The organism is Kocuria oceani (assembly GCF_029524215.1).
Classification (GTDB): domain Bacteria; phylum Actinomycetota; class Actinomycetes; order Actinomycetales; family Micrococcaceae; genus Kocuria; species Kocuria oceani.
The window spans coordinates 109610-222678 of sequence record NZ_JARAMH010000001.1; the positions used below are offsets into that span (position 1 = coordinate 109610).

General features: G+C 74.2%; 105 protein-coding genes (2 of these 105 running past the window's edge). 57 read left to right on the forward strand and 48 right to left on the reverse strand.

All coding sequences use genetic code 11. The features are described from left to right. On the reverse strand, positions 1 to 235 hold the start of the coding sequence (locus PU704_RS00575) for a sodium/glutamate symporter (RefSeq protein WP_047805279.1). It extends 1205 nt beyond the left edge of the window; the window shows 235 of its 1440 coding nt (coding positions 1–235); it begins with the start codon at positions 233 to 235; the stop codon falls past the left edge of the window. Between the two features lie 125 nt (positions 236 to 360). On the opposite strand from PU704_RS00575, the gene PU704_RS00580 reads away from it, so the two are divergent. Beyond that, positions 361 to 1422: a DUF368 domain-containing protein gene (locus tag PU704_RS00580; protein WP_277549691.1), complete on the forward strand. Its 1062-nt coding sequence runs from the start codon at positions 361 to 363 to the stop codon at positions 1420 to 1422. 77 nt (positions 1423 to 1499) lie between these two features. Here PU704_RS00580 and PU704_RS00585 read toward each other — a convergent pair whose 3' ends face one another. The 8 genes from PU704_RS00585 to PU704_RS00620 all read right to left on the reverse strand — a co-directional run bounded on the left by PU704_RS00585 (position 1500) and on the right by PU704_RS00620 (position 7591). Continuing rightward, on the reverse strand, positions 1500 to 1688 hold the full coding sequence (locus PU704_RS00585) for a CsbD family protein (RefSeq protein ID WP_047805280.1): 189 nt from the start codon (positions 1686 to 1688) through the stop codon (positions 1500 to 1502). A gap of 112 nt (positions 1689 to 1800) precedes the next feature. Beyond that, entirely contained in the window at positions 1801 to 2301 is a 501-nt protein-coding gene (locus tag PU704_RS00590; protein WP_152683484.1) for a hypothetical protein, read from the reverse strand. Between the two features lie 20 nt (positions 2302 to 2321). Then, a complete protein-coding gene (locus PU704_RS00595) occupies positions 2322 to 3374 on the reverse strand; it encodes an alcohol dehydrogenase catalytic domain-containing protein (RefSeq protein WP_277549693.1) in 1053 nt (350 codons plus the stop codon). Between the two features lie 82 nt (positions 3375 to 3456). Beyond that, positions 3457 to 4434 carry a hypothetical protein gene (locus tag PU704_RS00600; protein WP_277549694.1) on the reverse strand — a complete coding sequence of 326 codons (978 nt, stop codon included), beginning with the start codon at positions 4432 to 4434 and terminating at the stop codon, positions 3457 to 3459. A 63-nt stretch (positions 4435 to 4497) separates the two neighbouring features. Then, positions 4498 to 5112, reverse strand: a complete 615-nt coding sequence (locus PU704_RS00605) for a PadR family transcriptional regulator (RefSeq protein WP_075872952.1) — start codon at positions 5110 to 5112, stop codon at positions 4498 to 4500. Positions 5113 to 5211: 99 nt separating this feature from the next. After that, positions 5212 to 6153: a hypothetical protein gene (locus tag PU704_RS00610; RefSeq protein WP_277549695.1), complete on the reverse strand. Its 942-nt coding sequence runs from the start codon at positions 6151 to 6153 to the stop codon at positions 5212 to 5214. Positions 6154 to 6275: 122 nt separating this feature from the next. Then, on the reverse strand, positions 6276 to 6503 hold the full coding sequence (locus PU704_RS00615; RefSeq protein ID WP_017833997.1) for a sulfurtransferase TusA family protein: 228 nt from the start codon (positions 6501 to 6503) through the stop codon (positions 6276 to 6278). Between the two features lie 35 nt (positions 6504 to 6538). Continuing rightward, the gene (locus tag PU704_RS00620) at positions 6539 to 7591 is read right to left on the reverse strand and encodes a YeeE/YedE family protein (RefSeq protein ID WP_277549697.1); all 1053 of its coding nucleotides are present in this window, start codon (positions 7589 to 7591) and stop codon (positions 6539 to 6541) included. Positions 7592 to 7733: 142 nt separating this feature from the next. On the opposite strand from PU704_RS00620, the gene PU704_RS00625 reads away from it, so the two are divergent. Next, on the forward strand, positions 7734 to 8231 hold the full coding sequence (locus PU704_RS00625; protein WP_075872955.1) for a DUF427 domain-containing protein: 498 nt from the start codon (positions 7734 to 7736) through the stop codon (positions 8229 to 8231). Positions 8232 to 8367: 136 nt separating this feature from the next. Then, complete coding sequence (locus tag PU704_RS00630) at positions 8368 to 9801, forward strand: gamma-aminobutyraldehyde dehydrogenase (protein WP_277549698.1); 1434 nt, start codon at positions 8368 to 8370, stop codon at positions 9799 to 9801. 14 nt (positions 9802 to 9815) lie between these two features. On the opposite strand, the gene PU704_RS00635 is transcribed toward PU704_RS00630, so the two are convergent. Continuing rightward, a complete protein-coding gene (locus PU704_RS00635; RefSeq protein ID WP_277549699.1) occupies positions 9816 to 10481 on the reverse strand; it encodes a TetR/AcrR family transcriptional regulator in 666 nt (221 codons plus the stop codon). A 159-nt stretch (positions 10482 to 10640) separates the two neighbouring features. On the opposite strand from PU704_RS00635, the gene PU704_RS00640 reads away from it, so the two are divergent. From PU704_RS00640 to PU704_RS00680, 9 genes are all read left to right on the forward strand, one after another. After that, complete coding sequence (locus tag PU704_RS00640) at positions 10641 to 11372, forward strand: DsbA family protein (RefSeq protein ID WP_277549700.1); 732 nt, start codon at positions 10641 to 10643, stop codon at positions 11370 to 11372. Positions 11373 to 11469: 97 nt separating this feature from the next. Further along, positions 11470 to 12906 (forward strand): flavin monoamine oxidase family protein, encoded by a 1437-nt coding sequence (locus tag PU704_RS00645; RefSeq protein WP_047805291.1) that lies wholly within the window; start codon positions 11470 to 11472, stop codon positions 12904 to 12906. Further along, a complete protein-coding gene (locus PU704_RS00650; RefSeq protein ID WP_047805292.1) occupies positions 12903 to 13799 on the forward strand; it encodes a universal stress protein in 897 nt (298 codons plus the stop codon). The genes PU704_RS00645 and PU704_RS00650 overlap by 4 nt, the downstream gene beginning before the upstream one ends. Beyond that, a complete protein-coding gene (locus tag PU704_RS00655; protein WP_047805293.1) occupies positions 13796 to 15322 on the forward strand; it encodes an APC family permease in 1527 nt (508 codons plus the stop codon). The genes PU704_RS00650 and PU704_RS00655 overlap by 4 nt, the downstream gene beginning before the upstream one ends. A 140-nt stretch (positions 15323 to 15462) precedes the next feature. Next, complete coding sequence (locus PU704_RS00660; RefSeq protein WP_075872957.1) at positions 15463 to 16080, forward strand: TetR/AcrR family transcriptional regulator C-terminal domain-containing protein; 618 nt, start codon at positions 15463 to 15465, stop codon at positions 16078 to 16080. 106 nt (positions 16081 to 16186) lie between these two features. Beyond that, positions 16187 to 17431, forward strand: coding sequence for an MFS transporter (locus PU704_RS00665; protein WP_277549702.1), 1245 nt, complete (start codon positions 16187 to 16189; stop codon positions 17429 to 17431). Between the two features lie 32 nt (positions 17432 to 17463). Beyond that, complete coding sequence (locus PU704_RS00670) at positions 17464 to 19107, forward strand: amidohydrolase (protein ID WP_277549703.1); 1644 nt, start codon at positions 17464 to 17466, stop codon at positions 19105 to 19107. Between the two features lie 50 nt (positions 19108 to 19157). Further along, on the forward strand, positions 19158 to 20261 hold the full coding sequence (locus PU704_RS00675) for an agmatine deiminase family protein (RefSeq protein ID WP_277549704.1): 1104 nt from the start codon (positions 19158 to 19160) through the stop codon (positions 20259 to 20261). Continuing rightward, the gene (locus tag PU704_RS00680) at positions 20258 to 22051 is read left to right on the forward strand and encodes an amidase (RefSeq protein ID WP_277549705.1); all 1794 of its coding nucleotides are present in this window, start codon (positions 20258 to 20260) and stop codon (positions 22049 to 22051) included. Before PU704_RS00675 ends, PU704_RS00680 begins: the two co-directional genes overlap by 4 nt. A 125-nt stretch (positions 22052 to 22176) precedes the next feature. On the opposite strand, the gene PU704_RS00685 is transcribed toward PU704_RS00680, so the two are convergent. Both PU704_RS00685 and PU704_RS00690 read right to left on the reverse strand, forming a co-directional pair. Next, on the reverse strand, positions 22177 to 24153 hold the full coding sequence (locus tag PU704_RS00685) for a M13 family metallopeptidase (protein WP_277549706.1): 1977 nt from the start codon (positions 24151 to 24153) through the stop codon (positions 22177 to 22179). Between the two features lie 158 nt (positions 24154 to 24311). Then, positions 24312 to 25151 (reverse strand): ABC transporter substrate-binding protein, encoded by an 840-nt coding sequence (locus PU704_RS00690; protein ID WP_047805299.1) that lies wholly within the window; start codon positions 25149 to 25151, stop codon positions 24312 to 24314. Positions 25152 to 25410: 259 nt separating this feature from the next. On the opposite strand from PU704_RS00690, the gene PU704_RS00695 reads away from it, so the two are divergent. The 5 genes from PU704_RS00695 to PU704_RS00715 all read left to right on the forward strand — a co-directional run bounded on the left by PU704_RS00695 (position 25411) and on the right by PU704_RS00715 (position 30174). Further along, entirely contained in the window at positions 25411 to 25782 is a 372-nt protein-coding gene (locus PU704_RS00695) for an RNA-binding S4 domain-containing protein (RefSeq protein WP_062735477.1), read from the forward strand. Positions 25783 to 25843: 61 nt separating this feature from the next. After that, positions 25844 to 27196, forward strand: coding sequence for an MATE family efflux transporter (locus PU704_RS00700; protein WP_277549707.1), 1353 nt, complete (start codon positions 25844 to 25846; stop codon positions 27194 to 27196). 51 nt (positions 27197 to 27247) lie between these two features. Continuing rightward, positions 27248 to 28219, forward strand: a complete 972-nt coding sequence (locus tag PU704_RS00705) for a universal stress protein (RefSeq protein ID WP_047805302.1) — start codon at positions 27248 to 27250, stop codon at positions 28217 to 28219. 47 nt (positions 28220 to 28266) lie between these two features. Beyond that, entirely contained in the window at positions 28267 to 29154 is an 888-nt protein-coding gene (locus PU704_RS00710) for a universal stress protein (protein WP_277549708.1), read from the forward strand. A gap of 144 nt (positions 29155 to 29298) precedes the next feature. Continuing rightward, positions 29299 to 30174: a TPM domain-containing protein gene (locus tag PU704_RS00715; RefSeq protein WP_277549709.1), complete on the forward strand. Its 876-nt coding sequence runs from the start codon at positions 29299 to 29301 to the stop codon at positions 30172 to 30174. A gap of 54 nt (positions 30175 to 30228) precedes the next feature. On the opposite strand, the gene pdxT is transcribed toward PU704_RS00715, so the two are convergent. Together pdxT and pdxS are read right to left on the reverse strand one after the other, a co-directional pair. Beyond that, positions 30229 to 30831: a pyridoxal 5'-phosphate synthase glutaminase subunit PdxT gene (gene pdxT / locus PU704_RS00720; protein ID WP_277549710.1), complete on the reverse strand. Its 603-nt coding sequence runs from the start codon at positions 30829 to 30831 to the stop codon at positions 30229 to 30231. Next, positions 30828 to 31784: a pyridoxal 5'-phosphate synthase lyase subunit PdxS gene (gene pdxS, locus PU704_RS00725; protein ID WP_047805306.1), complete on the reverse strand. Its 957-nt coding sequence runs from the start codon at positions 31782 to 31784 to the stop codon at positions 30828 to 30830. Before pdxS ends, pdxT begins: the two co-directional genes overlap by 4 nt. Positions 31785 to 31895: 111 nt before the next feature. Here pdxS and pdxR point away from each other — a divergent pair, with 111 nt between their 5' ends. The 4 genes from pdxR (at position 31896) to PU704_RS00745 (ending at position 35037) form a co-directional block, all read left to right on the forward strand. Further along, positions 31896 to 33485, forward strand: coding sequence for a MocR-like pyridoxine biosynthesis transcription factor PdxR (gene pdxR, locus PU704_RS00730; protein WP_277549711.1), 1590 nt, complete (start codon positions 31896 to 31898; stop codon positions 33483 to 33485). Between the two features lie 94 nt (positions 33486 to 33579). Continuing rightward, the gene (locus tag PU704_RS00735; RefSeq protein ID WP_082157618.1) at positions 33580 to 34170 is read left to right on the forward strand and encodes a DUF308 domain-containing protein; all 591 of its coding nucleotides are present in this window, start codon (positions 33580 to 33582) and stop codon (positions 34168 to 34170) included. 60 nt (positions 34171 to 34230) lie between these two features. Continuing rightward, entirely contained in the window at positions 34231 to 34710 is a 480-nt protein-coding gene (locus PU704_RS00740; protein ID WP_075872046.1) for a hypothetical protein, read from the forward strand. Positions 34711 to 34839: 129 nt separating this feature from the next. After that, positions 34840 to 35037 carry a hypothetical protein gene (locus PU704_RS00745; RefSeq protein WP_047805308.1) on the forward strand — a complete coding sequence of 66 codons (198 nt, stop codon included), beginning with the start codon at positions 34840 to 34842 and terminating at the stop codon, positions 35035 to 35037. Positions 35038 to 35118: 81 nt separating this feature from the next. Here PU704_RS00745 and PU704_RS00750 read toward each other — a convergent pair whose 3' ends face one another. The 3 genes from PU704_RS00750 to PU704_RS00760 all read right to left on the reverse strand — a co-directional run bounded on the left by PU704_RS00750 (position 35119) and on the right by PU704_RS00760 (position 38016). Then, positions 35119 to 37350, reverse strand: coding sequence for a heavy metal translocating P-type ATPase (locus PU704_RS00750; protein WP_277549908.1), 2232 nt, complete (start codon positions 37348 to 37350; stop codon positions 35119 to 35121). Between the two features lie 73 nt (positions 37351 to 37423). Then, positions 37424 to 37606 carry a cation transporter gene (locus PU704_RS00755; protein WP_047805333.1) on the reverse strand — a complete coding sequence of 61 codons (183 nt, stop codon included), beginning with the start codon at positions 37604 to 37606 and terminating at the stop codon, positions 37424 to 37426. Between the two features lie 95 nt (positions 37607 to 37701). After that, the gene (locus PU704_RS00760; protein ID WP_047805310.1) at positions 37702 to 38016 is read right to left on the reverse strand and encodes a metal-sensitive transcriptional regulator; all 315 of its coding nucleotides are present in this window, start codon (positions 38014 to 38016) and stop codon (positions 37702 to 37704) included. 98 nt (positions 38017 to 38114) lie between these two features. On the opposite strand from PU704_RS00760, the gene PU704_RS00765 reads away from it, so the two are divergent. From PU704_RS00765 to PU704_RS00775, 3 genes are read left to right on the forward strand one after another with little or no spacing between them, the layout of a single operon-like run. After that, on the forward strand, positions 38115 to 40115 hold the full coding sequence (locus PU704_RS00765) for a glycoside hydrolase family 15 protein (protein ID WP_277549712.1): 2001 nt from the start codon (positions 38115 to 38117) through the stop codon (positions 40113 to 40115). Then, the gene (locus PU704_RS00770) at positions 40112 to 40834 is read left to right on the forward strand and encodes an AzlC family ABC transporter permease (RefSeq protein WP_277549713.1); all 723 of its coding nucleotides are present in this window, start codon (positions 40112 to 40114) and stop codon (positions 40832 to 40834) included. The genes PU704_RS00765 and PU704_RS00770 overlap by 4 nt, the downstream gene beginning before the upstream one ends. Next, entirely contained in the window at positions 40831 to 41142 is a 312-nt protein-coding gene (locus PU704_RS00775; protein WP_047805313.1) for an AzlD domain-containing protein, read from the forward strand. The genes PU704_RS00770 and PU704_RS00775 overlap by 4 nt, the downstream gene beginning before the upstream one ends. Before the next feature lie 9 nt (positions 41143 to 41151). Here PU704_RS00775 and PU704_RS00780 read toward each other — a convergent pair whose 3' ends face one another. The 3 genes from PU704_RS00780 to PU704_RS00790 form a co-directional block, all read right to left on the reverse strand. Beyond that, the gene (locus tag PU704_RS00780) at positions 41152 to 41976 is read right to left on the reverse strand and encodes an alpha/beta fold hydrolase (protein WP_277549714.1); all 825 of its coding nucleotides are present in this window, start codon (positions 41974 to 41976) and stop codon (positions 41152 to 41154) included. 26 nt (positions 41977 to 42002) lie between these two features. Continuing rightward, positions 42003 to 43424, reverse strand: a complete 1422-nt coding sequence (locus PU704_RS00785) for an FAD-binding oxidoreductase (protein ID WP_277549715.1) — start codon at positions 43422 to 43424, stop codon at positions 42003 to 42005. A 286-nt stretch (positions 43425 to 43710) separates the two neighbouring features. Further along, entirely contained in the window at positions 43711 to 44361 is a 651-nt protein-coding gene (locus tag PU704_RS00790; RefSeq protein ID WP_075872050.1) for a helix-turn-helix transcriptional regulator, read from the reverse strand. Positions 44362 to 44748: 387 nt separating this feature from the next. Between PU704_RS00790 and PU704_RS00795 the strand changes: the two genes are divergently transcribed. The 4 genes from PU704_RS00795 to PU704_RS00805 all read left to right on the forward strand — a co-directional run bounded on the left by PU704_RS00795 (position 44749) and on the right by PU704_RS00805 (position 49479). Then, on the forward strand, positions 44749 to 46923 hold the full coding sequence (locus PU704_RS00795) for a glycosyltransferase (RefSeq protein ID WP_277549716.1): 2175 nt from the start codon (positions 44749 to 44751) through the stop codon (positions 46921 to 46923). A 165-nt stretch (positions 46924 to 47088) separates the two neighbouring features. Next, a complete protein-coding gene (locus PU704_RS00800; protein ID WP_277549717.1) occupies positions 47089 to 48483 on the forward strand; it encodes an OFA family MFS transporter in 1395 nt (464 codons plus the stop codon). Between the two features lies 1 nt (position 48484). After that, positions 48485 to 48586 (forward strand): MFS transporter small subunit, encoded by a 102-nt coding sequence (locus PU704_RS20025; RefSeq protein WP_417466370.1) that lies wholly within the window; start codon positions 48485 to 48487, stop codon positions 48584 to 48586. A 158-nt stretch (positions 48587 to 48744) separates the two neighbouring features. After that, positions 48745 to 49479 carry a GAF and ANTAR domain-containing protein gene (locus tag PU704_RS00805; RefSeq protein WP_277549718.1) on the forward strand — a complete coding sequence of 245 codons (735 nt, stop codon included), beginning with the start codon at positions 48745 to 48747 and terminating at the stop codon, positions 49477 to 49479. Between the two features lie 63 nt (positions 49480 to 49542). Here PU704_RS00805 and PU704_RS00810 read toward each other — a convergent pair whose 3' ends face one another. Continuing rightward, complete coding sequence (locus tag PU704_RS00810; protein WP_277549719.1) at positions 49543 to 49758, reverse strand: hypothetical protein; 216 nt, start codon at positions 49756 to 49758, stop codon at positions 49543 to 49545. Between the two features lie 87 nt (positions 49759 to 49845). Between PU704_RS00810 and PU704_RS00815 the strand changes: the two genes are divergently transcribed. Continuing rightward, on the forward strand, positions 49846 to 50433 hold the full coding sequence (locus PU704_RS00815) for a CGNR zinc finger domain-containing protein (protein ID WP_277549720.1): 588 nt from the start codon (positions 49846 to 49848) through the stop codon (positions 50431 to 50433). Positions 50434 to 50439: 6 nt separating this feature from the next. On the opposite strand, the gene PU704_RS00820 is transcribed toward PU704_RS00815, so the two are convergent. Then, a complete protein-coding gene (locus tag PU704_RS00820) occupies positions 50440 to 51210 on the reverse strand; it encodes a FadR/GntR family transcriptional regulator (protein WP_277549721.1) in 771 nt (256 codons plus the stop codon). 193 nt (positions 51211 to 51403) lie between these two features. Between PU704_RS00820 and eat the strand changes: the two genes are divergently transcribed. The 5 genes from eat to PU704_RS00845 all read left to right on the forward strand — a co-directional run bounded on the left by eat (position 51404) and on the right by PU704_RS00845 (position 57244). After that, a complete protein-coding gene (gene eat / locus PU704_RS00825; RefSeq protein ID WP_277549722.1) occupies positions 51404 to 52834 on the forward strand; it encodes an ethanolamine permease in 1431 nt (476 codons plus the stop codon). 61 nt (positions 52835 to 52895) lie between these two features. Next, complete coding sequence (locus tag PU704_RS00830) at positions 52896 to 54278, forward strand: glutamine synthetase family protein (protein WP_047805320.1); 1383 nt, start codon at positions 52896 to 52898, stop codon at positions 54276 to 54278. Then, positions 54259 to 55056 carry a gamma-glutamyl-gamma-aminobutyrate hydrolase family protein gene (locus tag PU704_RS00835; RefSeq protein ID WP_277549723.1) on the forward strand — a complete coding sequence of 266 codons (798 nt, stop codon included), beginning with the start codon at positions 54259 to 54261 and terminating at the stop codon, positions 55054 to 55056. The genes PU704_RS00830 and PU704_RS00835 overlap by 20 nt, the downstream gene beginning before the upstream one ends. Further along, positions 55053 to 56414 carry an aldehyde dehydrogenase family protein gene (locus PU704_RS00840; protein WP_277549724.1) on the forward strand — a complete coding sequence of 454 codons (1362 nt, stop codon included), beginning with the start codon at positions 55053 to 55055 and terminating at the stop codon, positions 56412 to 56414. Before PU704_RS00835 ends, PU704_RS00840 begins: the two co-directional genes overlap by 4 nt. A gap of 53 nt (positions 56415 to 56467) precedes the next feature. Then, on the forward strand, positions 56468 to 57244 hold the full coding sequence (locus PU704_RS00845; protein WP_075872054.1) for a 3-oxoacyl-ACP reductase: 777 nt from the start codon (positions 56468 to 56470) through the stop codon (positions 57242 to 57244). Between the two features lie 51 nt (positions 57245 to 57295). On the opposite strand, the gene PU704_RS00850 is transcribed toward PU704_RS00845, so the two are convergent. Together PU704_RS00850 and PU704_RS00855 are read right to left on the reverse strand one after the other, a co-directional pair. Further along, complete coding sequence (locus PU704_RS00850) at positions 57296 to 58000, reverse strand: DUF899 domain-containing protein (RefSeq protein ID WP_277549725.1); 705 nt, start codon at positions 57998 to 58000, stop codon at positions 57296 to 57298. Next, the gene (locus PU704_RS00855) at positions 57997 to 58578 is read right to left on the reverse strand and encodes a dihydrofolate reductase family protein (protein ID WP_277549727.1); all 582 of its coding nucleotides are present in this window, start codon (positions 58576 to 58578) and stop codon (positions 57997 to 57999) included. The genes PU704_RS00850 and PU704_RS00855 overlap by 4 nt, the downstream gene beginning before the upstream one ends. A 106-nt stretch (positions 58579 to 58684) precedes the next feature. Here PU704_RS00855 and PU704_RS00860 point away from each other — a divergent pair, with 106 nt between their 5' ends. Then, entirely contained in the window at positions 58685 to 59308 is a 624-nt protein-coding gene (locus PU704_RS00860) for a TetR/AcrR family transcriptional regulator (RefSeq protein ID WP_277549728.1), read from the forward strand. A gap of 120 nt (positions 59309 to 59428) precedes the next feature. On the opposite strand, the gene PU704_RS00865 is transcribed toward PU704_RS00860, so the two are convergent. The 3 genes from PU704_RS00865 to PU704_RS00875 form a co-directional block, all read right to left on the reverse strand. Beyond that, a complete protein-coding gene (locus PU704_RS00865; RefSeq protein WP_277549729.1) occupies positions 59429 to 60502 on the reverse strand; it encodes a threonine aldolase family protein in 1074 nt (357 codons plus the stop codon). Between the two features lie 147 nt (positions 60503 to 60649). Then, positions 60650 to 61894: a hypothetical protein gene (locus tag PU704_RS00870; protein ID WP_277549730.1), complete on the reverse strand. Its 1245-nt coding sequence runs from the start codon at positions 61892 to 61894 to the stop codon at positions 60650 to 60652. 85 nt (positions 61895 to 61979) lie between these two features. After that, positions 61980 to 63128, reverse strand: coding sequence for a hypothetical protein (locus PU704_RS00875; protein ID WP_277549731.1), 1149 nt, complete (start codon positions 63126 to 63128; stop codon positions 61980 to 61982). A 140-nt stretch (positions 63129 to 63268) separates the two neighbouring features. On the opposite strand from PU704_RS00875, the gene PU704_RS00880 reads away from it, so the two are divergent. The 4 genes from PU704_RS00880 (at position 63269) to ggt (ending at position 69768) form a co-directional block, all read left to right on the forward strand. After that, complete coding sequence (locus tag PU704_RS00880) at positions 63269 to 63667, forward strand: NUDIX hydrolase (RefSeq protein ID WP_277549732.1); 399 nt, start codon at positions 63269 to 63271, stop codon at positions 63665 to 63667. Between the two features lie 45 nt (positions 63668 to 63712). Beyond that, a complete protein-coding gene (locus tag PU704_RS00885) occupies positions 63713 to 64186 on the forward strand; it encodes a DUF2867 domain-containing protein (protein WP_277549733.1) in 474 nt (157 codons plus the stop codon). Between the two features lie 155 nt (positions 64187 to 64341). After that, positions 64342 to 67878 carry a proline dehydrogenase family protein gene (locus PU704_RS00890; protein WP_277549734.1) on the forward strand — a complete coding sequence of 1179 codons (3537 nt, stop codon included), beginning with the start codon at positions 64342 to 64344 and terminating at the stop codon, positions 67876 to 67878. 45 nt (positions 67879 to 67923) lie between these two features. Beyond that, positions 67924 to 69768, forward strand: coding sequence for a gamma-glutamyltransferase (gene ggt, locus PU704_RS00895; RefSeq protein WP_277549735.1), 1845 nt, complete (start codon positions 67924 to 67926; stop codon positions 69766 to 69768). A gap of 24 nt (positions 69769 to 69792) precedes the next feature. On the opposite strand, the gene PU704_RS00900 is transcribed toward ggt, so the two are convergent. Continuing rightward, positions 69793 to 71196, reverse strand: coding sequence for an S-layer homology domain-containing protein (locus PU704_RS00900; RefSeq protein ID WP_277549736.1), 1404 nt, complete (start codon positions 71194 to 71196; stop codon positions 69793 to 69795). Between the two features lie 315 nt (positions 71197 to 71511). Here PU704_RS00900 and PU704_RS00905 point away from each other — a divergent pair, with 315 nt between their 5' ends. Next, the gene (locus PU704_RS00905) at positions 71512 to 72231 is read left to right on the forward strand and encodes a hypothetical protein (protein ID WP_277549737.1); all 720 of its coding nucleotides are present in this window, start codon (positions 71512 to 71514) and stop codon (positions 72229 to 72231) included. Positions 72232 to 72325: 94 nt separating this feature from the next. Continuing rightward, a complete protein-coding gene (locus tag PU704_RS00910) occupies positions 72326 to 73378 on the forward strand; it encodes an LLM class flavin-dependent oxidoreductase (RefSeq protein WP_277549739.1) in 1053 nt (350 codons plus the stop codon). 53 nt (positions 73379 to 73431) lie between these two features. On the opposite strand, the gene PU704_RS00915 is transcribed toward PU704_RS00910, so the two are convergent. The 3 genes from PU704_RS00915 to PU704_RS00925 form a co-directional block, all read right to left on the reverse strand. Continuing rightward, positions 73432 to 74820 (reverse strand): sensor histidine kinase, encoded by a 1389-nt coding sequence (locus PU704_RS00915; RefSeq protein WP_277549741.1) that lies wholly within the window; start codon positions 74818 to 74820, stop codon positions 73432 to 73434. Further along, positions 74817 to 75512, reverse strand: coding sequence for a response regulator (locus PU704_RS00920; RefSeq protein ID WP_277549742.1), 696 nt, complete (start codon positions 75510 to 75512; stop codon positions 74817 to 74819). Before PU704_RS00920 ends, PU704_RS00915 begins: the two co-directional genes overlap by 4 nt. Positions 75513 to 75642: 130 nt before the next feature. After that, positions 75643 to 76596, reverse strand: a complete 954-nt coding sequence (locus PU704_RS00925; RefSeq protein ID WP_277549744.1) for an AfsR/SARP family transcriptional regulator — start codon at positions 76594 to 76596, stop codon at positions 75643 to 75645. 313 nt (positions 76597 to 76909) lie between these two features. On the opposite strand from PU704_RS00925, the gene PU704_RS00930 reads away from it, so the two are divergent. From PU704_RS00930 to PU704_RS00945, 4 genes are all read left to right on the forward strand, one after another. Continuing rightward, positions 76910 to 77452: a hypothetical protein gene (locus PU704_RS00930; RefSeq protein WP_277549745.1), complete on the forward strand. Its 543-nt coding sequence runs from the start codon at positions 76910 to 76912 to the stop codon at positions 77450 to 77452. A 118-nt stretch (positions 77453 to 77570) separates the two neighbouring features. Then, positions 77571 to 79349 (forward strand): multicopper oxidase family protein, encoded by a 1779-nt coding sequence (locus PU704_RS00935; RefSeq protein ID WP_277549746.1) that lies wholly within the window; start codon positions 77571 to 77573, stop codon positions 79347 to 79349. A gap of 69 nt (positions 79350 to 79418) precedes the next feature. Continuing rightward, positions 79419 to 79952, forward strand: coding sequence for a signal peptidase I (gene lepB, locus PU704_RS00940; RefSeq protein ID WP_277549747.1), 534 nt, complete (start codon positions 79419 to 79421; stop codon positions 79950 to 79952). Between the two features lie 159 nt (positions 79953 to 80111). After that, a complete protein-coding gene (locus PU704_RS00945; protein WP_277549748.1) occupies positions 80112 to 81812 on the forward strand; it encodes a peroxidase family protein in 1701 nt (566 codons plus the stop codon). A 341-nt stretch (positions 81813 to 82153) separates the two neighbouring features. Here PU704_RS00945 and PU704_RS00950 read toward each other — a convergent pair whose 3' ends face one another. Further along, positions 82154 to 84160, reverse strand: coding sequence for a hypothetical protein (locus tag PU704_RS00950; RefSeq protein ID WP_277549749.1), 2007 nt, complete (start codon positions 84158 to 84160; stop codon positions 82154 to 82156). Between the two features lie 413 nt (positions 84161 to 84573). On the opposite strand from PU704_RS00950, the gene PU704_RS00955 reads away from it, so the two are divergent. Both PU704_RS00955 and PU704_RS00960 read left to right on the forward strand, forming a co-directional pair. Further along, positions 84574 to 84906: an ArsR/SmtB family transcription factor gene (locus PU704_RS00955; protein WP_277549750.1), complete on the forward strand. Its 333-nt coding sequence runs from the start codon at positions 84574 to 84576 to the stop codon at positions 84904 to 84906. Further along, positions 84903 to 85592, forward strand: coding sequence for a cation efflux transmembrane domain-containing protein (locus tag PU704_RS00960; protein WP_277549751.1), 690 nt, complete (start codon positions 84903 to 84905; stop codon positions 85590 to 85592). Before PU704_RS00955 ends, PU704_RS00960 begins: the two co-directional genes overlap by 4 nt. A gap of 103 nt (positions 85593 to 85695) precedes the next feature. On the opposite strand, the gene PU704_RS00965 is transcribed toward PU704_RS00960, so the two are convergent. Beyond that, positions 85696 to 86271 carry a cysteine hydrolase family protein gene (locus tag PU704_RS00965; RefSeq protein ID WP_277549752.1) on the reverse strand — a complete coding sequence of 192 codons (576 nt, stop codon included), beginning with the start codon at positions 86269 to 86271 and terminating at the stop codon, positions 85696 to 85698. A gap of 121 nt (positions 86272 to 86392) precedes the next feature. Between PU704_RS00965 and PU704_RS00970 the strand changes: the two genes are divergently transcribed. Next, positions 86393 to 86896: a phosphoribosyltransferase gene (locus tag PU704_RS00970; RefSeq protein WP_277549753.1), complete on the forward strand. Its 504-nt coding sequence runs from the start codon at positions 86393 to 86395 to the stop codon at positions 86894 to 86896. 61 nt (positions 86897 to 86957) lie between these two features. Here PU704_RS00970 and PU704_RS00975 read toward each other — a convergent pair whose 3' ends face one another. Next, positions 86958 to 87437 (reverse strand): hypothetical protein, encoded by a 480-nt coding sequence (locus PU704_RS00975; protein ID WP_277549754.1) that lies wholly within the window; start codon positions 87435 to 87437, stop codon positions 86958 to 86960. A 204-nt stretch (positions 87438 to 87641) separates the two neighbouring features. Between PU704_RS00975 and ppc the strand changes: the two genes are divergently transcribed. Then, on the forward strand, positions 87642 to 90449 hold the full coding sequence (gene ppc, locus PU704_RS00980) for a phosphoenolpyruvate carboxylase (RefSeq protein ID WP_277549755.1): 2808 nt from the start codon (positions 87642 to 87644) through the stop codon (positions 90447 to 90449). Positions 90450 to 90721: 272 nt separating this feature from the next. After that, a complete protein-coding gene (locus PU704_RS00985; RefSeq protein ID WP_277549756.1) occupies positions 90722 to 91759 on the forward strand; it encodes a zinc-dependent alcohol dehydrogenase family protein in 1038 nt (345 codons plus the stop codon). A gap of 141 nt (positions 91760 to 91900) precedes the next feature. On the opposite strand, the gene PU704_RS00990 is transcribed toward PU704_RS00985, so the two are convergent. Then, on the reverse strand, positions 91901 to 92206 hold the full coding sequence (locus PU704_RS00990; RefSeq protein ID WP_035929432.1) for a DUF4193 domain-containing protein: 306 nt from the start codon (positions 92204 to 92206) through the stop codon (positions 91901 to 91903). Between the two features lie 182 nt (positions 92207 to 92388). Between PU704_RS00990 and PU704_RS00995 the strand changes: the two genes are divergently transcribed. Then, positions 92389 to 93156: an alpha/beta fold hydrolase gene (locus PU704_RS00995; RefSeq protein WP_277549757.1), complete on the forward strand. Its 768-nt coding sequence runs from the start codon at positions 92389 to 92391 to the stop codon at positions 93154 to 93156. 91 nt (positions 93157 to 93247) lie between these two features. Here PU704_RS00995 and PU704_RS01000 read toward each other — a convergent pair whose 3' ends face one another. From PU704_RS01000 to PU704_RS01030, 7 genes are all read right to left on the reverse strand, one after another. Beyond that, positions 93248 to 95653 carry a glycoside hydrolase family 31 protein gene (locus tag PU704_RS01000; protein ID WP_277549758.1) on the reverse strand — a complete coding sequence of 802 codons (2406 nt, stop codon included), beginning with the start codon at positions 95651 to 95653 and terminating at the stop codon, positions 93248 to 93250. Between the two features lie 32 nt (positions 95654 to 95685). Then, positions 95686 to 96180, reverse strand: coding sequence for a hypothetical protein (locus PU704_RS01005; protein WP_277549759.1), 495 nt, complete (start codon positions 96178 to 96180; stop codon positions 95686 to 95688). A gap of 229 nt (positions 96181 to 96409) precedes the next feature. Next, complete coding sequence (locus tag PU704_RS01010; RefSeq protein ID WP_277549760.1) at positions 96410 to 97393, reverse strand: pirin family protein; 984 nt, start codon at positions 97391 to 97393, stop codon at positions 96410 to 96412. Continuing rightward, positions 97390 to 97926 carry a carboxymuconolactone decarboxylase family protein gene (locus PU704_RS01015; protein WP_277549761.1) on the reverse strand — a complete coding sequence of 179 codons (537 nt, stop codon included), beginning with the start codon at positions 97924 to 97926 and terminating at the stop codon, positions 97390 to 97392. Before PU704_RS01015 ends, PU704_RS01010 begins: the two co-directional genes overlap by 4 nt. A 180-nt stretch (positions 97927 to 98106) precedes the next feature. Beyond that, entirely contained in the window at positions 98107 to 99249 is a 1143-nt protein-coding gene (locus PU704_RS01020) for an acetate/propionate family kinase (RefSeq protein WP_277549762.1), read from the reverse strand. A 62-nt stretch (positions 99250 to 99311) separates the two neighbouring features. Further along, positions 99312 to 101405, reverse strand: coding sequence for a phosphate acetyltransferase (gene pta, locus PU704_RS01025; protein ID WP_277549763.1), 2094 nt, complete (start codon positions 101403 to 101405; stop codon positions 99312 to 99314). A gap of 110 nt (positions 101406 to 101515) precedes the next feature. Continuing rightward, positions 101516 to 101773, reverse strand: a complete 258-nt coding sequence (locus tag PU704_RS01030) for a metal-sensitive transcriptional regulator (RefSeq protein WP_047802863.1) — start codon at positions 101771 to 101773, stop codon at positions 101516 to 101518. A gap of 187 nt (positions 101774 to 101960) precedes the next feature. Here PU704_RS01030 and PU704_RS01035 point away from each other — a divergent pair, with 187 nt between their 5' ends. From PU704_RS01035 to PU704_RS01050, 4 genes are all read left to right on the forward strand, one after another. After that, positions 101961 to 102278: a thiamine-binding protein gene (locus PU704_RS01035; RefSeq protein WP_047802862.1), complete on the forward strand. Its 318-nt coding sequence runs from the start codon at positions 101961 to 101963 to the stop codon at positions 102276 to 102278. Between the two features lie 23 nt (positions 102279 to 102301). Further along, entirely contained in the window at positions 102302 to 102817 is a 516-nt protein-coding gene (locus PU704_RS01040; RefSeq protein WP_277549764.1) for a GNAT family N-acetyltransferase, read from the forward strand. After that, positions 102814 to 103713 carry a spermidine synthase gene (locus PU704_RS01045; RefSeq protein ID WP_277549765.1) on the forward strand — a complete coding sequence of 300 codons (900 nt, stop codon included), beginning with the start codon at positions 102814 to 102816 and terminating at the stop codon, positions 103711 to 103713. Before PU704_RS01040 ends, PU704_RS01045 begins: the two co-directional genes overlap by 4 nt. A gap of 122 nt (positions 103714 to 103835) precedes the next feature. Beyond that, positions 103836 to 104051: a helix-turn-helix transcriptional regulator gene (locus tag PU704_RS01050; protein WP_047802859.1), complete on the forward strand. Its 216-nt coding sequence runs from the start codon at positions 103836 to 103838 to the stop codon at positions 104049 to 104051. Between the two features lie 23 nt (positions 104052 to 104074). Here the strand turns inward: PU704_RS01050 and PU704_RS01055 are convergent, their stop codons facing one another. From PU704_RS01055 to PU704_RS01080, 6 genes are all read right to left on the reverse strand, one after another. After that, positions 104075 to 104401 (reverse strand): hypothetical protein, encoded by a 327-nt coding sequence (locus tag PU704_RS01055; protein WP_277549766.1) that lies wholly within the window; start codon positions 104399 to 104401, stop codon positions 104075 to 104077. A 122-nt stretch (positions 104402 to 104523) separates the two neighbouring features. Continuing rightward, positions 104524 to 105318, reverse strand: coding sequence for a GAF and ANTAR domain-containing protein (locus PU704_RS01060; RefSeq protein WP_277549767.1), 795 nt, complete (start codon positions 105316 to 105318; stop codon positions 104524 to 104526). Between the two features lie 204 nt (positions 105319 to 105522). Next, positions 105523 to 107409 carry a pectinesterase family protein gene (locus tag PU704_RS01065; protein ID WP_277549768.1) on the reverse strand — a complete coding sequence of 629 codons (1887 nt, stop codon included), beginning with the start codon at positions 107407 to 107409 and terminating at the stop codon, positions 105523 to 105525. After that, positions 107406 to 108749 carry a pectate lyase family protein gene (locus PU704_RS01070; RefSeq protein ID WP_277549769.1) on the reverse strand — a complete coding sequence of 448 codons (1344 nt, stop codon included), beginning with the start codon at positions 108747 to 108749 and terminating at the stop codon, positions 107406 to 107408. The genes PU704_RS01065 and PU704_RS01070 overlap by 4 nt, the downstream gene beginning before the upstream one ends. Positions 108750 to 108969: 220 nt before the next feature. Next, the gene (locus PU704_RS01075; RefSeq protein WP_047802856.1) at positions 108970 to 109890 is read right to left on the reverse strand and encodes an alpha/beta fold hydrolase; all 921 of its coding nucleotides are present in this window, start codon (positions 109888 to 109890) and stop codon (positions 108970 to 108972) included. Next, positions 109887 to 111422 carry a flavin-containing monooxygenase gene (locus tag PU704_RS01080; RefSeq protein ID WP_277549770.1) on the reverse strand — a complete coding sequence of 512 codons (1536 nt, stop codon included), beginning with the start codon at positions 111420 to 111422 and terminating at the stop codon, positions 109887 to 109889. Before PU704_RS01080 ends, PU704_RS01075 begins: the two co-directional genes overlap by 4 nt. A 69-nt stretch (positions 111423 to 111491) precedes the next feature. Between PU704_RS01080 and PU704_RS01085 the strand changes: the two genes are divergently transcribed. Then, on the forward strand, positions 111492 to 112514 hold the full coding sequence (locus PU704_RS01085) for an AraC family transcriptional regulator (RefSeq protein ID WP_277549772.1): 1023 nt from the start codon (positions 111492 to 111494) through the stop codon (positions 112512 to 112514). Between the two features lie 150 nt (positions 112515 to 112664). Next, positions 112665 to 113069, forward strand: the start of a protein-coding gene (locus PU704_RS01090; RefSeq protein ID WP_277549773.1) for an SDR family NAD(P)-dependent oxidoreductase. It continues 459 nt past the right edge of the window; the window shows 405 of its 864 coding nt (coding positions 1–405); it begins with the start codon at positions 112665 to 112667; its stop codon lies off the right edge, out of view.

A 113069-nucleotide genomic window follows, 5' to 3' on the forward strand; every position in this document is an offset into this window, starting at 1 on the left:
AGACCTCGAGGATCTGCGGGGTGAACAGCCCGCCGTCCGCGAGCCAGCCGACGCCCGCCGCCTCCCCGACCCGGCCGAGCACCTGGGGGCCCGCCAGGAGGGCGAGGAAGCCCACGATGATGGAGCTGGGCAGGAAGACCTTCTGGATCCACCGGACCTTGACCCGCAGCCACTTCCCCACCAGGAACAGCGCTGCGAGCAGGACGAGGGCGAAACCGACGTGGTCGGGACTCATGGGAGGGCTCCTGGGTCGAGGGCACGAAGGGTCGGGCCAGTCTACGGGCGGCCCCGCCGCGGCACGCCCGGCCGGCCCCGGTAGCCTGGCAGGAGCCCATGCCGTCCCCTCGCCCAGGAGCCCCCGTGCCCGCTTCCCCCGTCCCGGACCAGCCCTCGACGCCCTCCGGCGTCCCGTCCACCGCGCAGGCCGGTGCCGACCGTTCCCCCGGTGCCGCCCCCGGCGGGGCGCCGAACACCGGAGGGTCCGTCCGCCGCAGCCTCCCGGCCAACGTGGTGCGCGGCGCACTGATCGGGGTGGTCGAGACCGTCCCCGGCGTCAGCGGAGGCACCGTGGCCCTGGTGGTGGGCATCTACGACGAGCTCATCAACTCGGCCGGCCACGTGGTCTCCGCGGGAAAGCGTCTCCTGCTGGGCCCCGAGCGCGCCGCCGGAGCGAGGCACCACCTGGCCCGGGTCGAGTGGCGGATCGTGCTGCCCGTGGCGATCGGCATGGTCGCGGCCCTGCTGACCGTGGCCGGGCCGATGAGCCACCTCGTGGAGGAGTACCCGGTCACCATGCGCGCGCTGTTCTTCGGCATGGTCCTGGCCTCCGTCGGCGTGCCCCTGCGCCTGGCCGGCGGGGCCCTGCGCGCCCGGGACGCGGCGGTCGTGGCCGCCGCGACCGTCCTGGCGTTCGTGCTGGTCTCCGTGCCGCCCACCACGGTGACCCCCACGCCCGTGCTCGTGGTCCTGGCGGCCATGGTCGCCGTGTCCGCGCTGCTGCTGCCCGGCCTCTCCGGGTCCTTCCTGCTGCTGACCATCGGGCTCTACCAGCCGACCCTGCGTGCCGTGGACGAGCTCGACCTCGGCTACCTGTCCCTGTTCCTGCTGGGCGCAGCCCTCGGCATGGTGGTGATCGTGAAGGGCCTGCAGTGGCTGCTGGACCACCACCACCGGGTGACCATGCTGGCGCTGACCGGCCTGATGCTCGGTGCTCTGCGCACCCTGTGGCCGTGGCAGCTCGAGGACCGCACCCTGCTCGCTCCCGAGGGGGACTGGTGGCTGCAGCTGCTCGCCGCCGCGGCCGGGTGCGTCGTCGTCCTCGTCCTCCTGGTCGTGGACGCCCGCACCCGGGCGCGCACCGGGCACGGGGCCCAGGAGGAGCTCGCCGGGGTGGAGTCCGGGCGGGACGACCCGCGCGGCTGAGCCCGGACGGCGGAGGGCCCCGGTGTCGCGCACGACACCGGGGCCCTCCTGGTGGTTCGACGGCTGAACCGTACTACTCAGACGCCGTCCTTGAAGTTCTTGCCCGCGTCCTTGACGTTCTCGCCGGCCTGCTTGGCGCTGCCGGACAGCTTGTCCGCCTGGCCCTCGGCCTGAAGGTCGCGGTTGTCGGTGGCGTCGCCGACCTTTTCCTTGGCAGCACCGCCCGCCTTTTCCGCGGCGTTGCTGATCTTGTCTCCGAGTCCCATGGAATCTCCTTCCGTCGGTGAACAGATGCCCCCAGCGTAGACCCCTCAGCATGCTGAAGGAACAGCATCCGGGGCGGCGGGCCGGATGTTCCCGCACGGCGAACGGCCCGGCTCAGCGCTCGGGCACGTCGAGGCCGGCCTCGGCCAGGCGCTGCCGCAGCCAGCCGGGGATCTTCCGGTCCATCCGCCGGTAGCGGGCCAGGTGCCGCCGCCAGTCCTCGGCCGCGACCGGGTGCGGGGCGTGCGCCGGGAGACGGGGCTCGTCGGCGTAGTTCAGGACCAGCTCCACCCCGGGCCGGGCCCAGCGCCGCTCGGAGACCGTGACGAGCAGGGTGGCCGAGAGCCAGGTCCCGTCCACGAGGTCGGCGTAGTCGTCCTGGAGGGCGCGGACCAGCCGCCGTGGGGCGCCGCGCCCGGCGACGTCCACGGGGTGGTGGGACGTGGTGCCGCCGCGGACCTCCCGCACCTGCAGGCGCAGGTCCCGGCCCACGCTGAGGACGTCCAGCACCAGGGCGTCCCACCCCGGGTCCGCTCCGTGGGCGCGCGTGAGCCAGCGGGCCAGCCGGTCGATGGTCTTCCGCTGCCGGGGGCTCTGGAGTCTGTCGGTCCGCACGGCCACACGCTAGCAACCGTTCAGTCGGCGCGGATGACGACCTTCACCGCCCGGTGCTGCGCGGCGTTGCCGAACAGGTCGTAGGCCTCCTCCATCTGGGACATCGTGAAGCGGTGCGTGGCCATCGCCTTCGCGTCGAGCCGGCCGGAGCGGACCATGTTGAGCAGGCTGCCCACGGTCCGGCAGTCGACGAGGCCCGTGGTGATCCGGACGTTGGAGATCCACAGCCGGTCCAGCGGCAGCTCGACCGGCTTGCCGTGCACCCCGGCGTTGGCCACGGTCCCGTAGGGCCGCACGACGTCCAGGCACGTCCGGAACGTCTGCGGGATCCCGACGGCCTCGATGGCCACGTCCACGCCGAGCCCGTCCGGGGACAGCGCCCTGATCCGTTCGACGGCGTCCGGGTCCCCCGCCTCGACCTTGTCGGTGGCGCCGAGCTCGAGCGCCTTGTCCATCCGGTTCTCGTCCAGGTCCACGGTGATCACCCGTCCCGCGCCGCAGAGGTTGGCGGTCATCACCGCGCCCAGGCCCACCGGGCCCGCCCCGACGATCGCCACCGTGTCCCCGGGCTTCGTGCTGCCGTTGAGGATGCCGATCTCGAAGCCCGTGGGCAGGGCGTCGGTGAGGAACAGGACGTCCTCGTCGTCGAGGCCCTCGGGGACCTGGTGCACGGAGGTCTCGGCGAACGGGACGCGCACGTACTCGGCCTGCGTGCCGTCGACGAGGTGGCCGAAGACCCAGCCCACGCCCCCGAGCGTCTGGCAGTGGGAGGGCTGGTTGTTCCTGCAGTAGGAGCACTTCCCGCAGTTGGTGACGGCGGGGATGATGATCCGGTCGCCGACCGCCAGGCCGGTCACGGCGGCGCCGACCTCGGTGATCGTGCCGATCGCCTCGTGACCCAGGATCCGGCCGTCGGTCACCGCCGGGACGTCGCCCTTGAGGATGTGCAGGTCGGTGCCGCAGATGGTCGTCGTGTCGACCTTCGCGATCACGTCGGTCGGGTCCTGGATCGTGGGGGCGGGGACGTCCTCCCACGCCTTGTGCCCCGGTCCGTGGTAGACGAGCGCCTTCATGGGGTCCTCCTCGATCGGCGGACCGGCGGGCTGCCCGTCCGCCCTCCTCATCGTAGGCAGGAGCTCCCCGGGGGCCGAGGGGTCACTGGTATGAGACGAACCAGGGCCGCGGCTCGATCGCGAACGTCTGCTCCGGGGTGAAGGTGGGGGTGTCCTCGTCGTAGAAGTTCTTCCAGGCCATCCGGATCCCCGGGGGCAGCCCCTGCTGCAGCCGCGCCCACGTCCCCATCTTCAGGTCCGGGGTGCCGTGGCCGTCGGCGTGCAGCACGAGCGCGAGCTCCGGGCGCGAGGCGTCCACCAGGTGCCGGTCCGTGATCATCGAGTCCGCGAACTGGTGCAGCAGCACGACCTTCTGCGGCAGGTCGTGGCGGGCGGTGAGGTCCGCCAGCCACGCCGTCGTCGCGTTGATCTCGGCCGCGTCCACCGAGCCGATCTGGACCATGTGCACCTGCCCCGGGGCGAGCCGCCACTCCGGGTCCAGGGCCAGTCCGACGTTGGGCAGGCGCAGCAGCTCCTCGTACTGCTGCGCCTGGCTCAGGAAGTCCTGGTGCCCGGGCTGGAGGTCGAGCACCACGTAGACGTCGTGCTCCGCCGCGGCGTCCACGTACGGGCGCAGGTCCTCCACCGTCGACTCCCGGGAGTGGTCCCCGTCCTCGCCGGGCTCTGCCGACGCCGTGGTCGCGATGATCTCGAACGCCGGGACCACCGGCTCCTCGCTGAAGGGCTCGTACTGCGCGGCCAGCTCCTTCGCGCGGGTGACGGACTCCCGGGGGCCCTGCTCGCCGAGCGCCCCCAGGCCGGGGGTGCCGGGGTGGCCGTAGAGCGCCACCATCCGGCGCCCGGGGAACACCTCGGTGCCCCCGCCGATCAGCTCGGCGGGCTCCTCGGGGGTGGGGGTGGGAGTGGGGGAGGGGGTCGGGGAAGGGACGGACGACGACGAGCTCCCGCCCGCGGCGGGCGTGGCCGCCGCCCCCGGGCCGGTGTCCTGGGCGCAGCCCGCCAGGAGCAGCCCGGCGCACAGGACGGGGGCGAGAAGACGGGGCAGCGGCGCGCGGGTCATGGCGGGTCCTTCGGCCGGGAGTGGGGCTGCGGCCAGCCTACGCACCCGCGTCCCGGGCCGGTGTCAGGGCGCCTCCGGCGTGCCGGGGTCGTCCGGCTCGCCCAGTTCCGCGAGCAGCCGCAGGCCGCGCTCGGCCCACGCGATCTCCTGCTCGGCGCGGGCCACCTGCCCCTCGTAGGCGAAGACCTTGAACCGGGTGATCCGCTCCCACTGGTCCTCCGGGTTGGCCGCCAGGCGCCGGGCGAGGGTGGGGTTCGTGCGGTCCTCCAACGCCCGGATCTGCTCGAGGGCCTGGGCTCGCTGCTGCCGGTAGTGCTCGAGGTGCGCGCGCAGCTGCGCGGCCGCCGCCCCGGGGGAGGCCCATTCGAAGTAGGCGGCCTTCAGCTGGGCGGGATCACGCGCCCTGACGTAGCTGAGCGGGGTGTCCTGCCACTCCCGCAGGGCGCGCTCGCCCTCGGGAGTGATCGAGTACTCGGTCTTGGTGGACCCGCGGGACCCCCACGGGACCGGGCGGCTAGAGAGCAGCCCCTCCGCATGCATCTTCCGCAGCTCGGGGTAGATCTGCGAGTCGGGGGCGTGCCAGACGTGGCCCACCGAGGTGCTGAACTGCTTGACCACGTCGTAGCCCGTCAGCGGGCCCGAGGAGAGCAGCGCCAGCAGGGCCGAGCGGAGGCTCACGGGTGGCTCCTTCCGGGGAAGCGGTGCATCGTCCTCCCGAGCCTAGCGGGGCGGGACCGGAGAGACCCTGGGCTCACGGGGCGGGCTCCGGGTGCGCAGTCACCGCTGCGCCAGGTCCGCGCAGTCCTTCTCGTGGGGCAGCAGCGGGCGCAGGGCCACGGACCAGCGCCGGCCGTCCTCGGAGAGCCAGGGGGTGGCGGTGCTGGCCGAGCGCGCCGCCGCCAGGACCTCCTGGGCCTGCTCCCCGTCGGCGAGCACGCAGCTCAGTCCCAGTCGCGGCTCGAACGGTGCTCCGGGCAGCGGCGGACCGGGCCACGGCACGGGCTCGGTGTCCAGGCCGGTCTGCGGGTCCGTCCATTCCGTGACGATGCCGGCGACCGCCGCAGGGAGGTACTGCTCCTGCTCTCCGACGGCCTCGGCGGGCAGCACCGACGCCGGGTCGACGAGCGCGCGGAGCAGGTCCTGCAGCTCCGCCCGGGCCGTCTGCTGCTCCGGGGTGAGGCCGCTGCCCGGTCCGCCGGGCGGGGCGCTGCCCGGCTGGTCACCGCCCGGCGGGCCGGGCGGGCCCTCGGCACCCAGTGCGTAGACCTCCCGCACATGGGTCTCCTCCCGCGTCACCACGGTGAAGCGGGTCGTGGGGAGATCTGCCACCGGCGGGCGGCCCAGGTCCGCGGAGCCGGCGACCCCCGCCCGGAGCGCACGGTCGACCAGGACGGACACGGCCTCCGCGTCGACGTGCTGCACCTGCAGGTTCGGCAGGGCCGGAGGCGGGAAGATCTCGATCTGCGGGCCCTGCGTGATGACCCGCCCGTCGGCGTACACGCTGACGAGCGGCAGCCGGGCGGCCAGCAGCTGCGGGGTGAGGAAGCCGCCGGTGTGCACGACCTGGAGCACGAGCCCTTCGGCCGGAAGCGTGAACCCCGTGCCCGCCCCCTCGGTCGGCCCCGAGGTCGGTGGTCCGGCTCCGCCGGAGGCCCTGGGCGTGCACGCGGCGACCAGGAGCAGGACAGCCAGCGCCAGGGGAAGGATCGTGGTCCGCATCACCGCCATGCCGGGGGAACGCTGCTCGGGCCCCGGGCATTCCGGGCGGTCACGCACTGCAAGGACGGACCCCCGCGGCCGATCAGCTCGGCCGCGGGGGTCCGTCGTGGGGTGCCCGGGGGTCAGGCCTTCTGCACGGTGATCGACCATTCGGCCGCGCCGCGCTTGGAGAACTGCGTGACCGGGTAGCCGTTCTCGGCCGCCCAGCGCGGGATGGCCTCGGTGCCCTGCGTGCAGTCGAAGTTGATGACGAGCTCGTCGCCGGCGGGCATCTCGGCCATCGCGGCCTTCGCCTCGACGACGGGGAACGGGCAGACGAGACCGTCGGTCTCGAGGATGTGCTGTGCCATGAGGAGTGCCTCCTGGGGGTCGGTGTCGGTGGGGTTCAGACGCCGGCCGGGACGCGGCCCGGGGCGGCGGACTTCTTGCGGGGGGCGATGAAGATCTTGGCGGCGGCCCCGGTGCCGAGGATCATGGCGCCCAGGCCGATCCAGCCCTGCCACGAGAACATCGAGGTCTCGACGAGCCCGTTGCCGATGGTGCAGCCGCCGGCCCACGCCGCGCCGATGCCCATCAGGGCGCCGCCGGCGATGGACCGGACGATGGTCTGCGCGTCGGGGACGCGGAGCTTGAACTCCCCGGATCCCGCGGCCGCGACGAACGACCCGACGAGGATGCCGACCACCAGGAGCACGCCCCAGTCGACCAACTCGAGGTCACCGGTGGTGAGGTAGTTGGCGATGTTGGCGGAGGGGCCCGTGATGCCGAGGCCGAACTCCCGGCCGGTGGCCCAGCTGGCGGGCCAGGCCACGAGCGCGATGAGGCCGATCACCACGGCGGTCGCGAACGGGTTCCAGGCCTTCTCGAACAGCAGGTGGTTGAGGCCTGTCCGCTCCGGCGGGAGGGTGGCGACCTTCATCCGGGGCTTGGTGAGGTGGTGGCGTGCCCAGAGCGCCGCGACCGCGACCAGCAGGGCGACGAGGATCCACGGGGAGACGTGCAGGGTCTCGTGGATCGTGCCGTTCTCGGTCGTGATCCCGCGCAGCGCCTGCGTGGTCCCGGCGAGCGGGCCGTACTTGGAGATCGCCGCGAACAGGGCGTAGAAGAGCAGGGCGAACCAGGAGCCGACGAGGCCCTCGGCCGCCCGGTAGTACGTGCCGGTGGCGCAGCCGCCGGCGAGGACGATGCCGAAGCCGAAGACGAAGCCGCCGAGGACCGTGGCCAGCCACGCGAAGCCGGTGGAGGAGAGGGTGATCACGCCGAGGGCGTCGAGCACCCACACGCCGACCGACTGGACCGCGATGGCCACGAACAGGGCGGACAGCCACCACGTGTTCTTCGCGATCCAGACGTCGCGGAACGCGCCGGTGACGCAGAAACGGCCGCGCTGGAGGACGAACCCGAGGGCGGCGCCGATGAGGAGACCTGAGATAAGCACCCGGAGATCATATTATTTCCGCGGCAAGCACTTCCAGGGTGCCGTCACGCGCCGTAGCATAGTGATGCACCCCTCAGCACATTGTGACGTCCCGTGGCCGGCCGGTCGGCCGAGACGGGCGGGGCGTCCGGACGGAGCGCGCATGAGCAGACCTCGGCCCCGGATCCCGGGTCCCGGCCAGGAGTCCGTGTGGGACTATCCGCGTCCGCCCCGGGTCGAGCCCACCCCGGAGCGGGTGGAGGTGTGGCTGGGCGGGACGTGCATCGCCGCCACCACGGCCGCCCTCCGGGTGCTGGAGACCAGTCATCCGCCGACCTACTACCTGCCCCGCGCCGCCTTCGCCGAGGGCAGCCTCCGCCCCTGCGAGGGATCCTCGTGGTGCGAGTGGAAGGGCGCGGCGGCCTGGTTCGACGTGCAGGGCGGGCGGCGGGGCGCCCCGCGCGCGGCGTGGACCTATCCCGCCCCGGCGCCCGGCTTCGCGCCCCTGCGGGGGCATGTGGCGGTGCTGCCCGGGGCGATGGACCGGTGCCTGGTCGACGGGGAACGGGTGGTCCCGCAGGAGGGCGGGTTCTACGGGGGCTGGATCACCTCGCGGGTGGTCGGCCCCTTCAAGGGTGGCCCGGGCAGCCGGGGCTGGTGAGGCCGCACCAGGGGGATTCCTGCCCGCCGGAGCGGCGCTAGAGTTGTGCTGCCGGTCACTCCGGAGCCTACGAAAATGAAAGCCGATCATTTAGAGTGGGCGGCACCGTGTTCCCGCCCACAGAGGAGACCCCACCATGAGCGACGTCCTGCAGAACTACGTCGACGGCGCCTTCGTCGACGCCCACGGCACCGGCCGGATCGACGTGGTCGACCCGGCCACCGGGAAGGCGGTGGCCGTCTCCCCGGTCTCCGACGCCACGGACGTGGACCAGGCTTTCGCCGCCGCCAAGAAGGCCTTCCGGACCTGGAAGCGCACCACCCCGAGCGAGCGCCAGCTCATGCTGCTCCGGCTCGCGGACGCGCTCGAGGCGCACAGCTCCGAGCTCGTCGACGCCCAGCACCGCAACACCGGCCAGCCCCGCCAGATGATCGCGGACGAGGAGGTCGGCGCCGGCGCCGACAACCTGCGCTTCTTCGCCGGTGCGGCCCGCACCCTCGAGGGCAAGGCCGCGGCGGAGTACATGGGCGAGCACACCTCCTACGTGCGGCGGGAGCCGGTCGGCGTCGTCGCGCAGGTCACCCCCTGGAACTACCCGCTGCTGATGGCCGTCTGGAAGCTCGGCCCCGCGCTGGCCGCGGGCAACACCGTGGTCCTCAAGCCCTCGGACACCACTCCCGAGTCCACCCTCGTGCTGGCCCGGCTCATCGACGGCATCTTCCCCGCAGGCGTGGTGAACATCCTCCTGGGGGACGGCTCCACGGGGGCGCTCATGACCGCCCACCGCACGCCCTCCATGGTCTCCATCACCGGCTCCGTGCGCGCCGGCCGTGCCGTGGCCCTGGCCGCGGCGCAGAACCTCACCCGCGGCCACCTCGAGCTGGGCGGCAAGGCGCCCGCCGTCGTGTTCGCGGACGCCGACCTGCCCGCCGCCGCCAAGGCCCTCGTCGAGTTCGGCACGTTCAACGCCGGCCAGGACTGCACCGCGGTGACCCGCATCCTGGTCCAGGACAGCGCCCACGACGAGTTCGTGCGGCTGCTGGCCGCGGCCGCCCGGGACATCGTGACCGGGGACCCGGACGAGTCCAAGAACTTCTACGGCCCGCTCAACAACGTCCGGCACTTCGAGGACGTCTGCCGCAAGCTCGCCGACCTGCCCGGGCACGCGACCGTGGTCGCCGGCGGGAAGCCGGTCGAGGGAGCCCCCGGCTACTTCTTCGAGCCCACCGTGGTGACCGGGGTGCACCAGGACGACGCCCTCGTGCAGGAGGAGACGTTCGGCCCGGTGCTCACCGTGCAGCCCTTCAGCACCGAGGAGGAGGCGCTCGAGCTCGCCAACGACGTGGACTACGCGCTGGCCTCGAGCGTGTGGACCACCGACCACGGCACGGCCATGCGGGTGTCCCGCGACCTCGAGTTCGGCTGCGTGTGGGTCAACACCCACGTCATGCTGACCTCCGAGATGCCGCACGGCGGGTTCAAGAACTCCGGCTACGGCAAGGACCTCTCCCTCTACTCGGTGGAGGAGTACACCCAGGTCAAGCACGTCATGCACGCCCTGGACGCCTGATCGGGCCGGGCGGGTCAGCCCCGCCCGGCCGCCAGGCGCAGGCGCAGGCCGTCCAGCATGGCGCGCAGCGCCACGTCGAACGCCTCGTCGGCCGCCGCCGCCGCGTCCGCGGGGCGGGCCCGCACGGCGTCCGTGAACACCGGGGCCAGGTCCGAGCGCTCCCCGGGGTCGAAGATGTCGGCCGGCGCGGTGGCGTCGTAGGCGGCGCCGAAGACCAGGGACTCGACCGAGACGATCACGTCGGCGATGTCGCCGCGCGCCCAGCCGGCGTCCGCGAGCCCCCGGGCCACGGCCTCGTACATCTCCAGGGTGTGCGGGGAGTCCGCCACGGGCAGCACGGCCATGATCGGGATCATCGCCGTGTGCTGGGCGTAGCAGTCCCGGTAGGACCGTGCCCAGCGCTCGAGGGCCCGGTCCCACGGGAGCGAGTCGAAGCCGGTGCGGTCGATGCCCTGGTTGATCCGGTCCTGGACCCGGATCAGCACGTCGCGCTTCGAGGACGTGTGGTTGTACAGCGCCGAGGTGGAGACCTTCAGCTCGCGGGCCAGCTCGGTCATGGTGAGGTGCCGGTAGCCCCGGGTGGCCACGATCTTGATGGCGGCGCTGGTGATCCGCTCCTCGGAGAGCACCGGCTGGCTCGGGCGCCCGCGGCGGCGAGGAGGGGTTCGGGCGGGAGCCATGGGCGGGGTCCTCCTGGAGGTGGTGCTGCGGGGCCCGGCGCCGCCGGCGGCGGCCGCCGGGGGCGGGCGGTCAGGTCGAGTCTAGGTCCGCGGCCGGGCGGCCGCGCCGCGGCCGGCGGATCCTTGACCGTCGCCGGGGGTGCTCCTAGCGTGTGGACGATGACGGACGCCGACCTGCACTTCTACTTCGACCCCACCTGCCCCTTCGCCTGGCTGACCAGCAAGTGGGTCCGCACGGTCGCCGCCCGGAGGGACTACCGGGTCGACTGGCGGTTCATCTCCCTGCGCCTGCTCAACGAGCACGTGGACTACGACGCATGGTTCCCGCCCGAGTACGAGGCCGGCCACACGGCCGGCCTGCACCTGCTGCGGGTGGCCGCCCGCACCCGCGCCGAGCACGGTCCCGAGGCCGTGGGCCGGCTGTACGCGGCACTCGGGGCGCACAGCTTCGACGCCGACCCGGTGCCTGGCCCGGAGACCCCCGAGAAGGACCGCCGGGCCACGCCGGCCTTCCTCGCGCCGGTCCTGGAGGCCGCCGGGCTCCCGGCCGGACTCGCCGCCGCCCTCGACGACGAGTCCCTGGACTCGGTGGTGCGCGCGGAGACCGAGGAGGCGCTGGCCCTGACGGGCCGGGACGTGGGCACACCGATCATCCACTTCGGCCCCCCGGAGGGCGTGGCCTTCTTCGGCCCGGTGATCAGCCGGCTGCCGGGGGAGGACGAGGCCCTCGAGCTGTGGGACCACGTGGTGGCGCTCGCCCGCTTCCCCGGCTTCGCCGAGCTCAAGCGCAGCCTCCGGGAGCAGCCGCAGCTGCGGGGGCTCGGCGCCGCCCCGGACCGCCCCGGCACCGAGGAGGACTGGCACGCCGGAAGCCGCCGGACCAAGAAGTAGCGCTCCCGCCGTGTGAATTTCTTGTTGCGGCTCTTGACGGGCTCCTGTGCGCTCCCGCTTAATGAATCAAGTTCATTTTAGCGTGAAGGAGAACACAGTGACCGATCAACGAACCCTCGGGAGCGAGACCGCGATCGAGCGCGACGTCGTCGTCGTCGGAGCCGGTCCCGCCGGGCTGACGGCCGCCCGCGCGCTCGTGGCCGCCGGGCGCACCGTGGCCGTCCTGGAGGCCCGCGACCGCGTGGGCGGGCGCACCTGGTCGCGGACCGTCGAGGGCGCCTTCCTGGAGCTCGGCGGGCAGTGGATCTCCCCGGACCAGACCGAGCTGCTGGCCCTCGTCGACGAGCTCGGCCTGGGCACCTACCAGCGCTACCGCGAGGGCGAGTCCGTCTACCTCGCCCCGGACGGCGTCCGCCACACCTACACCGGGTCGATGTTCCCCGCCGGGGAGTCCACGATCGCCGAGATGGAGCGGCTCGTCGGGATCCTCGACGGACTGGTCGAGCAGATCGGCGTGGCGCAGCCGTGGGCGCACCCGCTGGCCCGGGAGCTGGACACGATCTCCTTCCACCACTGGCTGCGGCAGCAGTCGGCGGACGAGGAGGCCTGCACCAACATCGGCATGTTCATCGCCGGGGCGATGCTCACCAAGCCGTCCCACGCCTTCTCCACCCTGCAGGCCGTGCTGATGGCCGCCTCCGCCGGGTCCTTCTCCAACCTCGTGGACGAGGACTTCATCCTGGACCGCCGCGTGGTCGGCGGCATGCAGTCCGTCTCCGAGGCCATGGCCGCCGAGCTCGGGGAGGACGTCGTGTTCCTCGACACCCCGGTGCGCACCATCCGCTGGGCCGGCGAGGGGCAGACCTACGCCGAGCACGTGCCCGGCACGGAGGTCACGGTCTGGTCCGACCGGCTCACCGTGCGGGCGAAGGACGTGGTCGTGGCCGTCCCGCCGAACCTCTACTCCCGGATCTCCTTCGAGCCGCCCCTGCCGCGGCTGCAGCACCAGATGCACCAGCACCAGTCCCTGGGCCTGGTGATCAAGGTGCACGCGGTGTACGAGACGCCGTTCTGGCGGGCCAAAGGCCTCTCCGGGACCGGCTTCGGCGCCCACGAGCTCTGCCAGGAGGTCTACGACAACACCAACCACGAGGACCCCCGGGGCACCCTGGTGGGCTTCGTCTCCGACGAGAAGGCCGACGCGGTCCTCGCCCTGCCCGCCGAGGAGCGCCGCCGGCTGATCCTCGAGTCCCTCGCCCGCTACCTCGGTGAGGAGGCGCTGGAGCCGGTGGTCTACTACGAGTCCGACTTCGGTTCCGAGGAGTGGACCCGCGGGGCCTACGCCGCCAGCTACGACCTCGGCGGGCTGCACCGCTACGGCGCGCACCAGGCCACCCCGGTCGGCCCGATCCGCTGGGCCTGCTCCGACCTCGCCGCCGAGGGCTACCAGCACGTCGACGGCGCCCTGCGCCAGGGCCGGGCCGCGGCGGACGGGATCCTCCGCGCCGGTTCGCTGACGGGCGCGGGGCGATGAGCACCGCCGGGGTGCCGCGCTACGTCGTCGGCTGCAGCGGCGACCGCCGCAGCCGCGACGCCGTGCGGCTGGGCGGCGCGCTCGCCCGCGACGTGGGCGCCGAGCTGGAGATCGTCCTCGTGCTGCGCACGGACGACCCGTACCAGCAGGTCTACCCGCCGGTGGGGGACATCTCGGAGGTGCTCCGCCGGCAGGCCCACCAGTGGCTGCGCGAGGCCGCCGCGCTGGTGCCCGAGGGGGTCACGGCCCGCACCCACGTGCGGGAGGCCCGGTCCGTGCCCGCCGGTCTGGTCGAGGCCGCCACCGAGCTCGGGGCCGCGATGATCGTGGTCGGCGCCGGCACGGGCGGCGGGCGCCCGACCCTGGGTTCCGTGGTGAACTCGCTGCTGCACAGCTCACCGGTCCCGGTGGCCCTCGCTCCGCGCCGGTATGCCGGGGACCAGCCGCTCACCCGGCTCTACGCCGCGGTGGGCACCCGCCCCGGAGCGCACCAGGTCATCCGGGAGGCGGTCGAGGCCGTCGAGCGCTCCGGCCTGGAGCTGGAGCTGATCTCCTTCCTCGAGGGGCAGGCCGCGGACCCGGACGCCACCGAGCAGGCCCGCCGCCGCGTCGAGGAGCACCTGGAGGCCGCGGCGGCCGAGGCCCGCCGGACGCGGCCCGTGACCGTGCGGGTCGCCTCCGGGCGGACCCTCAAGAAAGCCGCCCAGGACGTCGACTGGGCCCCGGGCGGGATCCTGCTCATCGGCTCGTCCCGCCTGGCCCAGGGACGGCAGACCTTCCTGGGCACCACCGCAGCCCGGCTGCTCAAGCACATCCCGGTGCCGATGGTCGTCGTGCCCCGGCCCCTCCCGGAGGATGCTCCGGACCAGACCGAGAAGGAGGCCGCGTCATGAGCACCGGCACCGCACCGCTCGCCCACGAGCAGAGGACCGGCCACGAGAAGGGGCTCAGCAAGGGCTCGGTGGGCCTCCTCGGCTCCGTGGTCATCGGCGTGTCCACCATCGCGCCCGCCTACACCCTCTCCGGCGCCCTCGGGCCCACCGCCGCCGCGGTGGGGACCCACCTCCCGGCGATCCTGCTGGTCGGCTTCGTGCCCATGCTCCTCGTGGCCGTCGGCTACCGGCAGCTCAACCGGGCCATGCCCGACTCGGGCACCACCTTCACCTGGGTGTCGAAGGCCTTCGGCCCCTGGGTGGGGTGGATGGGCAGCTGGGGACTCCTCGCCGCGACCATCCTGGTGCTGTCCAACCTGGCCGGCATCGCGGTGGACTTCTTCTACCTGGCGATCGCCCAGATCACCGGCAACGACGCCATCGCGGAGCTCACCCGCAACGTGCCCGTCAACGTGGCCACCTGCCTGGCGTTCGTGGCGGTCGCGGCCTGGATCTCCTACCGCGGCATGGAGGCCACCAAGGTGGTGCAGTACGTCCTGGTCGTCTTCCAGCTGCTCGTCCTGCTGTGGTTCGCCGCCGCGGCCTTCGGCCACGTCGCCGGCGGCACGGCCTTCGACGGCCTCGCCGTGCGCGCCGAGTGGTTCAACCCGTTCGGCGTGGAGACCTTCTCCGCGTTCGCCGCGGGCGTGTCCCTGTCCGTGTTCATCTACTGGGGCTGGGACGTGGTGCTCACCCTCAACGAGGAGAGCAAGGACTCCGCCACCGGGCCCGGCCGCTCGGCCATCGCCACCATCCTCGTCATCGTCGCCCTCTACATGGCCGTCTCGCTCGCCGTGCTGTCCTACTCGGGGGTGGGTGCCGCAGAGCTCGGCCTGGGCAACGAGGACATCCAGGAGAACGTCTTCGCGGCGCTCGCCGGTCCGGTCATGGGCCCGTTCGCGATCCTGATGTCCCTCGCGGTGCTCTCCTCCTCCGCGGCGTCGCTGCAGTCCACGATGATCTCCCCGGCGCGCACCATGCTCGCCATGGGCCACTACGGGGCGCTGCCGGCGAAGTACGCCCGGATCACCTCCCGCTTCCAGTCCCCGGGCTACGCCACGATCGCGGCGGCCGTCATCGCCTCGGTGTTCTACGCCGTGATGCGCGTGGTCTCCGAGAACGTCCTGTGGGACACCATCACCACCCTGGGGATGATGGTCTGCTTCTACTACGGCGTCACCGCCCTGGCCTGCGTGTGGTACTTCCGCCGCGACGCCTTCCGCACCGCGAAGGCGTTCCTGACGAAGTTCCTGGCTCCGCTGCTCGGCGGGATCCTGCTGCTGGTCTTCTTCGTGCAGACGTCCTACGACTCCATGGACCCGGAGTACGGCTCGGGGTCGTCGATCGGCGGGGTCGGCCTGGTGTTCGTCCTCGGGGTGGGCATGCTTCTGCTCGGCATCGTCGTCATGCTCGTCCAGTACCGGCGCAACCCGTCCTTCTTCCGGGAGCGCTTCGAGACCACCGAGCTGCCGGTCCTCGACTGAGCCGACCGGTCGGCGGTGCCGGAGGGGCCGAGGACCCCGGGGGGTGGCCCCGGGGCCTCGGCCCCGGCGTGGGCGCGGCTGACCGGCCGGGCGGATCCTCGGTAGATTCGACAGGACCCGCACCGTCCGAGGAGTTCCCCATGGCCCGTCCCCGTTCGCCGCTCCTGTCGGTCGACGCCATCGTCACCGCCGCCCTCGCGCTCGTCGACGAGACAGGGGACTTCAGCTTCCCGAAGGTCGCCCGCCGCCTGGGCGTCAGCCAGTCGGCGCTGTACAACCACATCGCCAACCGGGAGCACATCGTGGAGCTGATGCGCGGCCGGGTGTTCGCGACCCCTGCTCCGGTGGACTGCGAGAACCTGCCGTGGGAGGAGGCGCTGCGGGCGCTCGTGCGGACCTACCGGGACTGCATGGTCGCCCATCCGCGCCTGGTGCCCCTGCTCATCACCCAGACCGTCCAGGACCTCGGGGTGATCGGGATCTACGAGGACATGGCGGTCGTCCTGGAGCGGGCCGGGCTCGCACGGCAGGCGGTCGTCCCGGCCATCTCCGCGATCGACTACCTGGCCCTGGGCTCCGCGCTCGACCTGACGGGGCCCGAGGTCGTCTGGGCGCCGCCGGAAGGTCGGTTCCCCGCTCTGAGCCGGGCCATCGCCGGGCTCGGCTCCGTGGAGGAGCGGGCGGAGGCGGCCTTCGCCTTCGGCCTGGACGTGCTCGTCGCAGGTGTGCGCGAGCAGGTGCTCCGCACCATTCACTGAAAACCTTTCACCAAGGTCTTGTGGCCGCAGGACACGGGCTTCATAATAATGAAAGCCTTTCATTAAAGGTGATGGCACTCACATCCCGGCCACGAGGGGGAAGACCATGTCCCAGAACGCAGCGGCACCGGAGAACGCCGGCCGTGTGCCCCTGACGACGACACGCGCCGTGTCGGTCTTCGGGATCAGCGTGGTGGGGTTCATGACCGCCAATCTGGTTCCGGTCATGATCGTGGCCCTCACGGGGGAACCCGGTTTCTCCGTCACCGGAGCGGGGGCGTTGATGACGGCGTCCCTTCTGGTGTGCGCCGTAACCTGCCTGCTGACCTCCCGCTGGTCGGCCCGGTCCGGGCGGTACATCGTGGCCCGTGCTGGGCTGGGCCTGACTGCCATGGGCTTCGGTGTGGCTGCATTCGTTCCCTCCGTGCCCATGGTTGTTGCCGGCGTCGTGCTCGGCGGGGTGGGCGCCGGTGGGGCGGTCTCCGCCGGTGGGGCGGCACTCGGCGCCCTGCGCAATCCTGACCGTGCCTCGGGCATCAACGGCTTCACCAACCGCGCGATCGTCTCAGTTGTGTTGTTTGTGATCCCAGTGTTGGGTGCCGGTATGGGCAGCGCTTTCGGACTGCTCGCGGGCCTCGCCCTAGCGGCCCTGTTCACCACCGGGTGGCTGCCTGACCGTCCGGCCCCGGAAGTGGGCGCCACGGGGGAGTCCTCCGCTGTGTCTGCCACCCCGACCTCACGGACGACGACGGTCGCTGGGTTTGGATTGCTGGTTTGCTTCGCCTTGTGGGCGCTGAGCGAGGACTCATTGTGGGCGGTGGCGGCCACGATGGGTGCCGAACAGGCCCGACTGGACGAGACCGGAATGGGGCTGGTGCTGAGCCTGTCCACCCTCGGGGGGCTGATCGCCTCGGCCCTGGTGGGACTTGCGGGCCCGCGCTTGGGCCGTACGGCACCGCTGGTGGTGGCCCTGGTGGCGGGCGGGGCGTTGAAGCTGCTCGCCGGGAGCGTGACCGACCCGGGGTGGTACATGGTCGTGGTCATCGCTTGGAACACCCTCTACATGCTGTCCTTCATCTACATCATCGCCGTGGCAGCGGCCCTGGACGCCTCGGGGAAGTGGTCGGCTCCGGTGCTGGGGGTCTACCTCATCGGGTCTTCCTTCGCCCCCGTGTTCGGCACCTCTATCTCGGCGGCGGCCGGTTACACCACCCTGGGTGCGGTGCTGGCCGGGATGACGTTCGTACTCCTGATCCCCTTTGCCCTCATCTCCCGCCATTCCGTCCGCACCGAAGCTACTGCAGCCCGTCGGGCTGCAGAGACCGAGTTCCCACAGGCGGCAATCGTCTGATGTCCCCCTCCCCACGAGCAGAGAGCAGTTCCGTGCCCGCACGCACCCTCTACACCCACGCGACCGTCTTCACCGCCGACGGCGCCGACGCCGAGGCCTTCGTCGTGGAGGGCGAGCGCTTCCTGTACGTCGGCACCGAGAACTCCGCCCGGCGGGCGGCCGGTCCCGGCGCCACCGAGGTCGATCTCGCCGGGGGCTTCGTCCTCCCGGGCGTCATCGACGCCCACACCCACCTGCTGATGACCGGACAGTCCCTGCAGAAGGTGGCGCTGCGCGACGCCGCGGACCTCACCGAGATCCAGCGGCGGCTGCGCCGGGCGGTCGACGACCATCCGGACGCGCCCCGGGTCCTGGGCTCCGGCTGGCTCTACAGCGCTCTCGGCGGGACGGCGCCCACCCGGCAGCTGCTCGACGACGCCGTTCCGGACCGCCCCGTGTACCTCGACGCCAACGACCTGCACTCGGTGTGGGTCAACAGCGCCGCCCTGGCCGAACTGGGCATCGACGACACCACGCCGGACCCGATCGGGGGCCGGATCAGCCGGGACCCGGTCACCGGGGCGGCCGACGGGATGCTGCACGAGACTGCGGCCCAGCAGATCGTCTGGCCGGCCCTGGCGCGGGCGGCCAGCGATGCCGACCGGGACGCCCAGTTGGAGTCCGCGTTCGAGCACTACCTGGCCGTCGGCGTGACGGGCGCGGTGGACATGGCCGTCCAGGACGACGACCTCGCCGCATTCCGGCGCGCCGCCGAACGCCACGGCGGAACGCTACCGCTGCGGGTGAAGGGCCACTGGCTCGTCCACCGCCGCGGCACCGAGGCGGAGAACCTCGCCCAGGTCGCCCGGGCGGTGCAACTGGCCGGGGAGCTCTCCGGGGACTGGCTGCGGATCTGCGGGATCAAGGTCGTCGTCGACGGCGTGATCGACAGCTGCACCGCGGCCATGAAGGAGCCCTACGCCGACGGCAGCACCTGCGGGCCCATCTGGGACCGGGAATCGCTGACACCGGTGGTGGTCGCCGCCGACGCCGCCGGGCTGCAGGTCGCCCTGCACGCCATCGGCGACGAGGCCTCGGACATCGCTCTGGATGCCCTCGAGCAGGCCCACCGGATCAACGGCCCCCGGAAGGACCGCCGGCACCGGATCGAGCACCTGGAGACGGTCACCCAGGCCAACGTGCGGCGGCTCGCCGCCCTGGACGTGGTGGCCTCCGTGCAGCCCGTCCACGCCGACCCGGCCATCCAGGACAACTGGCGGGCCGTGCTGGACGACCACCGCGCCGAGCGCGCCTACCCGTGGACGGAGTTCCTCGCCGCCGGTGCCACCCTGGCGATCAGCACGGATGCGCCGACCGCGCCCCACCAGCCGCTGCCCAATCTGTACGTGGCCACGACCCGCCGATCCGCGCTGGATCCCTCGCTGCCCGCCAACCTGCCCCGCTACGCCCTGGACCTGGCCGACGCCCTGTGCCACGCCACCCGCGACGCCGCCTTCTCCTGCCGCGCCGAGGACCAGGAGGGGCGGATCGTCGCGGGCCACCTCGCCGATTTCGCCGTTCTCGACGCGGACCCCTTCGCCGCCGAGGCCGCGCAGCTGCTGAGCAACCGCACGCGGCTGACCGTCGTGGCCGGCCGCGTCGCCTTCGCGTCCACCGCCGAGCCCGCCGCGCCGTGAGCGGCGCGCCCCCGCCCCCTGTCCGCCCGACGACCCGAGGAACGACGACCATGAACCCTGCCACCCGCCCCGCCGACCCTGCTGCCACGGCCGCTGCGGCGACCACCGTGATGCCCGCCGAGTGGGGTCCCCACGACCGCACCTGGATGGCCTTCCCGCCCCCCAACGACACCTTCGGCCCCGCCGGCAGCGAGACCCTCGACCGTGCCCGGCGGGCCTGGGCGGCCGTGGCCCGCACGATCGCCCGTCACGAGCCCGTCACCGTGGTGGCCGCGCCCGCCGACGCGGACGCCGCCCGCGCCGCGCTGGGGGAGGGCGTCGACGTGGTGACGGCTCCGCTCGACGACGCGTGGCTGCGCGACTCCGGGCCCACCTTCGCCCACGACCCGGCCGGGGACGTGGTCGCCGTGGACTGGGTGTTCAACGGCTGGGGCGCCCAGGAGTGGGCCGCCTGGGGCCACGACCAGCACCTGGGCCGTTTCGTGGCCGAGCGCGCCGGGGCCGCGGTGCGGGCCAGCACCCTGGTCAACGAGGGCGGCGGGTTCCACGTCGACGGCGAGGGGACCGTGCTGCTCACCGAGACCGTGCAGCTGGACCCCGGCCGCAACCCCGGCGCCACGAAGGAGCAGGTGGAGGCGGAGGTCCACGCCCGGCTGGGCACGTCCCGGGCGATCTGGCTGCCGCGCGGGCTCACCCGCGACTACGACGAGTTCGGCACCCGCGGCCACGTGGACATCGTCGCCGCCTTCGCCGGGCCGGGGACCGTCCTGGTGCACCGGCAGGACGACCCCGCCCACCCCGACTTCGAGGTGTCCCGGCAGATCCGTGCGGTGCTCGAGGCCGCCACCGACGCCCGCGGGCGCCGGCTGCGCGTCGTCGACGTCCCCGCGCCCACCGTGCTCGACGCCGGCGACGGATTCGTGGACTTCTCCTACATCAACCACTACGTCGCCAACGGCGTGGTCGTGCTGTGCGCCTTCGACGACCCGCACGACGCCCTCGCCGCGGAGATCCTCGCCGAGGCCTATCCGGACCGGGCGGTGGAGCTGGTCGACGCCCGCGACATCTTCGCGTTCGGCGGCGGCATCCACTGCATCACCCAGCAGCAGCCGGCGCCCCGCGGCGCCGCCACGGACGGGGAGGGCACCCGATGAGCACCTCCGGCGGCCCGGACGACCGGCCCGGCACCCCGGCCGACGGCAGGCCCGGCGGCAGGACCGGCCGCGGGGTCGACGTCGTGGAGGCGGGCATCGCGCAGCTGCGCGCGGCACTGGAGGCCGGGCGCACCACCAGCGAGGAGCTGGTCACCGCCTACCTGGCCCGCATCGCGGCCTACGACCGCGGCGGCCCGGAGCTCAACGCCGTCGTCGTGGACAACCCCGCGGCGCTGGAGGAGGCCCGCGCCTCCGACGCGCGCCGGGCCCGCGGGGAGGTGCTCGGCCCCCTGGACGGGATCCCGTACACCGCCAAGGACAGCTACCAGGTCCGCGGCCTCACCGTGGCGGCCGGCTCGCCCGCGTTCGAGCACCTCGTGGCCCAGCGCGACGCCTTCACGATCGAGCGGCTGCGGGCCGGCGGTGCGGTGCTGCTCGGGCTGACCAACATGCCCCCGATGGCCAACGGCGGCATGCAGCGCGGCGTCTACGGCCGGGCCGAGAGCCCCTACAACGGGGCCTACCTCACCGCGGCCTTCGGGTCCGGCTCCTCCAACGGCTCCGGGACGGCCACGGCCGCGAGCTTCGCCGCGTTCGGGCTCGGCGAGGAGACCTGGTCCTCGGGCCGCGCCCCGGCGTCCAACAACGCCCTGTGCGCCTACACCCCTTCGCGCGGGGTGATCTCGGTGCGCGGCAACTGGCCGCTGGTGCCCACCATGGACGTCGTCGTCCCCCACACCCGCACCGTGGCCGACCTGCTCGAGGTCCTCGACGTGGTGGTCGCCGACGACCCCGAGACCCGCGGAGACTTCTGGCGCGTGCAGCCCTGGATCGAGATCCCGGCCGCCTCGGCGGTGCGGCCGGCCTCCTACCCGGCCCTGGCGGTGCCCGACGCCGCCGCGGCCGCCGGCGTCCTGGCGGGACGGCGGCTGGGCGTGCCGCGGATGTACGTCAACGCCGACCCCGGGGCCGGCACCGCCGAGTCCCCGGGCATCGGCGGCCCGACCGGCCGGCGCATCGAGACCCGCCCCTCCGTGATCGCGCTGTGGGAGGCGGCCCGGCACGACCTCGAGGCCGCCGGCGCCACGGTGGTCGAGGTCGACTTCCCGGTGGTGAGCAACTACGAGGGCGACCGGCCCGGAGCGCCCACCCTCGCCACCCGCGGACTGGTGAGCGCGGAGTACCTGCACCGGGAGATCGTGGACCTCTCGGCCTGGGCATGGCACGACTTCCTCGAGGCCAACGGGGACCCCGCCCTGCACCGGCTGGCCGACGTGGACGGTTCCCGGATCTTCCCGCACCCGGCCGGCGCCCTGCCCGACCGCTACGACGGGTTCGACGACGACATCGCCGACTACCCGGACTTCGTGCGCGAGCACGGCGTGCCCGTGCTGACGCGGATCCCGCACCTGGCGGAGGGGGTGCGCGGGCTCGAGGAGACCCGCCGCGTCGACCTGGAGCAGTGGATGGACGAGCTGGGCCTGGACGCCGTGGTCTTCCCCGCCGTCGCGGACGTCGGGCCCGCCGACGCCGATGTCGACCCGGTCTCCGCGGACCTGGCCTGGCGCAACGGCGTGTGGGTGGCCAACGGCAACCTCGTGCCCCGGCACCTGGGGATCCCGACCGTCACGGTGCCGATGGGCACGATGGCCGACACCGGCATGCCCGTGGGCCTCACCCTGGCGGGCCGCGCGTGGGACGACACCGCCCTGCTGCGCCTCGCCGCGGCGTTCGAGGCCACCGGCGCCCGCCGCACCGTCCCCCCGCGCACCCCACCCCTGCCCGCCTGACCCGCCCGGCCCTCCCGGTTCTCCTGCCCGCGAGACGGCACGTGGCGGCGACCCAGCACGCTGCGGTCGCCGCCACCCACGTGCCATCTCGCGGGCAAGGGGGAAAGGGGAAGGGGAGGGGGCGGTCACCAGACGGTGACGCGGGCCTCCGGGGGGAGCCACAGGGCGTCGCCGGGGCGGGTGCGGAAGGTCTCGTGGAAGGCGTCCATGTTGCGGACCACGCCGTTGCAGCGGAACTCGTCCGGGGCGTGCGGGTCGCCCGCCAGGCGGTTGATCAGCTCCTGCTCCCGGGCGGTGGAGCGCCACAGCCCGGCGTAGGCGTAGAAGAACCGCTCGGCGCCCGTGAGCCCGTCCAGCACCGGCGCCGTGGCCAGGTCCAGGCCCTGCTCCGCGAGCGCCATCCGGTAGGCCACCAGGGCGATCTCCAGGCCGCCGAGGTCCCCGATGTTCTCGCCCACGGTGAAGGCGCCGTCGACGTGGTGCTCGGCGGAGAGGCCGCGCGGGGTGAAGCCGTCGTACTGGGCCACGAGCGCCGCGGTGCGCCGGGCGAACTCGGCGCGGTCCTCGTCGGTCCACCAGTCCACGAGGTGCCCGTGGGCGTCGTACCGGGCGCCCTGGTCGTCGAAGCCGTGGCCGATCTCGTGGCCGATCACGGACCCGATCGCGCCGTAGCACACGGCGTCGTCGGCGTCGGCGTCGAAGTAGGGCGGCTGCAGGATCCCGGCGGGGAAGACCACCTCGTTGAGCACGGGGTGGAAGTAGGCGTTGACCCAGTGCGGGTGGAGCAGCCACTCGCCGCGGTCCACGGGCGTGCCGATCTTCCGCACGGCGCGGTCGTGCTCCAGGGCCAGGCCGGCGCGGACGTTGCCGAGCAGGTCCGTGGGGTCCAGGTCCAGGCCCGAGTAGTCCCGCCAGGTGCTGGGACAGCCGACCTTGACGGTGAACGTGGACAGCTTCTCCAGGGCCCGGGCCCGGGTGGCCTCCGACATCCACTCGAGCCGGCCGATCCGCTCCCGGTAGGCGGCCAGCAGGTGCTCCACGAGCTGCTCCACCCGGGCCCGGTGCGCGGGCGGGAACCAGCGGTCCACGTAGGCCCGGGCCACGTCGTCGCCCAGGACCCGGGTGACCAGGAACTCGGCGCGCTTCCACCGCTCCCGGGGGCGGGTGATCCCGGACAGGGCGGTGCTGTAGAAGCGGAAGTTCTCCGCCACGAAGGGTTGGGGCAGGAACGGGGCGCGCCGGGACACGATCCGCCACGACTGCCAGATCCGGATCTGCTGCTCCGACCACTCCGCCCAGAGCTCGCCGAGCCGGGACGTGAAGGAGGGCTGGCGCACGATGATCCGGTCGAAGGCGCTCGCGCCCCGCTGCGGGGCGATGCCCGCCAGCCACGCCGCCCAGGGGAAGCCGGGGGCCATGGCCACCAGGCCGGGCACGTCCACGGGGTTGTGCATCTGCGCCACGTCCCGCGCGGCGACGGTGTCCCAGTGCGCGGCGGCCAGCTGCGTCTCCATGGCCAGCACCGTGCCGGCGGCCTGCTCGCCGGTCACGCCCCACCGCGCCGGCAGGCCCGCGAGCTCGAGCATCGCCGCGACGTGGCCGGTGAACACCGCGCGCAGCGGCCCGTGCACGGCGTCGGTGTAGTGGGACCGCGTGGGCAGGGACAGTCCGTCCTGGCACAGGAAGAAGGAGTAGCGGGAGGAGTCCCCGGAGTCGTTCTCCACGAAGAAGGACAGCAGGCCGTCCACCCCGGTGCGCTGCAGGGCCGCCGAGGCCCCGGCGAGCTGATCCTTGCCGCGCGCGGCGCCGAGCAGCTCGAGGTCGGGGTCCAGGGCGTCCCGGCCGCGGCGCTCGACGGCGCCCTCGTCGAGGAAGGAGCGGTGCAGGACCGCCATCGGGGACCCGGCCGGGGCCGCCCGGACGATCTCGTGCACCCTCCGGGCGTTGAGCTCGGTCAGGAGCGCGGACGCGCCGTCGGAGGCGCGGTCCGCGGGCAGCTCGTGGGCGTCGATCCAGCCGCCGTTGACGTGCCGGTGCAGGTCGTCCTGCGGGCGGACGCCAGGGTGGAGGTGCTGCAGGTCCAGGCCGGAGGCGGTCGTCACGGGCGCATCCCCTGTCGTGGTCGTGGGGCGTGTCGGAACGCACGGGGCCGACGACGCCGCCCGCCCGGTCCCAGCCTACGGACGGGAGCGCCGTGGCCCGCGGTCGGCGGGCCACGGCGTCCGTGGTGGTGGTCACACCCGGGTGGGCGCGGGGCGGATCAGCTCGCGGACGGCTCCGGGCTCGCCGAGCCGGCGGCCTCCCCGGTGCCCAGCCACTTGCCCTCGAGCTCCTCGAGGGTGCCGTTCTCCTCCATGGTGGCCAGCGACTCGTTGACCTGCTCGAGCAGGGCGGTGTTGCCGGTCTTCACGGCCAGGCCCAGCTGCTCGCCGGTCTCGATCTCCTCGACCAGGCGCAGCTCCGGGTTGTCGGTGATGGCCGGGCCCATCACGGAGATGTTGCCGATCACGGCCTCGACGTCGCCGGTGTTGAGCCCCTGGATCATCAGGGCGGAGTCCTCGTACTGCACGACCTCGGCGTTGTTCTCCTGGGCCTGGGTCTCGCCCGTGGTGGCCTGCTGCACGCCCACGCGCTTGCCCTCGACGTCGGCCAGGGAGTCGATGTCGGCGTCCGGGGCCACCAGCAGGGCGAGGTTGTCGTCGAGGTAGGGCTCGGAGAAGTCCATGACCGACTCGCGCTCCTCGGTGATGGTCATCCCGGAGGCGGCGAGGTCGCACTGGTCCGAGTCCAGGGCCACACCCGACTGGATGCCCTCGAAGGCGGTGCGGATGAACTCCGTCTCCACCCCCATGTCCTCGGCGATGTTGTTGACCAGGTCGATGTCGAAGCCGACGGTCTCCCCGTTCTCGGTGTACTCGAAGGGGCGGTAGGGGATGTCCGAGCACACCGTCAGCGTGCCCTCGTTGATCAGGCTGATCTCCCCGCCGGTCGCCTCGCCGCCGGCCTGCTCGCCCCCGCCCGTGTCCGAGCACGCGCTCAGCGCCAGCGCGGAGACGGCCAGCACGGACAGGGTCGCTGCCCCGTGGAACCTGCTCTTCATGGATCTTTCCTTCCCTCGGGAGGTGCTGGCTCGTCCGCCCCCGGCGCGGCGTCGTGCCGGAGAGGGAGCCACTGCTGAATGTGCCTCAGTGTAGGGCGTCCGGGGTTGCCGGTGTGTTGCGCACCACTGGTCGGTAGCACATCAGCTGTCCCCACTGCTGTCCACGCGGACCGGCGGCCGGGTCCGCACCGGAGCCCGGTCTTCGGCACAATGGGCTCATGACTCGGACGGACGACATCCTCGCCGCGGGGGCACACCGATGACGGCCGCACCGGCGAGCGTGCGCGTGGACGCGTGGCTGTGGGCGGTGCGCGTGTTCAAGACCCGGTCCGCCGCCACGGCCGCGTGCCGGGCGGGCCACGTCAAGATCGACGGCACCTCGGTCAAGGCGGCCCAGCCCGTGCGGCCCGGCCAGCGGGTGACCGTGCGGCGTCCCGGCCACGAGCAGGTCCTGGAGGTGGTGCAGCTGCTGACCAAGCGCGTCGGCGCTCCCGTGGCCGCGGCCGCCTACGTGGACCACAGCCCGCCCCCTCCCCCCGCCCTGCACGCGGCCGTGCCGCGCCGGGACCGGGGCGCCGGACGTCCCACCAAGAAGGACCGCCGCGAGATGGACCGCCTCCGGGGGCTGTGAGCGGCTCCGGGGGGACGGCCGGCCGCACCGGCGGGTGCGGGGGCGTCGGTACCCTGGTCCGGTGACCACCACCGCACGCCCGCGCGGGCTCAACCGGCAGATCCTGGCCCTCGCGGTGCCCGCCTTCGGCGCGCTCGTGGCCGAGCCGCTGTTCCTGCTGGCGGACTCGGCGATCGTCGGGCACCTGGGCACCCCGCAGCTGGCCGGGGTGGGCGTGGCCGCCGCCCTGGTCCAGACGGTCGTGGGGCTGATGGTCTTCCTGGCCTACAGCACCACGCCCGCGGTGGCCCGGCACCTCGGCGCCGGCCGGCTCCCCGAGGCCGTGGCGGTGGGCCGGGACGGGCTCTGGGTGGCCGCCGGGCTCGGCGTCCTGCTCTCCGCGGCGGGCTGGGTGCTCGGGCGGCCCCTGCTGGAGCGGATGGGTGCCCGCGGTGAGGTCCTGGAGCACGCGGTCGCCTACCTGCACTGGTCCCTGCCCGGGCTGACCGGCATGCTCCTCGTGCTCGCGGCCACCGGCGTACTCCGCGGGCTCCAGGACACGAGGACCCCGCTGCTCATCGCGGGGATCGGGGCCGCGGCCAACGCGGTGCTCAACCTCGTGCTGGTGCACGGCGCCGGCCTGGGCGTGGCCGGCGCCGCGATCGGCACGAGCGCCGTGCAGTGGGCCATGGCCCTGGCCTACCTGCGGATCGTGCACCGGCTGGCCCGCCGGCACGGGGTGGGGCCGGCGACCTCGTGGGCCCGGCTGCGCTCCCACCTGGCCGTGGGGTCCTGGCTGATGCTCCGCACGGTGTCCCTGCGGGTGGCCATCCTCGCGACCGTCCTGGTGGTCACGGCCCAGGGCGCCCAGAACCTCGCCGCCCACCAGCTCGTGATGACGGTGTTCAGCTTCCTGGCCTTCGCCCTCGACGCCCTGGCCATCGCCGCGCAGGCGCTGCTGGGCCGGGACATGGGCGCCCGGGACCTGGCGGAGCCGGCCGAGCGGCAGGCGATCCGCGACCTGATGCGCCGGCTGGTGCTCTGGGGCCTCGGCTTCGGGGTGGTGACCGGTCTGGCCGTGGCCGTGCTCGGGACGCGTCTGGGCTTCCTGCTCAGCCCGGACCCGGCCGTGCAGGCCCTGTTCGCGGCGGCCCTGCTCGTGGTCGCGGCGGGCCAGCCGCTGGCCGCCTACGTCTTCGTCCTCGACGGGGTGCTCATCGGGGCCGGGGACGCCCGCTACCTCGCCGTGGCCGGGGTGCTCAACCTCGCCGTCTACGCCCCGCTGCTGGCCCTCGTGGCCGGCTCCGGCGGCTCGGGCACCGGCGGGCTCGTGTGGCTGTGGATCGCCTACGCAGGAGGCTATCTGGGAGCCCGGGCGCTGACCCTCGGACTGCGGACCCGCGGTGACGCCTGGCTGCTCCGGAACGCGCGGTAACAACCGGGAACCCACGGCGGGATGTGCGGTGGATCACCTAAAATTGCGCCCATGGACAACGACTCCCGCACGCAGAACCAGCCCGCTGCCGGGCACGACGTCGTGCTCGTCGGGATCGACGGGTCGGACCAGGCCCGGCACGCCCTCGACCGGGCGGTCGAGGAGGCCCGGGCGCACGACTTCTCGGTCCGCCTGGTCGGCGCCTATCCGGTCATCGGGGTGGGCGACCCCGGGCTCGAGCAGCGCTTCACCGAGGCGGTGACCAAGGAGAACGCGGAGCACCTCGCCGAGGCCCGGCGGGTCGTGGAGGACGCGGGGCTGCCCGTGGAGACCGTCGAGGCCGCCGGGGACGCGGCCAAGGCCGTCGTGGAGCAGTCCGGCAGCGCCTCGCTCGTCGTCATGGGCAAGCGCGGCCGCGGCGGGGCCCTGCGCGGCCGGCTCGGCTCGGTGTCCGCGGCGGTCGCCGCGCACGCCAAGTGCCCGGTCGTGGTCGTCCCGGAACCGGCGGAGAAGAAGCACGGCGAGCGCAGCCGCGGCGGCACCGACTACGCGCTGGAGGACCAGGGGCCGGTCAAGGCGGAGGAGATCGACTTCTCGGGGCGGGTGGTCGTCGGTCTCGACGCCCTCGGCTCGCGCAACCCGGCGCTGTGGCAGGCCGTGCAGTACGCCGAGGAGCACGGCAAGCCCCTGGCCCTGGTCTCCGTCAACGGGGCCCTGTCCGGCACGCCCTCCTGGTTCCAGGACGAGTTCAACCAGGCCCGGTACTTCCGCGAGGCCGAGCGCAAGCTCGAGGAGATCTCGCGGGAGATCGCGTCCGAGCACCCCGGCCTCACCGTGGAGCACCACATCTTCGTCGGCCGCCCAGGACGCATCCTGATGAACGCCACGCACTCCGCGGACCTGGTCGTGGTCGGCTCCCGCGGCATCGGCGGGTTCCGCGGGCTGCTGCTCGGCTCGGTCTCCCAGGCCGTGCTGGAGAACGCCGCCGGACCGGTCATGATCGTGCCGGCCCACCCCGCCTGAGCGACTCCTCCGGGGGTGCGCGCCGCGAGAACAGGAAGCAGCCACCCATGGCAGAGCAGATCGTCGTCGGCTACGACGGCTCCGAGAACAGCGACCGTGCCCTCGACTGGGCCATCCAGGAGGCGCGGTCCCTCGGGTCCGAGCTGAGGGTGGTGGTCTCCATGGGGCGGCCCGTGGCCGTGGATCCCAGCCTGTACGGGCCGTTCCTGGAGGCGATCGAGGCGGAGGCCGACCAGGTCGCCGGCACCGCCGTCGCGAGGGCCCGGGAGGCCGGCGTCCCGGCCGTCGGCGTCGCCGAGCGCGGTGACGCGGCGGGCGTGCTGGTGCAGGAGTCCGAGCACGCCGCGGCGCTGGTGCTCGGTCGCCGCGGCCGCCGCGGGGTGCGCGGACGCCTGGGCTCGGTCTCGGCGGCGGCCTCGGCGCACGCCCGGTGCCCGGTGGTCGTGCTCCCGGAGCGCTGGGACCCGCGGGCCGACCGCGGCGCCGAGGGTCCGTTCAGGGGCCGGGTGCTCGTCGGCGTGGACCGACTGGGGCGGGACAACCCGGCGGTCGTCGCGGCCGCACGGTACGCCGCGCGGCACGGCACCGGGCTCACGCTGGTCACGGTGGTGCCGGAGGCCGCGAGCGTGCCCACGGGCTCCGCGGAGCTGGACCGGGCGGTGCGCGAGCAGCTCACCGAGCCCGCCCAGGCCCTGGTGGACCAGGTCGCCGCGGGCGTGCGGGAGGACCACCCGGGACTGGACGTCGAGACGTACGTCTTCTCGGGCTCGCCCGCGGACCAGCTGGTGCGGGCGGGGCGGACGGCGGACCTCGTGGTGGTCGGCAGCCGCGGCTACGGCGGTTTCCGGGGCCTGCTCATGGGCTCCGTCTCCCAGGCCGTGCTCTACGAGGGCCGCAGCCCGGTGATGGTGGTCCCCACCCGCCGGAAGGGCTGAGTCCGTCCGGGCGCCGTCCGCCCGCAGGCGGAGCGTGCCCGTCCCCGCGGCGCCGAAGCTCGCCCGGCAGGCGGATCCGCTCGCGGCCGCGGTCTGCGACGCTGGGGACGAGCCCCGGACCGCCGGGGCCGGGAAGGAGGAGCCGTGCGCCGACGGACACTGGCCGCGGTCGCTCTGGGCGGCGCCGTCCTCACCGCGTGCTCCGCCCCGGCGCCGGGAGTTCCTGCACCGCCCGTCGACTCCGACGTCCTGGACGCCGCCGGCGTCCTCACGGACGCGCAGGAGCGGGAGCTCGACGCCCTGATCCAGGAGCACAACGCGGCCACGGACGCCGCGCGGGTCGCCGTGCTCACGGTGGAGGAGACGGGCGGGCCGATCGAGGACCGCGCCCGCGAGATCGCCACCGCGTGGGAGGTGGGCGACGCCGGGGCGGACAACGGCGTGCTCGTGCTCGCGGCCACCGGGGACCGGGAGCTGCGGATCGAGTCGGCGGACGGGGTGCGGGAGCAGTTCACGGACGACGAGGCGGAGCGGGTCGTGGAGGACGTGCTCGAGCCCGCCTTCGCGGACGGGCACTATGCGGAGGGCCTGGCCGAGGCCGTGGAGCAGGTCTACGTCTACGCGCGGGGCGAGGAGCCCCCGCAGGAGCCCTTCGACTGGGCGCTGTTCGGCGGGGTCGCCGGCGGATTCGGCCTGGTCGGTGTGCTCGTCGCCTGGTGGATCGCCGCGGACCTGCGCCGCCGGCGGCGGATCGCCGACGAGGAGCTGCGGGCGGCCCGGCAGCGGGACCCGGACCTGCGGCTCACCGAGGAGCAGCAGAAGGCGTACCGGACGTACCGCCACCACCACCGCAAGGACGACGCCGTGACGAACCCCGCCGTGTGGCTGCCGCTCTACCTGACCAACCCGGGACTGTACTCTGGCGGTTCGGGCAGCGGCACGGACGGCGGCGGCGCGGGCGGGTCCTCCTTCGGCGGGGGCGGCGGCTTCACGGGCGGCGGGGCCTCCGGCAGCTACTGACCGGGCGCCCGCCGGCGCGGCACCGTCCCGTGGGCGGCGCCGCGCCGGCTCCCGTCAGGCGGGCAGGGCCTGCCGTGCGGCGACGAGGGAGAGCAGGTGCCGGTGCACGGCGGTCTCACCGGTCAGCTCGGGGTGGAAGGAGATGCCCACGACGCTGCCGCTCGCCACCGCGACCACCTCGCCGCGGTGCCGGGCCAGCACCGTGACGCCCTCGCCCGCGCGGGTCACCACGGGGGCGCGGATGAAGGCCGCGCGCACGGTGGCCCCGTCGTCGCCCCAGGTCAGTACGTCCTCCTCGGAGGCCGTCTGGGAGCCGAAGGCGTTGCGGGCCACGGTGACGTCCAGGACCTCGAGGGTGCGCTGGCCGGGGGCCGGGTCCTCGATGCCGGAGGAGAGCAGGATCAGCCCGGCGCACGTGCCCAGGGTCGGCAGCCCGCCGAGCACGGCCTCGCGCAGCGGGTCGCGCAGCCCGAACAGGCGCAGCAGCCGGTCCATGGTGGAGGACTCCCCGCCGGGCAGCACGATCGCGTCCAGCCCGGAGAGCTGCTCGGCCGTCTTCACGAGCACGGCCTCCGCGCCGAGCTCCCGGAGCATCGCGGCGTGCTCGGCGACCCCGCCCTGCAGGGCGAGGACCCCGACCCGGGGCGCGGAGCTCACCAGCCGCGCTCCGCGAGCCGGTGCGGGGCGGGGAGGTCGCCCACGTTGATCCCGACCATCGCCTCGCCGAGCCCGCGGGAGGCCTCGGCGATCTTCTCGGGGTCGTCGTAGTAGGCGGTGGCCTTCACGATCGCCTGCGCCCGGGCGGCGGGGTTGCCGGACTTGAAGATGCCCGAGCCCACGAACACCCCGTCGGCCCCGAGCTGCATCATCATGGCGGCGTCCGCGGGCGTGGCCACACCCCCGGCGGTGAACAGCACGACCGGCAGCTTTCCGGTGCGGGCGACCTCGAGGACGATGTCGTACGGGGCGGCGAGCTCCTTGGCCTTCACGTAGAGGGCGTCGGGGGAGACCGCGTACAGGGCCTGCAGCTCCGCGATCTGGCCGCGGATGGTGCGGATGTGCTTGGTGGCCTCGGAGACGTCCCCGGTGCCGGCCTCTCCCTTGGAGCGGATCATGGCGGCGCCCTCGGCGAGCCGGCGCAGAGCCTCGCCCAGGTTGGTGGCACCGCACACGAACGGGACGGTGAAGCGCTGCTTGTCGATGTGGTTGACGTAGTCGGCGGGGGAGAGGACCTCGGACTCGTCGATGTAGTCGACCTTCAGGTGCTCCAGGACCTGGGCCTCCACGAAGTGGCCGATGCGGACCTTGGCCATCACGGGGATCGACACGGAGGCCTGGATGCCCTCGATCAGGTCCGGGTCGGACATGCGGGCCACGCCGCCCTGGGCGCGGATGTCGGCGGGCACCCGCTCGAGGGCCATGACGGCCACGGCGCCGGCGTCCTCGGCGATGCGGGCCTGCTCGGCGGTGACGACGTCCATGATGACGCCGCCCTTGAGCATGTCGGCGAGGCCGCGCTTGACCAGCGGGGAGCCGGTGAGCGGGGTGGCGTCCGCGGGGGAGGTGGTCCGGGCGGAGTTCTGGGCAGGAGTGGTCTGCAGATCGGTCATACGACCATCCTCCGCCCCTGAGTGGTCCACCAACAGGTCCACCGACGGTAGAATTCGTTGGACCACTTGCGGTCCGGCTCCGCCCGGCCCCGACCAGGACCCGAGGTGCCCGTGCGCCACTCCCACGACGTCGACCTGCCCGTGCGCGTCGACCGCGCCGACCCTGCCCCGCTGCCCGCCCAGCTCGTCCAGCAGCTGCGGGAGCTGGTGGTCTCCGGCGTGCTGCGCCCCGGGGACCCGCTGCCCTCCACGCGGGGGCTCGCCGCCCGGCTGGGCGTCTCGCGGGGATCCGTGGTGACCGCCTACGACCAGCTGCACGGCGAGGGCTATCTGCACGCGACCAACGGGGCCACCGTCGTCCATCCCGACCTCGCCCGCTCCCGCGTCGAGCGGGCGGAACCCCGCCCGGACGACCGGTCCGGGTCCCGGCCGACGGCGCCGCCGCCGCGGCGGGCCCGGGACCGGCCCATGATCGACCTCACCCCCGGGCGCCCCGACACCGCGCGGCTGGCCACCCCCGGCTGGCGGGCCGCGTGGCGGGACGCCGCGGCCGCCGCCGCGGGGGCGGCCGCGCCCCCGGCCCAGGGGGCGGAGCCGCTGCGCGAGCAGATCGCCGAGCACCTGCGGCTGATGCGCGGCGTGGTCCGGGACCCGCAGGACCTCTTCGTCACGGCCGGGGCGCGGGACGGGCTGCAGCTGCTGCTGGCCGCCCTGGGCGGCCTCGCCGGCCGCCCGCTACGCGTGGCCGTGGAGGACCCCGGATACCCCTCCCTGCGCCGGGTGCCGGAACGGCTCGGCCACCGGGTGCTGCCCGTGCCGATCGACGACCACGGCCTCGACCCCGCCCGGCTGCCGTCCGGCGCGTGGTCGGGGGCGTGGTCGGGGGACTGGGAGATCGACCGGGCCCCCGACGCCGTGGTGGTGACCCCCAGCCACCAGTACCCCCTCGGGGCCTCGATGCCCGCGGCCCGCCGCCTCGAGCTGCTCGACTGGGCCCGCGCCCACGACGCCCTGATCGTGGAGGACGACTACGACTCGGAGCTGCGCTACGTCGGCGAGCCGCTCCCCGCGCTGTCCGCCCTCGACCACGGGCCCGGCGCCGTGGCGCGCCCGCCCGCCCCGGGCCGGCGGCTCGGGAGCGGCGGGCACGTGGCCACGCTCGGCTCCTTCACCAAGGTCCTCGCGCCGGGGCTGGGGGTCGGCTACCTGGTCGCCCCGCCGGCCCTGCGGGAGGAGCTGCTGCGGCTGCGCACCGACCTCGGCAACCCCGCCTCGGCGGTGGCCCAGGACGCGATGGCCCGCTTCCTCGCCGACGGCGGGCTGCGCCGGCACACCGCCCGGATGCGGCGGGAGTACCGGCGCCGGCGGGACCTGCTCGGCGCGGCGCTCGCCGGGGTCCGCGGGGTGCGGGCCGTGCCCATGGACGGCGGGCTGCACGCGGTCCTGGAGTTCACCGGGGAGGTGGCCTTCGAGGAGCAGGACGTCGTGGCCCGCGCCGCGGCGGCGGGCGTGCGGGTCGCCGCGCTGGGCTCCTACTGGGCGGAGGGCGTGCGCGGTGGGCGCCGCGGCGTCGTGGTGGGCTTCGGCGCCACCGGCGCCGCCCCGGAGGGCGACGCCCTGCCGGACGCCCTCGCGGTGCTGGCCCGGGTGCTCACGGCGCCCGGACCGGCGCCCGGACGGGCAGCCGGGGCCGCTCGCTAGACTGTGCCGTGGCCCGCGGGCCCCGCCCGGGCCGCCCCGCCCGCGCCGCCGCACCGGGGCCCTGCCCGCCGCGCCGTCCCCGAAAGGCCTCACCGTGAACCCCGAACCGAGCACCGGCATCCACCGCGACCTGTTCGCGCCCACGCTGCTGCGCGCGCTCGTGGCCCTGTGCTTCGCCGCCGTGACCATCTTCTGGCAGGAGCCGTCGATGGGCGTGGTGGTCTGGGGCGTGGGCCTCTACCTCCTGCTGACGGGCGCGGCGAGCATCCTGCTGCAGCTGCGGCTCAACGGCAACGAGCACGTGGACCTGGGCCGCAGCCGGCAGGGCCCGCAGTCCTACGGCCTGCTCTACGCCGTGGGCGGGGTGCTCACGGTCCTCGGCGCGGACAGCCCCGGCGGCCTCGTGCTCTACGCCGGGCTCGTCATGGGTGTCGCCGGGCTCACCGAGCTCGCGCTCGGGCTGTCGTCCCGCACCACCTTCCCGCTGGGCCGGGACTGGACCATCGCCGGGCTCGTCACGGTCCTCGCCGCCACGGGCCTCGTGCTGGTGGCCGATCTCGGCGCCAAGGCCCTCTTCGGCGTGGTGGGCGCCGCCGCGGTGGTCATCGGCGTCACCCACCTGCTCGCCGCGCTGAGCCTGCGGCACGAGGACCGGCAGGGCCGGGCCCCTGCCGGAACGGCGTAGACTGGTCAACCGCACAGCAGGCCCCGACCTGCCGACGACACCGGTTCACGAGGAGGACGAGTGGCACAGCGCAAGGGCTCGCGAGGCGGCTTCCGGGCCGACGTCAAGGGCCCCCTGATCCTGTCCGCCGTGCTCGCGGCCGTGACCTTCGGCGGCGTCGCGGTCCTCGCCAGCGGCGGGACCGAGAACCAGCTGCGGCTGGACCTGGCCTTCACCGCGGCCGGCATCGTGTTCATCGTGGCCCTGGTGGTCAGCGCCACGCTCATGATCGTCGAGAAGCCCAACGACCCCCATCTCGGGGAGGGCACCGGCGTCAACCGCTCCTCGGCCAAGCTCTACGCCGAGGCGCGCGCCCGCCGCGAGGCCGCCGCACAGCCGCCCGGCGAGGCCGAGTTCGGCCAGCGCGTCCGTCCCGACACCCGCGGCGAGGACCTGCTCGGCCGACGCCCCGCCGAGGACCCGGCCCCGGACACCGGCGGGGACACGGCCGGGGGCACGGGCGAGCGCACGGGCGGCGACGACGGAGCCCCCCGCCCCTGAGCCCCGGCGGCCGGCCTCGGGCCCCCGCTCCGGGCCTTGGCCGCCGTCCGCCCGCTCAGTAGATTGGGCACCACCTGAGCAGCCGGGCCGACCCGCGCCCCCGCTCCAGACGCAGAGACGGGAAGCAGCATGAGCCAGCAGCCGGAGCCGCCCACCGAGGGCGACGAGGAGTTCGAGCAGAAGGTCGAGCAGCGGATGGCGGACACCCCGGACGCCGATCCGGAGGGCAGCTACTCGAACGCTCCCCAGGAGGGGCAGAAGAGCGACCTGCCGGTCCTCGAGGAGGACGAGGACAGCGTGGCCACCCCGGGCAGCAGCGACGCCTGACCCGCGGAGTGCGCACACGGCGACGCCCCGGGAGGACCGATGTCCTCCCGGGGCGTCCGCGTGTTCGGGCCCGTGCCCGGCTCAGCGGCCGAAGCCGCGCAGCCGCAGGGAGTTCAGCACCACGAACACGGAGCTGAAGGCCATGGCGGCGCCCGCGATCACCGGGTTGAGCAGTCCGGCGGCCGCCACCGGGATGGCCACCGTGTTGTAGGCGAAGGCCCAGAACAGGTTGGACTTGATGATCGACAGGGTCCGGCGGGACAGCGCGATGGCGGTGGGCACCGACCCCACGTCGCTGCGCACGATGGTGATGTCCGCGGCCTCGATGGCCGCGTCCGTGCCGGAGCCCATCGCGATCCCGAGGTCGGCCTGGGCCAGCGCGGCGGCGTCGTTGACGCCGTCGCCCACCATGGCGACCACACGCCCCTCGTCCTGCAGGTCGCGGACCACCGCGACCTTGCCCTCCGGGCTGACGTCCGCGACGACGTCCCCGGCGGGGATGCCGGCCTCGGCCGCGACCGCGCGGGCCACCGGCTCGTTGTCGCCGGTCAGGAGCAGGGGCCGCAGCCCCAGGCCCTGGAGCCGCGCGATCGCCTGCCTGGCGTCGTCCTTCACGGTGTCGCGCAGGTCCACGAATCCGGCCAGGGCCCCGTCGACGGCCACGAGGATCGTGGTGAACCCGCCCTCCTGGGCGCGCCGCAGCGCGTCCAGCTGGGCGGTGTCGAGGCGCACGCCGTTCTCGGCGAGCCAGGTGGTGCGCCCGACCACCACCGAGCGGGAGTGCATCCCGTCGGCCACGTGCGCGCGGACGCCGCCGCCGGGGGCCGAGACGAATCCGGAGAGCGGGAACCGGTGCGGGGTGGCCTCGGCCACGGCCCGGGCGATCGGGTGCTCGGAGTGCTGCTCCACCGAGGCGGCGAGGTCGAGCACCTGGTCCCGGGAGTAGGCGCCCACGGGGATCACCGCGGCCACGGAGAGCCGGCCGCTGGTCACCGTGCCGGTCTTGTCCAGCACCACGGTGTCCACGGTGCGGGTGTCCTCGAGCACCTCAGCGCCCTTGATGAGGATCCCCAGCTGCGCGCCGCGGCCGGTGCCGGTGAGCAGGGCCGTGGGCGTGGCCAGGCCGAGGGCGCACGGGCAGGCGATGACGAGGACGGAGACCGCCGCCACGAACGCGGCGTCGACGTCGCCGGTGAGCACCAGCCAGCCCACCAGCGTGAGCAGGGCGAGCACGAGCACGACCGGGACGAAGACCCCGGAGATCCGGTCGGCGAGCCGGGCCACGGGCGCCTTGCTCGTCTGTGCCCGGGCGACCGCACGGCCCATCTGGGCCAGGGTCGTGTCGGCGCCCACGCGGGTCGCCTCGACCAGCAGCCGGCCGTTCGTGTTGATCGTCGCCCCGGTCACGGTGTCGCCGACGCCCACCTCGACCGGCAGGGACTCGCCGGTGAGCAGGGAGGTGTCCACGGCGGAGCGGCCCTCGAGGACCACGCCGTCGGTGGCGATCTTCTCCCCGGGGCGCACCACGATCCGGTCCCCGGGCCGCAGCTGCTCGGCCGGCACGCTCGTCTCGACGCCGTCCCGCAGGACGACGGCGTCCTTGGCGCCCAGTTCGAGCAGCGCGCGCAGCGCCTCCCCGGAGCGGGCCTTCGCCCGGGCCTCGAGGTAGCGGCCCAGCAGGAGGAAGGCGGTCACGAGGGCGCCGGTCTCGAAGTACAGCTGGTGCCCGCTCATGTCCATGGTGTGGCCGAGCATCGCCCCGGCCGTCATGGCCGGGTCGCGCAGCAGGTTCCACAGCGAGAACAGGTACGCGGCGGACACGCCCAGGGACACGAGGGTGTCCATGGTGGAGGTGAGGTGCCGGGCGTTGAGGGCGGCCGAGCGGTGGAACGGCCAGGCGGCCCAGGTCACCACCGGCAGGCTCAGCAGCGCGGCCACCCAGCCCCAGTGCGGGAACTGGAAGCCGGGCAGCATCGAGATCACGAGCACCGGCACGGAGAAGGCGCCGGCCACGACCAGACGCCGGCGCAGGGAGTCGGGGGAGCGCAGCGAGGAGGCCTCCCGGCCGGAGACCCGCTCCATCGCGGAGACGGACCCGCCGCCGCTCCCGTCGTCGTCGGGCCCTCGGTGGGGCGCCGTCCTGATGACGGCCCCGTAGCCGGCGTTCTCGACCGTCCCGAGGATCTGCTCGTCGGTCACGCCCTCCGGGGCGTGGACCGTGGCGGTCTCCAGGGCGAGGTTCACGGAGGCGTCCACGCCGTCGAGCCTGCCGAGCTTCTTCTCGACCCGGCTCACGCACGAGGAGCACGTCATGCCGGTGATCTCCAGCTCGAGGGTGCGCAGGGGCCCGGCCGCCCGGCCGGGCACCGCCGCGCGCGTGCGGGTCTCAGGCAACCGAGTACCCCGCTTCCTCGACGGCGGCGGCGATCTCCTCGGACGTCAGCTCGCGGGAGGCGGTGACGACGACGGGGGACACGCCCCCGGCGACCAGGTCGACGTCGACGGACTGGACGCCGTCCAGCTCGGTCAGCTCCTCGGTGACGGACATGACGCAGTGCCCGCAGGTCATTCCGGACACGTTGACGGTGGTCTGCGCGGTGGTCTGCACGGTGGTCTCCTCTGGGGTTTCGGTGGGTGCGGGTCGGGGAGCGCGCGCGGGGCGGGTCAGCTCTTGAGCAGGCGCGCGATGGCCGCGGACGCCTCCTGGAGCTTGTCGTCCACGCTGGCGACGTCCCCGGACTCCTGGGCGGCCTCGACGGCGCCCACGACGCAGTGGCTGAGGTGCTCGTCCAGCAGACCGAGGCTCACGGCCTTGAGCGCCGACTGGATCGCGGAGATCTGGGTGAGGACGTCGATGCAGTACTTGTCCTCCTCGACCATCCGGTGGATGCCGCGGACCTGGCCCTCGATGCGCCGCAGGCGCTTGAGGTACGCGTCCTTGTCCTGGGTGTACCCGTGCGGCGGCAGGGTCTGGGTCATGGGTCCTCCTCGGTCGTCCTGCCGACACTGTATACCCCTTGGGGGTATGGTTCAAGGGATGGGCCGGGAGCACCGCGGCGATGTGCCAATCTTGAGGCATGGCTTCACTGATCGAGGACTACGCCCTGCTCTCGAACATGCGCACGGGTCCGCTCGTCTCCCGCACCGGCTCGGTCGACTGGCTGTGCGCCCCGCGCTTCGACTCCCCCTCGTTCTTCGGTGCCCTGCTGGGCGAGGCCGACCACGGGCGCTGGCTGCTCGCCCCCTCCTGCACGGTCGCCGACGAGGCCGGCGGGGAGGTGCTCGACGAGGAGGAGAGCGGGGCCCAGGTCGCGGAGCGGTTCTACGTGGAGAACACCTTCGTGCTGCAGACCGTGTGGGTGACGGACTCCGGTTCCGTGCGCGTCACCGACTTCCTCCCGCTGACCTCCCGCACGGATCTCATCCGCCGCGTGGAGGGCCTCACCGGGGAGGTCCAGATGTACCAGGAGCTGCGGGTCCGCTTCGGCTACGGCGCCGTGGTGCCCTGGGTCAGCCGCTTCGAGGGGGAGGAGGACCCCGAGGGCGGGGACCCCGCCCCGCCCATGCTCGTGGCCATGGCCGGGCCGGACGCGCTCGTGCTGCGCGGCGAGCCCCTGCCCGAGTCCTCCGACGACGACGTGCGCCGCCACCGCGGGACCTTCACGGTCTCCGCCGGCCAGGCCCGGGACTTCGTCCTGACCCACTTCCCGTCCCACCGCACCCCGCCGGCGCCGGTGGACGTCAACGAGCAGCTCACCCGCACCGTGGAGCTGTGGCAGGACTGGTCCGGGCTCTACACCCCGCCCGCCGCCGAGCAGGACGAGCCGGTGCACATCGTCCCGGTCCGCGGCCACGCCGTGGCCCGGCGCTCGGACGTGGTCCGGCGCTCGCTGCTCGTGGTGCGGGCCCTGATGCACCAGGAGACGGGTGGGCTGGTGGCCGCGCCCACCACCTCGCTGCCGGACGTGGTGGGCGGCGAGCGCAACTGGGACCACCGCTTCTCCTGGCTGCGGGACGCGGCGATGGCCCTGGAGATCATGCTCGACCACGACCACGACCGGGAGGCCGTGCAGCTGCGCAACTGGCTGCTGCGGGCCGTGGCCGGGGACCCCCACGACCTGCAGAACATCTACGGCGTCGCCGGGGAGCGCCGCGGCCGCGAGCACCAGCTGGACCTGCCCGGCTACGAGCGCTCCCGCCCGGTCCGCGAGGGCAACGGCGCGGCGGGCCAGCACCAGACGGACGCCGTGGGTCACGTCATGGTCGTGTTCGAGAAGCTGCGCCGGCGCGGGGCGGTGGAGGACCACCTCTCCTGGCCGCTCCAGCAGGCGATGCTGCGCTCGGTGGTGGAGAACTACGAGGTCAAGGACCAGGGCCTGTGGGAGATGCGCGGCGAGCGGCAGTACTACACGCACTCCCGGGTGCTCATGTGGGCGGCCCTGCAGTCGGGCGTGGACGCGGTGCGCCTGCACGGGCTGCCCGGGGACGCGCCGGTGTGGGAGCAGCTGCGGGACGCCCTGGCGGAGGAGATCTGGACGAGCGGCTACGACCCGGAGGTCGGCTCCTTCGTGCAGTACTACGGGTCGAAGGCCGTGGACGCCTCCCTGCTGCAGCTGCCGCAGGTGGGCTTCGTGGCCCACGACGACGAACGGATGCTGGGCACCGTGCGGCGGATCGAGGAGGAGCTGCGGCACCCGTGCGGGCTGATCCACCGCTACCGCAACGTCCTGGGGCCCGTGGACCCCGAGGACCCCGACGCCTACGCCGGGGTGATCGGCGTGGACGGGTTCTCGGGCCAGGACAATCCGCACCTCGGCGCGTCCCTGTGGCTGGCGGCCCAGTACGCTCGCTCCGGGCGCACCGACAGCGCCCGCAAGCTCGTGGACCTGGTCCTCTCCCGCGCCAACGACCTCGGCCTGCTGTCCACCGAGTGGTCGCCCGACCGGCGGCGGATGACGGGCAACTTCCCGCAGACCTTCGCCCACCTGGCCCTCGTCCAGGCGATGGACGCCCTGGACGCCGCACAGGGTCGCCGCACCGCGCCGGAGCCCCAGGAGGCCTCGGGGGTCACCCCGTGAGCCACACCGTCCCCATCGGCTGGCGGAGCTCCCCGGCGGTGCGGATCGGGCTGTCCCTGTCCGTGGCCACCGGGCTGTACGGGATCTCCTTCGGCGCGCTGTCCGTGGCGGCGGGCCTGAGCTTCTGGCAGACGGTGGCGCTGTCCGCGCTCATGTTCACGGGCGGGTCCCAGTTCGCGTTCATCGGGGTGGTCTCCGGCGGCGGGACCGGGGCCTCCGCGCTGGGCGCCGCGACCCTGCTCGGGGTGCGCAACGCCGTCTACGGCATGAGCATGAACGCCCTGGTCCGCCCCCGCGGCGGGCTCCGGCTGCTCGCCGCGCACGTGACCATCGACGAGTCCAACGCGGCGGCGTCCTCCCAGACCCACCCCGTCGAGGAGAGACGGGGGTTCTGGACCGCGGGGGTCGGGGTGTTCCTGCTCTGGAACCTGTTCACCGTGGTCGGCGCCCTGCTCGGCAACGCCCTCGGCGATCCCGCCCGCTGGGGTCTGGACGGCGCCGCCGTGGCGGCCTTCCTCGGGCTGCTGTGGCCCCGGCTCAGCGCCCGGGAGCCCGTGGCCGTCGCGGTGGTCTGCGCCCTCGTCACGGCGCTGACCATCCCGGTGCTGCCGCCGGGGCTGCCGATCCTGGTGGCCGCGGTGGTCGCCGCGCTCCTCGGCCGCTCCCGCCGCCGGGGGGCCGGCGCGGCCGCGCCCGGCCGGACGGAGGCCGGGGCATGAGCATGTGGTTCTGGGTCCTCGCGGCGTGCGCGCTGGCCTACGGGCTCAAGCTCGTGGGCTACCTCGTGCCGGACCGGGTGCTGGACGACCCCCGGGTGGGACGGATGGCGGGCACCGTCACGGTGGGCCTGCTCGCCGCCCTCGTGGTGATGAACGCCTTCGGCTCCGGCCAGGCGCTGGTGCTCGACGCCCGGCTCGGGGCCCTGCTGGTCGCGGGGGTCGCCCTGATGCTGCGGGCGCCGTTCCTGCTGGTCGTCGTCCTGGGCGCGGCTGCGGCGGCCGTGCTGCGGCTGCTCGGGGCCGCCTGAGCCGCGTCCTCAGCCGGGGTTCGGGGCGTCCGGCGCGTCGAGCTCCCGCCAGAAGGCGTCGACCAGCGCGTTCCACTGCTCCGGGGCCTCCTGGAAGGGCTGATGGGACTCCTCCTCGAGCACCTGGAACCGGGCGCCGGGGATGAGGTCCGCGACGGCTCGGCAGAGCTCGGGCCGGGCCGTGACGTCCAGACCACCGGCCAGGACGTATGTCGGGACCGCGATCCGGGGCAGACGGTCGGTGGTCTCGTGGCGGAGGAACGCATCCAGGTGGCGCTGCACGTTCTCCGCCGGCTGCGGGTACGGGAAGGCGAGCACCTCGTCGACGAACCGGCTCACGGTGCCGTCGTTGTGCGCCCGCGGCGTGTAGATGAACAGGAAGAACCACTCCAGGAACTCGCGCTCCCCGGGGGCGGCCCCGACCAGCCAGCGGACGAAGCGACCCCAGGACCGGAGGTAGGGGTCCGGGACCGACCAGGTGCTCTGCAGCACGAGGCTCCGGACCAGCTCCGGGTGGCGCAGCGCCAGCTCCTGCGCGATGATGCTGCCCCCGGAGAAGCCCGCCACGTGGGCGGCGGGGACGCCGAGGGCCCGGAGCACCCCGGCGGCGTCGTCGGCCATGGCCGCCACCGACACGGGGCCGCCGGGCATGGCGGTGCGTCCCGCCCCGCGGTTGTCGAAGGCGGTGAGCCGGTACCGGTCGGCCAGCCCGTCCAACTGGAACTGCCAGGACTCGACGGTGTCGCCCAGCCCTCCGATCAGCAGGACGTCGGGTCCGCTGCCCACCTGCTCCGTCCAGATCTCGAGCTCTCCGGCGCGAACGTGCTGTCCCACGGGTCTGCCCTCCTCCGCCGGGCTCGTCAGGCGGCGCTCGGCACGATGTTGTGGTTGAGGCGGAAGATGTTGCCCGGGTCGTAGCGGTCCTTCAGCTCCACGAGTCGCCGGTGCGTCCGCTCCCCGTAGGCCTGCCGGGCCGCCTCGGGGGTGACGGGGCCCTGCTCGGCGCCGAGGAAGTTCACGTACTGGCCGAGCTCGGCGAACGGCGCCATGGCGGCGTGGGCCCTCCGGGCGAAGGCGGTCAGGCGGGCGTCCTCGGCCGGGTCCTGCCAGTAGCCGTAGACGTTGAGCCAGTACCGCGACGACCGGTTGGGGAAGGCCGTCGCCCCGGCGGGCACCCGGCCGAAGAAGCCCTCCATGTGGTGGATGTCGATGCCGGTGCCGAACCAGGTGACCTCGGTGGCGAAGCCGAGCAGGGCGTCGATCACCTCGTCGTCCATGCGGGAGAAGGAGGCGTTCTTCCAGTAGCCGCGTGCGCCCCGGGGGAAGAGCTCGTCCATGGCCGACTGCCACTCGGGCCACTGCACCGGGCCGACCTCCTCCTCGTCGGGCGGCGCGTCCGCGCGCAGGCGCTCGACCAGGCGCAGGCCGTCCTCGTGGTCGGGCGACATCCAGGCGAAGCCGACGATCAGGAACGGCTCGTCGCCCATGCCGAAGCCGGGCGGCAGGCGCAGGATCGAGATGATGCTGTTCATCTCGTCCGGCAGGTCCGCGGTCCAGCGGGCGTAGGCCTGCAGCGCGGTCCGCCACTGGGGCCGTCGGTAGAACAGGTTCCCGCCGAGCACGGACGGCGGCAGCCGCCGGGCGAGGAAGGTGAAGGAGGTCAGCACGCCGAAGTTCCCGCCCCCGCCGCGGATGCCCCAGAACAGGTCCGGGTTGCGCTCCGCGTCGACGTGCAGGTGCTCCCGGGTCCCGGTGACCACCTCGGCGCCGACGAGGTTGTCGAGGGTGAGACCGTTGCTGCGGGTCAGCCAGCCCACGCCGCCGCCCACCGTCAGGCCGGCGACGCCGGTGGCGCTCACCACGCCGAGGGGCACGGCCAGTCCGTGCGGGGCGGTGGCGCGGTCGACGTCGGCGAGGGTGGCGCCCGGCTCCACCGTCACGTGCCGGGTCCCGGGGTCCACGTCCACCCGGCGCAGCGCGCTCAGGTCCAGGACCAGACCGCCCTCCACCGTGCCGTGCCCGGCCACGTTGTGCCCTCCACCGCGCACGGCCAGCGGCAGGCCCGTGTGCTGGGCCGTGGCCAGCACCGGGTCGATGTCCGCCACGGAGCCCGCCCGGGCAACGGCGCGCGGCCGCACGTCGATCATGCCGTTCCAGACCCGCCGCGCCTCGTCGTAGAGCGGATCGTCGGGCTCGACCAGTGTGCCGGTCAGTCGGGTCCGCAGCGCCTCGAGCGCCCGCGCGACCTCGTCGTCATGTTCCCCACGGTCCACGATCCCCATCGGACTGGCTTCCTGTGTGCGGAGGCGTTCGCCCCCGGACGAACCTCTGCGATCGGCGGCGCGCACGCCACCGCCGACGACGCCGGTCCGGGCCGCCCTGGTCGTGCGCGTGGGCCGGGCCGGGAACGCGGGTCCGGTGCAGGACGCGGACCGCGCACGATGGTGCCGCTCCCAGTCTAGGAACGGGTCGTGGGGAGGCACAACGGCCGGCGCGCAACAGGCCGGTCACGGTGGCCCCGCCCGGCTCCGGCCCGCCGCGGAGGTGTCCGTCCCAGTGCGGCGGACCTTAGGCGAGCGGCAGGACGGGCGGGATGATGCCGTCCTCGATGGCCCTCTTGTACAACTCGAGCTTGGTGCGCGCCGGGCGCTCCACGAGGGCGTACTTGCGCCGGATCCGCTTGAGGTGCTCCTCGACCGTGGACTCCGCGATCCGGAGCCGGGTGGCCACCTCCTGCTCCTGGAGGCCGTCCACGTAGAGCGAGAGCACCTCGCGCTCCCGGGCGGACAGCTTGGCCGGGGCCCGGCTGGGCAGCTCCGCGAGGGAGGCCTGGAGGCCGTCGCTCACGAAGTGGCCCAGCTGCTTGGCCAGCCGCATGGTCCGGAAGACCGCCTTGATCGGCTCGCACTTGCCCACCGCGCCCGAGGCCCCGCACGTGAAGGCCGAGCGGACGCGGACGAGCTCGTCCGGCGGCGTGAGGACCACCACGGTGTGCTCGTGCGCGACGAGGTCGGTGATGTTCTGCACCAGGCTGCGGCCGTCCTGGGTGTTGAGGCTCAGGAGCACCACGGCGGCTTCCGCCGCGTTCTGGGCCAGGAACTCCGGGACCGTCCCCGCCACGGCGCCGATCCGCACCCCGTGCTCGGGGTGCTCCAGGGACTCCCGCTGCATCGCGATGCGGGTCATGGGCTGGGGGCTGACGACGGCGGCGGTCAACATGGTGGGAACTCCTCGACTTCTCCCGCGACGGGGTGCGCGGGGTCTCCGGGGCCGGTCCGGCCCGGAGCGGCGACGGGCGGTCGACGACCCGGAGCGCCCTCCCGCCGCTCTCCTTCGTATGCCGGATCAGGCATGTACAGGGATTCGGTGGAGAGCGACCCGGGCGACGGTCCTGGACGTGGTCGCTGCCGGCGGAGACGGTGCTCTGTGGTTCCTCCACGATGACGGACCCGCTCGCACGCGGACAAGGCAGATTCGTACGGACCTGCAACTCCGTACACCGTACGAGGGACAGTCCGTGTCCGGACCCCGTCGTGGCCGCCCCGGTGAGGGACTGCCTGGGAGAATGGTGGTGCACCAGCCGCCGGAGGAAAGGCCTGTCCTGTCATGCGCATCGACGTCCTGAGCAGCACCGGCGGCCTGGAGCCGCACCTCCGTCAGGAGGGCGGGCCGGACCGCCTGCTCCAGCAGCTCGCGGCGCGCGGGATCGAGGCGGTGCTCGCGCAGCCGGGTGTCCCGCGGCCGCCCACGGAGACGGAGGCGGAGGGCCCCACCGCGCTGAGTCCTTCGGAGGAGGCGCCGCCGGCCACAGCGGGGCTTCTGCTGATCGGCACCGAGCACCCGGCCGACCGGGAGCTCCTCGCCGGCTGGCTCGAGGCGGCGCGGGCCGCGGTGCGGCACGGCCGGCCGGTCGTGGTCAGCGGCCTGGCCCTCGACGTCCGCGACGCTCCGGCGGAGGTCCTGCGCGAGCTGCTGGCCGCGGCCTCGCTCGTGGGGCTGCGGGACGAGCCCTCCGTGGCCCTGGCCCGCCGGCTCTGCCCGGAGCACCCCGGCCTGCACCTCGGCCGGGACGACACCCTCGACCTCCCGGATCCTGCCGTCGCACCGGGCTCCGCCCCTGCTCCCGTCCCTGTCGATGCGGACGCCCCGGACCGGGTCCCGGGCCGGACGCACGAGGAGGCGCCCCATCAGGCACCGGACCAGGCGCCGCCCGCGATCGTCGCGGCCCTCGAGCGCCCCGCCGGGCCGATCGGTCCGGAGGAGGCCGCCCCGGTGCTCGCCGCCCTGCTCGACGCCCTGGTGCATCGGGTGCCGGGCGCGGTCGCCGTCCTGCCGTGCCGTGCGGAGGACGCGGACTTCGCCGCGGCCGTCGCCGCGCACCTGCCGCGAGACGTCCGGCGGCACCCGTCGGCGCCGGGAGCGGCGGCGGCGCTGGTGGGCGCGGCCCAGCACCTCGTGACCACCTGCCCCCGCGCGGTCGCCCTCGGGCTCGCCGGCGGGGCCGACGTCCTCCCCGTGGGCACGGATACATATGCCGTTGAGCGCATGGACGCGGTGCTGCACCGGTGGGGGCTGGCCGGGCACGCGGTGCCGCTGGCCGCGCTGCTCACCCCCGGTGACGCGGCGTGGGACACCCGCGCCGCCGTCCAGCAGTGGGCCTCGGAGGCCGTCGAGCACCGGGCGGCGGTCCGCTCGGCCCTGGTCGACGCGGTGCCGGCCCTGCGCGCCGCGGGCGAGCGCTGGTGGGACACGGTGGCCGAGGCCCTCCGCGGCGGGCGGCCCCAGCCGCCGCCCGCCGCGGTCGTCGCGCCGCGCGGGGTCGGGGCCCCGGTGGTGCGCGCCCTCCGGCGCCGGTACGTCGTCCCCGCGGTGCCGCCCGCACGTCCCACGGTCGCCGTCGTGCTCCGGAGCCGCGGACGCTCCGCGCAGCTGGCCCGCGCCCTCGACGGCCTCCTGGCGCAGACCTTCACCGACTGGCAGCTGGTCGTGCTGGACGGCGGGGACGATCCCGCCGATGTCGACGAGCTCCTCACCGCGCGGCGGGCGGAGCTCGCGGGTCGGGCGGCGGTCCTGCACCACCGTCGTGGCCTGACCCCGGGGGCCGCGGCCAACCGCGGGCTGCGCGCGGGGGACTCGGAGCTCGTGGTGCTCCGGGACGGCCACGACGAGTGGTCCCCCACGGTCCTGCAGCGGGCCGTGGCCCGGCTCGAGGACCCGCTGGCCACGGACGACGGAGTGGTGGTCCCCGGGCGCGGCCCGGACGCCGCGTCGCCGGTGCCCGCCGCCCCCACCCTCACCGGCGCGCTCGGCGGTGAGCGCCCGGCGTCCGGGGTGTTCGTGTACCGGCGCGCGGTGCACGGGGTGCTCGGCGACTACGACGAGACCCTGTCCGCCGCCGCAGACTGGGAGTTCCGCCTGCGCTTCCTCGAGACCTTCACCGTGGGTCTCGTCGAGGGCCCGCTGCGTCCCGTGCGGGCCCGGCAGGGAGGGGCGCCGGGTGCGGAGCTGCGCCGCCGGGACGAGCTGCTCGTGCGCGAGCGACACCTCAGGCAGTGGACCGCCGAGAACGGCATCGGCCTGCCGCTCCACCTGAGCCAGGAGCTCCGCACGCAGGCGGAGGGGCTGCACGCGCGCCTGGACGGCTCCGAGGCCCTCGCCCGCGAGCTCCTCGACCTCGTCCGCGCGCAGTCGGCCCGGCTCGAGCAGCTGGAGCGCACCGTCGCGGAGCGGGGCTTCGCCGCGTTCTGGCGACGCGTGTGGCGGACCCTGCGGGGGCGGTGACGCGGGTGGGCCGACCCGCTGGTCGACAGGGTGCTTTTCATCCGTGTCCTTGATGTGACATGATTCACCCTCGTGCGCCGTGGCGGGTGCGCCCGGTCCCGTGCCCCCGGGCCGCCCCGGGTCCGCCCCGTCACGGCACGTCCGCAGCAAGGAAGGAGTCGAGTCATGGGCTGGCTGGATCGAGAGCACACGGTGGCACCCCCCGGCTTCAACCGCTGGCTCATTCCTCCGGCGGCCCTGGCGGTGCACCTGTGCATCGGCCAGGCCTACGCCACGAGCGTGTACAAGACCGCACTGGTGGAGCACTTCGACGCGAGCCTCACGGAGATCGGCATCATCTTCTCCATCGCGATCGTCATGCTGGGCCTGTCCGCGGCCGTCTTCGGCACGTGGGTGGACACCAACGGGCCCCGCAAGGCGATGTTCACCGCCGCCCTGCTGTGGTCCGGCGGGTTCCTGGTGGGTGCGGCCGGGATCTTCACCGAGAAGCTGTGGCTGGTCTATCTCGGCTACGGCGTGATCGGCGGGATCGGCCTGGGCATCGGCTACATCTCTCCGGTCTCCACGCTGATCAAGTGGTTCCCGGACCGCCCGGGACTGGCCACGGGCATGGCGATCATGGGCTTCGGCGGCGGCGCGCTGATTGCCAGCCCGCTCTCCGCGGCGCTGCTCAACGCCTACGACCCGGAGTCCGGCGGTCAGGGGTGGGTCGCGAGCGGCGACGCCGTGGGCAAGCTCTTCCTGACCCTCGCCGTCGTCTACCTCGCCTACATGCTCTTCGGGGCGTTCACCATCAAGGTCCCCGCCGACGGCTGGAAGCCCGAGGGCTTCGACCCGTCCACGGTCGAGACGAAGGCGCTCGTCACCAAGAACCACGTCTCCGCGAACAACGCGATCCGGACCCGGCAGTTCTGGCTGGTGTGGATCGTGCTGTTCTGCAACGTCACGGCCGGCATCGGCATCCTCGAGCAGGCCGCCCCCATGATCCAGGACTTCTTCCGCCAGGCGGACGGCGCGTCCCTCGTGACCGCCGGGGTGGCCGGCGGCTTCGTCGGGCTGCTGTCCATCGGCAACATGGGCGGGCGCTTCGTGTGGTCGACCACCTCGGACGTCGTGGGGCGCAAGCGGATCTACATGATCTACCTGGGCGTGGGAGCGGTCCTCTACACCGTGCTGGCCCTGTTCGGGTCGAGCTCCACGCTCCTGTTCGTGCTGCTGGCCTTCGTCATCATCTCCTTCTACGGCGGCGGCTTCGCCACGGTGCCTGCCTATCTGCGGGACCTCTTCGGGACGTTCCAGGTCGGGGCCATCCACGGCCGGCTGCTCACGGCCTGGTCCGCCGCCGGCATCGCCGGGCCCCTCATCGTGAACGCGTTCCTCGACGCCCAGGGCACCCCCGGGGAGCTCACCGCGCAGGCCTACCAGCCCGCGCTGCTGACCATGGTCGCACTGCTGGTCGTGGGCTTCGTCGCCAACCTCCTGGTCAAGCCCGTGGACGCCCGCTACCACGAGCCCGACACCGCCTCGTCCGACCCGAAGATCCTCGCGAAGGAGGCATGACATGAGCCGTGCACGACTGGCACTCGGCTGGGTCCTCGTCGGGGTCCCGCTGCTCTACGGGATCACCCAGACCGCCCTCAAGGTCACCGCCCTCTTCGTCTGAGCCGCCGCGCAGGGTCCCGGTCGGCGGGTGCGCCCCGCCGCGGGCGCACCCGCCGGCCGTCCGCACCGGCCCGGATTCCTGGCACGATGGAGCCAGACCGCCCCGGACCTCCGGGGCGGCTGCCGATCCGGCACCTGTACCGACGACAAGGGGACCCCATGACCGAGCGCGACCCGAGCGGGGTGCCGGTGGCCCGCTTGCAGGAGCTGCTGCTGGAGTCCGAGGACATCACCGCGTTCCTCGACGAGTTCACCGCGACCATGGCCCAGGCCCTGTCCACCGACGGGGACGAGGTGTGGTGCGCGGTGACGCTGCTGCGGCCGCGGCGCTCGGCCACGGTGGCCTCCTCCAGCCCGCGGGCCGAGGCCCTGGACGAGATCCAGTACCACTACGGCGACGGGCCCTGCCTGGCCGCCGCCCGCGAGCACCGGGTGGTGCACGTGGAGGACACCGGCGCCGACCCCCGCTGGCCGGACTACGGGAAGGCCGCGGCCGCGGCCGGGATCGGCGCCGCCCTGGGCGTGCCCCTGGAGCTCGGGGGAGAGGCGGCCGCCGGGCTCAACGTCTACGCCGAGCGGCCCGGGACCTTCGACGCGGCCACCATCGAGGTCGTCACCCGCCAGGTGGCCTCGGTGTCGGCGTCGCTGGCGCTGGCCGTGCGCCTGGCCCGCCACCGCGACACCGAGACCGACCTGCGGGCGGCGATGGAGTCCCGCACCACCATCGACCTGGCCGTGGGCATCGTGATGGCCCAGAACCGCTGCAGCCAGGAGCGGGCCGTGCAGATCCTCCGGGCCGCCTCCAGCCACCGCAACGTGAAGCTGCGCGACCTGGCCGCCGATCTGGTCGCCACCGTGTCCCAGGGGCCGACCAGCACCCACTTCGACGGCTGAGCGAGCCTGCGGGGTGCGGTGCCGTGCCCCCGCCGTCCGTCGTCGACCGCGCGGTCCGCGGGATCAGCGCCGCCGCTGCGCCGCCGGCCGGGCAGTCTCGTGCAGGGCCGGGTAGGACGGCCCGTGCGCGCCGAGCACGGCCAGCCCGCGCCGGACGTTGTAGTAGACGTCCCGCAGCGTCCAGGTGCGCAGTGCCGTGCGCTCCCGCCGCGGCACGGACAGTCGCCCCACGGTGGCGAGGAGGACGAGCAGCACCAGGATGTAGACTCCGCCGGCCATGAGGGGCTCCTTCTCGCGACCGATGTCGCGTAATGGTCTAATATCGCTACGCCACTCACGCTAGGCGTGGAAAGGATAAGTAGTCAAGTGCATTTTGCCTATGACACCGAGGACGTCCTCGAGTTCGACGTGGCGCTGCTCAACACCGCTCCCGGCGCCTCCCGCTCCGGGGAGGAGGAGCTGGAGGACACCGAGCAGCTGCGGGTCCTCCTCGCGGAGCACGGCTGGTCGGGGCGCTTCGACCGCGACGAGCAGGAGCTGTCCGACGTGCTGCGGGTGCGGCACGACCTGCGCCGCATCTGGGCCCTGGAGCGGGACGCCATGGTGGCGGCGGTCAACGCCGTCCTGGACACCGAGGACGTGGCCCCGCAGCTCGCGCGGCACGACGGCAAGGACTGGCACCTGCACGCCTCTCCGTCCCACGCGCCCCTGGCCACCCGGCTGCGCCTGGAGTCGGCCTTCGCCCTGGTGGACGTGATCCGTTCGGACGAGACCGACCGGCTGCGGGTGTGCGAGGCCGAGGACTGCGAAGGAGTGCTCCTGGACCTCTCCCGCAACCGCTCCAAGCGCTTCTGCAGCCAGCGCTGCGCCAACCGCACCAACATGACGGCCTACCGCCGGCGCCGGGCCGAGGGCACGGAGCAGGGCGGCGGGATGTCCGACGCCGGCGGCTGAGGCGGCTCAGGCCCCGGCGCCGCCCCGGTCCCCGGCCTCGCCCGGGGCCGAGGCGGCTTCCCCGGCTCCGTGGCCGAGGAAGCCCCGCAGCAGCGCCGCGGTGCCCTCCAGATGGGCCAGGGCCGCGGCCCGGGCGGCGGGCGCGTCGCCGGTGAGGACGGCGTCCGCGATCTCGCGGTGCTGGCGGTCGGAGTGCTCCAGGTTGACCGGCAGCACCGGGATGCGGTCCAGCAGGTCGCTCGCCCGCGAGCGGATCTCCGCGACCGCCCGGACCAGGCTGGGGCAGCCGCCGAGCTCGGCCACGGCGATGTGGAACCGCGCGTCGGCGGGGCGGTAGTCCTCCGGGGGGCTCTCCTCGACCTGACGGAGGCAGGCCCGCAGATGGCTGCGTGCCGCAGCACTCAGCGCGGCCCGGGCGGCGAGCTCGGCCGCCGCGGGCTCCACCACGGCGCGGAAGACGATCACGTCCTCGACCTCCGCGGGGTCCACGCGGGGGAGGTCCTCGTCCGGCAGGGCGGTCCGCCCGGTGACGAAGGTCCCCCCGTACCGGCCGCGCACCACCTCGAGCACGCCCGCCGCCTGGAGCTCGCGCAGGGCCTCCCGCAGCGTGGCGCGCGAGATGCCCAGCAGGGCGGCCGTCTCCCGCTCCGGCGGCAGCCGCTCGCCCCGGCGGAACAGGCCGAGCCGGATCGAGTCCAGGATCCGCTCGACGGCCTCCTCGAAGGCGTTGCCCTGCCGGACGGGCCGGATCAGCGGGTGCTGGACGGGGTCGCTCACGGTCGTGCACCTCCTCGCGCTCGGTCCTGCGCCCATCGTGCCACGGCCGCGCCGGCCGGCCGGTGCCCGGCCCCTGGCGGCGGGCGGTCGCGGCCCGCAGGGTCTTGACGGCCCCCGGCCGACCCCACAGACTGTCAGCACTGACGCCATATGTCTGTTTTCAGACCTTTGCGGAATCCGGAGGGATCGTCCCATGCCCGACTCCCCAGCACAGCCGACGCGCACCGACGAGTACTTCCAGCACCGCCAGCTCCGGTCCGGGGCGGCGGGCTGGGTCCTGCTGGCGGGCCTGGGCATCGCCTACGTCATCTCCGGGGACTTCTCCGGCTGGAACATCGGGCTGTCCCAGGGCGGGTGGGGCGGGCTGCTGATCGCCTTCGTACTCATGGGCCTGATGTACACCTGCATGGTGTTCGGCCTCGCCGAGCTCTCCTCCACGCTGCCCACGGCGGGCGCCGGCTACGGCTTCGCCCGCCGCGCCCTCGGCCCGCTGGGCGGCTTCGCCACCGGGATGGCCGTGCTCATCGAGTACGCCGTGGCCCCGGCGGCGATCGCGACCTTCATCGGCGGCTACATCGAGGCCCTCGGCCTGTTCGGGATCACCAACTCCTGGCCCGTCTACCTGGTCACCTACCTCGTGTTCATGGGCATCCACATGTACGGGGTCGGCGAGGCGCTCAAGCTGATGTTCGGCATCACGGTGGTCGCGGTCCTCGCGCTCGGGGTGACCGTCGTCGCGCTCGTACCGCACTTCGACACCGCGAACCTCTTCGACATCGTCCCGGACGACGCAGTGGGGGCCAGCGCGTTCCTGCCCATGGGCTGGGCCGGGGCGATGGCGGCGCTCGTCTACGGCATCTGGTTCTTCCTGGCGATCGAGGGCGTGCCGCTGGCCGCCGAGGAGACCGCCGACCCCCGCCGGGACATGCCGCGCGGGATCATCGTGGCCATGGCCTTCCTGCTGGTCTCGGGGGCGCTGATGCTCGTCCTGGTGCCCGGCGCCGCGGGCGCGGAGGCGATGAGCACCTCGGACAACCCGCTGCCGGAGGCGATCCGCACGGTCGCCGGGCAGGACAGCGTGATGGCGAACATCGTCAACTACGCCGGCCTCGCCGGGCTGGTGGCGAGCTTCTTCTCCATCATGTTCGCCTACTCCCGGCAGCTGTTCGCCCTCTCACGGGCCGGCTACCTGCCCCGCTGGCTCTCGCTGACCGGCAAGCGCAAGACCCCCTGGGTGGCGCTCATCGTGCCGGGCACCATCGGCTTCGTGCTCGCGGCCGCGACCGGCGACGGCGGGCTGCTCATCAACATCGCGGTGTTCGGCGCCACCGTCTCCTACGTGCTGCTCAACCTCTCCCACATCGTGCTGCGAGTGCGCGAACCCGACCTCCCGCGCGGCTACCGCACCCCGGGCGGCACGGTCACCACCGGCATCGCCCTGGTGCTGGCCCTCGTGGCGGTGGTCGCCACCTTCCTGGTCGACGTGGTCGCGGCCTCCATCACCGCCCTCGTGTTCGTGGTCTTCCTCGCCTACTACTGGTTCTACAGCCGGCACCACCTCGTGGGCCACGCCCCCGAGGAGGAGTTCGCGCAGATCCGCACCGCCGAGGCCGACCTGCACTGACCACCCGGGCGCGGCACCGCCGCGCACCCTCCCACCCCTCCAGCGACGAAGGACCGGACCCATGACCGAGACGCCCCAGCACCCCCGCAACGCCAGGATGCTCACCGTCGAGCAGCTGCGCCGGCACGTCGCCGACGGGCTGGTGGACACCGTGGTGCTCGCCTTCACCGACATGCAGGGCCGGCTGCAGGGCAAGCTCAACCACGCGCAGTTCTTCCTGGACTCCGTGCTGGGCGAGGGCGCCGAGGGCTGCAACTACCTGCTCGCGGTGGACACGGAGATGAACACGGTGGGCGGCTACTCGATCAGCAGCTGGTCCTCCGGCTACGGGGACATGGAGTTCGACATGGACCTGGACACCATCCGGCTGATGCCCCACAACCCGGGGCAGGTGATGATCCAGTGCGATCTCACCGGCCACGACGGCCGGCCGATCCCCATGTCTCCGCGGGCCATGCTGCGCCGCCAGCTCGACCGGGCCCGGGACATGGGCTTCCGGATGGTCACCGGCACCGAACTGGAGTTCTGCGTCTACGACACCACCTACGAGGACGCGTGGGCCTCCAACTACCAGCGGCTGGTGCCGGCCAACCAGTACAACGTGGACTACTCCGTGCTCGGCTCCCAGCGCGTCGAGCCCCTGCTCCGGGAGATCCGCAACGCGATGTACGCGGCCGGCATGACGGTGGAGTCGGCCAAGGGCGAGTGCAACCTCGGCCAGCACGAGATCGCCTTCCGCTACGACGACGGGATGGTCACCGCGGACAACCACGTGGTCTACAAGCTCGCCTCGAAGCAGATCGCCCACCAGCAGGGGAAGTCCATCACCTTCATGGCCAAGCCCAACGAGCGCGAGGGCAGCTCCTGCCACATCCACATGTCCCTGCGCGGCACCGACGGGGAACTCGTCTTCTGGGACGAGGAGCGCCGTGCGCGCAGCGCCACCTACGACCGGTTCATCGCCGGGGTGCTGCGCACCATGCGGGAGTTCGCGCTGTTCTACGCGCCCACCATCAACTCCTACAAGCGCTTCGCCAAGGGCAGCTTCGCCCCCACCTCGGTGGCCTGGGGCATCGACAACCGCTCCTGCGCCGTGCGTCTCGTCGGCAGCGGAGCGGGCGCCCGGATGGAGAACCGGGTGCCCGGCGGGGACGTCAACCCCTACCTGGCGCTGGCCGCGATGCTGGCCTCCGGGCTGCACGGCATCGAGCAGGAGCTCGAGCTGGAGCCGATGACCGAGGGCAACGCCTACGAGTCCGACGCCCCCGTGGTGCCCTCCACCATGCGCGAGGCCCGGGACCTGCTGGCCGGCTCACAGCTCGCGCGCGAGCTGTTCGGCGAGGACGTCGTCGAGCACTACGTGCACTACGCGGACGTGGAGCTGGACGCCTTCGAGTCCGCCGTCACCGACTGGGAGCTGCGCCGTGGCTTCGAGCGCCTCTGAGCCGTTCCGCGCGGGGTACCGTCCCCGGATCGCCCTGACCACCTACTACCAGGAGGGGTCGTGGGGGGTCTGGAACTCGGTGGCCGCGATCGTCCCGGGCGCCTACGTGGAGGCCGTCGCCGCCGCCGGCGGGACGCCCCTGCTGCTGCCCCCGGTCGGCACGGACCCGGAGGTGCTGGGGCTCGTGGACGGGCTGATCGTGATCGGCGGCGTCGACGTGGACCCGCGGTTCTACGGCGCCGAGCGGCACGAGCTGACCTCCTCGCAGCCCTCCCGGGACGAGCACGACCTCGCCCTGACCCGGTCCGCGCTCGAGCGCGGGCTGCCGCTGTTCGCGATCTGCCGCGGCGCCCAGATCCTCAACGTCGCGCTGGGCGGCACGCTGATCCAGCACCTGCCGGACGTCAACGAGAACGCGGCGCAGTACCAGCCCGAGCCCGGCCGCTACGGGCAGGTCGCCTTCCGCACCGAGCCCGGCAGCCGCTGCCGGGAGCTGCTCGGCGCGGCGGCGGAGTCCCCCTGCTACCACCACCAGGCCCTGGACGAGGTCGCGGAGGGGCTGGTCGTCACCGCCCGCGCCGCGGACGGGACGATCGAGGCCGTCGAGACCACCGCGGGGGGCTGGGCCCTCGGCGTCCAGTTCCACCCGGAGGAGAACCGGAAGGACCCCCGCCTGTTCGAGGGCTTCGTCGCGGTGGCCCACGACCACGCCCGCGGGCGCACCCCCTCCGGCGGCCCCGCCGGGGCCCTGCACCGAGAGGACACCTGCACCCCATGACCAGCACGCAGATCATCGACCCCACCACCGAGGAGGTCATCGGCACCGTCGCGCTGACCTCGCTCGAGGAGACGGACGCGGCCGTCGACCGGGCGCACCGGGCCTTCCGGACCTGGCGGGACGTGGCCCCGGGCGACCGCGCCCGGCTGCTGCGCCGCTTCGCCGACGCGGTCGACGCCGACCTCGAGCACCTCGCGGCCCTGGAAGTGCGCAACGCCGGGCACACCATCGGCAACGCCCGATGGGAGGCCGGCAACGTCAGGGACGTGCTCGCCTACTACGCCGGAGCCCCGGAGCGGCTCTCCGGCCGGCAGATCCCGGTGCCCGGCGGGGTCAACCTCACCTTCCACGAACCGCTGGGGGTCGTGGGCGTGATCGTGCCCTGGAACTTCCCCATGCCCATCGCCGGGTGGGGCTTCGCCCCGGCGCTGGCCGCCGGCAACACGGTGGTGCTCAAGCCGGCGGAGCTCACCCCGCTGACCGCCGTCCGGCTCGGGGAGCTCGCGCTCGAGGCCGGGCTCCCGGAGGGCGTGCTCACGGTGCTGCCCGGCAAGGGCTCGGTGGTCGGGGAGCGGTTCGTGACCCACCCCGCCGTCCGGAAGGTCGTCTTCACCGGCTCCACGGAGGTCGGCCGGCGGATCATGGCCGGGTGCGCGGACCAGGTCAAGCGCCTGACCCTGGAGCTGGGCGGGAAGAACTCCAACATCGTGTTCGCCGACGCGGACCTCGAGCAGGCCGCCGCGACCGCCCCCGCCGGGGCCCTCGACAACGCGGGCCAGGACTGCTGCGCGCGCTCGCGCGTGCTCGTCCAGCGCGCCGTGCTGGACCGTTTCCTGGAGCTGCTCGAACCCGCCGTGCGGGACTTCACGTGCGGAAACCCGTGGTCCGAGGACACGCGGATGGGGCCGCTGGTCTCCGCCGCCCACCGGGACGCGGTGGCCGCGTACCTCGACGACGACGCGCCGGTCGCCTTCCGCGGGACCGCCCCGGAGGGTCCCGGGTGGTGGTTCCCGCCGACCGTGCTCACCCCCGCACCCGGGTCCCGGGTGTTCCGGGAGGAGATCTTCGGGCCGGTGATCGCCGTGGTGCCCTTCGAGGACGAGGCGGACGCGGTCCGGATCGCCAACGACACGGAGTACGGGCTGTCCGGATCGATCTGGACGCGCGACGTCGGGCGGGCGCTGCGGGTCTCCCGTGCCGTCGAGGCCGGCAACCTGTCGGTCAACTCGCACGCCTCGGTGCGCTACTGGACCCCCTTCGGCGGGTTCAAGCAGTCCGGCTTCGGCCGGGAGCTCGGCCCGGACGCACCGCAGGCGTTCACCGAGACCAAGAACGTCTTCCTCGCCACCACGCCGTGAGGACCGGTCCGTCCGGCTCTCCCCGCCCCGCCCCCACCACCGAAGGAGAACCCATGGAGGTCAACGCCCGCCGTCTGGTCGGCCGCAGCGCCGTCATCACCGGAGGCGCCAGCGGCATCGGTCTCGCCGCGGCCCGCCGTCTGGCCGCGGAGGGCGCCCACGTCGTCGTCGCGGATCTGAACGCGGCAGCCGGGGAGGCGGCCGCGGCGGAGGTCGGGGGCCTGTTCGTGCGCACCGACGTGACGCAGGAGGACGACGTGGTCGCGCTCTACGCGGCGACGCACGAGGCCTACGGGTCCGTGGACGTGGCGTTCAACAACGCCGGGATCAACCCGACGGACGACGGGTCGGTCCTCGACACCGGCCTCGACGCGTGGCGCAGGGTGCAGGAGGTCAACCTCACGAGCGTGTTCCACTGCTGCAAGCACGCCCTGCCCTACATGCGGGAGCAGGGCCGCGGCTCGATCGTCAACACCGCGTCCTTCGTGGCGGTGATGGGGGCGGCGACCTCCCAGATCTCCTACAGTGCCTCCAAGGGCGGGGTGCTGTCGATGAGCCGGGAGCTGGGCGTGCAGTTCGCCCGGGAGGGCATCCGGGTCAACGCCCTGTGCCCAGGCCCGGTCAACACCCCCCTGCTGCAGGAGCTCTTCGCCGCGGACCCCGAGCAGGCGCAGCGCCGGCTCGTGCACGTCCCGGCGGGGCGGTTCGCGGAGCCGGAGGAGATCGCCGCCGCGGTGGCGTTCCTGGCCAGCGACGACGCCTCCTTCGTCAACGCCACCACGTTCCTGGTGGACGGCGGGATCGCCGGGGCCTACGTGACGCCCGTGTGACGTCGTCGCCGTCCTCCGCCCGGTGGGGCCGTGTCCGGGGCGGGGGCGGGTCTACCCCGGGGCGGAACCGTCCTGCGCGCCCGGGCCGTAGAGGGCGGCGACGTCCGTGGACTCGAGCCACCTGCTGTAGGTGGGCGACTGCGGCCAGCCGCTGGGGGAGTCCTGCCACTCCTCCTGGCGTCCCCAGGGCAGCAGGTCGATCAGGGGGAAGGTGTGGCTGACCTGTTCGACGCCGCGGCCGCTGCTGTGCCACGTGCGGTAGACGGTGTCGCCATCGCGGAAGAACACGTTCAGGGCGAAGCCGCCTCCCGGAGGAGCTCCGACGTCGGTGCCGAAGGGACTGTCGGCGGTCGAGTACCAGTCCATCCGGTTGCCGACGCGGCGGTGGGCGAGGGCCTCGTCGATCGGTCCCTGGGTGACGACCACGAACCGGGCGTCGTAGTTGTCGAGGAAGTCCAGGCGGGTGAACTGCGAGGTGAAGCCCGTGCAGCCGCCGCACTGCCAGGCCTCGCCGGGGAACCACATGTGGTGGTAGGTGATGAGCTGGCGCCGTCCGCCGAACACGTCGACGAGCCGCACCGGCCCCTCCGCGCCCTCCAGGGTGTAGTCCGGCAGCTCGACCATGGGCAGCCGGCGACGCTGCGCCGCGATCGCGTCCAGCTCCCGGGTGGCGGCCTTCTCCCGGACGCGCAGGGCGTTCAGCTCTCGTCGCCAGGTGTCCTCGTCGACCACACGGGGCCGTCCTTCGCCGATCATGACGCTTCCTCCTCCGGCGGCCGGCCCGGGATCGGCCGGTACGCGGCATAGGTGACACCGGAGCCGAACGACCGGGCATCGAGCAGCCGGAGCTCCGGGATGACGTGTCCGTCCGGGAACAGCCGTCGTCCGCGGCCCTGGACGGCGGGGTGGACGAAGAGCCGGTACTCGTCGACGAGCCCGGCCTCGATCAGCGCGTGGGTCAGGGTGATGCTGCCGGTGCACACGATGTCCTTGCCGGGCCGGGTCTTGAGGGCCCTGACCTGCTCGACGGGGTCGCCGGCGAGGACCGTCGAGTTCTGCCACTGCGGGTCCGTCAGGGTCGAGGACACGACGTACTTGTGCACCTGGTCGAGATAGGCGGTGATCCCCGTCGTGTCGTCGGTCTGCAGCGGCCAGTAGCCGCGGAAGTCCTCGAAGGTCCGCCGGCCCAGGAGACAGGCATCGGCCGCCCGGTCCTGGCGGTGGGTCAGGGCCAGGTACTCCGGGTCCGGCTCTCCGGCGGGGTCGAACCAGTCGTCGAGCATCTCGACCGCGCCGTCGAGAGTGGTGTTCTGGGTGATGATCAGGGCCCGCATGCCGGGACTCCTTCGTCCGTGCCCGGACGGTGCGCCCCCGCCAAGTGGACACCGTCAACAAGTAGAGTGTGCACACCGTACACACCGGCTGAGGGAAGGGTCAAGGGTGCCGCGCACACGGGATGCCTACCACCACGGCGACCTCCGCAGAGCGCTGGTCGACGCCGGTCTCGCCGCGACGCGGGCGCAGGGGACCACGGCCCTGGCGCTGCGCGACGTCACCCGGCAGGTCGGGGTCTCGCCGAACGCCGCGTACCGGCACTTCGCCGACCGGAAGGCGCTCCTGTCCGCGGTCGCGCGGGAGATCCAGGACCGGATGGCCGAGCAGATGCGAGCGCGGATGCCGGCCCCGGCGGACGCCGCTCCCCGGGACCGGGCGCGGCTCCGGCTGCGCGGGGTGGGGCTCGGCTACATCGCCTTCGCCGTGGCCGAGCCGGGGTGGTTCGAGACGGCCTTCTTCGGATCCGGTGGGGCGCCGGAGGGCGTGCTCCACGACAGCCACGACCGGTTGCCGCCCCCCTTCGCGCTGCTCGTGGAGGAGCTCGACGGCATGGTTGGGGCGGGCGCGCTCTCCCCCGAGCGCCGGGACGGCGCCGAGTGGGCCTGCTGGAGCGCCGTGCACGGTTTTGCCGAGCTCGTCGTGCACGGACCCCTGCGCGGCCAGGACCGGGAGCGGATCGACCGGTGGGCCGAGCGCGTCGTGGACGACATCATCTCCGGGATCGTCTGAGCCGTGCAGGAGTGTGCCGGGCCGCGCCCCGGCGCGTGAGCTCCTACGGCGTCCCGGGCGGCCCCACGGTGCACGGGACAGGACAGCACGCCCCGGCGTGGCCGCCCGGGGCGCGCGTGGTCAGCGGCCGGCGCCGACCGTCTGCTCCCGAAGGGCCGCCACGAACCCGTCGACGTCCTCCTCCGTGGTGTCCCACGAGCACATCAGCCGGACCTCCCCGGTGGCCGCGTTCCACACGTAGAACGGCCAGCGCTCCTGCAGCCGTGCGGTGGCGCCCGGCGGGAGCACCGCGAACACCGCGTTCGCGTCGGGCAGCTGCGTCACCGTGACCCCGGGCACCGCGGCGAGGCCGGCCGCCAGCCGCTGCGCCATGGCGTTCGCCCGGCGGGCGGCGGTGAGCCAGAGGTCCCCGGTGTGCAGCGCCAGCAGCTGGGCGGAGACGAAACGCATCTTCGAGGCCAGCTGGGTCGAGAGCTTGCGCACGAACCGGGGCTGGCGCACCGCCTCGGGGGTGAGCACGACGACGGCCTCCGCCCCCATCAGCCCGTTCTTGGTCCCGCCCCACGAGACCACGTCCACCCCCACGTCCGTGGTCAGCGCCCGCAGCGGCAGGTCGAGCGCCGCAGCCGCGTTGGCCAGTCGGGCGCCGTCGAGATGGACGGTCATGCCCAGCCCGTGCGCGTGCTCGCACACCGCGCGCAGCTGCTCGGGGGTGTAGACCGTGCCGAGCTCCGTCGACTGGGTCACCGTGACCACGCGCGGCTGGGCGTGGTGCTCGAATCCGAAGCCGTGGGCCTCACGATCGACCAGCTCGGGGGTGAGCTTCCCGTCGGGCGTGGGCACCGGGAGCATCTTCACGCCGGCGACCTTCTCCGGCGCCCCGCACTCGTCGACGTGTGCGTGGGCGGTGGCCGTGCAGATCACCGCGTCCCAGCGGTCCGTCATCGCCGAGAGCGCGACGACGTTGGCCCCGGTCCCGTTGAACACCGGGAAGCACTCCGCCTGCTCCCCGAAGTGGTGGCGGACCACGTCCTGCAGCGCCTCCGTGTACGGATCCGCGCCGTAGGCGCCGACGTGGCCCCCGTTGACGGTGGCCAGCGCCTGGAGCACCTCGGGGTGGATCCCCGCGTGGTTGTCGCTGGCGAATCCCTTGCGGGCGGGGTCGTGGAGGCGGGTCAGGGCGGTCTCGGTCACGGTGGGCCTTTCCGGTGGGTCGACGGCGTGCAGGGCCGATTCCGCACTCTACTCGCGCCGCCCGGGCGCGGCGCCGAGGACCCGGGCAGCCCGGTGCCCCGGGGCGAGGTGCTCAGCTCCCCGCCCCGGGGCGGCCGCGGCGGGCGGCTACCGCCGCGTCGCGCGCCGACGGTCCCAGCGGCGCACCGCCGCACCGACGATCACGGCGAGCAGCGCCGCCCCGAGGGAGTGGCCCGGGCCTGCGGCCGCCGTGGTGGCGGCCGCAGGAGCCGCTGCGGAGACCGTCACCGGGCCGCACATCTGTGCCGCACGCCCGGCGGCGGGCTCCGCCGGGCGTCCGGAGGCCGTCACCTCGGTGCTGGTGCCGGTGGCGTCGGAGCCGGCGGCGACACCGGGGGCGACGCCGGTCGCGGCTCCGTCGACGGGCGCCGCGGGCGTGATGCAGTCGTGCTCCTGGGCGGACCCCGTGGCCGGAGCCGGGCTGTTCCCGCGCATCGGCTGCACCTCGGCCTGGACCTGGGCCTCGAGGAAGGCGGTGCGGCCCGCGCCGGAGACCGCCGGAGCGGTGGGCCCGCTGACGAGGCCGGCGGGGACGGGATCACCGCCGGCCGTGGCCGGGGCGTCTTCCGTGGCTCCGCCCGCGCTGCCGCCCTCGGTCCCTGCCCCGGTCCCTGCTCCGGTGCCGGTGCCGGTGCCGGTGCCGGTGCCGGTGCCGGTGCCGGTGCCGGTGTGGGCCGGGTTCCCCGCGGGCTCCTCAGCGCCGTCGGTGCCGTCCGGGGTGCCGGGGCCGGCGGGGACGTCCTCATCGGCCGGGGTCGTGCCCGCGTCCGGAACCGGTGCGCCGGTGCTGTTCTGGCCGGTGCCGGTGGTGGGATCGCCGATGAGGGTGACGGGGTTGCCCTCGACGGTGACGGGGGCGGTGATCACGGGGGCGATCTGGTTGCCGCCGGCGAGGCTGTCCTGCCCGGAGGTCTCGGCGGCCGGGGCGGTTCCGTTGCTGCCAGTGCCCATGCCGGTGCCAGTGCCCGTGCCGGTGGTGGGGTCGCCGATGAGGGTGACGGGGTTGCCCTCGAAGGTGACAGGGGCGGTGGTCACGGGGATGACCTGGTTGCCGCCGGCGAGGCTGTCCTGGCCGGAGGTCTCGGCGACCGGGGTCGTGCCCGGGGTGGTCCCGCCACTGCCGGTCCCGGTGCCGGTGGTGGGGTCGCCGATGAGGGTGATCGGGTTGCCCTCGACGGTGACGGGGGCGGTGAGCACGGGGACGACCTGGTTGCCGGCGAGCAGGCCGTCCTGGCCCGAGGTCTCGGCGGCGGACGCCTCCGACGAGCCGATGGCGGCGATGCCGGCGGCGAGGACGAGGCCGTACAGGCCACGACGAATGTCCTGATGCATGACTGTTCTCCTGATGTGATGACGGGTGACCGCAGGGCGGCCGGACAGGGCTGCGTCTGCCCGCGAACGGGCAGGGCAGTCCTCATCAATCAGGTGTGGAACCGGGGTCGAACGCCGGGGGCGCCGGGAGGTCCTCCGCGGCGCCGCGCACCAGCTCGGTGCCGTCGGCCGTCGACCGGGCCGTCAGGTCCAGGACGACGGCCTCCCCGGGCATGCCGGGCCAGGCGTCGGCACCGGAGTCGCCGAACGGTGAGCCGGTGCCGCCGCTCCCGGTCGACGAGGAGCTCGTCCCGGCCGTGCCGACCCCCTGGACACCCGCGTGGACACCGGCGTCGACCGGAGCCTGGGCCGCCGCGACGGCGCCGCTGCCGCCCGGGGGGACGACCAGCGCGCGGAGCAGATCAGCGGGAGAGGCGGCACCCGCCTGCGGGGCGATCGCCGCTGCCGGGGTCACCGTCTCCGTCCGCAGTCGTGCCGCAGCCGCGGCAGGTTCGCCGGCCGCGGCAGGCGCGGTGAGCCCGGCAGGTGCGCGCTCTGCAGGAGCGGCAACGGCGCCGTCGAGGACCGGGGCTTCCCGCACTCCGTCCCGCGACGGGGCGGAGGTCGCGGGCACCGGGGTCCCCGGCGCCTCGGCCGGCGACCCGGCGTCGAGCGGAACCGTCTGCGGGGCGGACGGAACGGGCGCGACCCCCGGAGCGGGGACGAGAGGAGGCAGGCCGGGGACGCGGACGGGACCCACACCGACGACGGGGGTCCGGACGAGCACTTCGTCCACGGCCCCGGTGACGGGCCGGGCGGCCGCCTCCACCGTGCCGGCGAGGCCCTCGACCACTCCGGTGGTCTCCCGGGCGGCGGTGCCCACGGTGCCGGACGGCGCGACCCCGCCGACCACGGGCACCGCGGCGACGGTGCTGTCCACCGCGTCGGCGAGCGGGGCGGCGAGCTCCTCGACCGCCCCCGTCAGACCGCCGACGGTGCCGGTGACCTCCTCGACGAGCGGGCCGGTGCGGAGCCCGACCGGTGGCGCGGGTGCGGGAGCCGGCGACTCCGCGGGGGGTGCCGGCTGCAGGACGTCACGGACCGTGCCGCCGAGGTGGTGGCCGAGCCCGCTCACTGGGCCCTCCGCGGCGCTCGCCCCGGTCGCTCCGAGCAGGAGCCAGCCGAGGGCGGTCAGTGCGGAGAGGAGCGCCAGGCGCAGGGCGGTGGCACGGGAGCGCCGCATCGACGACGTCACGGTGGCACCTCCTCGTTCGCATCCTGACGAGTCCGGCCCGCTGGGGGGTGGTCCCAGGGTAGGACCGCACGACGGGGACTTCAATGCATTTGCCTGAAAAGAGGTGTGGGGTCCGCACCCGCCGCCGGTAGTGTCGGGGCATGCGCATCGTCCGGGCCGCCGCGGCCGTGGTCGTCGGCGCGGACGGCCGGCTGCTGCTGATCCGCCGGGGCACGGACCCGCAGCGCGGTCGCTGGAGCGTGCCGGGCGGTCGGGTGGAGCCCGGTGAGACGGTGGCCGAGGCCGCCGTCCGGGAGGCCTTCGAGGAGACCGGCGCCCGGGTGCGCGCCGAGCGCGAGCTCGGGGCGGTGCGCGTCCCCGGCGGGCCGGGCGTGGTCTACGAGGTGCACGACGTCGCGGCCGCGTACCTCGGCGGGACGCTGCGCCCCGGCGACGACGCCGACGAGGTCCGGTGGGTCGCCCCGCAGGAGCTCTCGGCGCTGCCGACGACCGACGGGCTGGTCGAGCACCTCGCGCGCTTCGGGATCCCGGTGCGCTGACCCGAGCCTCCCCGGCCCGGCTCCCCTTCGTGCTTGGATAGGGGCATGGGACGGACGCAGGGCTTCTACGTCGACACGGTGCAGCGCACCAGTTCGGCCGACCGGGACGCGGTGTGGGCGGTCGTCGAGGGCATCGGCGGGGAACGCGGCTGGTACAGCACCGACCGCCTCTGGGCGGCCCGCGCCGCCGCCAACCGCCTGGGCCTGCCGCCCGGGCGGCTGCGCCACCGCGAGGACCCGGACCGGCTGGCGCCCGGGCAGCGCCTGGACTGGTGGACGGTCGAGGCCCTCGAGCCGTCACGGCGGCTGCGGCTGCGCGCCCTGGTCCGGATGCCCGGGGAGGCCTGGCTGGACATCTTCCTGGAACCCCGGGCGGACGGGGGCTGCCTCTACCGCCAGACCACGGTCTTCCGGCCCGCGGGGGCCGCCGGCCGCGCCTACTGGTACGCCATGCTCGCCCCGCACAAGGCCGTCATGGGCCGGCTCGCCTCGGACATCCTGGAGCACGCGCAAGGCTAGGGGGCGCGCGGGCTCTTCCGCACCGGCTCTTCCGCCGGCGGTCCCGCAGCCGTAGCGTGGTCTCACCGGCCACCGTGACGCCCGGTGGATGCGGCCGGTGGCCGAGGGAGTGCCTCGGCACCGCTGCCGGGCGGAGCTCCCAGGAGAGTGCCGCCATGTCCGCCGACGCCCCGTCCGTTCCCGACTCCCGCGCGCTGGCCGACGAGGCCGTCGCCCTGGTCCGCGAGTGGCTCACCCGCGCCGCCGACGGCCGGAAGCACCGGGACGGAGCCGCCGACCGCCTCGCCACCGTCCTGCAGGACCCCCACGGGCTCGAGTTCACCGTGGGCTTCGTGGACCGGGTGGTGCGCACCGAGGACGTCCGCGCGGCGGCCCGGGCCCTGCGCGCCGTCGCGGAGATCGTCCCGCGCACCATGCCGGCCGCGGACCGCGCCCAGATCCGGGCCGGGGCCGCCATGGCGTCCACGGCCCCGCAGGTGGTCGTCCCCGCCGCGCGCGCCCGGCTGCGCCGGCTCGTGGGGCACATGATCGTCGACGCCCGCCCCAAGCCGTTCGGGCAGGCCGTGCGGAAGCTGACCGCCCAGGGGCACCGGCTCAACATCAACCTGCTGGGCGAGGAGGTCCTCGGCCAGGAGGAGGCGGACAAGCACCTGGCCGACGCCGCCGCGCTGCTGGACCGCGACGACGTCGACTACGTGTCCCTCAAGGTCTCCTCGGTGGTGCCGCAGCTGTCCCACTGGGGCTTCGAGAGCACCGTGGCGGCGGTGGTCGAGCGGCTGCTGCCCGTCTACCGGGCGGCGGCCCAGGCCCCGGCCGGGAGCAAGTTCATCAACCTCGACATGGAGGTCTACTCCGACCTGCACCTGACCACGGAGGTGTTCACCCGGCTGCTCGAGCGCCCGGAGCTGCGCGGGCTCGAGGCCGGGATCGTGGTCCAGGCCTACCTGCCGGACGCGCTCGCGGTGGTCCGGCGGCTCTCCGCGTGGTCCGCCGAGCGGGTCGCGGCCGGCGGCGCCGGGATCAAGGTCCGTCTGGTCAAGGGCGCCAACCTGCCCATGGAACGGGTGGACGCCGAGCTGCACGGCTGGCCCCTGGCCACGTGGGACACCAAGCAGGGCACCGACACCAACTACAAGCGGGTCCTGGACTGGGTCTTCCGCCCGGAGCGGATGACCGGGCTGCGGCTCGGCGTGGCCGGGCACAACCTCTTCGACATCGCCTTCGCCCACCTGCTCGCGCAGCGCCGCGGCGTGACGGAGCGGATCGAGTTCGAGATGCTCCAGGGCATGGCGGTGGAACAGGCGCGGGCGGTCAGCGCGGATGTCGGCGAACTGCTGCTCTACGTGCCCGCGGTGCGCCCCGCCGAGTTCGACGTCGCGGTGTCCTACCTCGTGCGCCGGCTCGAGGAGAACGCCTCGCACGAGAACTTCATGTCGGGGATCTTCGACCTGGCCCCGGACAACGAGGTCTTCGCCCGGGAGGAGCGCCGCTTCCGCGCGGCCCTCGAGGCCCTGGACCCGCGGCAGGACACCGACCCGGTGCCCGCCCGCGCCCAGGACCGCAGCGCCCCCGGCGCCGGCTCCGAGCACCTGCCGCTGGACGAGGCCTTCCGCAACGAGCCCGACACCGACGTCGCGGTCCCGGCGAACCAGGCGTGGGCCGAGGACATCGCCGCCCGGATCACGGACCGCCGCTGGTACGAGGAGCTGCCGGTGCCCGGGCCGGTGGACGCGCCCGACGTGGAGCGGCTGGTGGCCACCGGCCGGGCCGCCGCGGAGGACTGGCAAGGCCGCGGCGCCCGGGAGCGCGCGGAGATCCTCAACCGGGCCGCCGACGTGCTGGCCGCCCGCCGCGGCCACCTGCTCGCCGTGGCCGGCGCGGAGGCGGGCAAGACCCTGGGGCAGTCCGACCCGGAGGTCTCCGAGGCGGTCGACTTCTGCCGCTGGTACGCCCGCCGGGCCCTCGAGCTCGAGGCCGTCGACGGCGCCCGCTTCGTCCCCGACCGGCTGGTGCTGGTCACCCCGCCGTGGAACTTCCCGCTGGCCATCCCCACCGGCTCCACGGCGGCGGCGCTGGCCGCCGGGGCCGCGGTGCTGCACAAGCCCGCCCCCGAGGTCCGACGCTGCTCGACCGCCGTGGTGGAGGCCCTGTGGGAGGCGGGAGTGCCCCGGGACGTGCTCCAGCTCGTGGACTCCGTGGAGGGGGAGGTCGGGCAGGCGCTCGTCTCCCACCCCGGGGTGGACCGGATCGTGCTCACCGGCGCCTACGAGACGGCCCAGCTGTTCGGCTCCTGGCGCCCGGGCCGCCCCCTGACCGCCGAGACCTCCGGCAAGAATGCCCTGGTGATCACCCCCAGCGCCGACCGGGACCGGGCGGTGTGGGACCTCGTCACCAGCGCCTTCGGCCACGCCGGGCAGAAGTGCTCGGCGGCCTCCCTCGGGATCCTCGTGGGCAGCGTGGCCCGGTCCCCGCGGTTCCGCCGCCAGCTGCTCGACGCCGCCTCCTCGATGGTGGTGGACTGGCCGCAGAACCTGCAGGCCACCGTGGGCCCGACCATCGACGAACCGGGCGGGAAGCTGCGCCGGGCCCTCACCCGGCTGGACCCGGGGGAGGAGTGGCTGCTCGAGCCCCGGCGGCTCGACGACACCGGGCGGCTGTGGCGGCCCGGGATCAAGACCGGGGTGGCCCCGGGCTCCTTCTACCACCGCACCGAGTGCTTCGGGCCGGTCCTGGGTCTCATGGAGGCCTCCGACCTGTACGAGGCCCTCGAGCTGCAGAACGCCGTGGACTACGGCCTCACCGCCGGCCTGCACTCCCTGGACCCCGAGGAGATCAGCACCTGGGTGGACCTGGTCGAGGCGGGCAACCTGTACGTCAACCGGGGCATCACCGGCGCCATCGTCCAGCGCCAGCCCTTCGGCGGCTGGAAGAGGTCCTCCGTGGGGCTGGGCGCCAAGGCCGGCGGGCCCAACTACCTGGTCCAGCTCGGCTCCTGGCAGAAGGCCCCCTTCGCGCAGGACCCGGCCGGGCAGAGCGGCACCGCGGCGCACCCCGCCGCACCGATCGCCCACCACCTCGAGGCCCTGCGCCCCCTGGTCCCGGAGGCCGACGCGGCCTGGCTCACCGCCTGCGCCGAACAGGACCAGGCCTGGTGGGAGCGGGAGTTCGGCCGCGTCCACGACGCCACCGGCCTGGCGTGCGAGGCGAACCTGTTCCGCTACCGCCCGCGCGACGTCGTCGTGCGCGCCGCGGAGGACGCCCCGCTCACCGACGTGATCCGGGTGGGACTGGCCGCCGTGCGCTCCTGCTCCCGCGTGGTCCTCGTCCCGGCGGCCGAGGTGCCGGGGGAGGTGCGCGAGCTGTTCCGCTCCGTGCTGGACCCGTGCGGGGACGAGGCCTTCGCCCGGGTGGCCGCGGACTGGTCGGACCCCAGCGGGTCCGGCCGGATCCGGGTGGTGGGGACGGCCCACGGGCTGGCCGAGGCGCTCGCGGGGCGGCCCGAGATCGACGTGCTCGCGGATCCGGTGGTCGGCGCCCCCCGCGTGGAGATGCTCCCGATGCTCGCCGAGCAGGCCGTCGCCGTCACGATGCACCGCTTCGGCAATCCCTCGGCGGACGCCGAGACGGTGGTGCGCCGGCTGGTGACGGCCTCGCAGCCGGCGGAGGCCCCCGCGCAACCCGCGGACATCTGAGCATCAGCCCTGGTGGGGGCGGGACTCCGGTGCCAGCATGAGCCCATGCGCGCATCCCTGAGGTACCTCACACTGGGTCTGGCCGGAGCGCTCGGCGTCTCCGGCACCGTTCTCGGCGGCTCCGCGGCCGTCGCGCACGAGGATCGGCAGCACGGGGGCCGCGGCTCGCCCGTCACCGCGGAGCTGCCCAAGGTCCCCACCATGACCGGCGGCGGCGGGGCGGTCTCCTCGGTGGACCCGCTGGCGAGCCAGGTGGGCATCGACGTCCTCGAGCGGGGCGGCAACGCCGCGGACGCCGCCGTGGCCGCCGCCGCCACCCTGGGCGTCACCGAGCCGTACTCCGCGGGCATCGGCGGCGGCGGCTTCTTCGTCCACTACGACGCCGCGACCGGAGAGGTCCGCACGATCGACGGGCGCGAGACCGCCCCGGCCAGCTACACCGAGGACGAGTTCCTGGGCGAGGACGGCGAGCCGTTGGACTTCGCCACCGTGGTCAGCTCCGGGGCGTCCGTGGGCGTGCCGGGGACGCTGGCCACCTGGGAGACGGCCGCCGAGGAGTTCGGCACGATGGATCTGCACCGGCTGCTGCGTCCCGCCGAGCGGATCGCCGCCCGCGGCTTCACGGTGGACGAGAACTTCTCCGAGCAGACGGCGTCCAACGCCGAGCGCTTCCGGAAGTTCCCCGCCACGGCGGAGCTCTTCCTGCGCGACGGCGAGGCCCCGGCGGTCGGGGACGTGTTCCGCAACCCGGACCTGGCCCGCACCTACCGCACCATCCGGCACCAGGGCACCGGCGCCTTCTACGACGGGTCGATCGGGGCGGCGATCGTCGAGGAGAGCCGGGAGCCCACCACCGCCGAGGGCGTGGACGTCCTGCCCGGGGAGATGACCCGGAAGGACCTCGGCTCCTACGAGGCCCTGCTCAAGGACCCGGTCTCCACCGAGTACCGCGGCCTGGAGGTCTACGGCATGGGCCTGCCCAGCTCCGGGGGGATCACGGTGGCCGAGACCCTCAACCTGCTGGAGGCCTACGACGAGCGGACCGGCACCCCCCTCGCGGACGTCCCCGAGGCCCAGTACCTGCACCGCTTCTCGGAGGCCACGGCCACCGCCTTCGCCGACCGCAACCGGTGGATCGGGGACGTGGCCGGCGTGCCCGTCACGGAGCTGACGAGCCAGGAGTTCGCCGACGAGCGCGCCTGTCTCTTCGAGGAGGGGGCCGCCCAGCCCCGGCCCATCGCCTTCGGGGAGCCCGACGGGGACTACGCCGCGTGCGGGACGGGGCAGGCCCGCCAGCCCGAGCCCGCCGGCGGGGTCTCGACCACCCACCTCAACGTGGCCGACCGCTGGGGCAACGTGGTCTCCTACACCCTCACCATCGAGCAGACCGGCGGCTCCGGGATCACGGTCCCCGGGCACGGGTTCCTGCTCAACAACGAGCTGACCGACTTCAACTTCGCGCCCCTGACCGAGGGCGTGCCGGACCCGAACCTGCCGGGGCCGGGCAAACGGCCCCGCTCGTCGATGAGCCCGACGATCGTGCTGCGGGACGGGGAGCCGTGGATGTCGGTCGGCACCCCCGGCGGGGCCACGATCATCACCACCGTGGCGCAGATCCTCACCGGGCACATCGACCGGGACCTCGCCCTGGTCGACGCCGTGGCCGCTCCGCGGCTGAGCTCCCGCAACGGGACCGAGGGCGCCGACCTCGGCCTCGCCGGCTCGCCCACCGGTGCGCAGCTGCGCGAGCTCGGTCACGAGCTGGAGGACGTGCGCTGGATCGGCAACGCCTCGGCGATCCGCGTCCTGGGGGACGGGCGCTTCGTCGCGGCGGCCGAGACCGAGCGCGGCTACGGCGGCTCGGCGATGGTGGTGGACCCCGAGCCGTGAGCCCCGCCCGGCCACGGCCCCCGATCAGGAGTTCTCGGCGTACCGGTGCAGGAAGGCGGCCATGACGTCGCGGCTAGTGCCGGCGCCGGGGCGGTAGGTGCCGTCCTTCCAGCCGGTGGAGATGCCGGTGGCCTGCAGCCAGGCCATCTCCTTGTAGAAGCCCTGGCCGGTGGAGACGTCCACGAACGGGGAGGTCCGCGGGGGCGTGTAGGCCGGCTTGCCGGCTTGCCGGTAGAAGAACGCGGCCATCTGGTCGCGGCTGACCCGCTGGGCGGGCTTGTAGGTGCGCGTGCCGTCGGCGGCGGCCCAGCCGGTGGAGATGCCCTTGGCGTGCAGCCAGGCGATCTCCTTGTAGAAGACGTGGCTGGTGGGCACGTCGGTGAAGGGGGAGGTGCGCGGGGGGGTGTAGGTGGGGGAGCCGGCCAGGCGGTAGAGGGCGGCGGCGACCTGTTCGCGGGTCATCTGGTGGGTGGGGCGGTAGGTGCCGTCGGGCCAGCCGCGCAGCACGGCGCGGTTCTTCACCCAGGTGATCTCCGGGGCGAAGGTGTGGGTGGCGGGCACGTCCGTGAACGGGCCCGGGACCACGGGAGCCGGAGCCGGGACGGACGCGCTGCCGTACGTCCGCAGGGCCGCGTCGAGGAGCGCGGCCTGGTCGTACTCGTGGTGGTTGACGCCCGCGGGCACCTGGAGGCTGGTGCGGGTGAAGCCCTGGGCCGCGTAGCTCTGCTGCCCCCGCCGGGCGGAGGCGAGGGCCGACCAGGTCGCGGGCTGCGTGGCGCCGGCGACGTCGTCCGCGCCGGTGACCCACTGGATCGGCAGGGACTTCACGGCCGCGGACGGAGCGGTCTGCATCTTCCGGGCGCCGCCGCCGCCGATCACCACAGCACCGCCACCCCGGATCCAGTTCTGCCGGTCGGCCAGCACCTCCATGGTGATGAACTCCGCGCCGCCGGAGTATCCGGTCAGCCACACCCGGTTGGTGTCCAGGCCGTAGCGCTGGACGAGGTGGCCGGACAGGGCGCGGAACCAGTCCCCGTTGGCGTCGATGTTCTCCCACCAGGTGCGGCTGCCGGTGCGGTCCGGAGACAGGGGCACGACCAGGACCATGTTCCGGGCGGCCGCGTGCCGGGCCATGTCCCGCACCACCGATCCGGTCGGCCGCTGGGCCCAGTACTGGCCGTCGCCGTCGAAGTAGAAGGCCACGCCCACCGGCTTCGAGCGGTCGATGCCGTCGGCGTACAGGTTGTAGGTGGAGCTGAGGCCGTTCGGCGCGGTGAAACCACGGGTGAAGCCGGTGGTCGGGGTCTCGGCGGCCGCAGCGGGGCCGGTGCCGAGGAGGAAGGAGGAGAGGACCAGGGAGACGACAGCGGCGAGCGCACCGAGGGGCCGAGAGGCCGTGCGGAACCGCCGCGCGATGTGGGGGGTCATAGCGCGTTCCGATCTGGGGGCACCGGGGGAGGTGCGGAAATGGAGGGGTGCCGGCGTCGTCTCCAGCCCGGAGGCGCACCGTCTGTCCACCCTTTGGTGGACATTGCATAGGTAAACAGAGAGAAGTCCGCTGTGACCAGGGTGTCCGGGAGAATGAAGACCTATGACGCGGGAGTCTGGACGATCGTCCATTCGCCGGGCGCGGGCCCACGCCGGGGCGCGGTGGGTCGCGGACCGCTCCGCCCGGGTGCGGGGCGGGGCAGGGCCCTACGCTGGGGGCGGATCCGCCTTGCCCGACCGACCGAGGAGCAGCACGTGTTCAGCCATCCCGCCCCCGAACCCGTCCAGCCCACGGGTCCCTCCGCGGCCGCCCCCGGCGAGCCCGCCCTGGACGGGCGGTGGCGCGCCGCCACCGCCGGATGGCGCCCGTCCTCGATCCGCTCCGCCGGCCCCGAGCGCGTCTGGGCCTGGGTGCGCCACGCCTGGGAGGCTCTCCTCGCCCCTCGGGCCGGGGGCGACGACGACGGGGTGGTGGCGGATGAGGGCGGTCCGGGCCGCCCCGCCACGGGGCCCGGTCCTCGGGTGGACGACCTCCTGACGGTGGCCGCGCTGCTCGCCCTCCAGGAGCGGTTCCTGGCCGTCGCCGCCGGCGAGCCGGCACCGGCCGAGGTCCCCGACCCCCGCCGGGACGGCGCCGCCCTGAGTGATGACGAGGCGCTGACGGTGGTGCGCCGGACGTGGGAGATCGACCCGGCGGAGGCGTGCGCGGACGGCTTCGCGGCGGAGCTCTCCGGGTTCCTGCAGGACTTCCTGGACGAGCAGGCCGAGGAGGTGCGCGAGCGGCTGCTGGACCGGCGTGGGCCGACTCAGCTGTTCGCCGAGCTGTGGAGCCTCGAGCACGTGGACGAGCTCGAGCCCGCCGCCGAGCAGGACGCGGCGCCGCCGTTCCCGCTCTCCACGGACGACATCGCCTGGATCGTCAGCGGCGTCCCGGGCCCCGAGAAGCACACCGCCTGGGGATGGCTCACGCGCTGACCGGGACGGCGGGCCGGGGCGGGCACCTGGAATAGAACCGTCCGGCCGCGACTTTTATGGATGCATCCACAAAATCACGACGAGGAGCACCGCCATGACCCTCCAGCTCGGCCTCAACACCTTCGGCGACCTCTATCCCGGCCCGGACGGGCGGATGCTCAGCGGCGCCCAGGTCATCCGCAACGTCGTCGCCGAGGCCACGCTGGCCGACCGGGTGGGCCTGGACTTCTTCGGCATCGGCGAGCACCACCGGGAGGACTTCGCGGTCTCCTCGCCCGAGACGGTCCTGGCGGGCATCGCCACGGTGACCGAGCGGATCCGCCTGGGCTCGGCCGTGACCGTGCTCAGCTCCGACGACCCGGTGCGCGTCTACCAGCGCTTCGCCACCGTGGACGCCCTCTCCTCCGGGCGCGCCGAGGTCATCCTCGGGCGCGGGTCCTTCACCGAGTCCTTCCCCCTGTTCGGCTATCCGCTCGACGAGTACGAGGCCCTGTTCGAGGAGAAGCTGCAGCTGTTCGACCGGTTGCGCACCGAGGGCGTCATCGACTGGGAGGGCCGGCTGCGCGCGCCCATCCGCGGGCTGGAGGTCCACCCCAGGACCGAGTCCGGGTCGCTGCCCGCGTGGATCGCCGTGGGCGGCTCGCCCCAGTCGGTGGTGCGCGCCGCCCACTACGGGCTGCCCGTGATCTTCGCGATCATCGGCGGGAGCCCCGCCGCCTTCGCGCCCTTCGCGGACTACTACCGCCAGGCCCTCGAGCACTTCGGCAAGGAGCCTCAGCCGGTGGCCTTCCACTCCCCGGGCTACGTCGCGGAGACCGACGAGCAGGCCCGTGAGGAGTTCTTCCCGCACCAGGCCTACACGCACGCCCGGATCGGCCGGGAGCGCGGCTGGGGCCCGCTGACCCGCGCGGAGTTCGACGCGATGTGCGGCCCGGAGGGCGCCTACTTCGTGGGCTCCCCGGAGACCGTGGCCCGCAAGATCGTGCGCTCCTCGACGGCGCTGGGCGCCGCCCGCTTCGACCTCAAGTACGCCGTGGGCACCCTGGACCACGCCCGGATGACGCGCAGCATCGAGCTGTTCGGCACCGAGGTGCGCCGCTACGTCGAGGACATGACCGCCGACCTGCCGGCCGGCGCCACCGGCTGAGCTCCCGCCGCCGACCCCCGTGTCCGGGGCGGCCGGGACAGGACACGGGGGTGTCAGAGCCGCACGGTCACCGCGTCGTGGGGCAGGGTCGTCACCACGGTGGTCCCCGCCCCCGGCCGGGACCGGATCGAGAGCTCGGCCCCCGCGGCGTCGGCGATGTCCCGCATGATGCGCAGCCCGAGATGGCCCTCCGGCGACGAGCCGGAGTCGTCGAAGCCGGTGCCGTCGTCGCTGACCGTCAGCACCGTGGCTCCGTGCTCCACGCCGAGGTGCAGCGTGACCGTGGAGGCGTGGGCGTGCTTCGAGATGTTGGCGATGGCCTCCCTGGCCACCTTCAGGAACATCCCCTCCTGGTCCGGTGTGAGGAACACGGCGGGATCGATCTGCACACTGGTGTCGACCCCCCGCTGCGCGAGCGGCTCCGCCAGGTTCGACATGGCCTTCGGCAGGCCGAGGGTCAGCAGGTCGGGTGAGTAGAGAGCCGTGGTGATCCCGCGCAGCGTGCGCAGGCTGCCCTGCAGGATCGAACGGGTGCGGCCGAGCACGCCGCGTTGCTCCGGACCGGCATGCATCTCCTGGGCCTCGAGGGCGTAGGAGAGTCCGGCGAGGTCCTGGATCACGTCGTCGTGCAGGTCCCGGGCGACCCGGACCCGCTCCAGCTCGGCCGCGTCCACGGCGTGCTGGAGCAGCCGGGCCCGGGCCGCCCGATGGTCCTGGATTCGCCGGGCGAGGCCCACGGCCGGGGCGAGCTGGGCCAGCTGGAACAGCACCAGCGTCAGCAGGAGCGCGGGGGCCATGCCCATGAGCACCGAGCGCTGCTCGTCCCGCACGATCGCGTCGTCGTAGTAGGCCTCGAAGACGAGCTGCTCCCCGGCGACCGGCACGAATCCGACGTAGACCTCGACGAGCCGCCCTGCACTGGACTCGTGCGCGTTCTCCGCGCCCTGCTGGTGCTCGACGGTGGCGATCCCCTCGCCCCGGGCCACGAGATCGTCGTCCCAGGAGGGCGGGCCGTAGTTCTGACCGATGAGCTCGTGCTCGTCGGCGTAGACGATGGTCCCGTCCTCGTCCCAGATCTTGATGCGGTGGATGGTGCCGTCGTCCAGCCAGGGCTGCAGCCGGACGTCCAGCTGGGCGGTGGCCGCCGCGTCGCCCTCGAGCAGCTCGTCGGTGATCAAGGGCGCCACGGCGTAGTCGGCCAACCGCTGGGTGACGCGCAGGACGTGCTCCACGGCATGCTCCTCGGCCACGGCCCGGATCCACCAGGTCGCGGGCACCGCGGCGACGAGCAGCACCAGGAGGCCGGTCAGCAGGAACCTCTGCACGGCGACCCGGACCTCGGACCGGTCCGTGGCCAGGGCCGGTGGAGACACCGGCCAGTCGGACATCAGGTCCCCGGCCGTGTGCGCAGGGCGCTCGGGGCGCGAGAGCAGGCGCCTCATGACCGGCCCGTCAGCAGGCCGAGCCTGGAGGCGACGGCGACCGCCTCGAGCTGGGAGTGGGCCCCCAGCTTGGCGAGGATCGTCTTCACGTAGCCACGGCAGGTGTTCGGGCTGATGCTCAGCAGCCGGGCGTTCGTGCCCACGCTGTGGCCCTGGGCCATGAGCCGCAGGACCTGCAGCTCGCGCTGGGTGAGCGCCGGCACCGCGGCGCCCCCACGGCGGCTGGGGTGGTCCGCGGCCAGCAGCGACGGGTGGACCGCCATCGTGCCGCAGCGGGCGCTGCGGATGGTCTCGAGCAGCGTCGCGAGCGAGCCGTCCTTCGGCAGGAAGGCACAGATCCCGGTGGCCGCCGCGGCCTCCAGCACGTGCTGTGCCGGGTCCCCGGTCAGCATGACGATCCGTGTCCCCGGCCGCTCGCGGAGGATCCGCGCGGAGGCCGTCACCCCGTTGCCGCCCGAGAGGTGGTAGTCCATGACCACGACGTCGGGCCGCAGCATGCCGCACAGGCGCACGCTCGACTCGACGTCGTCGGCCACGCCGACCGCGTGCAGGTCCGTCTCCTGGCGCAGCGCCCCGGTCAGGAGCTCCGCGAACGTGGTGTGGTCGTCGACCACCAGTATCGAGGTGCGCGCATCGCGCCCTTCCCCCAGCCCCTCGGCCATGTCCGACCAGCCCCCCGGCAACCCGTGCATTACGTACGAGTAGTATGCCGATCGCAAATCCCTGCCGCCAGGTGGGCACCTGTCCTCATTTCGGCGCTTGACAAGGGGGCATGCTCTCCGGGGCGATCTTCCGGCGCATCGGTCCACCGTGCCGCCCTCCTCAGCCGGCCGGGGCGAGGGTGCGCCCCAGGAAGGCCTGGAGGACCGTGGCGGCCTCCTCGCGCGCCAGCGGAGGCGGTGCGCCCGGCAACCACTCCGTGTCACCGCAGGGGCCGTGCAGCACCAGGAGGGCGGACAGGGCCAGTCCCAGCTCGCTGCCCGTCGTCGCCGTCGCCTGCAGCATGCGCCCGTAGGCGGCCTGCACGGCAGGAGCCGGAGCGCACCCCAGCTCCTCGCCGAGGATCCGGCGGCAGCGGTCGTACTCCTGCAGGCCCTCCACGTGACGGCCCGAGCGCTCCAGCCCCAGCACGAGCACGGTCCAGGCGCGCTCGTGCAGCGGATCGCCCGCGAGCACCCTCCGCGCCTGGGCGACGGACTCCGGGCAGCGGCCCAGCTCCAGGCCGGTCTCGGCCGACAGCACGCGGGCCTCGGTCACGCGGGCCGTGTAGGCGTTGCGCTGGCCCTCGAGCCACTCCGAGTCCGGCTCGTCCCCGAGAAGCGGTGCGGAGGCCATGTCCAGGGCTCGCCGGAGCAGGGCGTGCGCCTCCGGTGCCGCGGCCTGCCGGGCCGCCTCCAGCAGGCGGTCGAACCGGGAGAGGTCCAGCTCCACCATGGAGGCGTCCATGACGTACCCGCCGTTCGTGGTCTTCAGCGGGCCGCTCCTGCACTCCCCGGGCTGGAGGTGCCGGCGCAGAACGCTGACATAGCTCTCCAGGGTCGTCAGCGCCGCGGCCGGTGCCCGCCCGCCCCAGAGCAGATCGACGAGCCGGTGCTTCGACACGGGTGTCCCCAGCTGCAGGAGCAGGATCTCCAGGATCTGCCGCTGCCGGGGCCCGCCCAGTTCCCTGGACGCCAGGACCCGGTTCCCCCTCCGGACCACCAGTGGTCCGATGACCTGCACCGACAGCCGGGCCTTCGTGGCCCCGGCTGCGGATCGTACGTTGACGGTTGACATGTTCACGATGATCACTCCCCCCGAAGTGGCCCCAGTGTGGTGGGCGGCCGCCCCTGTCCGTCAGCCCCGGACGGGGTGGGTCCCCACCCCCCAAATCGGGGGGTGGGGACCGCCGGCCCCGGAAGCACGGGTCCGGGCGCTCGGGAGCGACGCGCGTCGGGCGAGCGCGTGCACCCGCTGATCCGGCGCGCACCCCGCGGGCGACGCCACGAATCGTCATGAACGCCCGGGGCGCCGGCCCGGCGGGCGGTGCTCCCGGGCCGGCAGCCGTCACCGCAACGTTTCTCCAAGGTCGTGTCCCGAGCGTGGTGTCATGACCACTCAGGAAGCATCGATCACCACGGACGCGCCGTCGGTCCGGCAACGCAGCCGGCGGTGGATGCCGCCGGCACTGTTCCTGCTGGCGCTCCTCCTGGTGCTGGGGCGCGGTCTCCTCTCTGCGGAGGACGAGCCGAGCACGATGCTCGGCGCCTCCGGCACCGTGCCGGGCGGGCTCGCCCGGCTGCACGGTGTGATGCCCTACACGGAGTTCGCCGCTCTGGAGGGCCGCGAGATTCCCGCGGAGCTCACCGGCGACGTCCCGCGCGGCGCCCACCAGGTGGTCGTGCTGCTGGAGCTCACCGCCATGGATCCGGGCGGGCTCGAGTTCGCCGCGGACGACTACGCGGTGGACCGGCTCGGAGGCCGCCGCGCGCCGGTGGTCTGGGCGTCGTCGTCGGCGGCCTCGCTCGCGCAGGGCGAGACGCTGCAGGCGGAGCTGGTCTTCGAGGTGCCGGACAAAGCCCTGGAGCTGACCCTCGAGGGCGCCGGCGACGTCCGTCTCTCGATGGGCACCGATCACCACAGCGGCGGCTGAGGACGCAGGCCGCAGGGAACGGCCCGTCCGGGGGGCCGGGCCGTTCCCCCACACGCACTGTCCAAGCACACGGGGCCGAGCTCAGCGCAGCGGCCCCGGTCCAAGGGGGAACGACATCATGGCTGTCTCGAGAAGAAACGTCCTGCTGCTGGGGGGGCTGGGGGTCGCGGGCGCGGCTCTGGGCGTGCCGACCACGGCGGTCAACGCCAAGTCGGCGAGCGCGCTCGCCGACTCCTTGATGCCCCGGCCGTTCCGGACCGCCTTCGTCCAGGCCCCGGTGCTGGGGCCCTCGTCGCCGGACACCGTCGATCCCGCGGACGGCAAGACCGTGCGGCACTACACGGTGGTGGAGAAGGCCGCCTCGGCGCAGATCCTGCCCAAGGCGGGTCTGCTCACGCCCATCCTCGGCTACAACGGCATCTTCCCCGGACCCACGATCGACGTCTACCAGGGCACGAAGGTCGAGCTCGCCGTGGTCAACCAGCTGCCGGCCAGGCACGCCCTCGGAGGGCACAGCCTGGACACCTCCACACATCTGCACGGGTCCGCCTCGCTGCCCCAGTACGACGGCTACGCCAGCGACATCACCCGGCCGGGATTCCAGAAGACGTACAAGTACCCGAACTTCCAGGGCGCGAGGACCCTCTGGTACCACGACCACGGGGTCCATCACACCGCGCTCAACGCCTATTCGGGTCTGGCGGGGCAGTACCACATGCACGACGCCAACTCCGAGCGGCTCCTGCCGCGCGGGAAGTACGACGTCGCGCTGACGGTCTCCGACGCGATGTTCGCGGCCAACGGGGCCCTGGGCTACGAGGACAACAGCCAGTCGGGACTGTGGGGGGACGTCATCCTCGTCAACGGGAGGCCCTGGCCCGTCATGAAGGTGCAGAAGCGGGTCTACCGGTTCCTGCTCCTCAACTGCTGCATCTCCCGCTCCCTCCGGCCCAGGCTCAGCACGGGCGACCCGCTGGTCATGGTCGCCACGGACGGCGGCCTGATGCCCACGGCCCAGCCCGTCCGGGAGTACCGGCACGCCGGCGCCGAACGCTACGAGTTCCTGGTGGACTTCAGCAAGTACCGGACGGGACAGCGCATCGAGCTGCAGAACCTGTCCAACGACAACAACGTGGACTACGACTACACCAACAAGATCATGGCCTTCGACGTCGTGGACGAACCCGTGGACACCGCGGACCCGAGCTGGAACAGGATCCCCACCACGCTCGTCGGCAGCGAGGTGATGAGCCTGCAGGAGAGCCAGGCCACGAGGACCCGTCGCTTCCGGGTCAAGCGCGAGAACGGCACGTGGACGATCGACGGGGTCACCTGGGCGGACGTGATCGCCAGCAACTACCGCAAGGTCGCCGCGGAGGTGCCGCTGGGCGCCATGGAGATCTGGGAGTTCGAGAACAGCTCGGGCGGATGGTTCCATCCCATGCACATCCACCTGGTGGACTTCAAGGTGCTGAGCCGCAACGGCAGGGCTCCGTTCGCCTACGAGAAGGGGCCGAAGGACACGGTCTACGTGGGGGAGAACGAGACGGTCCGGCTCCTCGTGAAGTTCGGGCCCCACCAGGGCCGCTACATGGTGCACTGCCACAACCTGGTCCACGAGGACCACGACATGATGGTGCAGTTCCGAGTGGGGGAACCCGGTGACCCGGACCCCAACGACCCGATGACGGCGGCCCCGGCGGTGCCCTCGGGGACGACCGCCACCGTGCCCGAGCCGGCACCGTCACCGTCGGCCACGCCCAGCGCGACGGCTGCACCGACACCGACACCGACACCCACGCCCACGCCCACGCCCACGCCGTCATCCACGCCGACCCCGACCCCGACCAAGACGTCGGGCAGGACGCAGCCCAAGCCGCAGCGTCCCAGCAGGTGACGTGATGTCGACGCCGCAGGCGAGCGGAAGCGGCGGAGCCGCTGTTCCGGGACGAGAAGAGGAGCCGACATGGCAGCGTTGAGCACGGTCCCGCTCGCGGTCCAGGAGGCCGGGGACCGGCGCCGGCACCCCGGGCGGTGGACGTTCCGAGCGGTTCTGCTCGGTCTGGCCCTGGTCCTGGCCGCCCGGATCTGGCTGGTGGCGCCGGTGGTCGTCGCCTCGGACAGCATGGAGCCCACCCTGGGGAAGGGGAGCGTCGCGCTGCTCCTGAAACCGGGTCCCGACCCCGCCGGGGTGTCCGCGGGCACCACGGTCGTGTTCCCCCACCCGGACGACGGCAGCACGACCGTGAAGCGCGTGGTGGCCACCGGTGGTCAGACCGTGGCGATCGAGGACGCCGTCCTCGTCGTCGACGGCGTGGCGGTCGACGAGCCGTTCGTGGACCGCAGCCGGATCGACGGCACCTATTTCGGGCCGGTCACCGTGCCCGAGGGCCACGTCTTCGTCATGGGCGACAACCGGGGCGTGTCGGTCGATTCCCGCCACTTCGGCAGTGTTCCGGCCGAGGACCTGGAGGCCACGGTCCTGCTGCCCTGGCCCTAGCGCCGCCGACCGCGGGACACCGCGGCGGGCCCGGGACGAACCACTCCCCTCGCCCCGGACCCGCTCCCCCGTGTCACGAACAGGAGTTCCGCAAGGTATTTCCAAGACCTGCGTCGTTTCCTGTTCGCACATGCAACGCCTGGGGGAGAGGAACATCCGATGGGAGCCACGAAGAGGACCCGCGTGCCGGAGGAGACGACGGCGTCCGGGGGCATCTCCCGCCGAGGGGTTCTCGGCGGGGTGATGGCCGGCCTGGCCGCGCTGCCGGCCGCCGGCACGGCGCACGCCGCACCCGGAAAGCCCGCGCCCACGGCGCCCGCGGCCCGGCCCGCGGCCGCTCCGGTCCTGAGCGCGGCTCGGTCCGGCCACGGCGTGGGGGCACCGCGCGGCTCCGACATCGCGATCACCGCGGGGCGGGCCAAGGAAGGGCGCTTCGGTGTCATGTTCAAGAAGCTCCCCGCCTTCGCCCCGAGCGACGAGCTCCTCGCCGACCTCGCCCAGCAGATGGTCGACCGCACCCCACCACTGGCCGACGTCTCGCTGAGCAACGACGGGTTCGACAACCCGGACATCCCGGCCGGCTACGCCTACCTGGGGCAGTTCATCGACCACGACATGACGCTCGACCGGACGCCCATGCCGCTGCAGGAGGTGGACCCCCAGGGCCTCACCAACTTCGACACCCCGTTCTTCGAGCTGGCATCCGTCTACGGGCGGGGGCCGGCCGCCGACCCGCAGCTCTACGAACCGGCGGATCCGCGGCGCCTGCGCATCGGCCGGAACCACGACGGCTTCCCGGATCTGCCCCGCAACGCCGACGGCACGGCGGTCATCGGGGACCACCGCAACGACGAGAACCTCATCGTCGCCCAGTTCCACCTCGCCTTCCTGCAGCTGCACAACAAGCTCGTCGACGAGGGCAGGACGTTCGACGAGGCGCAGCGGCTGGTCCGCTGGCACTTCCAGTGGCTGATCGTGCACGACTTCCTCCCCCGCATCGCCGGCAAGGCCCTGGTGGACAGCATGCTCAGGCCCCGCCGGGGCGGGCCTACCGGGGTGGACTGCAAGTTCTACAAGCCCGGCAACCCCAAGCGCCCCATGATGCCCATCGAGTACTCGGTGGCCGCGTACCGGTTCGGGCACAGCATGATCCGCGCCGAGTACGAGATGCACGACGCGGTCACCATCCCCTTCTTCGGGAACCCGTCGAACGACCTCCGCGGGTCCCGCCCGCTGCCCACCATCGCGCGGGCCGACTGGAACTACTTCTTCGACGTCCCCGGGATGAGCATGCCGGACGACCGCAACATGACCCGGCTGATCGACACCAAGCTCGCGCTCCCGCTCGACGAGCTCCCACCCACCGTGGTGCAGCACGTCGACGGCGCCATCCTCTCGCTGGCCCACCGCAACCTGCTGCGGGGCAAGCGGCTCGGCCTGCCGGCCGGCCAGGACGTCGCCAGGGCCATGGGCGTGGCCCCCATCCCCAACGACAGGCTCGGACTCACGGACCCCCGCTGGAAGGGCCGGGCGCCGCTGTGGTTCTACGTGCTCAAGGAGGCGGAGCTCCTCGGTGGGCGAACACTCGGCCCGGTGGGCGGGAGGATCGTCGCGGAGGTGATCCTGGGCATCCTCTCCCTGGACCGCACGTCGTTCCTCAACGCCCCCAACGGCTGGGCGCCCGAGCGGACGCCCTTCCGGAGCGGCGACTTCCTCGAGATGGCCGGAGCCCTCGAGAACATGCCGGTGGGCAACGAGGACGAGGGCGCCGAGGAGGATCCCGGGGCGGAGGAGACCGAGGAGACCGAGGAGCTCCACGCGGAGGACGACGTCGAGGTGGAGCCCGAACCGGCGGGGTGAGCCCCGCCGCGCCGGCCGCGGCGGACCAGGACCGGCCGACCACGACCCGCCCTGCCCAGCCGGGCAGGGCGGGTCCGTGCGTGCGGGCCGGTGACCGACGGAGAAGCCGCTCACCCCGCCAGGCCACGCCTGCCCTCGTCCTCGTCAGGAGGCAGAACCCCGGCGAGCCGCGTGGACTCCCCGGTGCGGCCGACGACGGCGCGGGAGGCGGTCCCGGCACGCACCGGCCCGGAGGGGCACGGGTCGGCACAGCACGTCCGGGGAGGGGTACGGGCCGGGCCCGTGCTCCGAGAGTTCTCGGAGCACGGGCCCGGCCCGGGGAGTGGCCTATCCGGTCAACGTCACCCCGCAGCGACCGCCCCTCTCGCCTCGCCGCCGCGCGTCGACTGCACGAGCACGTTGGCGACCGTGCCGTTGGGCGCCGGCCGCAGCCTCAGCTCCCAGTTGCCCAGGGTGTCCACCTGCGCCGTGCCGAGCTTGCGCTTGGACGTCCCGTCCGCGGCCATGTCGTAGACGTTGACCGACGTGGGCGGCTGGAGCAGCGTGGGAGCGCCCTGGACGACGGCCGTGCCGCCGAGCCGGAACTCCTTGCCGGCCCGGAACCTCGCACCCGGAGCGATGGTGATCTGGTCGTCGCTGTTCAGCGTGACCGTCGCAGGGGCGCTCGTGTTGCCGGCGGCGTCCGTGACCACCAGCTGCAGCACCGGGTTCGCGTCCGGCGCCACGGGTGCCGCGGCACCGGTCGTGGTGAAGAAGGGAACCGTGACCTTGGGCTTGGCCACGTCCTTCCGGTCGAACGCCACCTCGGGACCGCTCACCTGGGACCACTCGTAGGTGACGGCGCCGGCGTTGTCCTTCGAGCCGCTGCCGTCCAGCTCGGTGGCGATGCCGCGGGGCACCGAGGCCGTCAGCGGGGCGATGGCAGCGGTCGGCTCCTCGGCGTCGGCGGCCGGAGTGCCGGTGCCGGTGCCGGGAGTGCCGGTGCCAGGAGTGCCGCCCTCGGTCTCCGTCACGGGACCGGGGTCCTCGCCTTCGGGGGGTGCAGGAACCCCGACGGGGGACACCGGGCCGTCGGTGACGACGACCGGGACGGTGGCCTTGCTGGTGCCGGTGGAGACGGTCACGTTCACCGGGGGAGCGACGGTGTCGAACGAGCCCTGGTAGGTGCCGTCAGCGCCGGGCGCGGTGTCCCCGAACCCGTCGACCTTCGGAGCGGACCCGGAGGTCGTCCTCGCCACGACGGTCAGCTTCGTGCCGTCGTAGGTGGCCGAGGTGGGCACGGAGACGTCGCTCACGCCCACCGTGCTGGTGCTCTGCGGGTCGTCGGCGAGGTTCGTGACGGTCACCTCGCCCGGCAGCGCCCCGTCGACCTTCACGCGGGCGTAGGCGAGTTCGGAGGTCCCCGGCGCCTTCTCCAGGGGAGTGGTCGCGATGCCCTGCCCCGACACCTCGAGCGTGTCGCTGCGGCTGGTGGCGAAGACGTCCAGGTACGTGCCAGTGGCGTCCGAGGTGGCCACGGCCTGCTCGGCCTTCACCCCCGTGTTGGTGGCGATCTTGCCCTGGACGGTGAACTGGTCGGTGCTCGCGGCGACGGCCTCGCCCGTCGCCGCGTTCGTGCCGGACACGGAGAAGGTGGTCCGGAGCCCGCCCACGATCCGGTGCGGCACGTCCGGGTTGCCCAGGTAGCCCGCGGGGGCCCCGGTGTCCCACTTCAGGAACGGTCCGAGGTTGCTCCCCAGTGGTGTCTCGAAGTTGCCGACCGCGGGAGAGATGTCCTCCACGAGCTTGGCGTTGCCCTCGGCGTCGGTGTCGACCTCGATGGTCCCGTACGGGTGGGGAAAGGAGAGCGTGCTGTTGGCCGGGCCGTCCTTGACCACGAGACGCTGCCGGGCGAACACCATCTGCTCCCCGGGCGCCACCTCGTTGGCGAAGGCGGCCTCCAGCCCGAGCGTGAGCACGGCGCTCCCGCCGCCGGGGAGGTCCAGCTCGGACCCGGCCAGCATGTAGAAGATCTCGTGGGGGAAGTTGCCGGGCAGCGCGAGAGGCTGCTCGGGATCGAACCCTTCCTCCGGGGCCAGGCCGCACAGCGGGTTCGTGCCGTCGTCGCACAGTTCCAGCCGAGTTCCGGTCCGGTCCTCGTACCAGGCCGGGAACCCGTACTTGCTGCTCACCGGGCCGACCGCCGTCAGCTGCTGCTTGTTCGTCTCGGTGACCTTGGTGACGGCGACGGCGGCGCTGACGCCCGTGGCGCCCAGGGCCAGGGCGAGGGACACCGCAAGGCTCCGGCGGAAGCGAAGTCCTGGCGGCGGGTCCCGCAGCAGCTCCTGGGGGCTGGTTGACGTGCTCATGATGTCTCCTCATAGAGCGGTGGTGATGACATCGCAAATATGTGGACGCGCTCTTGGAAAAACCCTGTTGCACATGCGACCGGCATCGGCATCCGCCCCGGTCCGTGCGGGGTCGGAGGTGGACGGCGCGACCTGGGGCGCGGCGCGCAGCCCTCCCCCGGGGCCGTCCCCACCCGGTGCGCCGCGCCGTTCCTGCCCCGAGCCTGCCGGGGAGCAGCGGGAGGCGGACGCCCCGGGGCGTCCCGGGGAACGGCACCGAGGTGCCCGACGCAATGCGACACACACGGACATCCCAGGCTCCTCGCGGGAGCCCGACCGGGCCGACGTCGGCGCCGTCCTGCTGGTCCCCGCCGCGAGCCGGCCCCCGCGGGCGTGACACCCGCACGGTACATGGAAGCGTGTACTGTCAGAGGGTGACCACAGTGACCAGCACCCACTCCGCCGCCCTGGCCCGGCTCGGCCACGCCCTCTCGGAGGACGTACGCACCCGGATCCTGCTGAGCCTGCGGGAGGCCCCGGCGCGTCCCTCCGACCTCGCCGAAGCCCTGGGCGTGTCGAAGCAGGTGGTCTCCAACCAGCTCGCCTGTCTGCGGGGCTGCGGGCTCGTGGCCTCCGCCCGCGAGGGGCGCAGCACCTGGTACCGGCTGGCCGACCCCCGTCTGGGCGGCGCCCTCGGGGACCTGTTGGACCTCGTGGTCACCGTGGACCCCGACTGCTGCTCCCCGGAAGGCTGCACCTGCGCATGAGCTCCCGTGCCCCCGTGCCCACGCCTCTGACCGCCGACCGCCGGTCGGTCCTGCACCAGCGGGTGCGCTGGATCGTGGCCGGCACCATCACCTACAACGTCATCGAGGCGATCGTCGCCCTCACCGCCGGGGCCGTCGCCTCCTCCTCGGCGCTGATCGGCTTCGGCCTGGACTCCGTCGTCGAGGTCCTCTCCGCGGCCGCCGTGGCCTGGCAGTTCGCCGCTCCCGACCCGCACCGCCGGGAGCGGGCGGCGATGCGGGTGATCGCCCTCTCCTTCTTCGGCCTCGCCGCGTTCGTCACGGTCGACGCCCTGCGGGCCCTGTTCGGGGCCGCCGAGCCGGAGCACTCGCCGGTCGGGATCGGGCTGGCCGCGGTGAGCCTGGTGGTCATGCCGCTGCTGTCCTGGTTCGAGCGCCGCACCGGCCGGGAACTGGGCTCCGCCTCGGCGGTGGCCGATTCCCGGCAGACCCTGCTCTGCACCTATCTCTCGGCCGTGCTGCTGGTGGGCCTGCTCCTCAACAGCACCCTGGGCTGGTCCTGGGCCGATCCGTCGGCCGCGCTGGTGATCGCCGCCGTGGCGGTGCGGGAGGGCCTGGAGGCCTGGCGCGGGGACGCCTGCTGCACGCCCGCGGCCGCCCTCGTCGGCGCGGACGCCGACGAGGGCGGGTGCGGCTGCTGCCCGTGAGCGCGCACCCGGGGCGCGTGGGCCCGTGGCGGGACCGGCGCCTCGGCGCCGAGGCCGCCGGTGGCGGCGCGGCAGGGGGCGGCGTGCGGCACGTGTCCGGCGCTCAGCCGCGCAGCCGGGCCACCGCCGCGGGCTGGTGCAGGATGTCCTGGCGCATCTCGTCCTCCAGGAAGGCCAGCAGCGCCCGGGACAGGTCCGCGTTCTCGGAGGCGACCGCGTCCCGGGCCACGGCGACCCGGAAGTTGTGCGCGAACGCGTCGATCGCGGTCTGCGCCACGCAGCTGTGCGTGGAGATCCCGCACAGCACCAGGCGCTTCACGTCCAGGTTGCGCAGCCGCGCCGCGAGGTCCGTGTCGAAGAACGCGCTGTCCCGGGTCTTGACCAGTCCCACCCCGCCCTCGGTGTCGAGGCCGGCCACGTACTCGGACTGCTCCGTGCCGGGGTAGGCGAAGCCCTGCCCGTCGTCGTGCATGTTCACGGTCCAGGTGGAGCGGTCCCGCTCGTGCTGGGTGCGGATCAGCAGCACCGGGCACCCGCCCTCGCGGGCCGCCGCGATCAGCTCGTTCGCCTTCGCCGTCACGGACTCCCGCTGCTCCTCGAGCTCGGGGAAGTCGAAGTAGGAGTTCTGCATGTCGATGACGAGCAGGGCCGTGCGGCCCTCCGTGCGCTGCGGGGTCATGGCGTCCTCTCCGGTGGGGGGCGTCGCCGGGGTGCGGCGGCGCGCGACGGTCTGGTCAGCGAACTTACTACCAATGCCGCGGACGCTCCAGCCGCCGTCCCCCTCGGGTAGCCTGAAGCCCATGGCTTATCACGCGGACGCCCTGGAGCTCGAGGGCAAGGAGATCCTGACCTGGGAGCGCTTCGGCGAGGCGACCCAGGAGCTCGCCCGGAGCGTCGTGGACAGCGGCTTCCTCCCCGACATCATCATCGCGGTGGCCCGCGGCGGCCTTCTCCCGGCGGGCGCCCTGTCCTACGCGATGGGGGTGAAGCTCTCCGACGCGATCAACGTGGAGTTCTACACCGACGTGCACCAGACGCTGCCGGACCCGGTCCTGCTCGCCCCCATGCTGGACACCGAGTCCATCGCGGGGCGCAAGCTGCTGGTGGTCGACGACGTGGCCGACTCCGGGCGCACTCTCGCCCTGGTGCTCGAGCTGCTGCGCGGCTTCGGCGCGGAGGCGCGCTCCGCCGTCATCTACGCCAAGCCCCGCTCGGTCGTGGAGCCGGACTTCGTGTGGCGGGCCACCGACGAGTGGATCGTCTTCCCGTGGTCGGCCGCCCCGCCGGTCACGGCCGCCGGCTGACGCCGGGCGCCTGCCGCCCGGCGGCCCGTTCCTGCCGGACGGACCGGCGTGCCCGCGCCGCTCAGCGCAGCGCCGCCCGCACCCCCGGCCGGCCGGCCACGACCAGCCAGAGCACGTTGACGGCCACGAGGGCCACGGTGCTCAGCGCCGGCAGCAGGTGGCCGCCCAGCAGGAACACCGCCAGGTCGAAGACGTCGCCGAGCACGGCCAGGGAGCAGAAGACCAGGCCGAGGACCCACCCCCACTGCAGCTGCTCCCGCAGCGGGAACCAGACCAGCGCGTAGAGCACCGTCGTCAGCGCCCCGCCGAACAGCGCCAGCGCGGCCGCCGGTCCGCCCCCGGGCAGCCCGGGGACGCTGATGGCGTCCTCCAGGCCCGGCAGCAGGGTGCTGACCCCCACCACCGCCTGGACGGCGGAGTCCGCCACGTTGACCGCGTACGAGAGCAGGGTGAGCCGCAGCAGCAGGCGCAGCCCGGCCGTCCGGGGCGGCCGGGCCGACCCGGGCACGGGGCCGGGCGAACCGTGCGGGTCTCGGGTCATGGCGGTGCCTCCTGGCGCGGGCGAGGTGCTCACCGCCGAACCTACCGCTCCGGGGCACGGCGGGCACGGGAGCGCCCGGGCCGTGACGCCGGATACACCCGTCCGGGCCCGCGGGGTAGGGTGGACGCGTAGGCACCGACGGCGCGACCGGTCGTCGGTCGTGCGCGATTCCGCCCCGACCGACGAGCCAGGAGCAGCCGAGACATGACGACGCAGCACGACCGGCCCCCGCACACCGCCCCCAGTCACCCCGAGGTGATCGACGCCCCGCTGCGGGCCGACGTCCGGCGGATCACCACCCTGCTGGGAGAGACCCTGACCCGCCAGCGCGGCGAGGAGCTGCTGGACCTCGTCGAGCAGGTCCGCCGGCTCACCAAGGACGCCAAGGCCTCCGGGGACGACGGCGCCGCGGCCCAGGTCCGCGAGCTCCTCGGCTCCCTGCCCCTGGACCGGGCGACCGACCTGGTGCGCGCCTTCGCCCAGTACTTCCACCTGGCCAACGCCGCCGAGCAGGTGCACCGGGTGCGCGTGCTCGGAGGGCGCCCCGAGGAGGAGGGGTGGCTCGCCGCGGCGGTCGGCGACGTCGCCGCGGAGGCCGGCCCGGAGGCCCTGCGCCGGGCGGTCGACTCCCTCGACGTCCGCCCGGTGTTCACGGCCCACCCCACCGAGGCCTCCCGCCGCTCCGTGCTGACGAAGATCCGGCACCTCTCCGACATCCTGGCCCACGAGACCCCGGAGGGCTCATCCGCCCGCCGGAGCCAGGACCGGCGGCTCGCGGAGCTGATCGAGCTGCTCTGGCAGACCGACGAGCTGCGCCAGAACCGCCCCACCCCGCTGGACGAGGCCCGCAACGCCCTCTACTACCTGCGCGAGGTGCTCACCGAGACCATGCCCGTGCTGCTCGCGGACCTCGAGGAGCAGCTCGCGGAGCACGATGTGCACCTCCCGGCGGGCGCCCCGCCGCTGCGCTTCGGCTCCTGGATCGGCGGGGATCGGGACGGCAACCCCAACGTCACCCCCGAGATGACCCGGAAGGTCCTGCAGCTGCAGGGACAGGCCGCCGTCGACATCGCCCTGAGCTTCCTGGACGTCCTGGTCTCCCGGATCTCCTCCTCGACCGCGATCGTCGAGGTCGACCCCGAGCTGCTGGAGTCCGTGGAGCGGGACGTGGCGCACCTGCCCGGGCTGGACCCGCGGGTGCTGGAGCTCAACGCGCAGGAGCCCTACCGGCTCAAGCTCACCTGCATCAAGGCCAAGCTGATCAACACCCGCCGCCGCTTCGCCGAGGAGACCGCCCACGAGCCGGGCCGGGACTACCGGACCACCGCCGAGCTCGTGGCCGACCTCGACGTGGTGGCCCGCTCGCTGCGCCACCACGCGGGGGCGCTCGCCGCCGACGGCACCCTCGCGGCCGCCACCCGCACGATCGCCGGGTTCGGACTGGGCCTGGCGACCCTCGACGTGCGCGAGCACGCCGACGCCCACCACGAGGCCGTGGGACAGCTGCTCGACCGGCTCGGGGAGCTCGACCGGCCGTACGCGGAGATGTCCCGCGCCGAGCGTGCCCAGGTGCTGGCCGGTGAGCTCGCCGGCCGCCGTCCCCTCGCCCCGCCGGGGCTGTCCACCGGCGCCGGGCACCTGGACGGGGACGCGGACCGCACCTTCGCGGTGTTCCGGGAGATCGTCCGGGCGCAGGAGACCTACGGCGAGGAGATCGTCGAGACCTACATCGTGTCCATGACCCGCGCAGCCGACGACATCCTGGCCCCCGTCATCCTGGCCCGTGAGGCCGGGCTGGTGGACCTCACGGGGGAGCAGGACCGTGCCGGCATCGGCTTCGCGCCCCTGCTGGAGACCGTCCAGGAGCTGCGCCGCTCGGCGGAGGTCATCGACGAGCTGCTCTCCGACCCCGCCTACCGGCGCGTGGTCGCGGCGCGCGGGAACGTGCAGGAGGTCATGCTCGGCTACTCCGACTCCAACAAGGAGTCCGGGGTGATGACCAGCCGCTGGGAGATCCACCGGACCGAGCGCCGGCTGCGCGACGTCGCCGCCCGGCACGGGGTCCGGCTGCGGCTGTTCCACGGCCGCGGCGGCTCCGTGGGCCGCGGCGGCGGCCCCACCCACGACGCCATCCTGGCCCAGCCCAGCGGCGTCCTGGCCGGGGAGATCAAGTTCACCGAGCAGGGCGAGGTGATCAGCGACAAGTTCTCCCTGCCCGCCCTCGCCCGGGAGAACCTGGAGCTGTCCCTGGCCGCCGTGCTGCGCGCCACCGCCCTGCACCAGGACCCGCGCTCCTCGGAGGAGGAGCTGGACCGGTGGGGCGAGGTCATGGACGTCGTCAGCGACGCCGCCTTCGCGGCCTACCAGGGCCTGGTCGAGGACCCCGACCTGCCGGAGTACTTCCTGGCCGCCACCCCGGTGGAGCAGCTCGGCGCCCTGAACATCGGCTCCCGCCCGGCCAAGCGCCCGTCGTCGGACACGGGCCTGTCCGGGCTGCGCGCCATCCCGTGGGTGTTCGGGTGGACGCAGTCCCGCCAGATCGTCCCGGGCTGGTTCGGCGTGGGCTCGGGCCTGCGCGCCGCCCGCGAGGCGGGGATGGAGGGCGACCTGCGCACCATGCTCGAGCGCTGGCACTTCTTCCGCTCCGTGGTCTCCAACGTGGAGATGACCGTGGCGAAGACCGACCTGGAGGTTGCCGCCCACTACGTCCGGGCGCTGGTGCCCGAGCGGCTCCAGCACCTGTTCGAGGTGATCCGCCGCGAGTACGAGCTCACCCTGGACGAGCTCTCCCGGCTCACCGGGCAGGAGGAGCTGCTGGACGGCAACCCCACCCTGAAGCAGACGCTCCAGGTCCGGGACCAGTACCTCGACCCCATCTCCTACCTGCAGGTGGAGCTGCTGAGCCGGATCCGGGAGCAGGCCGCCGCGGGCCAGGACGTCGACGAGGGCCTGCAGCGGGCCCTGCTCATCACCATCAACGGGGTGGCCGCCGGGCTGCGCAACACCGGCTGAGCCGGTGGGCCCGCACGGTGGCCGCCCCCGGTCACCGTGCGGCCCCCTACCCGAAGGACCGTCCGCATGCACCCGCTGACCGCAGCACAGATCCGCGCCGGTTTCATCGACTGTTCCCCCAGGGACGCCGCCCGGCTGCCCGTGCCCCCGGACCTCGGGGCTCTGGACCGGGACCGCCTCCCAGGATCCTGCGGAGGCGGTCGCCGGACCACCGCGGCGCGGACGGCGCCGCCCGGCGCGGGGAGCCCGGCCACCGTGGGAGAGTGGGAGCCATGCGCGCAGTGGTGATCGATGCTGTCCGGGCCCGGCCCGAGGTCCGTGACGTCGCCGAGCCCTCGGCTCCGCCGCACGGGGTGGTCGTCCAGGTGCGGGCCACGGGTCTGTGCCGCAGCGACTGGCACGCGTGGGCCGGGCACGACGAGATCGCGTGGCCCCACGTGCCCGGGCACGAGCTGGCCGGAGTGGTCGCCGCGGTGGGCGAGGGCGTGCGCCGCTGGAGGACCGGGGACCGGGTCACCGTCCCGTTCGTCTGCGGCTGCGGTCGCTGCGACTGGTGCCGGGCCGGCGACGCGCAGGTCTGCCCCGCGCAGGAGCAGCCGGGGTTCACCCACTGGGGGTCCTTCGCCGAGCACGTCGCCCTGCACGCCGCCGACACGAATCTCGTGGCCGTCCCCGAGCACGTCGACTTCGCCACCGCGGCCGGGCTGGGATGCCGGTTCGCCACGGCGTACCGGGCCCTGGCCGCGCGGGCGCGCGTGGCCGAGGGGGAGTGGGTGACCGTGCTCGGCGCCGGCGGCGTGGGGCTCAGCGCGGTGATGATCGCCCGGGCGCTGGGCGCCCGGGTGATCGCGGTCGACCGCAACCCCGAGGCGCTCGCCCGCGCCCGCGAGCTGGGCGCGGAGCACACGCTGCGCGCGGACGGGACCGACGTCCCGGAGGCCGTCGCCGACCTCACCGGCGGCGGCAGCCACGTGGCCGTCGACGCCGTGGGGAGCGAGCAGACCTGCGCCGACGCCGTCCTGAGCCTGCGCCGGCGGGGACGGCACGTCCAGATCGGCCTGCTGCCGCCGGTCGAGGGCCACCCGCGGGTCCCGATGGCGCGGGTCATCGGCTGGGAGCTCGACCTGCTCGGCAGCCACGGGATGGCGGCGGCCGACTATCCGGCCATGATGTCGCTGATCGAGCAGGGCACGCTGCAGCCCCAGAGGCTCATCGAGCGCACCATCGGGCTCGACGCCGCCGCGGCGCTGCTGCCCGTGTTCGACCGGGCGGCGCCCGCCGGCATCACCATGATCGACCCGGCGCTGTAGACGTCGTCGAGGACTTCCGCCCCGGGAGGGCGCGAGGCCGCCTGTGCCCCACCTCGCCCGGTGGGCGGTCGGACGACGGCTCGGGCCCCGGCGCGTCGTGCGCCGGGGCCCGAGCCGTCGTCCGTCGGTGGGTGCGAGGGGTCAGCCCTCGCAGTCGGTGCAGTAGCTGGTGCCGGCGCTGGTGCGGGCGAGCTGGGAGCGGTGGCGGACCAGGAAGCAGGCCCCGCAGGTGAACTCGTCGCTCTGCTCGGGGATGACGGCCACGGTGAGCTCTTCGTGCGAGAGGTCCGCCCCGGGCAGGTCGATGCCCTCGGCGGTGTCGAAGTCCTCGGCGTCGATCACCGCGGTCTGGGTGGCGGCGCTGCGCTGGACCTGGATCGCTTCCAGGGACTCGTTGGCCGGCTCGTCCTCGGGGCGGGTGCGCGGAGCGTCGTAGTCGGTGGCCATGATGTGGTGCGTCCTCCTGGGAAAGGCGTTGCTGTGCAGGGCTGCCCTGCACGGAAGGACCAAAGTGTAACCGCACCGGGTGGGGATCTGCTGGGGCCCGGGGCTCACGGCCCGGTCCGTCGCTCCGGTCCGTCGCTCCGTGGTGCTGGTGCGGCGCGTCCGGGGAGGCGATACTGAGGCCCATGGACACCGAGGGGACCGGCCGGCCCGCGCGGCTGTGGTTCGATGCCCGCGGGGACGGGCCGCCCTTCGTCCTGCTGCATCCCGGCGGCGCGGACTCCCGGGCCCTGGAGCCGCTGGCCGGGGAGCTGGCCGGCAGCTACCGGGTGCTCACCCCGGAACAGCGGGCCCACGGCCACACCCCCGACCCGGGCGGTCCGCTGTCCTACGCCGCGATGGCCGGGGACACGATCGCCTTCCTGGAGCGGGAGGTGGGGGCCCCGGTGCACCTGCTGGGCTACAGCGACGGGGCCGTGGTCGCCCTGGCCGTGGCGCTGCGGCGTCCCGACCTGGTCCGCGACCTGGTCGTCGCCGCCGGGGTCCACCACCACGGCGGATGGGCGCCGGGAGTCCTCGAGGACCAGGCCCGGGTGCCGGAGTTCATGGTCGACGCCTACGCCGAGGTCTCGCCCGACGGGCGGGAGCACTACGGGCAGGTGGTGGAGAAGCTGCGGCGGATGCACGCGACGGAACCGGCCTTCACGGACGCGGACCTGGCGGGTCTCGACCTTCCCGTGCTGGTGCTCCTCGGCGACGACGACGAGGTCCGGCTCGAGCACGCCGTGGCCATGTACCGCGCCCTGCCGCAGGCGGATCTGGCCGTGGTCCCGCACGCCTCCCACGGGGTGCTGGTCGAGAAGCCGGGGCTGTGCGCGCGGCTGATCACGGACTTCCACGCCACCGACAAGCCGGAGACCCTCGCCCCGCTCCGGCGCCGCGCGGACGCCTGACCGGAGCGTCGGGGACGGACGAGCGCACCCCGGTGGCACGGTGCGGGCGGGACCCGGACCGGAGGGCCCGGCGGGCTGCCGGGCACCGGGGTCAGGCACCGTCCCGGGAGGCCAGGACCAGCTCGGCGAGCGCGCTGAGCAGCGGCCCCTCGGCGCCCAGGGCCGGGGCCTGGCCGAGCGCCGCCACGGGGTCCTGCCGGACGGCGGCGTAGAGGCGCTCCTTGACGTCGTAGCCGATCTGGGCGTCGTTGAGCAGGTCGAAGACCCGGGGCGCCGGGTCCGGGGCCGACACCCCGCACAGGCCCGGGGAGCGGAGCACGACCTGCGCCCCGGCCGGGACGTCCGGGACCGTGACGGAGGTGCGCCGGTCCCGCCGGACGACGGACACCGGGACGTCCTCGCCGTCCACGGTGACGGTGAGGCCGGTCAGCTCCGCGGCGCCGAGGACGGTGAGGGTCCAGGTCCGCGCCGGCGGCAGGCAGCCGAGGTTGCCCCGCGCGGGGCCGAGCGAGAACTCCCCGGCCGCGACGTCGAGGGCCAGCTCGGTGCGGGCCCAGCGGGCGGGGTCCCGGCCGTCGCCGGCGTCGTCGTCCTCGTCCAGGACGGCGCCGTGGGAGGCGCCCGCCACCACCAGCACCTCGAGCTCGGCGGGGTTTCCCGGGCCCGGTGCGGCGTCGCGGTCCGCGCCGGCGAGCGGGACGATGGCGCCGGCGCGCGCCAGGACGGGCAGCTCGCCGAGGCCGCGGTGCAGCACGAGCTCGCGCCCGCCGTCGTAGACGGTGCCGGTGAACAGGTCCGTCCACGACCCCTCCGGAAGCCACACGGGCACCGCGGCGCGGGTGAGCACGGGGTCCACGGAGGCCGTCACGGGCGCGACCATCAGCTCGGGGCCGAACAGGTACTGGTGGTCGTAGCGGTAGGCCTGCTCCGCCTCCGGGTGCTCGAAGTACAGGGGCCGGACCAGCGGCACGCCGTCGACGGCCGCGGCGCGGTTGGCGGTGTGCAGGTACGGCACGAGACGGTGCCGCAGGCGCAGGCCTCGCTCCATGATCTCGGCGTAGGGGGAGCGGTAGCGCCACGGCTCCTTGGCGATGAAGTCGTTGTCGCCCGAGTGCAGGCGCAGCACCGGGGAGAACACCCCGAACTGCAGCCAGCGCGTGGCCAGCTCGTCGTCGCGGGAGCCGTGGATGTGCCCGCCGATGTCGTGGCTCCACCAGCCGAAGCCGATGTTCGCCGCCGTCGCGGTGAACCGCGGCTGGAAGGCCAGCGAGGCCCAGGAGATGACGGTGTCGCCGGAGAACCCCACGGGGTAGCGGTGGCTGCCGGGGCCCGCGTACCGGGAGAGGATCAGCGCGCGCTCGCCGCCCGAGGCGGAGTCCAGGAAGTGGTAGTGGTTGAGCACCCACAGCGGGTCCACACCGGGCAGGCGGGAGTGCTCGCCGGACTGCCAGTCGATCCACCAGAAGTCCACGCCCTCCGCCTCCAGGCCCCGGTGCAGGACCTCGAAGTAGGCGGAGAGGAACTGCCGGTCGGTGACGTCGAAGGCCACCGGCTCCTCCGTCCCGGGGTCCCGGCCCAGGGCCTCGAGCATCGCGGGATAGGGCTCCTCGAAGGAGCGCACGCCGTCGGCCGGGTGCAGGTTGAGGGTGACCCGGTAGCCGCGCTCGTGCGCCCACCCCAGGAAGCGCCGCGGGTCCGGGAAGAGCTCCCGGTTCCAGGTGTAGCCGGTCCAGCCCGAACCGTGGTGGCGTTCCACGTGCTCGTCGGTGAGGTGCCAGTCCATGTCCACCACGAGCACGGAGAAGGGCAGTCGGCGCTCCGCGAAGTCCTGGACCAGCTGCCGGTACTCGGTCTCGTCGTAGGCGTGGTAGCGGCTCCACCAGTTGCCCAGGGCGTAGCGGGGCAGCACCGGCTGCGGCCCGGACAGCGCGTAGAAAGCGCGCAGGGCCTCCTGGTGGTCGTGGCCGTAGCCGAAGAAGTAGAGGTCCACCGCGCCCTCCTCACGGGGACGCGGGACGTACCAGCCGTCCTCCGTGAGCAGCACGGACCCCGAGTCGTCGACCACCCCGAAGCCCTCCCGGGAGTTGATGCCCGGCTCGAGCGGGATGGGGCCGTCGGCCTCGTCGAGGGTGCGGGCCGTCCCGCCGAGCGTGGGCACCGGGGTGCCGTAGCGCCACACGCTGTGGTAGTTGGTCACCCCGCCGCGCACCTGCACGGACAGGCCGGAGGGGCTGAACTCCCGCTCGTCGTAGCTCAGGTGGATACGGTCGGTGAACAGCTCCAGGCCGGCCTCCGAGCGCCGGACGCGGAACGGCGGCACCGGGAACCGGCGGTGCACCGCGAAGGCCGAGGGCCGGTCCTCGAACCGGCCTCCGGGGCTGTACTCCAGACGGAGCAGCCCGTCGGTCAGCACGGTGATGCGGTAGTGCGCGCCGGCGACGACGGCGGCGGGCTCCGGGGAGCCGTGGCCGGTGGGACGGAAGCGGGGGAGGGGCATTCCCCCAGCGTAGGGCCCCGGACCCGGCCGGGTCAGCGCAGGGCGGCGCGCACCCCCGGGCGCACGGCCACGACCAGCCACGCCACGTCCACCGCGAGCTTGAGCGCGGCGGGCAGCAGCTGCAGCGGCTGCGTCCCGGCCGGCACGACGGGCACGGCGAACGACAGCACGAGACTGGCCACGGTGCTGAGCACCGCCATGGACGCGAAGACGATGCCGAGGATCCAGGCCCACTGCCGCTGCTCGCGCAGCGGGAAGAAGACCAGGGCGTACAGGCCCGCGTTGACGGCGACGCCCACCACGGCGCTCGCGAGCACGAAGCCCGTGCCCAGGAACATGCCGCCCGAGGCGGCGGCCACCTGCTCCGAGGACGTCAGGTAGCCGATGACGCTGCCCAGCACGCCGATGGCGAAGGACGCCACCGTGAGCTTCAGCAGCAGCCCGAGGTCCGGGGTCCTCGGCGGGACGGGACGGGCCCCCCACGGGCCGCCGGGGGCGCTGGACGGGCCGTACGGGTACTGGGTCATGGCGGTCGACTCCTCGCGGCGGGACGGGCCCGGTCGGGGCTCAGCACCGAACCTAGCCGCTGATCCCGCCCGCCGGACCATTCGCGACCGTGAAGACACCGGCGCGTCGCCGAACGGCGGCCTGCGATCCCCCTTCGGGGCACGGGTTCTCCCGGCGCGGGCCCACCGACCCGGTGCCGGGCGCTCCGGTGCCCGGCGACCCGGCACCGGGCCGGGCGGCCCCGGGGGCTCAGCCGCGCGGGCGCAGCGGGACGGTGGGCAGGGCGGGGGCCGGCAGCGGAGCGGGCTGTCCCTCCGGATAGGGACCGAAGCGCGGGTCGGCCGCCCCGGCCGGTGCCGGCTCGGCCCCGATCTCCGCCTGCCAGGCCGCCCGGTAGGAGGCGACCTCCTCGTGGCTGCGGCCCACGAAGTTCCACCACATCACGATCCGCTCGCCCAGGGGCTCCCCGCCGATCAGCAGCGCCCGGACGGGGAGCGACCCGGCCTCCAGGACCAGGCGCGCCCGGCCCGGGGGCAGGTAGGCCAGGTGGTCCGCCGGCACCGGGTCCCCGTCCAGGGCGAGGTCCCCGGCGTCGAGCAGCACCCCGTGCTCGAAGGCCGGGTCCACCTCCAGCTCCAGCCGGGCACCGGCGTCCAGGGCGATCTCGGCGGCCAGCAGGGGCGGGGTGTGGGTCCGCACCGGGGAGACGGACCCGGCCAGGGCGCCCAGGTACACCCGCAGCAGGCTGCCCGGACCGGGCACGGGCTCCGGCGCGTAGTGCTCGAAGGTCGGGGCCGTGTGCCGGGTCCGGTCCGGCAGCGCGTACCACAGCTGCACCCCGTGCAGGAGGCCGGTGTCGGGGGTCGAGAACTCCTGGTGGGAGATCCCGCGCCCGGCCACCATGAGGTTGACCTCGCCGGGGCGCACGATCGCGCGGTACCCGGCGGAGTCCTGGTGGGCGATCGCCCCGGTGAAGAGCAGGCTCACCGTGGCCAGGCCGGTGTGCGGGTGCCGGGCCACCCGCATCCCCCCGGACGCGGAGACCGGGTCCGGGCCGTAGTGGTCCAGGAAGCACCAGGAGCCGATCAGGCTCCGCCGGCGCTGGGGCAGGGTCCGGCGCACGGTCATCGCCCGGGGCCCGCCCAGCGGCACGTCGCGCGGCGGGAGCAGCTGCGGACCCCTACCGCCCTCGGTGCAGACGACCTCCTCGGGGCGCGCGTCCAGATTGGTCATGCCCCGCCCCCGGGCACGCTCGCCGGGGCAGGGGTGGCCGGGGCCGTCGCCGCGGCCGCCTTCGCGGGGCCTCTCGAGCGGACGGGGTGGCGGGAGAGGATCGAGATCCGGTTGAACGCGTTCATCGTCACCGCCGCCCACTGCAGCGCCGAGAACTGCTCGTCGGTGAGCGCCTCACGGGCCGCGGCGAGCTCCGCGGTGCGCGCCGGCTCCTCGGGCAGGACCGTGGCCGCCTCCCCGACGGCCAGCGCCGCGCGCTCGAGGTCCGAGTACAGGGCCTCGGCCTCCCGCCAGGAGGTCAGCACCGCGAGCTGCTGGGAGCTCACCCCGGCCTTCACGGCGTAGCGGACGTGCAGGTCCAGGCAGTAGGCGCACCCGTTGAGCTGGGAGATCCGCACGTTGACGAGTTCGAGCACCGCCCGGGAGACCCCCGCCTCCTCGGCGGCGTCGGCGACCGTGCCGGCCAGCCCGTTGAGGGCGCGCCAGGAGCCGGGATCGGACTTGTCGAGGAAGAAGCGGTCACGGGCGGTCATGGATCCTCCTCGCCGTCGGTGCGGTCCGGTGCGTCGGTCAGCGGAGCCCTGTCCTTCAGCAGACACCTCCGCCGCCGCCCCGTCAAGGGCGGGCGGCACCGCGCCGTCAACGGTGCGCGGCGGGCCGGCGGCGCGCCCCGGTGCGGCGCTCCGGTGTGCCGGTCCGGTGTCCCGGGATGCTCAGCCGGCGACCAGCGCCGCGGTGGCCGCGGCGATCGCCTGCTCCTCGTCGGTGGGCACCACCAGCACCTCGAGGGCCGAGCCGGGTGCCGAGATCCGCCGGGTCCCGCGTGCGCGGGCGGCGTTGGCGTCGTCGTCGAGCCGGACCCCCAGGGCGCCGAGCCGGTCGCAGACCCGCTTCCGGAACGGCGCGGCGTTCTCGCCGATCCCGGCGGTGAAGACCAGCGCCTGCGCCCCCTCCACGGCCACGTGGTAGCCGCCCACGTACTTCGCCAGGCGGTAGGCCGCCATCTCCAGGGCCAGCTCGGCGCGCTCGTCGCCGCGTTCGGCGGCCTCCTGGACGGCGCGCATGTCGTGGTCCCCGGCCACGGCCCGCAGCCCGGACTCCTTGTTGAGCACGGCGTCGAGCCGCTCGGGGGTCATCTCCGGGTCCCGGCGCAGCACGGCGGTGACCACGGACGGGTCCAGGTCCCCCGTGCGGGTGCCCATCACCAGCCCGGCCAGGGGCGTGTAGCCCATCGAGGTGTCGTAGGAGCGGCCGTCCCGGATCGCCGTGACCGAGGCGCCGTTGCCCAGGTGGGCGACGACGGCGCGGAACCGCTCGCGCGGGATCCCCAGGAAATCCGCCGCCTGCCCGGTCACCCAGTCGTGGGAGGTGCCGTGGAAGCCGTAGCGGCGGATCCCCCAGTGCTCGTAGAACCGCTCCGGGACCGCGTAGCGCCACACGTGCTCGGGCATGGTGCGGTGGAAGGCGGTGTCGAACACGCAGACCTGCGGCAGCTGCGGCCAGGTCTTCTGGACGGCGCGCAGGCCCAGGACCGCGGCCGGGTTGTGCAGCGGCGCCAGCGGGACGAGCCGCTCGATGTCGCGGATGATCTCCGGGGTCGCCAGCACGGGTGCCGAGAACCGCTCGCCGCCGTGCACCACGCGGTGCCCGGCGGCGTCCACGGTCCGCCCGTCCAGCTCGGTCCCGAGGCGCCCGGCGAGCAGCTCGAGGGCCTGCGTGTGGTCCTGGATCCGGGAGCTGCCGATGTTCTCGATCAGCCCGGACGTGAGCACGGTGCCGCCGTCGGCGCCCGGCTCCAGCTCCCGGACCTGGTACTTCAGCGAGGACGAGCCGCAGTTGACGACGAGCACGAGCATGGTGGGTCTCCCTGGGGCGGTCGGGAACGGGACGGTCGGGAAGCGGGCGGCGGGGCGCCGGCTCACATGTGCTGGGCCTGGATCGCGGTGATCGCCACCGTGTTGACGATGTCGTCCACGGTGCACCCCCGCGAGAGGTCGTTGACGGGCTTGCGCAGCCCCTGCAGCACCGGGCCCACGGCCACGGCGCCGGCGGACTGCTGGACGGCCTTGTAGGTGTTGTTGCCGGTGTTGAGGTCCGGGAAGACGAACACGGTCGCCCGTCCCGCCACGGCGGAGCCGGGCAGCTTGGAGGCCGCGATCGAGGCGTCCACCGCGGCGTCGTACTGGATGGGACCCTCCACCTCCAGCTCGGGGTCCGCCGCGCGCACGATCTCGGTGGCCGCCCGGACCTTGTCGACGTCCTGGCCGGAGCCGGAGCCTCCGGTGGAGTAGGACAGCATCGCCACCCGGGGCTCCACGCCGAACTGGCGGGCGGTGCGGGCGGAGGCGAGCGCGATGTCCGCGAGCTGCTGGGCGTCGGGGTTCGGGTTGACCGCGCAGTCGCCGTAGACCAGCACGCGGTCCTCGAGGAGCATGAAGAACACGGAGGAGACGATCCGCACGCCCTCGGAGGTCTTCACGAACTCCAGGGCGGGGCGGATCGTGTTGGCCGTGGTGTGCGCGGCGCCGGAGACCATGCCGTCCACGTCCCCCATCTGCACCATCATGGTGCCGAAGTAGGAGCCGTCGAGCATCCGCTCCAGGGCCGCGTCCTGCTGCACGCCCTTGTGGGCGCGCAGCCGCACGTACTCGCCGGCGTACTTCTCGCGCAGCGCCTCGTCGTGCTCGAAGTCGACGAGCGTGAGCCCCTCGTCGTCGAAGTCGAGGTTGATGCCCTCCGTCTGGCACAGCCCGGCGATCTTCGCGGGGTCGCCGAGGACCGTGAGGTCGCAGAAGTTGCGGCGGTGGATCATCTCGGCGGCGCGCAGGATGCGGGGGTCCTCGCCCTCCGGCAGCACGATGTTCTTCCGCTGCGTGCGCGCCGCCTCGACCAGTTCGTGCAGGAAGCGCAGCGGCGTGCGCCGCAGCGGGCGCGGCAGGTCCAGGCGGCTGACCAGCTCCTCGTCGTCCACGCGCCGGGCCCACTCGCCCAGCGCGGCCGCGACCTTGCGCGGATGGGCCCCCGAGAGCGTGCCGCGGGAGCGGGAGACCGCGCGGGCGGCGCTGTAGGTGTCCAGCCCCGTGGTGAGCACGGGGAACGGCGCCGCGGCGGTGAGCTCCTGGATCCGCCCCTCGGTGCCGAAGCCGCCGGTCAGCAGCATCCCCGAGGGGACCGGCAGGGCCGGGGAGAGGGCGGAGGCCAGGGACGCGACGACGATGTCGGAGCGGTCCCCCGGGGTGATGACGAAATCGCCGTCGGCGAGCTGCTCGAGGTAGTGGGCCACCGTCATCGCGGCGATCTTCACGCCCTTGACGTCGCGGTCCAGGGAGACGTCCGAGGGCCCGTCCCCGAAGCCGTGCCGGTCCCGCAGCTCGGCCACGGTGGGCGCGGCCACCGCGGCGTTCTCGGCGATCACGTAGACGGGCAGCCCGCGCACGCCCCGGGAGGCGTTGGCGCTCAGCCGCTCGACCCACTCGGGCCGGGCCCGGTTGACGATGACGGCGAAGATGTCGCACCGGGCCTGGTGCAGCTCCGCGCGGGTGACCTCGATCGCGTTGAGCACGTCCTCGGGGGACTCGGACTCGTCCGCGCCGATCACGGCCAGCACCGAGGTGCCCAGGTTGTTGGCCATCCGGGCGTTCATGTCGAACTCGGCGGTGGCCGCGTTGTGCGCCAGCAGGTCGGTGCCGTCCACCACGATCACGTCGCAGTGCCGGGCCATCTCGCCGTAGACGCTCACGGCCATCGAGTCGAGCTCGTCGTGGTCCCCGGCCGCGAGCAGCTCCCGGGTCCGGGCCAGCGAGAGCCCACCGCGGCACCGTTCGTCGGGGAGGTCGAAGTTGCGCTTCATGAGCTGGACCATGGGGTCCTCCGCCGGGCTCCGCCCCAGGTGGACGGGGCGGAAGTAGCCCAGGCGGTCGGTCCTGCGGAACAGCGAGTCGGCCAGCCCGAGGGCCACGAGCGACTTGCCGGACTGCGGCGTCATGGCACTGACGTAGATGCCTTGGGTCATGGTCTGGGCGTCCTCCGGTGGGCGGGCTCGGAACTGACGTGCTCGCCCCAGTCTAGGGTCCGCCCGTTCCGGGGGCCGGGCCGCGGCGCTCGCCGCCCGGCCGGGCAGGCTCAGGCCAGGGAGAGGAACATCTTCTCCAGCTCGGCCTTGTCCAGGCTGGGGTCCTCCTGGCGCAGGCACTGCTCCAGGCCGGTCGCGATGATGCTGAAGCCGGCCTTGTCCAGGGCGCGGGAGACCGCGGAGAGCTGGGTCACCACGTCCTTGCAGTCGCGGCTCTCCTCGAGCATGCGGATGACGGCGGTGAGCTGGCCCTGCGCCCGCTTGAGGCGGTTGATGGTCGGGGTGAGGTCCTGGGGATCGAGTTGCACGGGGCGCTCCTGGGGGACGAGGGAGGGTCCCGGCCATTCTATACCCCCCGGGGGATCCGGCATACCCTTTGGGGTATCTTCCGCGACGGGTCCCCGCCGCCCCGGGCCGGACCGCCCCGGGGCGGCGGTGCCGTCGTCGTCGTGGCGCGGGGTTCTCCCCGGGCGTGCCGGGTGGGAGACTGGGGGCATGCTGGTTGCCTTCTCCGTCTCCCCGTCCGGTGGCTCCGACGCCACCGGCTCCGTGCACGACGCCGTCGCCGCCGCCGTCCGGGTGGTCCGCGACTCCGGACTGCCGCACGAGACCGACGCCATGTTCACCACGATCGAGGGCGAGTGGGACGAGGTCATGGACGTCGTCAAGCGCGCCACCGAGGCCGTCGGCGCCTACGGGCCCCGGGTGTCCCTCGTGCTCAAGGCCGACATCCGCCCCGGTCGCACCGGCGAGCTGACCGGCAAGGTGGAGCGGCTCGAGGCCGCGATCCGGCGGCAGGCGATCGAGTCCTGACCCGCGCCACCACGGCCGCGCGGGTGCGCCCCGCCGGTGCCGCCGACGCCTCCGCGTGGTCCGCCCTGCACCTGCGCTGCCTCGACGAGACCTACCGCCCGCTCTTCGGCGACGCCTTCGCCGACCGGCAGCGCGACGCGGCCGACCGCACGGCCGGCTACGACCGCGACCTCCTCGCCGACCCGCGCGTGCGCACCCTCTGGGCGCTCGAGGACGACGGGGCCGCCCTCGGGCTGGTCTCCGCCGGACCGGCACCCGCCGCGTGGGAGACCCGCGCCGGGGTGCCCGCCCCGGTGGTCCCCCGGCAGCTGTTCCAGCTCTACACCCTCGCCGCGACGCACGGCACCGGGCTGGGCGCGGCGCTGCTGGAGGCCGCCGTCGGCCCCGCGGACGCCTACCTGTGGATCATGGACGGCAACGACCGCGCCGAGCACTTCTACGCCAAGCACGGTTTCCGAGCCCTCGAGGAGTCCTTTCCCGCCGGCGGGCCGTGGACCGGGCAGCACATGCACCGGATGGTGCGGACGGGCCCGGCGTGAGCCGCGCGGGCCGCCGCGGGCGCCGGACGCCGGAGCCCGGCGCCCCGGGCGGCCCCGCGGCCGGCAGCTACGAGATCTCCACCGGCACCGCCGAGCTGGTGCCCGACGAGTACGCTCCCGGCTCCTGGGTGCTCCACGTCAACGGGGTGCCCTCCTCCCACGTGGACCCGCAGCACCCCGAGCGGCTGGACTTCGAGTACATGCGCTGGATCGCCGCGCTCGTCCACGCCCACGTCGGCGCGCACCTGGACCCCGCCGCGCTGCGCGTCCTGCACCTGGGCGGGGGCGCCTGCTCGATGGCCCGGTACCTCGCCCACGCCTATCCGGCGGCACGGCAGGTCGTCGTGGAGCTCGACGGCCGGCTCGCCGAGCTGGTCCGGCAGTGGTTCGACCTCCCGCGCGCCCCGCGGCTGCGGATCCGGGTGGGGGAGGCCCGCGCCGTCACGGAGTCGCTGACGGCGGCCACCCGGGACGTGGTGGTCCGGGACGTGTTCGCCGGGTCCACGACCCCGGAGCCGCTCACCACGGTCGAGTTCGCCCGGCACGTGGCCCGCGTGCTCGCCCCGGGCGGGCTGTACGTGCTCAACTGCGGGGACACCCGGGACCTCGCCGGGGCGCGGGCCGAGCTGGCCGCGCTGTCCGAGGTCTTCGAGCACGTCGGCGCCGTGGCCGACCCGGCGATGCTCAAGGGCCGCCGCTACGGCAACATCGTGCTGGCCGCCTCCGCCGTGCCGCTGCCGGCGGAGGGCTCGCCGGAGGCCGCCGCGCTCGGCCGCGAGCTGCTGGGCGGGGCGGTGCCCGCCCAGTACAAGGACGGGACCTGGGCCCGCTCGTTCGTCGCCGGGACGCCCCCGCGCCGCGACGCCGTCCCGCCCCGGGCGCCGCACGCCCCGTGACGCGCCCCGCGCGGGGATCCGGGGGACACGCAGGCGCCCGCCGGGAGTTGCTCGGCACCGCGCCGCCGGAGCCGCTAAGGTTGCTTGGTAACCGACGAGGGTGTCCGAGGAGGTGGTCGCAGGTGCGCAACGAGCTGAAGGCGCTGCGGGCCGCCCGGACCCTGTCGCAGGGGCAGCTGGCCATCGCCGTGGGGGTCTCCCGGCAGACGATCTACGCGGTCGAGAACGGCCGGTCCGAGCCGTCCCTGTCCGTGGCCCTCGCCCTGGCGCGGTTCTTCGGCCGGCCGGTCGAGGACGTCTTCCACGACGACGCCGGCCGCACCCCGCCCCGGGCCTGACGGACCGCGGCCGGCGCGGGGACTCACCCGGCGCGGCGAGGCCCCCGGGCCGCGAGCTCGGCCGCCACGTCGTGCTGCCGGTCCCGGGTCAGCGGGTGCGGTCCCTCGGGGGACAGGTGCTCGTGCTCGACCTGGCGGGTGACGCGGCTGTGGAGCACCTGCAGCTCGGCCAGGGGGAGTTCCTCCAGGCCCTCCGGGAACTCCTCGGCAGGAGCGAGAGCGGTCTCGTCGGCGGGCCCTGCGTCCGCGGCGGCGAGCCCGGCCCGGTCGTGCGCCGGCGCGGGGTCGGCGTCACCGCCCAGGGAGGCCACGGTCGGGGCGGTGACGGGGGTGGCGGGAAGAGAGTGCACGGGAGCTTCTTTCGCTGGCTACGACAAAGTCGCGGCCGACTACTCGACGCGCTCCTCGATCGTAGCCGCGCGGCATCCGGGGCGCCACCGCCGGCGCCGGGAGACCCGTGGTGCGGTCGGGTTCAGACCACGCTCCCGTCCACCGGGGACGGCACGGGCCGGGACCGCGGTGCGGGCGGGGCGGACGGGTTGAAGTGCGTGCTCGTCGGCCCGTCGTTGGCCGCCGTCACCAGCTCGGCGGCGACGTCGCGCAGCTTGACGTTGCGGTGGTTGGACGCCGCGGTCAGCAGGGCCACGGCGTCGTCCTGGGTGCAGCCCTGGCGGGCCATCACCAGCCCGATGGCCATGTCGATCGTGGTGCGCGAGGCCATCGCCGCGGCCAGGTCGGTCTGCGCCTCCCGGTGCCGGGCCAGGCGCAGGGCCAGGCGCAGGGCCCGGGAGGCCAGTTCGACCTCCCGCTCGACCGCCGCGGTGGTCCGGGCGTCGAACTGGCGCAGCGTTCCCGAGTAGACGTTCAGCGCCGCCCGGGCCCGGTCCTCCAGCTCGAAGGGCACGGCCAGGACGGAGCGGATCCCGTGCTCCGCGGCCGCCCGGCTGTAGGCCGGCCACTGCCGGTCGGTGCGGGTGTCGGCCAGCAGCACGACCCGGTGCCGCTCGGCCGCGCTCAGGCACGGGCCGCCGCCGAAGGCGTACTGGACCTCGTCCAGGGCGGCGGCCCGCTCGTGGCTGGCGACCACCGTGGCCGCGGCGGCACCCCGGACCAGGGTGATCGAGCACCACAGGTCGTCGGCGTCCTCCGCGAGGTGCCGCGCCGTGCTGCGCACGAACTGCTGGAGGAAGTCCGTCAGGTCCTCGGAGGCCAGCAGCAGGTCCTCCAGCTGCACGGAGCGCGCGTCGGCCGTCGTCGAATCCATCATGGGCAGGCCCACCCGTTCCGTCCTGTGTGCGGACCCCCTCGCCGCAGTCGAGGCCGGCGCGTGCGCGTGCCGGCGGCAGAACTGTACCAGCACCCCGGACGAGGGCGCGCGGGCGGCGGCTCACGGGGACGTGTGCGGGAGGGAGCGGCGGCCCGCCGGGGGACGTCGCCGCCCGGCGGGCCGCCGCCCCTCGTGGCGACCGGGTCAGCCCGGCAGGTCGAGCAGGGCGGTGCTGTCGACCGCCGTGCCGGCCAGCTGCGGGGCCCAGCCGTCCTCGCCCGCGAGGTAGTCGCGGACGGTGAAGCGCTCCGCCTCGCCGGCCGGCAGCTGGGGGCGGTCCGGGGTGAGCTGCGCGCCCGGGCCGCGGTTGGCGTGCTCGGCGAAGCGGGCCTCCCGCCACGAGAAGCCGCTCATGTCCGTCCACGGGCTCGCCGCGATGTGGGCGCCGAGCCAGGAGTCGCGCACGAGCACCTGCGCCACGGCCCGGGGGTCCCCGCCGGGGTGCCAGGGGCGGCCGAGGTGCACGGTGCCGGCGGCGGCCCCGGACGTGAAGCGGCAGCCGCTGAACAGGTACCCGCGCTCGACGCTCAGGTCCTGGCTGCCGGCCGTGACGTACCCGTTGTTGCTGTCGGAGCCGCGGTCGAGGGACCGGAGCTCGCAGCCGTCGAACACCGCGGTGCCGCGGCCGAACACGAAGTCGACGTCGCCCTCGACGTAGCACCGGTCGAACCAGGACCGCGCGGCCACGCCGCTGCCCGGGGAGTTGACCAGCAGGGTGTCCTGGTTGCCGAGGAGGCGCACCCCGGAGAGGACCGCCCGGTCGCCGGTCAGGTGCAGGGCCACCGCCTGGCGGTTCTTCATCTCCGGGTGCGCGGCCTCGTCGAAGTCGTTGCCGAACGTCAGGTTCCGCGCGACGAAGTCCGCGCCGTCCACCCGGGCGGAGGCGCTGCCGAACGTGCCGAACGGACCGCTCCCGTCGGGCTTGAGGGTCCCGGAGGCGTTGTCGTGCACGAGCACCACGTCCTCGGGTCCCTCGCCCGTCCCGACCAGGGAGATCCGGGGTCTGCTCGACGGCACGTGCAGGACCTCCCGGTACTCCCCGGGGCGGATCCGGATCACCGTCCGGCGGGCGCCGCCGGGCTCCGCCGCGTCCACGGCGGACTGCACGGTGCGGAACCGTTCGCCGGGACCGACGTCCAGCACCACGGGGGTGTCCACGGGCCGCTCGGCGGGCCAGTACATCCGGCCCAGCGGGTCGGCCGCCGCGCCGGTGTCCGCGAACCAGCCCGGCGGCACGATCCGCTTCGACCGCAGCTCGCGGGCGACCAGCCGGGCCACCGCGAGGGCGCCGAGGGCCTGGAAGTGGGTGTTGTCCGCCGAGCCCTGCGGGTACTGCGGGTGCTCGCCCGGCGCCAGGTGCAGGAAGTGGGAGGTCGTCCCCTCGGGGCCGAGGCGCTGCCACAGGTCCTTGGAGGAGGCGGTCAGGTCCACCAGGGGTGTGCCGGTGGCCGCCGCGAGGTCGCGCACGGCCTGGGGGTAGGCCCCGTGGGTGTCCCGGGCCGCCCCGAAGGCGTCGAAGCGCCGGCGCTCCACCGGGGTGACCAGCACCGGCTGCGCGCCCTGCGCGACGGCGCCGTCGACGTAGCGGCGCAGGTACGCCTCGAAGGTGGAGCCCGGCAGCGTGCCGCGGGCCGGGTCCTGGACCTTCTCGTCGTTGTGGCCGAACGCGATGAGCAGGTGGTCGCCGGGCTGGAGCATGCCCAGCACCCGGTCGAGCAGCCCGGCGTCCGCGTAGCTCTTGGACGAGGCCCCGGACCAGGCGTAGTCGGCCACGCCGGCCCGGGGGCCCAGCAGCAGGGGCAGGGCCTGTCCCCAGCCCGCGCGGGGGCGCTCGGAGTGCTGGTAGGCGGACGACGTCGAGTCGCCGACGACGAACAGCGCCGGGCGGGTGCGCCGCATCCCGCCGTTGTTGCCGGTGGCCCCCGGCGCGGCCAGGGCCGGGGTGCCCGCCGCGCCCGTCAGGGCGGTGGTGCCGGCCGCCAGCGCGAACGCGGTCAGGAGGGTGCGCCGGGTCGGCGCGGCGGGGCTCACCGGTTCCCGCCGGTGCTGAGCACGGGACCGGTGGTGCGGGCGAGCAGCGCCGGCACCGCGTGGGCGGAGTGCACCTTGGTGCGCAGCGTGGGCGTCCAGGAGGTGTCGTGGGCCAGCTGCTCGCTCTCGGGGACGGCGGCGTTGTAGGCGGCCCGGAGGTCGACCTTCTTGCCGTTCACGGTGTTGTCCACGGTGGCGACGACCGAGCCCTTGTAGCGGCCGATGAGCCGCGCGGGGTCCGTGCCGGCGGGCAGGGTGAAGGCGTTGGCCTCCGCGTACAGGTGCGACTCGATCCCCGCGCCCAGGGAGTACACGAAGGGCACGGACCCGTCCTCGGGCACCACGTAGTGGTTGTTGTAGACGTCCACCTGGCCGTAGCGCACCCGGGGGGCCCGCTGGCCGACGTCCTCGAACACGTTGTGGTGGACGGTCACCCGCAGTCTGCCGAGGTCCCCCCGGGTGGGGGAGTCTGTGGACCCGATGAGCATCAGCTTGTCGTGGTCGGTGAACCGGTTGTAGGAGATCGTGACCAGGTCCGACCCGTTGGTCACGTCGAGGGCGCCGTCGTGCACCTGGTAGGGGGTGCCGAAGTAGCTGGGCTGCCCGCTGTCGGGGTTCGGGGCGTCGGTGAACTCCGAGTGGTCGACCCACACGTGGGTGGCGCCGTTGATGACCTGCAGCAGGTCGTACTCGCTGTTCCAGGCCCCGGTGCTGCCGTCGCCCGGGTCCCAGGCCGGGAAGCAGTCGGCGGCGTCCGAGAACGTCAGGTTGCGCAGGATGACGTTGTCGGCCCCGTTGATCCGCAGGGCGGCGCCGCGGATCTCGCTGTCCGGGCCGGCGCCGACGATCGTGGTGTTGCCGGGGACGTCCCAGCGGATCGTGCGGGCCTGGTTCGCGGCCGCGGCACGGCGGGCGTCCTCCTGGGCCCCCGCCGGGTCACGGTCCCGGCCCCAGGTGGCGGGGTCGTAGTCCTGCAGGTACTGCTCCAGGTCGTAGCCGGTGCCGGCCGCGTAGTCCGCGCAGCTCAGCGCGGAGCCGTCGGGCGCCGTGTTGGCGTCGATCCTGCCGTGCACGCGGATGATCTTCGGCCGCTCGCCCGAGGCGGCGAGCGCCTCGAGGAGCCCGGCCCGGTCGTCGACGTCGTGGACGTCGGCGGGGGCGGCCGCAGCCCCGCCGGTGGTCCCGCCGTCGGCGGAGGCCCAGCCGTCACCGGCGGGCAGCACCTGCCGCTCGACCGGGGTGCGGACCGACTGGGCCGTCGGGTCGGCGAGCGGGCCGGGGGCGGCCGCGGCGGGGGACGCCGTGAGCAGCGCCAGTGCGGCGGCGGTGGACAAGGACATGGACAAGTGCGAGGCGCGTGGGCGCATGATCCCTCTTCCGTCGTTGCGGTGGGCACGCCCCCGGTGAGGGGAAGAACTGTGATGGGGGTCACTGGGGGTGCTGGGCAGGACGGTAGCAGAAAGCGCTTTCCCGCCGGAAGGGGTCCGGGTGTGCATGCTCGAAGGGACCTGTTCGGCCGGGAGTCATGCTCGGTGGCGCGGCACGCGGTGCGGCGCGGGATCAGGAGGCCGCGCGGCGATCCTCGGCGGAGGCCACGAACTCCCGGGCCAGCTCCACCAGCTCCGCGGTCCGCTCGATCTGCGGCATGTGCCCGGTGTCCGGGAACACGTGCAGGCGTGCCCCGGGCAGGGCGGCGGCCGCGGCGTCGGCGTGGTGGGCGGGCAGCACGGCGTCGGCGTCGCCCCACAGCACGAGCACGGGCAGCCCGGAGGCACGGATCTTCTCGAGCAGGGCCCGGCGCCAGCCGGGCAGCACGCCCACCACCGGCAGCCCGATGCTGCGGTAGGTGCCCAGGAAGGTGGCCCGGAAGTCCGGCTGGGAGCCCACCGTCGCCGCGTGCCGGAGGAGCTCGGGCGTGGCCAGCGCCGGGTCGAAGAAGCAGTTCTGGTTCGAGCGCACCGCGGCGGCCCTGGCCAGCGGGCGGAACCGGGCGCCCACCACGGGCAGGCGGGACAGCGCGGCCCAGACCATGGGCAGCGGGGAGACGTTGGCCTCCCGGCCGAACCCGGCGCTGTTGGCCAGCAGCAGGCTCGCCACCCGCTCCGGGTGCTCCGCGGCCACGGTCATGGCCACGGCGCCGCCCAGCGAGTTGCCCATCAGGTGCACCGGGCGGTCCTCGCCCACCGCGTCGAGCACCCCGACCACGGCACGGGCGAACGCCCCGAGTCCCGGCTTCTCCGGGCCCGCGGGGCTCAGCCCGAAGCCGGGCAGGTCGGTGCTCAGCACCCGGTGGTCCCGGGCGAGCAGCTCGTGGGCGGCCGACCAGTCCTCGAGGCTGCGCCCGATCCCGTGCAGCAGCACCACGGGCGGGGCCTGCTCCGGCCCGGAGAGGCGGATGCGCACGGGCCGGCCGGCGACCTGCACCGTCGTCGTGGCCCCCGGGGCGCCGGCGGCGGGCTGCGAGGTGTGCTGCTCGGTCATGCGTGGGTCTCCTGGGGTGCGGCCGCGGGGCGGGCGGCGGGGCGGGGGATCAGGTCGAGGGTCCGGGACAGCGGGGTGCGCAGGGTGGTCGCCGAGTCCAGCAGGTAGTTCTGCCGCACCCGCCAGGGGTGGCGGTCGCCCTGGCGGGGGAACGCGTCGATCGAGCGCCGGACGTAGCCGGATGTGAGGTCCAGCAGCGGGTGCTCGGTCATGCCCGAGGCGGCCTTGGGCACCACGGCGGCGGCGTCGTGGCGCTCCAGGTGCTGGAGCACCTTGCAGACCAGGCGGTGCGTCAGGTCGGCCCGCAGCGTCCACGAGGCGTTGGTGTAGCCGATGCACAGCGCGAAGTTGGGCACGCCCGTGAGCATGGCGCCGTTCCAGACGAACTGCTCCGACAGCTCCACCGGGGCCCCGTCCACCGTGGGGGCGATCCCGCCGAAGGGCAGCAGCCTCAGCCCCGTGGCGGTGACCACCACGTCGGCCTCCAGGACCCGGCCGCTGCTCAGCCGGATCCCCTCGGGCACGAACGTGTCGATCGTGTCGGTGACCACGTCGGCCCGGCCCCGCCGCAGCGCCTTGAACAGGTCCGCGTTGGGCACGGCGCACAGCCGCTGGTCCCAGGGGTCGTAGGACGGGGTGAAGTGCTCGGCCACGAGCTCCTCCGAGCCGAGGATGCGCGCGGCCCGGGACGTGAAGTACTCCCGCGCCGCGGCCGGGCGGCGCCGGCAGAACTGGTAGACGGCCGTGCTGAACAGGATGTTCTTCGTCCGGATCAGCCGGTGGGCCGGCCCCGGGGGCAGGGCCCGGCGCAGGGCGTCGGCGCGCCGGTCCCGGCCGGGCACGGCGCTGATCCAGGTGGGGGAGCGCTGCAGCATCGTCACGCTCGCCGCGTCCGCGGCCATCGCCGGCACCAGGGTCACCGCCGTGGCGCCGCTGCCGATCACCACCACCCGCTGCCCGCTCCAGTCCAGCTCCTCGGGCCAGAACTGCGGGTGCACCACCCGGCCCCCGAACTCCTCGATCCCGGGCAGGACGGGGTCGTGCCCCCGCTCGTAGTCGTAGTACCCGGCGCAGGAGTACAGGAAGGAGCACGACATCGTGCGCCGCCGGAGCCCGCCCTCGTCGTCGCGCTCCTCGAGGCCCAGCGTCCACCGGGCGTCCGCGGAGGACCAGTCGGCCGAGACCACCTTGGTGCGGTAGCGGATGTGCCGGTCGATGTCGAACTCCTCGGCCGTCTCGCGGATGTAGGCGAGGATCGAGGGGCCGTCGGCGATGGACTGCGGGTCCCGCCAGGGCTTGAAGGAGTAGCCCAGGGTGAACATGTCGGAGTCCGAGCGGACGCCGGGGTAGCGGAAGAGGTCCCAGGTCCCGCCCATCCCGTCGCGCGCCTCCAGGACGGCGTAGGACAGGCCGGGGCACTCGGTCTGCAGGCGGTAGGCCGCGCCGATGCCGGACAGGCCCGCGCCGACGACCACGACGTCGCGGTGCTCCGCCCCGGCGGGGTTCTCGGGGGTGGGGAAAGTGGCTGACATGGGTCCAGGATCCCCCGCGGCGCCCGGCAGCACTTGACGCTGCACGACGATTGCTTGACCCTGGGCGACATGTCCGTCATCCGTTCCGCGGGGCTGCGCGGCTTCCGCGCCGCGGTGGCCGAGCTCGGGGGCGACGCCGAGGCGCTCGCCGACGCCGCCGGCCTGCCCCGTGCCGCCCTGGACACCGACGACCTCCTGGTCCCGGAGCGGGCCGTCGGGCGGGTGCTGGAGGCCGCCGCCCGCGAGCTGGCCTGCCCCGACCTGGGGCTGCGGGTCGCCGCCCGCCAGGACCCGGGCGTGCTCGGCCCGCTGGCGCTCGCCGCCCGCCACTCCGAGACGGTGCGCGACGCCCTGGAGTGCGCGTCCCGCTACCTCTTCGTGCACGCGCCCTCGCTCGAGCTGGCGCTGGTCGAGGACCCCTACGGCGCCCGGGGGGTGACGGCCGTGCGCTACGGCGGGCCCGCCCCGGCGGCCCGGGGCGGGCACGGCAGCCCGCAGGGCACCGACCTCGGGCTGGGGCTGCTGCACCGGGCCCTCACCTCGCTGGTCGGCGGCCGCTACGGGCTGCGCACGGTCGACCTGGACCACCGCCCCGCCGCGCCGCTGCGGGTCTACGAGGAGTTCTTCGGCGTGCCGGTGCGCCCGGGCCGGCCCGAGGTCCTGCTGCGGATCCCCACGAGCACGCTCGCCCGGCCGCTGCACGGGGACGCCGGCGTGCGGCAGGTGGCGCTGGCCTTCCTCGACGCCCAGATCCCGGGTGCGGGCTCGGCGTGGGCGCCGCGGGTGCGCGGGGTGCTGGTGCAGCTGCTGGGCACCGCCGACCCGGAGCTGGAGGCGGTGGCCCGCGTCCTGGACCTGCATCCCCGCACCCTCCAGCGCCGGCTGGCCGAGGAGGGCACCACCTTCGGCGCGGTCCTGGACGAGGCCCGGCGCAGCGCGGCCCTGCGCTGGCTCACCACCACCGAGGTCCCGCTGAGCCAGATCGCCGGGCTGGTGGGCCTGTCCGAGTCCTCGGCGCTGACCCGGTGCGCCCGCCGCTGGTGGGGCGCCCCGCCGCGGGACGTGCGCCGCGGGGTGACGCGCACGAGCTGATCGTGTCGCGTGCGGTCAACTTCCTGTCGTGACCGGTCAAGCCGGGCTCGGCGGGAGCGCCCCACACTGGATCCGAGCCCGCCGCCCGGACCCTGTCCCGCGTCCCCGTTCCCGTTTCCGCGTCCCGTTTCCTCGTCCCAGGAGCAGCCCGTGTCCCCCTCCGCCCCCTTCCGCTTCTCCGGCGCCACCGCGGTGCTCACCGGCGCCGCCGGCGGCATCGGCGAGCAGCTGGCCCACGGCCTCGCCGCCCGCGGCGCCCACCTGGTGCTCGTCGACCGGGACGAGCCCGGGCTCGAGGGCGTCGCCGGCACGATCCGCCGGCGGCACCCGGAGGTGCGGGTGCGCACCGTCGTGGCGGACCTCGCCGAGCTCTCCGCGCTGCCCGCCGTCACCGACCGGATCCTGGCCGAGCACCCGCGCATCGACCTGCTGGTGAACAACGCCGGCGTGGCCCTCGGCGGCACCTTCGAGCAGGTCTCCGCCGAGGAGTTCGACTGGCTCATGGACGTCAACTTCCGGGCCCCGGTCATCCTCACCCGGCGGCTGCTGCCGGCC

Coding starts and splice junctions, on each gene's coding strand:
- PU704_RS00585 (WP_047805280.1), bottom strand. CDS start 1,688: ATGGGACTCGGAGACAAGATCAGCAACGCCGCGGAAAAGGCGGGCGGT.
- PU704_RS00595 (WP_277549693.1), bottom strand. CDS start 3,374: ATGAAGGCGCTCGTCTACCACGGACCGGGGCACAAGGCGTGGGAGGAC.
- PU704_RS00600 (WP_277549694.1), bottom strand. CDS start 4,434: ATGACCCGCGCGCCGCTGCCCCGTCTTCTCGCCCCCGTCCTGTGCGCC.
- PU704_RS00610 (WP_277549695.1), bottom strand. CDS start 6,153: ATGCGGACCACGATCCTTCCCCTGGCGCTGGCTGTCCTGCTCCTGGTC.
- PU704_RS00615 (WP_017833997.1), bottom strand. CDS start 6,503: ATGGCACAGCACATCCTCGAGACCGACGGTCTCGTCTGCCCGTTCCCC.
- PU704_RS00625 (WP_075872955.1), top strand. CDS start 7,734: ATGAGCAGACCTCGGCCCCGGATCCCGGGTCCCGGCCAGGAGTCCGTG.
- PU704_RS00630 (WP_277549698.1), top strand. CDS start 8,368: ATGAGCGACGTCCTGCAGAACTACGTCGACGGCGCCTTCGTCGACGCC.
- PU704_RS00635 (WP_277549699.1), bottom strand. CDS start 10,481: ATGGCTCCCGCCCGAACCCCTCCTCGCCGCCGCGGGCGCCCGAGCCAG.
- PU704_RS00640 (WP_277549700.1), top strand. CDS start 10,641: ATGACGGACGCCGACCTGCACTTCTACTTCGACCCCACCTGCCCCTTC.
- PU704_RS00650 (WP_047805292.1), top strand. CDS start 12,903: ATGAGCACCGCCGGGGTGCCGCGCTACGTCGTCGGCTGCAGCGGCGAC.
- PU704_RS00655 (WP_047805293.1), top strand. CDS start 13,796: ATGAGCACCGGCACCGCACCGCTCGCCCACGAGCAGAGGACCGGCCAC.
- PU704_RS00660 (WP_075872957.1), top strand. CDS start 15,463: ATGGCCCGTCCCCGTTCGCCGCTCCTGTCGGTCGACGCCATCGTCACC.
- PU704_RS00665 (WP_277549702.1), top strand. CDS start 16,187: ATGTCCCAGAACGCAGCGGCACCGGAGAACGCCGGCCGTGTGCCCCTG.
- PU704_RS00675 (WP_277549704.1), top strand. CDS start 19,158: ATGAACCCTGCCACCCGCCCCGCCGACCCTGCTGCCACGGCCGCTGCG.
- PU704_RS00680 (WP_277549705.1), top strand. CDS start 20,258: ATGAGCACCTCCGGCGGCCCGGACGACCGGCCCGGCACCCCGGCCGAC.
- PU704_RS00690 (WP_047805299.1), bottom strand. CDS start 25,151: ATGAAGAGCAGGTTCCACGGGGCAGCGACCCTGTCCGTGCTGGCCGTC.
- PU704_RS00695 (WP_062735477.1), top strand. CDS start 25,411: ATGACGGCCGCACCGGCGAGCGTGCGCGTGGACGCGTGGCTGTGGGCG.
- PU704_RS00705 (WP_047805302.1), top strand. CDS start 27,248: ATGGACAACGACTCCCGCACGCAGAACCAGCCCGCTGCCGGGCACGAC.
- PU704_RS00710 (WP_277549708.1), top strand. CDS start 28,267: ATGGCAGAGCAGATCGTCGTCGGCTACGACGGCTCCGAGAACAGCGAC.
- pdxS (WP_047805306.1), bottom strand. CDS start 31,784: ATGACCGATCTGCAGACCACTCCTGCCCAGAACTCCGCCCGGACCACC.
- PU704_RS00745 (WP_047805308.1), top strand. CDS start 34,840: ATGAGCCAGCAGCCGGAGCCGCCCACCGAGGGCGACGAGGAGTTCGAG.
- PU704_RS00750 (WP_277549908.1), bottom strand. CDS start 37,350: ATGACGTGCTCCTCGTGCGTGAGCCGGGTCGAGAAGAAGCTCGGCAGG.
- PU704_RS00755 (WP_047805333.1), bottom strand. CDS start 37,606: ATGACCTGCGGGCACTGCGTCATGTCCGTCACCGAGGAGCTGACCGAG.
- PU704_RS00760 (WP_047805310.1), bottom strand. CDS start 38,016: ATGACCCAGACCCTGCCGCCGCACGGGTACACCCAGGACAAGGACGCG.
- PU704_RS00765 (WP_277549712.1), top strand. CDS start 38,115: ATGGCTTCACTGATCGAGGACTACGCCCTGCTCTCGAACATGCGCACG.
- PU704_RS00775 (WP_047805313.1), top strand. CDS start 40,831: ATGAGCATGTGGTTCTGGGTCCTCGCGGCGTGCGCGCTGGCCTACGGG.
- PU704_RS00785 (WP_277549715.1), bottom strand. CDS start 43,424: ATGGGGATCGTGGACCGTGGGGAACATGACGACGAGGTCGCGCGGGCG.
- PU704_RS00790 (WP_075872050.1), bottom strand. CDS start 44,361: ATGTTGACCGCCGCCGTCGTCAGCCCCCAGCCCATGACCCGCATCGCG.
- PU704_RS00795 (WP_277549716.1), top strand. CDS start 44,749: ATGCGCATCGACGTCCTGAGCAGCACCGGCGGCCTGGAGCCGCACCTC.
- PU704_RS00800 (WP_277549717.1), top strand. CDS start 47,089: ATGGGCTGGCTGGATCGAGAGCACACGGTGGCACCCCCCGGCTTCAAC.
- PU704_RS20025 (WP_417466370.1), top strand. CDS start 48,485: ATGAGCCGTGCACGACTGGCACTCGGCTGGGTCCTCGTCGGGGTCCCG.
- PU704_RS00805 (WP_277549718.1), top strand. CDS start 48,745: ATGACCGAGCGCGACCCGAGCGGGGTGCCGGTGGCCCGCTTGCAGGAG.
- PU704_RS00810 (WP_277549719.1), bottom strand. CDS start 49,758: ATGGCCGGCGGAGTCTACATCCTGGTGCTGCTCGTCCTCCTCGCCACC.
- eat (WP_277549722.1), top strand. CDS start 51,404: ATGCCCGACTCCCCAGCACAGCCGACGCGCACCGACGAGTACTTCCAG.
- PU704_RS00830 (WP_047805320.1), top strand. CDS start 52,896: ATGACCGAGACGCCCCAGCACCCCCGCAACGCCAGGATGCTCACCGTC.
- PU704_RS00840 (WP_277549724.1), top strand. CDS start 55,053: ATGACCAGCACGCAGATCATCGACCCCACCACCGAGGAGGTCATCGGC.
- PU704_RS00845 (WP_075872054.1), top strand. CDS start 56,468: ATGGAGGTCAACGCCCGCCGTCTGGTCGGCCGCAGCGCCGTCATCACC.
- PU704_RS00850 (WP_277549725.1), bottom strand. CDS start 58,000: ATGATCGGCGAAGGACGGCCCCGTGTGGTCGACGAGGACACCTGGCGA.
- PU704_RS00855 (WP_277549727.1), bottom strand. CDS start 58,578: ATGCGGGCCCTGATCATCACCCAGAACACCACTCTCGACGGCGCGGTC.
- PU704_RS00870 (WP_277549730.1), bottom strand. CDS start 61,894: ATGCATCAGGACATTCGTCGTGGCCTGTACGGCCTCGTCCTCGCCGCC.
- PU704_RS00880 (WP_277549732.1), top strand. CDS start 63,269: ATGCGCATCGTCCGGGCCGCCGCGGCCGTGGTCGTCGGCGCGGACGGC.
- PU704_RS00885 (WP_277549733.1), top strand. CDS start 63,713: ATGGGACGGACGCAGGGCTTCTACGTCGACACGGTGCAGCGCACCAGT.
- PU704_RS00890 (WP_277549734.1), top strand. CDS start 64,342: ATGTCCGCCGACGCCCCGTCCGTTCCCGACTCCCGCGCGCTGGCCGAC.
- ggt (WP_277549735.1), top strand. CDS start 67,924: ATGCGCGCATCCCTGAGGTACCTCACACTGGGTCTGGCCGGAGCGCTC.
- PU704_RS00900 (WP_277549736.1), bottom strand. CDS start 71,196: ATGACCCCCCACATCGCGCGGCGGTTCCGCACGGCCTCTCGGCCCCTC.
- PU704_RS00910 (WP_277549739.1), top strand. CDS start 72,326: ATGACCCTCCAGCTCGGCCTCAACACCTTCGGCGACCTCTATCCCGGC.
- PU704_RS00915 (WP_277549741.1), bottom strand. CDS start 74,820: ATGAGGCGCCTGCTCTCGCGCCCCGAGCGCCCTGCGCACACGGCCGGG.
- PU704_RS00920 (WP_277549742.1), bottom strand. CDS start 75,512: ATGCACGGGTTGCCGGGGGGCTGGTCGGACATGGCCGAGGGGCTGGGG.
- PU704_RS00925 (WP_277549744.1), bottom strand. CDS start 76,596: ATGTCAACCGTCAACGTACGATCCGCAGCCGGGGCCACGAAGGCCCGG.
- PU704_RS00930 (WP_277549745.1), top strand. CDS start 76,910: ATGACCACTCAGGAAGCATCGATCACCACGGACGCGCCGTCGGTCCGG.
- PU704_RS00935 (WP_277549746.1), top strand. CDS start 77,571: ATGGCTGTCTCGAGAAGAAACGTCCTGCTGCTGGGGGGGCTGGGGGTC.
- lepB (WP_277549747.1), top strand. CDS start 79,419: ATGGCAGCGTTGAGCACGGTCCCGCTCGCGGTCCAGGAGGCCGGGGAC.
- PU704_RS00945 (WP_277549748.1), top strand. CDS start 80,112: ATGGGAGCCACGAAGAGGACCCGCGTGCCGGAGGAGACGACGGCGTCC.
- PU704_RS00950 (WP_277549749.1), bottom strand. CDS start 84,160: ATGAGCACGTCAACCAGCCCCCAGGAGCTGCTGCGGGACCCGCCGCCA.
- PU704_RS00960 (WP_277549751.1), top strand. CDS start 84,903: ATGAGCTCCCGTGCCCCCGTGCCCACGCCTCTGACCGCCGACCGCCGG.
- PU704_RS00965 (WP_277549752.1), bottom strand. CDS start 86,271: ATGACCCCGCAGCGCACGGAGGGCCGCACGGCCCTGCTCGTCATCGAC.
- PU704_RS00970 (WP_277549753.1), top strand. CDS start 86,393: ATGGCTTATCACGCGGACGCCCTGGAGCTCGAGGGCAAGGAGATCCTG.
- PU704_RS00975 (WP_277549754.1), bottom strand. CDS start 87,437: ATGACCCGAGACCCGCACGGTTCGCCCGGCCCCGTGCCCGGGTCGGCC.
- ppc (WP_277549755.1), top strand. CDS start 87,642: ATGACGACGCAGCACGACCGGCCCCCGCACACCGCCCCCAGTCACCCC.
- PU704_RS00985 (WP_277549756.1), top strand. CDS start 90,722: ATGCGCGCAGTGGTGATCGATGCTGTCCGGGCCCGGCCCGAGGTCCGT.
- PU704_RS00990 (WP_035929432.1), bottom strand. CDS start 92,206: ATGGCCACCGACTACGACGCTCCGCGCACCCGCCCCGAGGACGAGCCG.
- PU704_RS00995 (WP_277549757.1), top strand. CDS start 92,389: ATGGACACCGAGGGGACCGGCCGGCCCGCGCGGCTGTGGTTCGATGCC.
- PU704_RS01000 (WP_277549758.1), bottom strand. CDS start 95,653: ATGCCCCTCCCCCGCTTCCGTCCCACCGGCCACGGCTCCCCGGAGCCC.
- PU704_RS01005 (WP_277549759.1), bottom strand. CDS start 96,180: ATGACCCAGTACCCGTACGGCCCGTCCAGCGCCCCCGGCGGCCCGTGG.
- PU704_RS01010 (WP_277549760.1), bottom strand. CDS start 97,393: ATGACCAATCTGGACGCGCGCCCCGAGGAGGTCGTCTGCACCGAGGGC.
- PU704_RS01015 (WP_277549761.1), bottom strand. CDS start 97,926: ATGACCGCCCGTGACCGCTTCTTCCTCGACAAGTCCGATCCCGGCTCC.
- PU704_RS01020 (WP_277549762.1), bottom strand. CDS start 99,249: ATGCTCGTGCTCGTCGTCAACTGCGGCTCGTCCTCGCTGAAGTACCAG.
- pta (WP_277549763.1), bottom strand. CDS start 101,405: ATGACCCAAGGCATCTACGTCAGTGCCATGACGCCGCAGTCCGGCAAG.
- PU704_RS01035 (WP_047802862.1), top strand. CDS start 101,961: ATGCTGGTTGCCTTCTCCGTCTCCCCGTCCGGTGGCTCCGACGCCACC.
- PU704_RS01060 (WP_277549767.1), bottom strand. CDS start 105,318: ATGATGGATTCGACGACGGCCGACGCGCGCTCCGTGCAGCTGGAGGAC.
- PU704_RS01070 (WP_277549769.1), bottom strand. CDS start 108,749: ATGTCCTTGTCCACCGCCGCCGCACTGGCGCTGCTCACGGCGTCCCCC.
- PU704_RS01075 (WP_047802856.1), bottom strand. CDS start 109,890: ATGACCGAGCAGCACACCTCGCAGCCCGCCGCCGGCGCCCCGGGGGCC.
- PU704_RS01080 (WP_277549770.1), bottom strand. CDS start 111,422: ATGTCAGCCACTTTCCCCACCCCCGAGAACCCCGCCGGGGCGGAGCAC.
- PU704_RS01085 (WP_277549772.1), top strand. CDS start 111,492: ATGTCCGTCATCCGTTCCGCGGGGCTGCGCGGCTTCCGCGCCGCGGTG.